The sequence below is a fragment of the Micromonospora sp. C81 genome, from assembly GCF_018070425.1.
In the GTDB taxonomy this organism is placed as follows: Bacteria; Actinomycetota; Actinomycetes; order Mycobacteriales; family Micromonosporaceae; genus Micromonospora; species Micromonospora zamorensis.
In genome coordinates this window covers 115,343-227,557 of record NZ_JAGPXS010000007.1, presented here as the reverse complement: position 1 = coordinate 227,557, position 112,215 = coordinate 115,343, and the positions used below count along the sequence as shown (strand labels likewise).

At 72.0% G+C, this 112,215-nt stretch carries 111 protein-coding genes, 2 pseudogenes and 1 riboswitch (2 of these 114 only partly in view); of the genes and pseudogenes, 56 read left to right on the top strand and 57 right to left on the bottom strand.

What is annotated here, in order from left to right; genetic code table 11:
• The 3 genes in view from KBX46_RS14760 to KBX46_RS14750 are tightly spaced (at most 40 nt apart) and all read left to right on the top strand, a layout consistent with a single transcriptional unit that may run on beyond the window.
• Positions 1-1,685: the 3' portion of a tetratricopeptide repeat protein gene (locus KBX46_RS14760; RefSeq protein WP_088947917.1), read on the top strand. The gene continues 637 nt to the left of window position 1, outside the view; the window shows 1,685 of its 2,322 coding nt (coding positions 638-2,322); its start codon lies beyond the left edge, outside the window; the stop codon is at positions 1,683-1,685.
• A 40-nt stretch (positions 1,686-1,725) separates the two neighbouring features.
• A complete protein-coding gene (locus KBX46_RS14755; protein WP_088947916.1) occupies positions 1,726-2,349 on the top strand; it encodes an ABC transporter ATP-binding protein in 624 nt (207 codons plus the stop codon).
• A complete protein-coding gene (locus KBX46_RS14750) occupies positions 2,346-3,767 on the top strand; it encodes a DUF6297 family protein (RefSeq protein ID WP_210792931.1) in 1,422 nt (473 codons plus the stop codon). Before KBX46_RS14755 ends, KBX46_RS14750 begins: the two co-directional genes overlap by 4 nt.
• Positions 3,768-3,827: 60 nt before the next feature.
• Here KBX46_RS14750 and KBX46_RS14745 read toward each other — a convergent pair whose 3' ends face one another.
• Entirely contained in the window at positions 3,828-4,430 is a 603-nt protein-coding gene (locus tag KBX46_RS14745; protein ID WP_210792930.1) for an MBL fold metallo-hydrolase, read from the bottom strand.
• Positions 4,431-4,501: 71 nt separating this feature from the next.
• On the opposite strand from KBX46_RS14745, the gene KBX46_RS14740 reads away from it, so the two are divergent.
• Positions 4,502-5,308: an SDR family oxidoreductase gene (locus KBX46_RS14740; protein WP_210792929.1), complete on the top strand. Its 807-nt coding sequence runs from the start codon at positions 4,502-4,504 to the stop codon at positions 5,306-5,308.
• Positions 5,309-5,315: 7 nt separating this feature from the next.
• Here the strand turns inward: KBX46_RS14740 and KBX46_RS14735 are convergent, their stop codons facing one another.
• Entirely contained in the window at positions 5,316-5,924 is a 609-nt protein-coding gene (locus KBX46_RS14735; RefSeq protein WP_210792928.1) for a hypothetical protein, read from the bottom strand.
• A 181-nt stretch (positions 5,925-6,105) separates the two neighbouring features.
• Between KBX46_RS14735 and KBX46_RS14730 the strand changes: the two genes are divergently transcribed.
• From KBX46_RS14730 to KBX46_RS14715, 4 genes are all read left to right on the top strand, one after another.
• Positions 6,106-7,203 (top strand): DUF5919 domain-containing protein, encoded by a 1,098-nt coding sequence (locus KBX46_RS14730; RefSeq protein ID WP_099852902.1) that lies wholly within the window; start codon positions 6,106-6,108, stop codon positions 7,201-7,203.
• Positions 7,204-7,276: 73 nt separating this feature from the next.
• Positions 7,277-8,158, top strand: a complete 882-nt coding sequence (locus KBX46_RS14725; RefSeq protein WP_210792927.1) for a pentapeptide repeat-containing protein — start codon at positions 7,277-7,279, stop codon at positions 8,156-8,158.
• Between the two features lie 78 nt (positions 8,159-8,236).
• The gene (locus KBX46_RS14720) at positions 8,237-8,407 is read left to right on the top strand and encodes a hypothetical protein (protein WP_210792926.1); all 171 of its coding nucleotides are present in this window, start codon (positions 8,237-8,239) and stop codon (positions 8,405-8,407) included.
• 39 nt (positions 8,408-8,446) lie between these two features.
• On the top strand, positions 8,447-8,683 hold the full coding sequence (locus KBX46_RS14715; RefSeq protein WP_088947909.1) for a preprotein translocase YidC: 237 nt from the start codon (positions 8,447-8,449) through the stop codon (positions 8,681-8,683).
• A 7-nt stretch (positions 8,684-8,690) separates the two neighbouring features.
• Here the strand turns inward: KBX46_RS14715 and rnhA are convergent, their stop codons facing one another.
• The 3 genes from rnhA to KBX46_RS14700 all read right to left on the bottom strand — a co-directional run bounded on the left by rnhA (position 8,691) and on the right by KBX46_RS14700 (position 12,009).
• Complete coding sequence (rnhA, locus tag KBX46_RS14710) at positions 8,691-9,164, bottom strand: ribonuclease HI (RefSeq protein ID WP_088947908.1); 474 nt, start codon at positions 9,162-9,164, stop codon at positions 8,691-8,693.
• A gap of 245 nt (positions 9,165-9,409) precedes the next feature.
• Positions 9,410-10,678, bottom strand: a complete 1,269-nt coding sequence (locus tag KBX46_RS14705; protein WP_210792925.1) for a lycopene cyclase family protein — start codon at positions 10,676-10,678, stop codon at positions 9,410-9,412.
• A 56-nt stretch (positions 10,679-10,734) separates the two neighbouring features.
• Positions 10,735-12,009 (bottom strand): MFS transporter, encoded by a 1,275-nt coding sequence (locus KBX46_RS14700; protein WP_308159521.1) that lies wholly within the window; start codon positions 12,007-12,009, stop codon positions 10,735-10,737.
• 136 nt (positions 12,010-12,145) lie between these two features.
• On the opposite strand from KBX46_RS14700, the gene KBX46_RS14695 reads away from it, so the two are divergent.
• The 7 genes from KBX46_RS14695 (at position 12,146) to KBX46_RS14665 (ending at position 17,439) form a co-directional block, all read left to right on the top strand.
• Positions 12,146-12,958: a metalloregulator ArsR/SmtB family transcription factor gene (locus KBX46_RS14695; RefSeq protein ID WP_210792924.1), complete on the top strand. Its 813-nt coding sequence runs from the start codon at positions 12,146-12,148 to the stop codon at positions 12,956-12,958.
• Positions 12,959-13,265: 307 nt separating this feature from the next.
• Positions 13,266-13,751, top strand: a complete 486-nt coding sequence (locus tag KBX46_RS14690) for a hypothetical protein (protein ID WP_099852881.1) — start codon at positions 13,266-13,268, stop codon at positions 13,749-13,751.
• Positions 13,752-13,865: 114 nt separating this feature from the next.
• Positions 13,866-14,450 (top strand): class F sortase, encoded by a 585-nt coding sequence (locus KBX46_RS14685; protein ID WP_308159520.1) that lies wholly within the window; start codon positions 13,866-13,868, stop codon positions 14,448-14,450.
• 129 nt (positions 14,451-14,579) lie between these two features.
• The gene (locus KBX46_RS14680; protein WP_210792922.1) at positions 14,580-15,680 is read left to right on the top strand and encodes a magnesium and cobalt transport protein CorA; all 1,101 of its coding nucleotides are present in this window, start codon (positions 14,580-14,582) and stop codon (positions 15,678-15,680) included.
• Between the two features lie 69 nt (positions 15,681-15,749).
• On the top strand, positions 15,750-16,169 hold the full coding sequence (locus KBX46_RS14675) for a YchJ family protein (RefSeq protein WP_088951707.1): 420 nt from the start codon (positions 15,750-15,752) through the stop codon (positions 16,167-16,169).
• A gap of 188 nt (positions 16,170-16,357) precedes the next feature.
• Positions 16,358-17,056, top strand: a complete 699-nt coding sequence (locus KBX46_RS14670) for a hypothetical protein (protein ID WP_247667514.1) — start codon at positions 16,358-16,360, stop codon at positions 17,054-17,056.
• Positions 17,053-17,439 (top strand): VOC family protein, encoded by a 387-nt coding sequence (locus KBX46_RS14665; protein ID WP_210792921.1) that lies wholly within the window; start codon positions 17,053-17,055, stop codon positions 17,437-17,439. Before KBX46_RS14670 ends, KBX46_RS14665 begins: the two co-directional genes overlap by 4 nt.
• Before the next feature lie 44 nt (positions 17,440-17,483).
• On the opposite strand, the gene KBX46_RS14660 is transcribed toward KBX46_RS14665, so the two are convergent.
• Positions 17,484-18,848: an MFS transporter gene (locus KBX46_RS14660; RefSeq protein WP_210792920.1), complete on the bottom strand. Its 1,365-nt coding sequence runs from the start codon at positions 18,846-18,848 to the stop codon at positions 17,484-17,486.
• 568 nt (positions 18,849-19,416) lie between these two features.
• Positions 19,417-20,128: pseudogene (locus KBX46_RS14655) on the bottom strand (hypothetical protein); the annotation flags it as partial.
• A gap of 192 nt (positions 20,129-20,320) precedes the next feature.
• On the opposite strand from KBX46_RS14655, the gene KBX46_RS14650 reads away from it, so the two are divergent.
• The 4 genes from KBX46_RS14650 to KBX46_RS14635 all read left to right on the top strand — a co-directional run bounded on the left by KBX46_RS14650 (position 20,321) and on the right by KBX46_RS14635 (position 24,433).
• Complete coding sequence (locus tag KBX46_RS14650; RefSeq protein ID WP_210792918.1) at positions 20,321-21,487, top strand: peptidoglycan-binding protein; 1,167 nt, start codon at positions 20,321-20,323, stop codon at positions 21,485-21,487.
• Positions 21,488-21,548: 61 nt separating this feature from the next.
• The gene (locus KBX46_RS14645; RefSeq protein WP_088947899.1) at positions 21,549-23,123 is read left to right on the top strand and encodes an FMN-binding glutamate synthase family protein; all 1,575 of its coding nucleotides are present in this window, start codon (positions 21,549-21,551) and stop codon (positions 23,121-23,123) included.
• A 195-nt stretch (positions 23,124-23,318) separates the two neighbouring features.
• Complete coding sequence (locus KBX46_RS14640; RefSeq protein WP_210792917.1) at positions 23,319-23,840, top strand: GNAT family N-acetyltransferase; 522 nt, start codon at positions 23,319-23,321, stop codon at positions 23,838-23,840.
• Positions 23,837-24,433, top strand: coding sequence for a GNAT family N-acetyltransferase (locus KBX46_RS14635; RefSeq protein ID WP_210792916.1), 597 nt, complete (start codon positions 23,837-23,839; stop codon positions 24,431-24,433). Before KBX46_RS14640 ends, KBX46_RS14635 begins: the two co-directional genes overlap by 4 nt.
• Here the strand turns inward: KBX46_RS14635 and KBX46_RS14630 are convergent.
• On the bottom strand, positions 24,328-25,302 hold the full coding sequence (locus KBX46_RS14630; RefSeq protein WP_210792915.1) for a YafY family protein: 975 nt from the start codon (positions 25,300-25,302) through the stop codon (positions 24,328-24,330). The genes KBX46_RS14635 and KBX46_RS14630 overlap by 106 nt on opposite strands.
• A gap of 94 nt (positions 25,303-25,396) precedes the next feature.
• On the opposite strand from KBX46_RS14630, the gene KBX46_RS14625 reads away from it, so the two are divergent.
• The 3 genes from KBX46_RS14625 (at position 25,397) to KBX46_RS14615 (ending at position 27,574) form a co-directional block, all read left to right on the top strand.
• Positions 25,397-25,834 carry a VOC family protein gene (locus KBX46_RS14625; protein ID WP_210792914.1) on the top strand — a complete coding sequence of 146 codons (438 nt, stop codon included), beginning with the start codon at positions 25,397-25,399 and terminating at the stop codon, positions 25,832-25,834.
• Between the two features lie 57 nt (positions 25,835-25,891).
• Complete coding sequence (gene dinB, locus KBX46_RS14620; RefSeq protein WP_210792913.1) at positions 25,892-27,079, top strand: DNA polymerase IV; 1,188 nt, start codon at positions 25,892-25,894, stop codon at positions 27,077-27,079.
• 123 nt (positions 27,080-27,202) lie between these two features.
• Positions 27,203-27,574 (top strand): hypothetical protein, encoded by a 372-nt coding sequence (locus KBX46_RS14615; protein ID WP_210792912.1) that lies wholly within the window; start codon positions 27,203-27,205, stop codon positions 27,572-27,574.
• A gap of 124 nt (positions 27,575-27,698) precedes the next feature.
• Here KBX46_RS14615 and KBX46_RS14610 read toward each other — a convergent pair whose 3' ends face one another.
• Positions 27,699-28,394, bottom strand: coding sequence for a transglycosylase family protein (locus tag KBX46_RS14610; protein ID WP_088947894.1), 696 nt, complete (start codon positions 28,392-28,394; stop codon positions 27,699-27,701).
• Positions 28,395-28,567, bottom strand: a riboswitch (cyclic di-AMP (ydaO/yuaA leader). It lies immediately after the preceding gene.
• Positions 28,568-28,721: 154 nt separating this feature from the next.
• Positions 28,722-29,384 carry a ThuA domain-containing protein gene (locus tag KBX46_RS14605; protein ID WP_210792911.1) on the bottom strand — a complete coding sequence of 221 codons (663 nt, stop codon included), beginning with the start codon at positions 29,382-29,384 and terminating at the stop codon, positions 28,722-28,724.
• Positions 29,385-29,449: 65 nt separating this feature from the next.
• Between KBX46_RS14605 and KBX46_RS14600 the strand changes: the two genes are divergently transcribed.
• Together KBX46_RS14600 and KBX46_RS14595 are read left to right on the top strand one after the other, a co-directional pair.
• Positions 29,450-29,785 (top strand): helix-turn-helix transcriptional regulator, encoded by a 336-nt coding sequence (locus KBX46_RS14600; RefSeq protein ID WP_210792910.1) that lies wholly within the window; start codon positions 29,450-29,452, stop codon positions 29,783-29,785.
• On the top strand, positions 29,782-30,474 hold the full coding sequence (locus tag KBX46_RS14595; RefSeq protein ID WP_210792909.1) for a nitroreductase family protein: 693 nt from the start codon (positions 29,782-29,784) through the stop codon (positions 30,472-30,474). Before KBX46_RS14600 ends, KBX46_RS14595 begins: the two co-directional genes overlap by 4 nt.
• 66 nt (positions 30,475-30,540) lie before the next feature.
• Here KBX46_RS14595 and htpG read toward each other — a convergent pair whose 3' ends face one another.
• Complete coding sequence (htpG, locus tag KBX46_RS14590) at positions 30,541-32,469, bottom strand: molecular chaperone HtpG (protein WP_210792908.1); 1,929 nt, start codon at positions 32,467-32,469, stop codon at positions 30,541-30,543.
• 150 nt (positions 32,470-32,619) lie between these two features.
• On the opposite strand from htpG, the gene KBX46_RS14585 reads away from it, so the two are divergent.
• A complete protein-coding gene (locus tag KBX46_RS14585; RefSeq protein ID WP_210792907.1) occupies positions 32,620-33,318 on the top strand; it encodes an SDR family oxidoreductase in 699 nt (232 codons plus the stop codon).
• A gap of 63 nt (positions 33,319-33,381) precedes the next feature.
• Here KBX46_RS14585 and KBX46_RS14580 read toward each other — a convergent pair whose 3' ends face one another.
• On the bottom strand, positions 33,382-35,139 hold the full coding sequence (locus KBX46_RS14580) for a M28 family peptidase (RefSeq protein ID WP_210792906.1): 1,758 nt from the start codon (positions 35,137-35,139) through the stop codon (positions 33,382-33,384).
• A gap of 204 nt (positions 35,140-35,343) precedes the next feature.
• On the opposite strand from KBX46_RS14580, the gene KBX46_RS14575 reads away from it, so the two are divergent.
• Entirely contained in the window at positions 35,344-38,115 is a 2,772-nt protein-coding gene (locus KBX46_RS14575; protein ID WP_210792905.1) for an ATP-binding protein, read from the top strand.
• Between the two features lie 76 nt (positions 38,116-38,191).
• Here the strand turns inward: KBX46_RS14575 and KBX46_RS14570 are convergent, their stop codons facing one another.
• From KBX46_RS14570 to KBX46_RS33295, 3 genes and pseudogenes are all read right to left on the bottom strand, one after another.
• The gene (locus KBX46_RS14570) at positions 38,192-38,857 is read right to left on the bottom strand and encodes a hypothetical protein (RefSeq protein ID WP_210792904.1); all 666 of its coding nucleotides are present in this window, start codon (positions 38,855-38,857) and stop codon (positions 38,192-38,194) included.
• Between the two features lie 125 nt (positions 38,858-38,982).
• Complete coding sequence (locus KBX46_RS33300; RefSeq protein ID WP_370453083.1) at positions 38,983-39,687, bottom strand: trypsin-like serine protease; 705 nt, start codon at positions 39,685-39,687, stop codon at positions 38,983-38,985.
• A 3-nt stretch (positions 39,688-39,690) separates the two neighbouring features.
• Positions 39,691-40,098: pseudogene (locus tag KBX46_RS33295) on the bottom strand (snapalysin family zinc-dependent metalloprotease); the annotation flags it as partial.
• Between the two features lie 307 nt (positions 40,099-40,405).
• Between KBX46_RS33295 and KBX46_RS14560 the strand changes: the two are divergent.
• Complete coding sequence (locus KBX46_RS14560; protein ID WP_099852833.1) at positions 40,406-40,969, top strand: hypothetical protein; 564 nt, start codon at positions 40,406-40,408, stop codon at positions 40,967-40,969.
• Positions 40,970-41,096: 127 nt separating this feature from the next.
• Here KBX46_RS14560 and KBX46_RS14555 read toward each other — a convergent pair whose 3' ends face one another.
• The 5 genes from KBX46_RS14555 to KBX46_RS32880 all read right to left on the bottom strand — a co-directional run bounded on the left by KBX46_RS14555 (position 41,097) and on the right by KBX46_RS32880 (position 44,752).
• The gene (locus KBX46_RS14555; protein ID WP_210792903.1) at positions 41,097-42,284 is read right to left on the bottom strand and encodes an RNA polymerase sigma factor; all 1,188 of its coding nucleotides are present in this window, start codon (positions 42,282-42,284) and stop codon (positions 41,097-41,099) included.
• Between the two features lie 20 nt (positions 42,285-42,304).
• Positions 42,305-42,658, bottom strand: coding sequence for a YciI family protein (locus KBX46_RS14550; protein WP_210792902.1), 354 nt, complete (start codon positions 42,656-42,658; stop codon positions 42,305-42,307).
• A gap of 39 nt (positions 42,659-42,697) precedes the next feature.
• Positions 42,698-43,111 carry a DUF6069 family protein gene (locus tag KBX46_RS14545; protein ID WP_210792901.1) on the bottom strand — a complete coding sequence of 138 codons (414 nt, stop codon included), beginning with the start codon at positions 43,109-43,111 and terminating at the stop codon, positions 42,698-42,700.
• 217 nt (positions 43,112-43,328) lie between these two features.
• A complete protein-coding gene (locus KBX46_RS14540; RefSeq protein ID WP_210792900.1) occupies positions 43,329-44,156 on the bottom strand; it encodes a peptidoglycan-binding protein in 828 nt (275 codons plus the stop codon).
• Between the two features lie 221 nt (positions 44,157-44,377).
• Complete coding sequence (locus tag KBX46_RS32880; RefSeq protein ID WP_088947880.1) at positions 44,378-44,752, bottom strand: L-rhamnose mutarotase; 375 nt, start codon at positions 44,750-44,752, stop codon at positions 44,378-44,380.
• Between the two features lie 284 nt (positions 44,753-45,036).
• On the opposite strand from KBX46_RS32880, the gene KBX46_RS14530 reads away from it, so the two are divergent.
• From KBX46_RS14530 to KBX46_RS14505, 6 genes are all read left to right on the top strand, one after another.
• Positions 45,037-45,717, top strand: coding sequence for a response regulator transcription factor (locus KBX46_RS14530; RefSeq protein WP_210792899.1), 681 nt, complete (start codon positions 45,037-45,039; stop codon positions 45,715-45,717).
• Positions 45,718-45,731: 14 nt separating this feature from the next.
• Positions 45,732-47,168, top strand: a complete 1,437-nt coding sequence (locus KBX46_RS14525; RefSeq protein WP_210792898.1) for a HAMP domain-containing sensor histidine kinase — start codon at positions 45,732-45,734, stop codon at positions 47,166-47,168.
• Positions 47,165-48,073, top strand: a complete 909-nt coding sequence (locus tag KBX46_RS14520; RefSeq protein WP_210792897.1) for a Gmad2 immunoglobulin-like domain-containing protein — start codon at positions 47,165-47,167, stop codon at positions 48,071-48,073. The genes KBX46_RS14525 and KBX46_RS14520 overlap by 4 nt, the downstream gene beginning before the upstream one ends.
• A gap of 138 nt (positions 48,074-48,211) precedes the next feature.
• Positions 48,212-48,841 carry a TetR/AcrR family transcriptional regulator gene (locus KBX46_RS14515; protein WP_157743969.1) on the top strand — a complete coding sequence of 210 codons (630 nt, stop codon included), beginning with the start codon at positions 48,212-48,214 and terminating at the stop codon, positions 48,839-48,841.
• A gap of 37 nt (positions 48,842-48,878) precedes the next feature.
• Complete coding sequence (locus tag KBX46_RS14510) at positions 48,879-50,372, top strand: MFS transporter (protein ID WP_210792896.1); 1,494 nt, start codon at positions 48,879-48,881, stop codon at positions 50,370-50,372.
• A gap of 109 nt (positions 50,373-50,481) precedes the next feature.
• On the top strand, positions 50,482-51,273 hold the full coding sequence (locus KBX46_RS14505; RefSeq protein ID WP_210792895.1) for a maleylpyruvate isomerase family mycothiol-dependent enzyme: 792 nt from the start codon (positions 50,482-50,484) through the stop codon (positions 51,271-51,273).
• Positions 51,274-51,315: 42 nt separating this feature from the next.
• Here KBX46_RS14505 and KBX46_RS14500 read toward each other — a convergent pair whose 3' ends face one another.
• Both KBX46_RS14500 and KBX46_RS14495 read right to left on the bottom strand, forming a co-directional pair.
• A complete protein-coding gene (locus KBX46_RS14500; protein WP_210792894.1) occupies positions 51,316-52,515 on the bottom strand; it encodes an RtcB family protein in 1,200 nt (399 codons plus the stop codon).
• Positions 52,516-52,862: 347 nt separating this feature from the next.
• Positions 52,863-54,860, bottom strand: coding sequence for a translation factor GTPase family protein (locus tag KBX46_RS14495; RefSeq protein WP_210792893.1), 1,998 nt, complete (start codon positions 54,858-54,860; stop codon positions 52,863-52,865).
• A 181-nt stretch (positions 54,861-55,041) separates the two neighbouring features.
• Here KBX46_RS14495 and KBX46_RS14490 point away from each other — a divergent pair, with 181 nt between their 5' ends.
• Complete coding sequence (locus KBX46_RS14490; protein WP_210792892.1) at positions 55,042-56,049, top strand: YafY family protein; 1,008 nt, start codon at positions 55,042-55,044, stop codon at positions 56,047-56,049.
• Here the strand turns inward: KBX46_RS14490 and KBX46_RS14485 are convergent.
• On the bottom strand, positions 56,044-57,354 hold the full coding sequence (locus KBX46_RS14485; protein WP_308159519.1) for an RICIN domain-containing protein: 1,311 nt from the start codon (positions 57,352-57,354) through the stop codon (positions 56,044-56,046). The two genes, KBX46_RS14490 and KBX46_RS14485, sit on opposite strands and share 6 nt — an antisense overlap.
• Before the next feature lie 158 nt (positions 57,355-57,512).
• Here KBX46_RS14485 and KBX46_RS14480 point away from each other — a divergent pair, with 158 nt between their 5' ends.
• A complete protein-coding gene (locus KBX46_RS14480) occupies positions 57,513-58,700 on the top strand; it encodes a spore photoproduct lyase family protein (RefSeq protein ID WP_210792891.1) in 1,188 nt (395 codons plus the stop codon).
• Positions 58,701-58,716: 16 nt separating this feature from the next.
• Here the strand turns inward: KBX46_RS14480 and KBX46_RS14475 are convergent, their stop codons facing one another.
• Together KBX46_RS14475 and KBX46_RS14470 are read right to left on the bottom strand one after the other, a co-directional pair.
• Complete coding sequence (locus KBX46_RS14475) at positions 58,717-59,223, bottom strand: DinB family protein (RefSeq protein ID WP_210792890.1); 507 nt, start codon at positions 59,221-59,223, stop codon at positions 58,717-58,719.
• A 52-nt stretch (positions 59,224-59,275) separates the two neighbouring features.
• Complete coding sequence (locus tag KBX46_RS14470; protein ID WP_308159517.1) at positions 59,276-60,130, bottom strand: M15 family metallopeptidase; 855 nt, start codon at positions 60,128-60,130, stop codon at positions 59,276-59,278.
• A 223-nt stretch (positions 60,131-60,353) separates the two neighbouring features.
• Here KBX46_RS14470 and KBX46_RS14465 point away from each other — a divergent pair, with 223 nt between their 5' ends.
• A complete protein-coding gene (locus KBX46_RS14465) occupies positions 60,354-61,391 on the top strand; it encodes a LacI family DNA-binding transcriptional regulator (protein WP_088951695.1) in 1,038 nt (345 codons plus the stop codon).
• A 131-nt stretch (positions 61,392-61,522) separates the two neighbouring features.
• Here the strand turns inward: KBX46_RS14465 and KBX46_RS14460 are convergent, their stop codons facing one another.
• From KBX46_RS14460 to KBX46_RS14450, 3 genes are all read right to left on the bottom strand, one after another.
• A complete protein-coding gene (locus tag KBX46_RS14460; RefSeq protein WP_308159516.1) occupies positions 61,523-62,371 on the bottom strand; it encodes a peptidylprolyl isomerase in 849 nt (282 codons plus the stop codon).
• 70 nt (positions 62,372-62,441) lie between these two features.
• Positions 62,442-63,650, bottom strand: coding sequence for a D-alanyl-D-alanine carboxypeptidase family protein (locus KBX46_RS14455; protein ID WP_210792889.1), 1,209 nt, complete (start codon positions 63,648-63,650; stop codon positions 62,442-62,444).
• Positions 63,651-63,664: 14 nt separating this feature from the next.
• Positions 63,665-64,432 (bottom strand): MerR family transcriptional regulator, encoded by a 768-nt coding sequence (locus KBX46_RS14450; RefSeq protein ID WP_210792888.1) that lies wholly within the window; start codon positions 64,430-64,432, stop codon positions 63,665-63,667.
• A 166-nt stretch (positions 64,433-64,598) separates the two neighbouring features.
• Between KBX46_RS14450 and KBX46_RS14445 the strand changes: the two genes are divergently transcribed.
• On the top strand, positions 64,599-66,875 hold the full coding sequence (locus KBX46_RS14445) for an excinuclease ABC subunit UvrA (RefSeq protein WP_210792887.1): 2,277 nt from the start codon (positions 64,599-64,601) through the stop codon (positions 66,873-66,875).
• A 114-nt stretch (positions 66,876-66,989) separates the two neighbouring features.
• Here KBX46_RS14445 and KBX46_RS14440 read toward each other — a convergent pair whose 3' ends face one another.
• The 3 genes from KBX46_RS14440 to KBX46_RS14430 form a co-directional block, all read right to left on the bottom strand.
• Entirely contained in the window at positions 66,990-67,409 is a 420-nt protein-coding gene (locus KBX46_RS14440; RefSeq protein WP_210792886.1) for a protein-tyrosine phosphatase family protein, read from the bottom strand.
• Between the two features lie 495 nt (positions 67,410-67,904).
• Positions 67,905-68,471, bottom strand: a complete 567-nt coding sequence (locus tag KBX46_RS14435; protein ID WP_210792885.1) for a hypothetical protein — start codon at positions 68,469-68,471, stop codon at positions 67,905-67,907.
• Between the two features lie 904 nt (positions 68,472-69,375).
• The gene (locus KBX46_RS14430) at positions 69,376-70,296 is read right to left on the bottom strand and encodes a DedA family protein (RefSeq protein WP_374224974.1); all 921 of its coding nucleotides are present in this window, start codon (positions 70,294-70,296) and stop codon (positions 69,376-69,378) included.
• Between KBX46_RS14430 and KBX46_RS14425 the strand changes: the two genes are divergently transcribed.
• From KBX46_RS14425 to KBX46_RS14415, 3 genes are read left to right on the top strand one after another with little or no spacing between them, the layout of a single operon-like run.
• Positions 70,295-71,095 carry a carbon-nitrogen hydrolase family protein gene (locus KBX46_RS14425; RefSeq protein WP_210792884.1) on the top strand — a complete coding sequence of 267 codons (801 nt, stop codon included), beginning with the start codon at positions 70,295-70,297 and terminating at the stop codon, positions 71,093-71,095. The genes KBX46_RS14430 and KBX46_RS14425 overlap by 2 nt on opposite strands.
• A complete protein-coding gene (locus tag KBX46_RS14420) occupies positions 71,095-71,535 on the top strand; it encodes a VOC family protein (protein WP_210792883.1) in 441 nt (146 codons plus the stop codon). Before KBX46_RS14425 ends, KBX46_RS14420 begins: the two co-directional genes overlap by 1 nt.
• Before the next feature lie 46 nt (positions 71,536-71,581).
• Complete coding sequence (locus KBX46_RS14415) at positions 71,582-72,079, top strand: DinB family protein (RefSeq protein WP_088947863.1); 498 nt, start codon at positions 71,582-71,584, stop codon at positions 72,077-72,079.
• Positions 72,080-72,088: 9 nt separating this feature from the next.
• On the opposite strand, the gene KBX46_RS14410 is transcribed toward KBX46_RS14415, so the two are convergent.
• The 5 genes from KBX46_RS14410 to KBX46_RS14390 all read right to left on the bottom strand — a co-directional run bounded on the left by KBX46_RS14410 (position 72,089) and on the right by KBX46_RS14390 (position 76,552).
• On the bottom strand, positions 72,089-72,964 hold the full coding sequence (locus KBX46_RS14410) for an alpha/beta fold hydrolase (RefSeq protein WP_210792882.1): 876 nt from the start codon (positions 72,962-72,964) through the stop codon (positions 72,089-72,091).
• Positions 72,965-73,075: 111 nt separating this feature from the next.
• Positions 73,076-73,717, bottom strand: coding sequence for a histidine phosphatase family protein (locus tag KBX46_RS14405; RefSeq protein ID WP_088947860.1), 642 nt, complete (start codon positions 73,715-73,717; stop codon positions 73,076-73,078).
• Between the two features lie 33 nt (positions 73,718-73,750).
• The gene (locus KBX46_RS14400; protein WP_247667512.1) at positions 73,751-75,193 is read right to left on the bottom strand and encodes a serine/threonine-protein kinase; all 1,443 of its coding nucleotides are present in this window, start codon (positions 75,191-75,193) and stop codon (positions 73,751-73,753) included.
• 109 nt (positions 75,194-75,302) lie between these two features.
• The gene (locus KBX46_RS14395) at positions 75,303-75,506 is read right to left on the bottom strand and encodes a hypothetical protein (RefSeq protein WP_172862020.1); all 204 of its coding nucleotides are present in this window, start codon (positions 75,504-75,506) and stop codon (positions 75,303-75,305) included.
• Between the two features lie 2 nt (positions 75,507-75,508).
• Positions 75,509-76,552 (bottom strand): LacI family DNA-binding transcriptional regulator, encoded by a 1,044-nt coding sequence (locus tag KBX46_RS14390; protein WP_308159515.1) that lies wholly within the window; start codon positions 76,550-76,552, stop codon positions 75,509-75,511.
• Between the two features lie 329 nt (positions 76,553-76,881).
• Between KBX46_RS14390 and KBX46_RS14385 the strand changes: the two genes are divergently transcribed.
• Complete coding sequence (locus KBX46_RS14385; RefSeq protein WP_210792879.1) at positions 76,882-77,283, top strand: helix-turn-helix domain-containing protein; 402 nt, start codon at positions 76,882-76,884, stop codon at positions 77,281-77,283.
• A 41-nt stretch (positions 77,284-77,324) separates the two neighbouring features.
• Here KBX46_RS14385 and KBX46_RS14380 read toward each other — a convergent pair whose 3' ends face one another.
• The 3 genes from KBX46_RS14380 to KBX46_RS14370 form a co-directional block, all read right to left on the bottom strand.
• Positions 77,325-78,167, bottom strand: coding sequence for an SAM-dependent methyltransferase (locus KBX46_RS14380; protein ID WP_210792878.1), 843 nt, complete (start codon positions 78,165-78,167; stop codon positions 77,325-77,327).
• A 97-nt stretch (positions 78,168-78,264) separates the two neighbouring features.
• Positions 78,265-79,146 (bottom strand): helix-turn-helix transcriptional regulator, encoded by an 882-nt coding sequence (locus KBX46_RS14375; protein ID WP_247667547.1) that lies wholly within the window; start codon positions 79,144-79,146, stop codon positions 78,265-78,267.
• 145 nt (positions 79,147-79,291) lie between these two features.
• Entirely contained in the window at positions 79,292-79,531 is a 240-nt protein-coding gene (locus tag KBX46_RS14370; RefSeq protein ID WP_088947853.1) for a DUF397 domain-containing protein, read from the bottom strand.
• Between the two features lie 264 nt (positions 79,532-79,795).
• On the opposite strand from KBX46_RS14370, the gene KBX46_RS14365 reads away from it, so the two are divergent.
• Positions 79,796-80,446 (top strand): GGDEF domain-containing protein, encoded by a 651-nt coding sequence (locus KBX46_RS14365; RefSeq protein ID WP_088951690.1) that lies wholly within the window; start codon positions 79,796-79,798, stop codon positions 80,444-80,446.
• Positions 80,447-80,450: 4 nt separating this feature from the next.
• Here the strand turns inward: KBX46_RS14365 and rox are convergent, their stop codons facing one another.
• The 4 genes from rox to KBX46_RS14345 all read right to left on the bottom strand — a co-directional run bounded on the left by rox (position 80,451) and on the right by KBX46_RS14345 (position 83,925).
• Positions 80,451-81,875, bottom strand: coding sequence for a rifampin monooxygenase (gene rox / locus KBX46_RS14360; RefSeq protein ID WP_210792877.1), 1,425 nt, complete (start codon positions 81,873-81,875; stop codon positions 80,451-80,453).
• 164 nt (positions 81,876-82,039) lie between these two features.
• Entirely contained in the window at positions 82,040-83,062 is a 1,023-nt protein-coding gene (locus tag KBX46_RS14355) for a phosphotransferase (protein WP_210792876.1), read from the bottom strand.
• Between the two features lie 61 nt (positions 83,063-83,123).
• Positions 83,124-83,597, bottom strand: a complete 474-nt coding sequence (locus KBX46_RS14350; RefSeq protein WP_088947851.1) for an SRPBCC family protein — start codon at positions 83,595-83,597, stop codon at positions 83,124-83,126.
• Positions 83,581-83,925 carry a helix-turn-helix transcriptional regulator gene (locus KBX46_RS14345; RefSeq protein ID WP_088947850.1) on the bottom strand — a complete coding sequence of 115 codons (345 nt, stop codon included), beginning with the start codon at positions 83,923-83,925 and terminating at the stop codon, positions 83,581-83,583. Before KBX46_RS14345 ends, KBX46_RS14350 begins: the two co-directional genes overlap by 17 nt.
• Before the next feature lie 95 nt (positions 83,926-84,020).
• Between KBX46_RS14345 and KBX46_RS14340 the strand changes: the two genes are divergently transcribed.
• Positions 84,021-84,671, top strand: coding sequence for an NAD(P)H-dependent oxidoreductase (locus KBX46_RS14340; RefSeq protein ID WP_210792875.1), 651 nt, complete (start codon positions 84,021-84,023; stop codon positions 84,669-84,671).
• 159 nt (positions 84,672-84,830) lie between these two features.
• Here KBX46_RS14340 and KBX46_RS14335 read toward each other — a convergent pair whose 3' ends face one another.
• Positions 84,831-85,322, bottom strand: coding sequence for a type II toxin-antitoxin system PemK/MazF family toxin (locus tag KBX46_RS14335; RefSeq protein WP_141909123.1), 492 nt, complete (start codon positions 85,320-85,322; stop codon positions 84,831-84,833).
• A 51-nt stretch (positions 85,323-85,373) separates the two neighbouring features.
• Here KBX46_RS14335 and KBX46_RS14330 point away from each other — a divergent pair, with 51 nt between their 5' ends.
• Positions 85,374-85,889: an NUDIX hydrolase gene (locus KBX46_RS14330; RefSeq protein ID WP_210792874.1), complete on the top strand. Its 516-nt coding sequence runs from the start codon at positions 85,374-85,376 to the stop codon at positions 85,887-85,889.
• Between the two features lie 26 nt (positions 85,890-85,915).
• Complete coding sequence (locus tag KBX46_RS14325; protein ID WP_210792873.1) at positions 85,916-87,217, top strand: hypothetical protein; 1,302 nt, start codon at positions 85,916-85,918, stop codon at positions 87,215-87,217.
• An 86-nt stretch (positions 87,218-87,303) separates the two neighbouring features.
• Here KBX46_RS14325 and KBX46_RS14320 read toward each other — a convergent pair whose 3' ends face one another.
• The 5 genes from KBX46_RS14320 to KBX46_RS14300 are packed head-to-tail and all read right to left on the bottom strand — an operon-like array spanning position 87,304 to position 91,590.
• Entirely contained in the window at positions 87,304-87,864 is a 561-nt protein-coding gene (locus KBX46_RS14320; RefSeq protein ID WP_210792872.1) for a DUF2267 domain-containing protein, read from the bottom strand.
• Between the two features lie 42 nt (positions 87,865-87,906).
• Positions 87,907-88,305, bottom strand: coding sequence for an NUDIX domain-containing protein (locus KBX46_RS14315; RefSeq protein ID WP_210792871.1), 399 nt, complete (start codon positions 88,303-88,305; stop codon positions 87,907-87,909).
• A 55-nt stretch (positions 88,306-88,360) separates the two neighbouring features.
• On the bottom strand, positions 88,361-89,701 hold the full coding sequence (locus KBX46_RS14310; protein ID WP_308159511.1) for a hypothetical protein: 1,341 nt from the start codon (positions 89,699-89,701) through the stop codon (positions 88,361-88,363).
• A 29-nt stretch (positions 89,702-89,730) separates the two neighbouring features.
• The gene (locus tag KBX46_RS14305; RefSeq protein WP_141909119.1) at positions 89,731-90,552 is read right to left on the bottom strand and encodes a sugar phosphate isomerase/epimerase family protein; all 822 of its coding nucleotides are present in this window, start codon (positions 90,550-90,552) and stop codon (positions 89,731-89,733) included.
• Positions 90,553-91,590, bottom strand: a complete 1,038-nt coding sequence (locus tag KBX46_RS14300) for a zinc-binding alcohol dehydrogenase (protein ID WP_088947846.1) — start codon at positions 91,588-91,590, stop codon at positions 90,553-90,555. It abuts the gene before it with no gap.
• A 115-nt stretch (positions 91,591-91,705) separates the two neighbouring features.
• Between KBX46_RS14300 and KBX46_RS14295 the strand changes: the two genes are divergently transcribed.
• From KBX46_RS14295 to KBX46_RS14280, 4 genes are read left to right on the top strand one after another with little or no spacing between them, the layout of a single operon-like run.
• On the top strand, positions 91,706-93,100 hold the full coding sequence (locus KBX46_RS14295) for an ABC transporter substrate-binding protein (protein WP_210792870.1): 1,395 nt from the start codon (positions 91,706-91,708) through the stop codon (positions 93,098-93,100).
• Entirely contained in the window at positions 93,097-94,053 is a 957-nt protein-coding gene (locus KBX46_RS14290; protein WP_210792869.1) for a carbohydrate ABC transporter permease, read from the top strand. Before KBX46_RS14295 ends, KBX46_RS14290 begins: the two co-directional genes overlap by 4 nt.
• A complete protein-coding gene (locus KBX46_RS14285) occupies positions 94,053-94,919 on the top strand; it encodes a carbohydrate ABC transporter permease (RefSeq protein WP_099852729.1) in 867 nt (288 codons plus the stop codon). Before KBX46_RS14290 ends, KBX46_RS14285 begins: the two co-directional genes overlap by 1 nt.
• Before the next feature lie 54 nt (positions 94,920-94,973).
• The gene (locus KBX46_RS14280; protein ID WP_210792868.1) at positions 94,974-95,579 is read left to right on the top strand and encodes a bifunctional 2-polyprenyl-6-hydroxyphenol methylase/3-demethylubiquinol 3-O-methyltransferase UbiG; all 606 of its coding nucleotides are present in this window, start codon (positions 94,974-94,976) and stop codon (positions 95,577-95,579) included.
• Positions 95,580-95,707: 128 nt separating this feature from the next.
• Here KBX46_RS14280 and eccB read toward each other — a convergent pair whose 3' ends face one another.
• On the bottom strand, positions 95,708-97,093 hold the full coding sequence (gene eccB, locus KBX46_RS14275) for a type VII secretion protein EccB (protein WP_210792867.1): 1,386 nt from the start codon (positions 97,091-97,093) through the stop codon (positions 95,708-95,710).
• A gap of 127 nt (positions 97,094-97,220) precedes the next feature.
• Between eccB and KBX46_RS14270 the strand changes: the two genes are divergently transcribed.
• Positions 97,221-97,940 (top strand): spermidine synthase, encoded by a 720-nt coding sequence (locus tag KBX46_RS14270; protein WP_088947840.1) that lies wholly within the window; start codon positions 97,221-97,223, stop codon positions 97,938-97,940.
• A gap of 165 nt (positions 97,941-98,105) precedes the next feature.
• A complete protein-coding gene (locus tag KBX46_RS14265) occupies positions 98,106-98,282 on the top strand; it encodes a hypothetical protein (protein WP_172862018.1) in 177 nt (58 codons plus the stop codon).
• 4 nt (positions 98,283-98,286) lie between these two features.
• On the opposite strand, the gene KBX46_RS14260 is transcribed toward KBX46_RS14265, so the two are convergent.
• Positions 98,287-100,089, bottom strand: coding sequence for an acyl-CoA dehydrogenase (locus KBX46_RS14260; RefSeq protein WP_210792866.1), 1,803 nt, complete (start codon positions 100,087-100,089; stop codon positions 98,287-98,289).
• A gap of 154 nt (positions 100,090-100,243) precedes the next feature.
• Here KBX46_RS14260 and KBX46_RS14255 point away from each other — a divergent pair, with 154 nt between their 5' ends.
• From KBX46_RS14255 to KBX46_RS14245, 3 genes are all read left to right on the top strand, one after another.
• Positions 100,244-100,666 carry an MmcQ/YjbR family DNA-binding protein gene (locus KBX46_RS14255; protein ID WP_210792865.1) on the top strand — a complete coding sequence of 141 codons (423 nt, stop codon included), beginning with the start codon at positions 100,244-100,246 and terminating at the stop codon, positions 100,664-100,666.
• A gap of 70 nt (positions 100,667-100,736) precedes the next feature.
• Positions 100,737-101,117 (top strand): VOC family protein, encoded by a 381-nt coding sequence (locus KBX46_RS14250; protein WP_210792864.1) that lies wholly within the window; start codon positions 100,737-100,739, stop codon positions 101,115-101,117.
• A 40-nt stretch (positions 101,118-101,157) separates the two neighbouring features.
• On the top strand, positions 101,158-101,853 hold the full coding sequence (locus KBX46_RS14245) for an alpha/beta fold hydrolase (RefSeq protein WP_210792863.1): 696 nt from the start codon (positions 101,158-101,160) through the stop codon (positions 101,851-101,853).
• A 124-nt stretch (positions 101,854-101,977) separates the two neighbouring features.
• On the opposite strand, the gene KBX46_RS14240 is transcribed toward KBX46_RS14245, so the two are convergent.
• The 3 genes from KBX46_RS14240 to KBX46_RS33015 all read right to left on the bottom strand — a co-directional run bounded on the left by KBX46_RS14240 (position 101,978) and on the right by KBX46_RS33015 (position 105,562).
• The gene (locus KBX46_RS14240) at positions 101,978-103,252 is read right to left on the bottom strand and encodes an MFS transporter (RefSeq protein ID WP_210792862.1); all 1,275 of its coding nucleotides are present in this window, start codon (positions 103,250-103,252) and stop codon (positions 101,978-101,980) included.
• Positions 103,249-103,872 (bottom strand): helix-turn-helix transcriptional regulator, encoded by a 624-nt coding sequence (locus tag KBX46_RS14235; RefSeq protein WP_210792861.1) that lies wholly within the window; start codon positions 103,870-103,872, stop codon positions 103,249-103,251. The genes KBX46_RS14240 and KBX46_RS14235 overlap by 4 nt, the downstream gene beginning before the upstream one ends.
• 64 nt (positions 103,873-103,936) lie before the next feature.
• Entirely contained in the window at positions 103,937-105,562 is a 1,626-nt protein-coding gene (locus KBX46_RS33015; protein ID WP_210792860.1) for an LLM class flavin-dependent oxidoreductase, read from the bottom strand.
• A gap of 114 nt (positions 105,563-105,676) precedes the next feature.
• Here KBX46_RS33015 and KBX46_RS14225 point away from each other — a divergent pair, with 114 nt between their 5' ends.
• The gene (locus KBX46_RS14225) at positions 105,677-106,270 is read left to right on the top strand and encodes a MarR family winged helix-turn-helix transcriptional regulator (RefSeq protein ID WP_210792859.1); all 594 of its coding nucleotides are present in this window, start codon (positions 105,677-105,679) and stop codon (positions 106,268-106,270) included.
• 106 nt (positions 106,271-106,376) lie between these two features.
• On the opposite strand, the gene KBX46_RS14220 is transcribed toward KBX46_RS14225, so the two are convergent.
• The 3 genes from KBX46_RS14220 to KBX46_RS32530 form a co-directional block, all read right to left on the bottom strand.
• Positions 106,377-107,888: a phosphoesterase gene (locus KBX46_RS14220; RefSeq protein WP_088947833.1), complete on the bottom strand. Its 1,512-nt coding sequence runs from the start codon at positions 107,886-107,888 to the stop codon at positions 106,377-106,379.
• A 187-nt stretch (positions 107,889-108,075) separates the two neighbouring features.
• A complete protein-coding gene (locus tag KBX46_RS14215; protein WP_210792858.1) occupies positions 108,076-110,073 on the bottom strand; it encodes a Xaa-Pro dipeptidyl-peptidase in 1,998 nt (665 codons plus the stop codon).
• A gap of 126 nt (positions 110,074-110,199) precedes the next feature.
• A complete protein-coding gene (locus KBX46_RS32530) occupies positions 110,200-110,862 on the bottom strand; it encodes a hypothetical protein (RefSeq protein ID WP_247667508.1) in 663 nt (220 codons plus the stop codon).
• 437 nt (positions 110,863-111,299) lie between these two features.
• On the opposite strand from KBX46_RS32530, the gene KBX46_RS14205 reads away from it, so the two are divergent.
• Positions 111,300-112,215 carry the 5' portion of a helix-turn-helix transcriptional regulator gene (locus KBX46_RS14205; protein ID WP_210792857.1) on the top strand. 47 nt of this gene lie beyond the right edge of the window, so the window shows 916 of its 963 coding nt (coding positions 1-916); it begins with the start codon at positions 111,300-111,302; its stop codon lies off the right edge, out of view.

Sequence of the window (112,215 nt, the reverse complement as noted above, 5' to 3'; positions counted from 1 at the left end):
GTCCGGCGCTGGTGGGGCTCAAGGGTGTGGTCGCACACTGGATCGCCGAGCCGGGCACCTCCGAGGCGGTCGAGCTGTTCGCCGCCGCCGGTGGGGCCGCCCCCGCCGCCCGGGTCCGCCGTGCCGACCCCCGCACCGACCCGGAGGTCCGCGAGATCGTCGACCTGTGCGGCCGTCAGCCGCGCACCGTCCGTGCGCTCGGTTACCGCACCGCGCAGCACGGCTGGCGGCACTCCGACCTGCTGGACGCGCTCCGCCGCGCCGTGCAGACACCGCCACACCAGCGGCTCGCCGTCTCGCCGGCCGCACGTCTGATCACCGAACGGGACACCGCGTACCGGGCGTTGACCCGCGGGGCCCGACGGTTGTACAGGGTGATGTCGCTGACCCCCGCCCCGGTGGACCGGCCGACCATCGCCGCGCTGGCCGGGCGGCACCCCGAGCGGGTGACCGCGCTGCTCGACCAGTTGGCCGCCGCGGCGTTCGTGGTCGGCGCGCCCGGCGACCGGTACGAGATCCGCCCGCTGCTGGCCGCCAGCGCCCGGCTGCACCTGCGCGACGCCGATCCGGCCCGGGCCCGGGTCGCCGCGCAGGCCCGACTGACACGACACCTGGCCCGCAGAGCCGAACGGCACGCGGCCAACCTGGCGGTGCTCGGCACCCCACCGGACCGGGAGTGGTCGTTGCCGCTGGACGACGACCCGTACGGCTGGTTCGACCTGCACCAGGAGCTGCTGCTGGCGGTGGTGCGGGTGCCGGCCGGCGCGGCCGAGACACTGCCCCGCCGGGTGCGCCGCTGGTGGTTCCGGCTGGCCGTGGCGCTCTGCGGCTGGCTGGCGTACGCCGAGCGGCTCGACGAGTGGGAGCAGGTCTGCCGCACCGTGCTGGCCACCCCGACGGCCGACGACCGACCGGAGATCGCCGGGTGGGCGCACAACGAGCTGGGTGTGCTGCGCCGTCGCCGCCACGACCCGCACGGGGCAGCGGCCGCGCTGACCCTCGCGGTCAACGAGCGTGGGCGCCGGGGCACCGCCCAGGCGCGGATGAACCTGGGCCTGGCGCTGCTGGACCTGGGGCAGCTCGACGACGCGGTGGAGCACCTGGAGATGTCCCGTCGGCACCGCTCGGGGGCTGACCGCGCCGGGCACGCCCTCACCGACCTGGGTCTGGGCGCGGCGCAGCTGGCCCGCGGTGAGCTGGACATCGCACACCACCACCTGGTCCGGGCGGCCAACACGTTCCGGTCGGTGGGTGACGCGCGCGGATACGCGGCGGCGCTGACCAACCTGGTGCTGGTGCACGCGGCGCTCGGCGAGCACCTGGACGCCGCGCAGGCGTGGCGGGCCGCGCTGCACGAGTACGAGTCGGTCAACGACCCGACCAGCCGGGCGACGGCGCTGCTCAACGCCGGGGCGACGCTGCTGAGCAGCACTCCGGGGCAGGCGCACACGGCGTACGAGCTGCTGGCCGAGAGTCGGCGTCTGCGCGAGGAGGCACGGCCCACGGCGGGGCTGGCGCGCACCCTGCTCTACCTGGGTGACGCTGCCGCCGCGCTGGGCGACCATGCCGACGCGCGGCGGCACTGGGCGGACGCGGCGGCGGTCGCCGAGGAGGTCTCCGACGATCAGGGGCTGGCCGCGGCCGACGCCCGACTTGAGGCCGACGCCACGGACCGCGTGACGTAGGTCGCTCAGGTTGGTCGGTGGCAGGGCTCTGGGAGACTCTGTGATCGTGGACGCGCTCTCGGTACGGGGACTCAGTCGCAACTTCGGCAACCTGGTCGTGCTCGACGATGTGAGCTTCACGCTCGCGGCAGGCCGGATCGCGGTGGTGCTGGGCCCCAACGGCAGCGGCAAGACCACCCTGCTGCGCTGTGTCGTCGGCGCGGACCGCCCGGATGCGGGCGAGGTGCGGGTGCAGGGCCGCCGGGCCGACGAGACCGACCCGCAGGTGCGGGCGCTGGTGGCGGCGGCCCTGGACGACATCGACTTCTTCCCCGACCTGTCCGTGGTCGAGCACCTGGAGCTGGTGGCGTACGCCCATGGGGGTGACGCCGAGCCGGTCGAGGAGGTCCTCGCCGAGCTGGGTCTGGAGCCGGCCCGCGACCAGCTGCCGGTGACCCTGTCCAGCGGGCAGCGCCGCCGGCTGGCGTTGGCCTCGTGTTTCGTTCGGCCGCGCCGGGTGCTGATCCTGGACGAGCCCGAGCAGCGGTTGGACGTGCGCGGGCGGCAGTGGCTCGCCGAGCGGCTGCTGCGGGAACGCGCAGCCGGGACGGCCGTGCTGCTGGCCTCGCACGACCCGGAGTTGATCGACGCGGTGGTCGACGAGCGCATCGAGATCGGCCGGTGACCGCCCCGCCGGCCACGATCGCCGACACGCCGGCCGGGGTGCCCACCGCCCGGCAGCTGCGGACACACCTGCGCAAGGCACGCAGCCGACACCACGACCACTCCCTCGGCGACGTGCTGGGTGACGCGTACGTCATGGTCCTGTTCGGGGCCATGTACGGCTGGTTCGCGATCAGCGCGAGCCGCGACCTGCTGGACTCGCCCACGATGGGGCGGGCCGAGCCGGGCGTGCGGTGGTGGTTGGCGGTCGCCGCGCTGCTGGCCGGCGCCGGGCTCGCCTGGCGTGGTCTGCGCGCGCTCGGGCCGCTGCTGGTCACCCCGGCCACGCAGAGCTGGGCGACCAGTGCGCCGGTGGACCGGCGGGCCTGGCTGGCGCCGCGCTTCGTCCTGCTGCTGGTGGGTGCCGCGACCGGCACCGCGGCGCTCGGGGTGGCCGTGGCGGCGCTCGGCGGTGTCACCGACCTGGCGGCGCTGGGCTGGGCGGCCGGGGCCGGCGCGGGGTGGGGTGCGGCCGCGCTGGCGCTCAGCGTCGTCGCCCAGAGCAGCCGGGCGGGTCGGCGGTGGCCGACAGTGGTCGGTGCGGTGCCGATGGTGGCCGCGGCGGCCATCACCGCCCTGGTGGTGCTCGTCGGTCGTTTCGGCGACGGGCTGCCCCGGCCGGCGACGATGCCGACGGTCGCGCTGTTCGCCGCGGCGGTGCCCCTCGTGGGCGCGGGCACCATCCTCGCGGTACGCGCGTTGCCCCGGGTCGACCGGGCCACGCTGACCACCGGCGCCCAGTTCGCCAACGCCGCCTCCACGGCCATGATCCTGCTGGACCCGAGCCTGCTCGCCGGCCTGGTGGAGAGCCGGCGTTGGCGTCGGATCGGCCGGGTTCGCAGCAGCCGGTTCCTGCCCGGCCCCGGCTGGTGGGCGCTGCTTCAGGCCGACGTACGCCGGTTGCGCCGCCACCCGAGCGCCGTGCTGATCTGGGCCGCCCTGATCGGGGTGCAGTATGCTGCCGCGCTCGCCCTGCCCGGGCTGGCCGGGGCCGCGCAGGTGGTGTTCGCCTACCTCGCCGTCGACCGGCTGACGGGTGGTCTGCGGTCGGTCAGCCGCTCACCCGGGCTCCGCCGGGCGCTCGGCGGCAGCGACACCCTGCTGCGGGGGATCCACGTGGTAGTGCCGGCGATCGGCGCCGGTCTGTGGTGGTTGCTGACCCTGCCGACGGTCGACCCGGGGCCGGCCTGGCTCGCGCCGACTCTGGCGGTCGGGGTGGTGCTCGCCGCGTTCCGGGCCGGCACCCGCCCGCCGATCAACTACGGCGGCGCGACGGTCAACACCCCGTTCGGGATGATCCCGGTCGACCTGATGCGACAGGGTTCACGCGGGCCGGCGCTGCTCGCCGTGCTGGTCCTCGTCCAACTGTTCCTGGGCTGAGGCCAGGCGGACCCACGCTGAGACGCTCGGCGTGACCCTCGCCCTACCGAACGACAGGAGTCAGGCGGTGTCGCCGGGCACGAGGTGGCGGTAGCCGGGGATCGTTTCGGTGAACCAGCTGGCGACGCTGGCCAGGCCGCGCTCGTTGAGCTGCGCGTCGTGGATCGGGTACGCCGCCGCAGCGCCCACGGCGGCGGCGAATCGGATCGCCTCGTCGAGGCGCAGCCACGACCCCTGGGCCGGGACGAGCAGGGTGTGCACCGGCTCGTCCGGCACGTGCAGTGAGTCGCCGGGGTGGTAGAGCCCGGCACCGACCAGGTAGCCGAGGTTGGGGCAGTCCGGTTGCCCCTCGTGGATGGCGGCGTGCCGGCCGCCGTGGGCGCTGACCTCGATGCCGGCTGCTGTGAAGCGTTGCCCGGCGCGGACCCGGGTCACCGGCAGCGGCGCGAGATCCGGCAGTCGGGCGCCCTCGGGGGCGTACACCGGGACGCCGAGGCCGGCGAGCCGCAGGACGTCCACGTGGTCGGTGTGCTCGTGGGTGACCAGGACGGCGTCCGCGCCGACCAGGGCGCGCGGCTCGCTCCACGTCCCCGGGTCGATGACCAGCACCCCGCCGTCGTGCTCGACCCGGACACAGGCGTGCGTGAATCGGGTGATCCGCATCCGGCGACGGTACGCCCTGGGCGGCAGGGACGTGGCGATTGGGTCGGCCCGCTCGGGGTAGTGCGAACCACATGCCCCAGCGATACGAGAACTACCCGAGGATCGCCGTGGTCACCGGTGCGGACTCCGGCATCGGCAAGGCCTGCGCGGTCGCGCTGGCCGAGGCCGGCTTCGACATCGGCATCACCTGGTACGGCGACCCCGACGGCGCCGAACGGACCGCGACCGAGGTCCGCGCCACCGGTCGTCGCTGCGAGGTCGCCGAGGTGGACCTGACCCGGCTACCGGAGGCGGCGGCGGTCGTGGACGAGCTGGCCGACCGACTGGACGGCATCGGGGTGCTGGTCAACAACGCCGGCACCGGCGCCTCGACGCCGTTCGTCGACACCGCTTGGGAGCAGTGGCGCGAGGTGCTCGCCGTCGACCTGGACGCGCCGTTCCTGTGCGCACAACGGGCCGCGCGACGGATGCGGGCCGCCGGCACCGGCGGGCGGATCATCAACATCACCAGCGTGCACGAGCACGCGCCCCGGGTGGGCTCCGCCGCGTACTGCGCCGCCAAGGGTGGGCTGGGTCTGCTGACCCGGGTGATGGCACAGGAGCTGGCCGCCGAGGGGATCACCGTCAACGCGGTCGCCCCGGGTGAGATCGCCACACCGATGACCGGCATGGAGGACGTCGACCCGTACACCCAGGACCGGCCCGGCGTGCCGGTGGGGCGACCGGGCGACGCTCGCGAGGTCGCCGCCGTGGTCGCGTTGCTCGCCTCCCCCGCCGCCAGCTACGTCACCGGGGCGTCCTGGCCGGTCGACGGCGGCATGCTGCTGATGGGCCCACAGGCCAACTCGTTGACCAGCGACGACTGGCGTTCGGTCTGAGCAGCGGTCAGTTCCGCTCGGCCGCGGCCGTGCGCAGGATGTAGAGGAACTGCGCGCCGAACGCCGCCAGCGCGACCACCACCCCGGCCGGGATCGCGAGCGTGTGCCCGACTCCGGCCAGGCCGGCCAGCAGGGCGACCCCGAGCCCGACCAGCAACGCGTTGACCGCGCCGACCAGCGCGGCAGTGGTCAGCAGGAACTCCCAACGCCCGCGCTCGACGCCCACCAGGGACCAGGCCGATCGCATCGTGCCCTCGTCGGTCACGGCGTCGGCGAAGAAGTCGTGCTGGCCTGCGAACCGGTGGTGGTAGTACGCGCGGATGCGCTGGATCCTCCACAGGTCCAACGAGTTCTCGACTGTCGTCTCGACGAGCCGCAGGAAGGTCAGCAACCCGATGACCACCAGGGTCGGCAGCACCGCGCCCAGGTAGGGCCGGACCAGCTTGTCGTTGCTGGCCACGAAGCCCAGCCCGATCAGGGCGGCCGACAGGACGGACAGGTAGATGGTGGCCCGGCCGGTGGACTCGGCGACGGTGCCCGAGCGGGCGGTCTCCAGCGCGAAGTGCTCGGTGGTCAGGGCGGTCAGCAGCGCCTGTTCGCGTTCACTGTCGTTCATCAGAGCCCACCCTGTGTAGTCGCGCGCCACCGTTACCGTCACCCTATGAGCGGTGGTGACGGTCCGGTCGACGAACCCGCTGGCCCCGAACGGGACAGCGAGCAGCAAACCGGGCACGTATCCTCCGCATCCTGGTGATTTGCGGGCGGCGGTGGGCCGACCGACGAGGGAAGGGGACCGGATGCCCGAGTGGGCTGGTCGGGGCGGGCGGCAACGACGCGCCTTCGTCGTCGGTGGGGCACTGCTCGGGGTCGCCGTCGTCATGCTGGTGGGCGCCTGGCGCAGCACCGGCTTCCTCAGCGACCTGCTGCTCAACCTCGGTGCCAGCGTGGTGCTCGCGGCCATCTCGTACGTCATCTTCGACCCGCTGTTCGAGGAGGCCCGCAAGGCGCGGGTGCAGGAGCACCTGAGCTTCGACCAGCAGGCGTTCGTGAGCCGGCTGAACCGCTCCGGACGCCGGGTGCGCATCCTCGACACCTGGACGATCCTGCTGGAGCAGCGGCACCGCGAGGAGACCCTGACCGCGATACGAGCGGCGCTCGGCAACGGCGCCCAGGTGCAGTTGCTCCTGCTCGACCCGGACTGCACCGCCGCCCAGCAGCGCTCCGAGGAGTTGGAACGGCAGCGGGTGGACGTGCCCCGACAGATCCGCACCAACCTGCGCCACCTGGCCGCCTTCAGCGACGCCCTCGACTCCCGGCTACGGCAGCGCCTGCAGGTCCGGCTCTACGACGCGTCCCCGTCGATCCAGCTCTACCAGTGGGACGGGCGGGCGTTGATCTCGTTCTTCCCGATCGGGAAGCTGTCGTTCAACGTGCCTCAGCTGGAGGTGGACATGGACAGCCCGTGGGGCGGGTTCGTGCACGCCCGCTTCGAGGAGTTGTGGGAGCACGAGCAGGCCACCCTGAACCTGGAGCGATACTGGTCGGTCGTGGTCACGCTGCGCCACGACGACTCGGACGTGGTCGAGGTGCGCGTGCCGTACGTGACGGTGGACGGGCAGCACTACGTCGACTGCCGCGGGTTCCGGGTGACCGGGCCGCTGACCGTGCGGGCCATGCTGCCGCCCCGCGCGCCCGGGGCGTCCCCCGCGGTGTTCGCGCTGGCCGAGCCCGCCGACGGCGACCACACGCCCGCAGACGCAGTGAAACGGCACTTCGACCAGAAGTACGGGCACGACGACGGGGACCGGGCGATCTACCGGTTGGTGCCGCCACCGGGGCACTCCCGTACCCCGGCTCCCCGCTCGGCGGCGGCCGGCGACACGCACGGACGGTGACCCCGACCCGACCGGTCGGCTCGGCGCGCGAAACAATGGTGGCCTCGCCCCGGACACCAGGAGGACCGGCCACGTGTCGCCCAGCCCCGCACCGCCGCCCGGGTCGGCGCAGCTGCGCGCCGACTGCGGACGCTGCTTCGGCCTGTGCTGCGTGGTGCCCGCGTTCGCCCGATCGGCGGACTTCGCCATCGACAAGCCGGCCGGGCAGGCCTGCCCCAACCTGGGGTCGGACCACCGCTGCGGCATCCACACCGAGCTGCGGCAACGGGGGTTCCCCGGTTGCACGGTGTTCGACTGCTTCGGTGCCGGCCAGCAGGTCTCCCAGGTCACCTTCGGCGGGCGCGACTGGCGGGGCGCGCCGGAGACGCTGCCGGCCATGGCGGAGGCGTTCGCCGTGCTGCGGCCCCTGCACGAACTGCTCTGGTACGTCACCGAGGCGCTGACGCTGCACCCGCCGGCCGACCTGCGCGACGAGCTGGCCCGCGCCCGCGCCGAGACTGCGGCACTCACCGAGGGTGACCCGACGCGCCTGCGCACGGTGGACGTCGCCGCGCACCGGGACCGGGTCAACCCCCTGCTGTCCCAGGCCAGCGACACGGCCCGCTCCCCCGGGGGCGTCGACCACCGGGGCGCGCACCTGCCCGGCGCCGACCTGCGCCGGGTCGACCTGCGCCGGGCCAACCTGCGCGGGGCGCTGTTGATCGGCGCCGACCTGCGCGGCGTCGACCTGAGCCTCGCCGACGTCACCGGCGCGGACCTGCGCGGGGCCGACCTGCGGGGCAGCGACCTGCGGAACACGCTTTTCCTGCACCAGTCCCAGCTGGACGCCGCTCGGGGCGACGCACGCACCGGCCTGCCGGCGACCCGCACCCGGCCACCGCACTGGACGGCACTGCCGCTCACCCCGGTCCGCCAGCCGTCCCGGGCCACGGCCCGTCGCGGCCGGCGCCGATAGCGGCCTGGTTGCAGACGGCGGGTCAGCTCGGCATCGCCGCCGGCTCCGCGACCAGCGGCGCGGTCAACGACCATCTCGGTGACACTCCCGGCGTTCCTGGTGGTCTACGGCGCGCTGGCGGTGGCGCTGACCGTCGCGCTCAGCCGTCGCCGGACGCTGCGGCTGCCGTCCGCTCCCCCACCCGCCGAGACTCTCGGACCGGCGGTCACCGCTGGCGGGCGAGGTTTCGGCCGTGACCACGCCGGGTAGCCAGCGCCGACGCGGACCGGCATCGACGGGAGGCACGGCGTGGGCTACCGAAAGCGCGACGGTGAGTTGCCGGGCGACCCGCAGCACAGCGAGGACGAGGCCGGCCAGGTGCCGTTGGTGCAGGTCGAGGCGGACACCGAGGTCCCGGCGCCGGAAGACACCGACGTACGGCCGGACATCGTCACCGAGGACAACAGCGCGGGCATGACCGGCGGCTCGTCCGGCAGCAGCGGCGGCGGGTCGAGCATGCCGGGGCACCCCGACGCGGCCCGCTGACCCGGGCTCAGCGGCTGGCCAGTGCGGCTCGCGCCTCCGTCATGCCCTTGTTGGCCAGCCCGTCGGCCCGCTCGTTCTCCGGGTGACCGTTGTGCCCCTTGACCCACAGCCAGGTGACCTGGTGCCGCTCGCAGGCCGCCTCCAGCCGCTGCCACAGGTCGGCGTTCTTCACCGGCTGCTTCGCGGCGGTCAGCCAACCGTTGCGCTTCCAGGACGCCAGCCAACTGGTGATGCCGTTGCGCACGTACGTGCTGTCGGTGTGCAGTTCGACGGTGACCGGCCGGTTCAGGCTCTCCAACGCCTGGATGGCCGCCATCAGCTCCATCCGGTTGTTGGTGGTCGGGGTGGCCTCGCCACCGCACAACTCCCGCTCGTGGTCGCCGTAGCGCAACAGCGCGCCCCAACCGCCCGGCCCGGGGTTGCCACTGCACGCCCCGTCGGTCCAGATCTGCACGCCCCTGCCGGCCGCCGCGTCCACCATGCCCGGCAACCTACCGGGCGGTGACCTCGTCCTCCCCTCTCGGGGGGCCGGCGCGCCGAGGCGGTAGCCCCGCACCAGTGCCGGCGTCGAGCCGTCGGCCCCGCACACGATGCGGGGCCTCCGAGCCGCCGGCAGCGCACACAGTGCCGGCGCTGAGGCGTCGGCACCGCACACAGTGCCCCACTCCCGGGGCAGCTCGACAGGCGGCGCAGGAGACGACTCCGGTCAGGTCAGGACGCCGCCGGTCAGGTCGGACGGGGTGCTCCACCCGCACCGGTCTCCGAGCCCAGCGGGTCGCCCACCACGGCGGGCGGAACGGCCGGCGCCGGGCGGGTCGGGCGCAGCCGGTCGCGGACGCGGTGCGCCGCGTCGCCAGCGGTGGCGGCGATCATCGGCAGCAGCCGGGTGGAATTCATGATCGCGACCTCCTCGGCCGGGGTGGTGACGCCGTCGAGGAAGCGCAGCACCCGCTCGGCCGGGTTGCGGTCGAAGAGCCGGTCGAAGAAGTCCGGACCGCCGACCCCACCCCGGTCCAGCGCCCGCAGGGCCACCGCGTCCATCCAACGGTGCCGGCGCGGGTAGGCCGCCTGCGGCACCGGTTGTCGTCCCGCCGCGAGGGCACGGGCCACCTGGTCGGCCTGTCGGTACATGGCGGAGAAGGTGAAGCCGGTGGAGGGGCGGGTCGCGCCACCGGCCGTACCGAGCCGGACCACCCGGGGTGAGGGCCGGGCCGGGAACGGCGCGTCGGTCATCGGGATCACCCCGTTCTCCACCTCGCGCACGCGCAGCCCGGCCGGGTCCAGGCCGAGCAGGTCCCGGTAGCCGGCCAGCGCCGCGTCGTACCCGGCGTCGGTGAGCAGGTCGGGCGAGAACTCGGTGTACTCGACCAGGGCGTACCTGTCGCTCACCGGCAGCACGTAGCCGAAGGAGACGCCCCGGGGCGGCTGCGGGGTGCGGAAATCCATCAGGACCGCGCGCGCGGGGTCGAAGACGGGCCGGTCGGCCTCCAACCACCAGCCGCGGAAGTGCTGCAACCAGGTGGTCCGCCCCGCTCGCGCCGGCGGGCGGGGGCGGGAGTCGAGCACCCAGCCGGCCCGTACGGTCTGCCCGTCGCCGGTGCGCACCAGCACCCGTGTGCCGTCGTCGGTCACGGTCTCGGCGGGTGCGACGATCCGGGTGGCGTCCAGCCGGCGTTCGGCCGCGGCAGCCCGGTCGTAGACCGGGCCGGAGCGGAGCATGGCGTACCTCAGTGGGGTCAGGTCCAGGACGCGGCGTCGGGCCGTCGTCGCCACCTCGACCTGCTGCCAGCTCGCGCTGAGCAGCGGGTCCAGATCGGTGCCCGGGTGGCCCCAGAACGCCCAGGTGCGGTCCTGATCGCGCCGGCGGACCGGATCGACGACGGCGATGCGCAGGTCCCGCACATCGTGCCGGTCCAGTGCGGCGAGCAGCAACGACGCCGCGCCGCCACCGCCGAGCAGCGCGAGGTCGACATCGAGCGGCGCGGAATCGGTCACCGCATCACGCTGCCACACCGCCGCGGGCGGCCGCGCGCCGCCACCCGGCACAGCGCTCAGGGCACCGGCGTGGGCCGCTGCTCGACCGGAGGCGGATCGGCGTAGGCGCGTGCCACCGTCGCCCGGTCGAAGACCCGCCAGGTGGCCAAGGAGACGCCGATGGCCACCACCAACCCGACCCAGTACGGCGCGGTGATGCCGAACCGGGCGGCGAGCAGCCCGCCGAGCAGTGCGCCGACGCAGTTGCCCCCCGCCGCCACGAAGAGGGTCGTGCTGGCCACCCGTCCCTGCAGTGTCGGTGGGGTGAGTCGTTGGCGCAGGGAGTTCGCCACGATGTTCCACAGTGCGCTGTGCACGCCGAAGGCGAAGAGCGCGATCCCGACCACGATGGTGCTGCGTGAGGCGGCCAGCGCCAGGTGCAACCCCGCCTCGATCAGCAGACCGACCCGGATCGTCCAGGTGGGGCTGATCCAGGCGATGAGCCGGTCGCCGAGGAGCGCGCCGAGCACCCCGCCGACGGCCATGCAGGTGAACAGCAGCCCGTAACCGACGGACCCGAGTCGCAGCCGCTCGGCGGCGAGCAGCACGAGCACGGCGAGCGCCGCGGTGAGGGTCACGTTGAGCAGGCCGATCAGCACGGCCATCGTCCGCAACAACCGCTGGTGGGCCAGCCAGCGCAGACCTTCGACGATCTCGGCGCGCATCGATCGGGTCGCCCGTACGCGGGAGTCCGTAGCGGCGGCCCGGAAGTCACCGCCGATCAGCGCCACCAGCACCGCGCTGAGGGCGTACGTGACGGCGTTGACGAGGAACGGGCTGCCCGCCGAGAGCGCGAACAGGAACCCGCCGAGCGGTCCGGCGAGCATCCCGTTCATGAGGGTGGTGCCACCGCCGAGCCAGCCGTTGGCGCGCTCCAGGCGGTGCCGGGGCACCACGGTCGGCAACATCGCCTGGCTGGCCGAGCGGAACACGATCTCACCGGTGTTGACCACGAACAGCACCACGTACAGCAGCACCACCCCGGCCCGACCGCTCATGATCGCCGTGGCCAGGACGGCGAGCGCGACCACCCGGACCAGGTCGATGATGATCATCAGGCGGCGTCGGTCCATCCGGTCCACCAGCACGCCGCCCGGCAGGGCGAAGAGCAACCACGGCAGCCAGGCCACGGCGGACGCTGCGGCCACCACGAGCGGATCGTCGGTACGCGAGGCGACGAACAGCGGTGCGGCGACGGTGGCCAGCCCGCTGCCCAGGGCCGACAGGGTGCTGGCCGCCCAGAGGCGGGCGAACACCGTTCCCAGGCCGGCCGTCGTGTTGTCCTGTGTCACGGCGAGCGAACCTATCAGCGCCTCCCCGGCTCCACCCGGATTTATCCCAGGGGCAGACGCCCGACCGTGTTGACAGGCAACCGTATGGTTGCCTATTTTGACAGGCAACCGCTTGGTTGCTTTTTACGGAGGGCCGATGGACGACGCGTTCCGGGCGCTGGCCGATCCCAGCCGGCGTCGACTGCTCGACCGGCTCAACGACCGCAATGGCCAGACCCTGCGGGAGCTCTGTGACGGGTTGGCAACGAGTCGACAGGCGGTCAGCAAGCACCTCGCGGTGCTGGAGGCGGCCCACCTCGTCACGAGCATTCGGCGCGGCCGGGAGAAGGTGCACTACCTCAACGCCGCGCCGATCAACGCCATCGCCGACAGATGGCTCAGCCGATACGACCGCGAGCGAGCCGCCGCGCTCGCCGACCTGAGCACCGCATTGGAGCGACAGTCCATGGAGAGTCCCGCGTTCGTCTACACCACCTACGTCAGGACCACCCCGCAGCGGCTCTGGGCCGCGCTCATCGAACCGGCCTTCACCCGCCGCTACTGGGGCGGGGTCGCGCTGGCGTCCGACTGGCAGGTCGGTTCCCCGGTGCTGTGGCAGGACACGCCGGACGGCGAGCCACGCGATCTCGGTCAGCGGGTGCTCGTCGCCGAGCCGTACCGTCGCCTGTCGTACAGCTGGCACGGCTTCCAGCCGGAGCACGCCGAGCACTTCGGCTGGTCACCCGAGCAACTGGTCGCCCGGCTCGGTGAGCGCCGGTCGAAGGTGACCTTCGAGATCGAGCCACACGGCGACGCTGCCGTCCGGCTGACCGTCGTCCACGACGACTTCTCCCCCGACAGCGAGATGCACCGCGCGATCAGCGGCCAACTCGATGGCAGCGGCGGCTGGCCGGAGCTGCTGGCCAGCCTCAAGACCCTGCTGGAGACCGGCGAGCCGATCCCCGCGTGACCCGCCGGGCGACCGGTCCCGCCCAGCGGGTCCTGGACAGCCGACGCCATACCTCGCCATCGACCCAGCGGCGACAGCCCGGGCGGAGCGGACATCGACCGGAGCACCGGTGCCGGTCGGGCCGTCCGGGCCTTTCCGCAGCTCTCCCCGCCTTCGGGTGGACACGTGACGGCAACGAGGGATTCTCATTTTCACCTGATCGTGGGCCCAACCCACCTAGTGTTGGGCACACCGGTGCTAGTCACGGAGTTGGCCACCCGAACGACGTCCCACGCAGTCAGCGGACGAAAAGTGAGGGAAGACGCGTATGAAGGTCTCAACAGCACTCTGCTCGGCGGCGCTCGGCGTGGGCCTCGGCACGCTCCTGCTGCCAGGCGCCGCACTGGCCGACACCACGGTGTCACCGGCCACCACCCCGGTCGGTGGGACCGTCGTGCTCACCGCGACGACCTGCAACCCGAAGTCGGGTGACGCCCTCTTCCGGGTCACCGGCCCCAACCGCGACCAGAACGTCCGATCCACCACGGCCGCGGCCGGCGGCGGGCTCAGCGCCGAACTCTTCACCGCCGGGTTCACCCTGGGCACGTACACGGTGGCGGCGACCTGCGGCGACGGCAGCTCGGCCGGCACGGCCACGTTCACCGTCACCCCGATCGGCGGCGCACCCGCCGGTTCCGGCGGCGACAGCCGCGACACCGGCACCCTGGCCGCCGGCGGCACGCTGCTCGGCACCGCCCTGGCCGGCGCGGTGATCCTGATCCGCCGGCGACGTCCGGTGTCCACTGTCGCCTGATCGGCGACTGCTCCATCCCTGAGGACGGGTGCCCGCACCGGTGACACCGGCGCGGGCACCCGGACGATCCAGCGCGGAGGTAACCACGTGTGGTGGCGGCGGACCCTACCGGCCGTGGTGGCCCTGCTCGGCGTGACCGGGCTGGGGCTGATCACCGTCGGCCTCACCGCCGACCCGGCGCGGCCACCACGGCCGCCGGCCGACGCGCCGCGACGCACCCATCCCGCACCGGACCTGGCGCCGCTGTCACGCGCCGCGCCGGTCCGGGTGCAGATCACCGCCATCGGCGTACGCGCCGAGGTTGTCCCGGTCGGCGCGGACGCCGCCGGGGTGCTGGAGGTGCCCCCACTGGACAAACCCACCCTCGCCGGCTGGTACCGGCACGGGGTGAGCCCTGGCGAAACCGGCAACGCCGTCCTGGTGGGACACGTCGACTCACCGGCCGGCCCGGCGGTCTTCTTCGACCTCGGTCGGCTGCGCGCCGGTGAGCAGATCCAGGTCACCCGCGCCGACGCGCAGGTCGCCACATTCACAGTGGACGACGTCCAGGCGTACCCCAAGGACCGCTTTCCCAGCACGCTGGTCTACGGCCCGGCGGACGCGGCCGGGCTGCGCCTCATCACCTGCGGCGGCCGGTTCGACGCCTCGACCGGCAACTACGTCGACAACATCGTCGTCTTCGCCACCCGCACAGCCTGAGCCACCCGCAGGGCCTGAGCCACCTGCCCCGCTGTCGGGAGCCGGACCCTGCTCGGCAGAATGCGGTGGCACCATCCCCTGCGAGCACACCGCGACCGGGGCGGTGCGCGGGCGACGGGGAGGCACGTGGTGGATCAGCGGCCGGTACGGGACCGGGCCGGTCAGGGCGTACGCGCGCTGGCCCGTCGACTGCTCGGCCGACCCGAGGCCGTCGCCCCCAACCCCCGCCGGTCCAATCCGGACGCCGTGGTCGACTGCGCCGTCTACGTCAACGGTCGGCGCGAGCCCGGTCGACCGCACTACGACGACGCGTACGCCCGAGCGCGGCACGGTCGCGACGCCTTCGTGTGGCTGGGACTGCATGACCCGGGCCCGGCCGTGCTCGCCGCGGTGGGCCGCACCTTCGGCCTGGACGAGCTGACCGTCGAACAGGCGCTCGCCGACGGGCACCGCCCGACCGTGCAACGCCACGGGCCGGTCACGCTGCTGGTGCTGCGCACCGCCGGGTACGTGGAGCACGACGAGCTGACCGACACCTCCGAGGTGATCGACACCGGGGACGTGATGGTGCTGCTCGGGGACCGGTTCGCCATCACCGTGCGGCACGGCGCCGCCGGGGCGCTGCGCACCGTCCGCGCCGACATCGAGGGCCGCCCCACGCTGCTGGCCGCCGGCCCCTGGGCGGTTGCGTACGCGGTCTGCGCCCGGATGGTCGACTCCTACCTGGAGGTGGCCGGGCACGTCGAACGGGACCTGGAACGGGTCGAGGAGGCGGTGTTCGCCCGCGACCGCTCCGCCGACATCCAGCACATCTACCAGCTCAAACGGGAGGTGGTGGAGTTCAAGCGGGCGGTCCTGCCGTTGCAGGCGCCGATGCGTACGCTGCTCGACCCCGACGGCCCGCCGCGCGCCCTGCACCGCTGGTTCGTGGACGTGGACGGCCGGTTGAGCAGGGCGGTGGACCGGGTGGCCGCGTACGACGACCTGCTCACCTCGATCGTCCAGTCGCGACTGGCGCAGCTCGCCGTGGAGCAGAACAACGACATGCGCAAGATCGCGGCGTGGGCGGCCATCGCGGCCACCCAGACCGGCATCGCCGGCATCTACGGCATGAACTTCGACCACATGCCGGAGCTGGCCTGGCGCTACGGCTACGCCGGTGCCCTCGCCCTGATGGGGGCAGCGGCCCTGTTCCTGTACCGGCTGTTCCGCCGCTCCGGCTGGCTCTGATCGCCCCGGCCGCCCCGACCGGCGGGAGTCGTCGCCGATCGACGCCCGGCGGTGGGGCAGGATGACGACGTGGGTAAGGGTGCGGGACGCCGACGGGCGAACACGACGACGGGACGGGCCTGCCCGTGCGGCTCCGGCCAGGCGTACGCGGACTGCTGCGCCCCGGCGCACAGCGGCGACAGCCCGGCAGGGACGGCCGAGGCGCTGATGCGCTCCCGGTTCAGCGCCTTCGCCCTCGGCGACACCGGCTACCTGCTGCGCAGCTGGCACTCCTCGACCCGGCCCGCCTCCCTGGAGTTGGACCCGGGGCAGCGGTGGACCCGACTGGAGATCGTCGAGACCGAGCGGGGCGGCCTGCTCGACGCCGCCGGCACTGTGACGTTCCACGCCCACTACCGGGACGCGGGACGGCCCGGCACCCTGACCGAACACAGCCGGTTCGTCCGCGAGGACGGCCGGTGGGTCTACCTCGACGGTGACCAGCCCTGACTGTCGAGTTGGCGTAGGATCTCCTTGGCGTAGTCCTGCGCCGCACCTCCCTCCCGGCGCTCACGCCGCCGGCAACGCGGAGGCAAAGGGGGCCCTGAGCCCTCGGGACGTGGTGCCACATGCCCCACTGCGGCGGGGTCGGCGGGAGCGTGGGTCCCGGTGACCGTGCCGTTGACCGGGAGCATGTGATGACCAACCAGAGATCGTTCAAGACCCGGGTCCGCGCCCGGATGGAGAAGACCGGCGAGAGCTACACCACCGCCCGCCGACACCTGATCAACAAGGCCACCGAGCCGTCCCCGGCCCCGTCTCCCGCGCCCGCCGCGGCGCAGACCGAGCGGATCGCCAACGACCTGATCCGCGCCCGGACCGGCCGCGGCTGGGCCGAGTGGTTCGCCCTGCTCGACGCCACCGCCGCCACCGAGCGGACCCACACCCAGATCGCCCGCCACCTGGTCACCGAGCACGACGTGACAGGCTGGTGGTCACAGACCATCACCGTCGGGTACGAGCAGGCGCGTGGCCTGCGCGCGCCCGGCCAGCAACGCGACGGGGGCTTCTCGGCCGCTGCCAGCCGGACGGTGGCGGTGCCGGCGGCGCGACTGTACGAGGCGTTCGCCGACGAGACGGCACGCGCCAGGTGGCTGCCCGACGTCGAGGTACGCGTCCGCACCACCACCGCGCCCCGCACCTTCCGGGCCGACTGGGCCGGTGGTCCCACCCGGATCGTCGTCGGCTTCGACGCTGTCGGCGAGTCGAAGGCCCGGGTCAGCGTGCTGCACGAGAAGCTGACCGGAGCCGAGCAGGCCGCCGAGCTGAAGGCGTACTGGCGGGAGCGGCTCGCTGCGTTGAAGGCACTGCTCGAGTCGAACGGAGACAACCGATGACCATGACGTTCATCAACCTGCCGGTGCGCGACCTGACCACTGCCGCCGAGTTCTACCGGGCGCTCGGGTTCACCAGTGACCAGGCCGACCTGGACGGGGACACCATGGTGTTCACCATCTCCGACAGCACCCGCCTGGTGCTGCACCTCCGCTCCGGCTTCGAGTCGTACACCGGTGTCGCCGCCACCGACACGGAGACCAGCCGCGAGGTCGTCGTCGGGCTGTCGGCGCAGAGCCGCGAGCAGGTCGACGAGCAGGTCGACCGGGCGGCTGTCGCCGGCGGGCAGTCGCTCGGGCCCGGCATGGCCAACGGGCCGATGTACATGCGCGGTTTCCGCGACCTCGACGGCCACCAGTGGTCCTTCCTGCACCTGTCCAGCTGAGCGAGGGCCGGCGGCGGCCACGTCGGCCGCCGCCGGCTCCCCGGTCATCGCGGGCCGTGCGCCGCAGCCGCCGTGCTGCTGGCGGGCACGACCGTCGGGCGCCGGCGGGTCAACAGCACCAGGCCCAGCACGAGGTACGGGCCGGCTGTCACCGCGAACGCCACCGCATTGCCGACCACTGTGGCCAGAAGGCCATAACCGGCGTACGTCCCGATGATCAGCAGGTCGGTGGCCATCCCGGCCAGCGACGTGACGGTGGCGCGGCTGTTGCCGGTGATCCTGGCCTGGAGCCGCGCGTCGGCCAGCACGGTGGCCAACTGCGCGGCACCGAACCCCAGCGCGAGCAGCACGAAGCCGGCCGGTCGCCCGGTCAACGCGCCACCGGCCAGCCCGACACCGACCAGGCCCAGCAGAGCGGCGTAGCCCCGGCGGCCCAGCCGCTCCCCCACTCCGGCGAGCAGCCCGCCGACTGTCACCCCGGCCCAGAGCAGCAGGAGCAGCAGCGGTACGACCTCCGCCCGCACACCGGTGTCCAGGGCCAGCAGCGGGGAGTACTCGTCCAGGGCGCCCCAGTCGGCGGCGACCACGGCGACCAGCAGCACGGCTGACCGCACCGGGGGGCGGGTGCGGACCTGCGTCACTCCGGCCCGCAGCGTGTCCCACCAGCCCAGCTCGTCCCCGTCGTCCGCTGGGGAGCCGTCCGGCTCGCGATCCCCGGGCATGGCCGCAGCTACGGGCCGTACCGCAGCGGCCGGGTCGTGCCCGCTGGCCGGGACGGGCACGACAGCCTGGACGGGCGCGTCGACCGGAGCGTCGGCCGGTGGGCGGTGCTCCGGGAACCGGGCGGCGACGATCGTGGCGAGCAGACAGGCCAGCACGCTGGCCGCGCCGACCGCCGGGTACCCGCCGACGGCGAGCACCGGGCCGGCGAGCACTCCGGAGACCACCACGCCCAGCACACCGGCCGTCCGCGCGCGCCCGAGCACCCGGGCGTACCGGCCGACCGCGCCGAGCCGGTCCAACTCGGTCCAGACCAGCGCCTCCAGGGCACCGGAGACGAGCGCTCCGCCGGCGCCCCAGAGGAGGAACCCGATCGCGAACGCGGGGTACGAAGGCAGCAGGACCCAGAGTGCGAACCCGGCGGCGGTCACCAGCGGGGCAAGGCACAACAGCAGCCGACGGGACACCACGTCGGCCCACGCGCCGGACGGCACCTCGAACAGGATGCCGGCGGCCGACCAGATGACGAAGAGCGACGAGATCTGCCCCACCGACAACCCGGTGTCGGCGAAGAACACCACGTACAGCGGGTAGAGCAGGACGAGGTCGCTGAGGAACGCGTACCCGTAGAGGGTGGCCGTCAGACGACGGACCGCCGGGTCGGGCACGCGCGAGGCGAGGTGAATCATGGGGCCTTCCCGTGGGAGTGGAGATGGACACCGGACGTGCGGTGCCGGTGGTGGCCCACGGGATCGGCCTGCTCTGCTGGATCAATGTCGCCAGGTCATGTCAGCGATGCTAGACGCGCACCGGCGCGCCGGAAAGCACTTTCGGCGTGCCGGACAACGCGAAGCGGGGCGGGATCCGATCGATCCCGCCCCGCTTCAACAACTGCTGGTCAGCGCCGGTCCACCGGCGGGATGACAGTGGTGGTCTCGCTGTCGTCGCTGGTACGCGGACCGGGCACCGCACCACCGGTGCCGGTGCTCACCACCTGGGTCGTGTCCGAGTCGCCATCACCCCGACCGACCACCTGGGTCGTGTCCGTGTCGCCGCCCCGGCTGACCACCTGGGTGGCCTCCGAGTCGGCCGGGCGGGTCACCACCTGGGTGGCCTCCGGGTCGGAGGGCGCACGCACCACCTGGGTGGCCTCCGTGTCGGTCGGTCGCGTCAGCATCTGGGTGCGCTCCGGGTCGTCGGCGACGAACGGCGGCCGGGCCGGCTCGGCGGGGGCGGCGGACGCCCGGGCCAGCTCGGCCTCGGCGTCGCGGCGCCCCTCGCGGTAGGCGCGGGCGTGCGCGGCGATCTGCTGCGACTCCTGCTCGGCGCGGGTCAGCCACGCCTCCCAGCGGCTCTGCATCGGACGGATGAGGCCACCGCCGACCCCGACGACGAGGATGCCGCCGATCGTGGCCAGCACCGCGATCAGAACAGGGGTGGTGACCGCGGTGGCCACCCCGATCTGGTTCAGCGCGGCGATGACGCCGAGGCCGAGGATGAACACCGAGGCGGTGGTGGCCAGCACCCGGCCGTACGACAGGCCGCCGAGCGCGCCGCTGATGATGTCCTTGACCGCGTTGGCGATCGCGGCGGCCACCACGACGATGACGATCGCGACGAACGCGCGCGGCAGCCACGCGATCACCGCGCCAAGCAGGTCGGAGATCGGGTTGGGCCCCCAGATGCCGAAGGCGAGTTGCAGGGTGAACAGCAGCAACCCGTAGTAGACGAGCTTCGCGACGATGTCGCTGGCGTCGTACCGGGAGCGACTCAACGCGCGGCGGATGCCGCCGCGTTCGACGGCGCGGTCGAAGCCCACCCGTTCCAGGACCTTTTCCACGATCTTCAGTACGGCCTTGGCGATCAGCCATCCCGCCACCAGGATCGCCAGGAAGGCGACGGCCTTGGGCAGGAAGAGCATCACCGATCGGAGGGCGTCGCCCACCGCGTCGCTGACGTTGTCACTCATATGGTCATTCCTTCATGCGGCAGCCGGGATGGTCAGCCCCGACCTACCCCCGACCCGAGTCGCGGAAACCCAAGTGATCATGAGGTGGCGCGGACCTCTGGCGCGCACCGAGTCTTGGCAATATTCTCCGGAGTGCGTGCGGCCACTGGAGCTACTTTTCATCCCCCGCCGTCGGCCGCAGGAGGAGATGTCATGCACGTCGACCATTCCGAAGTGGATCGCCGGACACTGCTGCGAGCCGGCCTCGGCGCCGCCACGGTCGCCGTCGTCGGGAGTGAACTGGCCTTCCCCACCTCGGCGCAGGCCGCCGCCCCCGACGCCGACCTGGACTGGATCATCAGCTGCGACGAGTGGGCCGCCCGTCCGCCGAAGGACCCGCTGTCGGTCAGCGCCATCGCCACCAACAAGATCATCGTGCACCACATGGCGTTTCCGAACGTCACCGACTACTCCCGCGAGCAGGCGGTCAAACTGGCCCACGAGTGCCAGGACCTGCACATGGACGGCAACGGCTGGTCGGACACCGGCCAGCACTTCACGGTGAGCCGCGGCGGCTACGTGCTGGAGGGTCGCCGGGGCAGCCTGGAGCGCCTCGAAGCCGGCGACCGCCAGATGATCTCGGCGCACTGCCCGGGTGAGAACGGCCGGGCCATCGGCATCGAGAACGAGGGCACCTACGTCACCGAGACGCCGCCGAAGGCGCTGACCGACTCGCTGGTCAAGCTCTGCGTCTCGATCTGCCGGCAGTACGGGCTGCACGCCCATGACATCTTCGGCCACTGGGACTTCCGCACCACCGAGTGCCCGGGCGCCGCCTTCTACCGGCAGTTCCCGGAGCTGCGTCGGCGGGTGCACGCCGCCCTCGGCACGACGCTGGGCGAGGTGCCGGCCCGCCGCTGGCCGGACCTGTGGCGGTTCGTCAACTCCCCCTCGGTCCGGGTGGTTCAGCACCTGCTCGCGTTCCGGGGCTACGCGGTGACGGTCAGCGGCACGTTCGACGCCGCGACAGTGGCGGCCGTGCAGGACTGGCAGGCCCGCAACGGCATCGCGGTGGACGTGGACGCCACCCTCACCACGCCGACCTGGGAGACCCTGGTCCCCGAGCTGGACCAGCACGCCACCGGCGCGCCGGTCACGGCGGTGCAGGAAATCCTCGCCACCAAGGGGTACGCGGTCACCGTCACCGGGGCCTACGACCACGCCACCCGGGCCGCGGTGCAGGACCTCCAGGCGCTGCACGGCCTGCCCCGCAACGGCAAGCTCAGCACGAGCACGTGGTGCACGGTGGTCGGCGGGTCGGTCCGCGAGTCCTTCCGGCGCCGCTGGGGCGCGCCTCGTGGTCCCCGCCCCCGGTCCTGACCAGCGCATTGGATCGGCGGGGCCGGTTTGGCCAGAGGTGCGGGCGGAAAGAGTGCCGGGCATGAAATGGGCCCGTCGAGCCGTACCCGCTGTCGCCGCCGCCGTCGCGGCGCTCGCCGCGCGGGACCTGATCCAGCGCGACCACGCGTTGCTGCGCAACTATCCGGTGCTCGGTCGCGCCCGTTACCTGTTGGAGGCGATCGGCCCGGAGTTACGGCAGTACATCGTCGCCGGCAACAACGAGGAACGGCCGTTCACCCGCGACCAACGCCGCTGGGTGTACGCGTCGGCGAAGCAGGAGAACAACTACTTCGGCTTCGGCACTGACAACGACATCGAGTACACCCCGGGCTACCCGATCATCAAGCACCGCACGTTCGGCAGGGCCGTGCCGCCGTCGACACCCGCCGCCGGGCACGACGTGCGGTTGCCGTCGGCGAAGGTGCTCGGCGCGGCCCGGGGGCGGGCCCGCGCGTTCCGCCCGGAGTCGGTGGTCAACATCTCCGGCATGAGCTTCGGCTCGCTCTCCGGCAACGCCATCACCGCGTTGAACAAGGGGGCCGCACTCGCCGGCTGCCTGCAGAACACCGGCGAGGGTGGCCTGTCGCCGTACCACCGCAACGGCGGTGACCTGGTCTTCCAGCTCGGAACGGCGTACTTCGGTTGCCGCGACGAACACGGCCGGTTCAGCCTCGACCGGTTGAAGGACCTGGTGGCCGGCGCACCGGTCAAGGCGTTGGAGATCAAGCTGAGCCAGGGCGCCAAGCCGAGCCTCGGTGGGCTGCTGCCGGGGGCGAAGGTGTCCGCCGAGATCGCCGCCACCCGGGGCATCCCGGCCGGTCAGGACTGCGTGAGCCCGTCCCGGCACGCCGAGTTCTCCGACTGCGACAGCCTGCTCGACTGGGTGGAGCTGCTGGCCGCCGAGACGGGCCTGCCGGTCGGCATCAAGTCGGCGGTCGGTGACCTGGGCTTCTGGCAGGAGCTGGCCACCCTGATGCGCGACACCGGCCGAGGCGTCGACTTCGTGACCATCGACGGTGGCGAGGGTGGGACGGGCGCCGCGCCGCTGATCTTCACCGACTCGGTGTCGCTCCCGTTCCAGCAGGGCTTCTCCCGGGTCTACAAGGTGTTCGCCGAGCACGATCTGCACGAGCAGGTGGTCTTCATCGGCGGCGGCAAACTCGGCCTGCCGGACAACGCCATCGTGGCCTTCGCGCTCGGCTGCGACCTGGTCAACGTCGGCCGGGAGGCGATGCTGTCGATCGGCTGCATCCAGGCACAGAAGTGCCATACCGACACCTGCCCCACCGGTGTCGCGACGCAGAACACGTGGCTCACCCGGGGTCTGGACCCGACTTTGAAGTCGGTCCGGGCGGCCAACTACCTGCAGACGCTGCGCCGCGACCTGACCAAGGTCGCCGAGGCCTGCGGCGTCGAACACCCCGGCCTGATCGGCACCGACGCCGTGGAGATCCTGAACGGCCGCACCTGCTCAACCCCACTGCATGAGGTGTACGGCTACCGGCCCGAATGGGGTATGCCCTCGCCGGCCGACCGGGCGGAGATCATCCGGCTGATGACTCCGGAGGTGCCCCAGGGCGGCAGCGCCCCACCCTCGGCCACCGCCGTGGGCTGAGGTCCCAGGTCCGAGCCCTTGGTCCCATGAGCTTGATGACTGTGAGGCATATTTATGCCTCACAGTCATCAGTCGTTTTCGCGTCATGCCCGCCGGGCGTGCCCGCCGGCATGACTCCGAAGCGACGACCGTCGACACGTCGGCGCAGGTGATAAAGGCGTGGAGCCGGCGACACGGTGGGCCTATGGTGGCGCGGTGCTGATCAGACGCGAGACGGACGCCGACGCCGACGCCATCCGGGCGGTTCACTCCGCCGCCTTCACCAGGACCGACGGCGCTGGCGTACCGGTCGAGGCGACACTGGTCGACGCGCTGCGCGCCGACGAGGGTTGGCTGCCCGCGTACTCGCTGGTGGCGACCGATTCGGACGGCCAGGTGGTGGGGCACGTGGTGGCCACGCGCGGCCGGGTGGCCGGCGAGCCGGTGGCGCTCGGGCTGGGGCCACTCGGTGTGCTGCCCGACTGGCAGCGCCGTGGGGTGGGCCACGCGTTGATGCACGCGGTGCTCGGCGCGGCCGACGCGCGGGACGAGCCGCTGGTGGTGCTGCTCGGGCACCCTGACTACTACCCGCGCTTCGGGTTCCGGCCCGCCGTCGAGCTGGGCGTCACCCCGCCGCAGCCGTGGGGGCCGCAGTATTTCCAGGCCCGGCCGCTGACCGCGTGGCGGGAGTCGATCCGCGGTGAGTTCCGCTACGCCGGCCCGTTCGACGACCTGTGAACCAGCCGCGGATCCGCCGGCGGCGCGCCACCGACCTGGACGGCTGCGTCGCGGGGCTCGCCGAGGTTCACCGGGTCGACAGGTACCCCCTGAACTGGCCCGCCGACCCGCACCGCTGGCTGCGCGAGCCGCACCCGGCGCGCGCCTGGGTGGCGGTCGACGCCGACGGGGCCGTCGTGGGGCATGTCGCGGTGCATCGGATCCCCGACCCGGCGGGCGGGCCGCCGGCCCGGCCGACAGCCGAGGTGGCTCGCCTCTTCGTGGTGCCGTCCGCCCGAGGGTTGGCGCTGGGCAGCGCGCTGCTGGACCGGGCCCGGCAGTGGGCGAGCAGACGCGGTACGGACCTGGTGCTGGAGCTGGCCGCCGGTGGTGCCGCGGCCGCCGCGCTCTACGAGCGCACCGGCTGGCGGCGCGTCGGGACGAGCACGGCACCATGGACCGCCCCGGACGGCAGCCCGGTGTCGCTACGGCACTACGCCCTGCGCCACTACCCGCCCGGTTCCGATGGCCCACCCGCCAGCACGGCGAGGCGACGGGCGAGGCGGCCGACGGCCTCGCGCAACTCGGGAGGCTCCAGCACCTCCATCTCGTGATCGAGGCGTGCCAGATGCGCGGCGAGCCAGTCCAGGCTCTCGCCGCCGACGACCAGCACGCACCATCCGTCGCAGTCGTCCTCGACCCGCCCGACCTGCGGTGGCACCAACGCCCGCACCCGGTCCGGCTGGGCGTGCACCCGCACGCGGGCGAGATACCGGTACGGCGCCTCGGTCACCGATCGCTGCACGTACGCGACGGGATCCGGATGCTCGCGCGCTCGGAAGCGCCAGGTCGTCGCGGTCGCCGCGCCCATCCGGTCGAGCCGGAACGTACGCCAGTCGTCGCGGTCGACGTCCCAGGCCATCAGATACCAGCGGCGACCTGTGGTGACCATCCGGATCGGTTCCACAGTCCGTTCGCGGTCCCCACCGTCGCGGCCGGGGTAGGTGAAGCGGACCCGCACCGCGTCGCGACAGGCCCGCGCCAGGGTCACCAGCAGCTCCGCGTCGATCTCGGCCACCGGGCCCAGGAGCGTCTCCGTGGCGCCGTGCACCGCCCGCACCTCGGCACGCAGCCGCGACGGCATCACCTGGTCGAGCTTCGCGAGCGCCCGCAGGGCCGCCTCGCCCGCTCCGGCGATCGTGCCGCCCGAGGCGAGGCGCAGGGAGACCGCCGTCGCGATGGCCTCCTCGTCGTCGAGGAGCAACGGCGGCAGCCGGGTGCCCGCGCCGAGCTGGTAGCCACCGCCGACGCCCGACACCGCCTGCACGGGATAGCCGAGTGTGCGCAGTCGCTGCACGTCGCGGCGGACGCAGCGGTCGGTGACGCCCAGCTCGGCGGCGAGGTCGGCGGCTGTCCAGGATGGTCGCCGTTGGAGCAGCGCCAGCAACCGCAGCACCCGCTCGGTCGTTGCCTCGACGGTCACACGCCGATCGTCGCACGGATCGCGGAACGACCCTGTCCGCTATTCACGAGAGGCTGGGATCATGACCGACCAGATCACGAGACAGGGAGCTGACATGGCCCGCGACGTCCAGATCACGTTCGACTGCGCCGACCCCGCCGGGTTGGCCGAGTTCTGGGCCGAGGCCCTCGGCTACCAGTTGCAGGGACCGCCCGGAGACTTCGAGTCGTGGGAGCAGGCGCTGGACGCGATGGGGGTCCCGCCGGAGAACCGCAACGACGCCTCAGCGGTGGTCGACCCCGAGGGTGTGCGACCGCGCCTGTTCTTCCAGCGGGTGCCCGAGCCCAAGCGGGTGAAGAATCGCGTACACCTCGATGTGCGGGCCGCTCCCGGGCTCACGGGTGACGAGCGGATGGCGGCGCTGGAGGCGGAGGCGGAACGACTCGCCGCATACGGCGCCACCCGACTCAGTCGCCACGAGCCCGCTCCCCCACTGGGTGCCGGTCACCTCGTCATGGCCGACCCGGAGGGCAACGAGTTCTGCCTCGACTGATCGGGCGTTCGCCCAGCTCATTGCAGAGATGGCCACCTGCCATGCGAACATGTGTACGTGTCGCCCGGCGCCAGCATCCTGCACGCCGACCTGGACGCCTTCTACGCGTCGGTCGAGCAGCGTGACGACCCGCGCCTGCGGGGGCGGCCGGTGATCGTCGGCGGCGGCGTGGTCCTCGCGGCCAGTTACGAGGCGAAGGCGCGAGGCGTACGCAGCGCGATGGGTGGTCAGCAGGCGCGCCGCCTCTGTCCGGACGCGATCGTGGTGCCGCCCCGGATGTCGGCGTACACGGCGGCGAGCCGGGCGGTCTTCGAGATCTTCCGGCAGACCACGCCACTGGTCGAGGGGCTCTCCATCGACGAGGCGTTCCTGGACGTCGGTGGCCTGTGGCGGCTGGTCGGGTCGCCGGCCGAGATCGCCGAGCGGCTGCGCCGGGAGGTTCGTGAACGGGTCCACCTGCCGATCACGGTGGGTGTGGCCCGCACGAAGTTCCTGGCGAAGGTGGCCAGCGGGGTGGCGAAGCCGGACGGTCTGCTGGTGGTCGCACCGGACGCCGAGTTGGCGTTCCTGCACCCACTGCCGGTCGAGCGGTTGTGGGGCGTCGGCCCGGTCACCTCAGCGAAGCTGCGGGAACGCCGGATCCGTACGGTCGGTGAGGTGGCCCGGCTCGGTGAGGCCGCCCTGGTGTCGCTGCTCGGGTCGGGCGCCGGCAGGCACCTGCACGCCCTGGCGCACAACCGCGATCCTCGCTCTGTGCAGGTCAGCCGGCGGCGCGGCTCGATGGGCGCGCAGCATGCGCTGAGCCGCACGCCGCATGCCCCGGCGGAGCTGGATGCCATCCTCGCCGGCCTCGTCGACCGGGTCAGCCGCCGCATGCGGGCGGCGGGGCGGTCCGGTCGCACCGTGGTGTTGCGGCTGCGCTTCGGCGACTACACCCGGGCGACCCGCTCGCACACCATCGGCAAGGCGACGGCCGACACGACGCCGCTGCTCGCCGCCGCGCGCGCGTTGCTGCGAGCCGCGCTGACCGAGATCGATCGTCGTGGTGTCACACTGATCGGTGTCTCAGTGGGCAACCTGGACGACAACCCCGTGCAACCGGAGCTGCCGTTTCACCGCGATCCGGGCGCTGAGTTGGACGCCGCGGTGGACGCGGTCCGTGACCGGTTCGGCTCAACGGCGCTGACCCGAGCGGTCCTGCTCGGCCGGGAGCCGGGCGTCGAGATGCCGCTGCTGCCGGATTGACCGATCTGCGTGCGGCGTCCCGGCGACCGCTGCGACCGGAGACACATCACAGCAGGTCGGCGGTTTAACCGGCGGCTGACGGGTGACCCTTGTGGGGTACAGCCTGACAAGGGGGGACCCACAATGTCCGACGACGACACCAGCAACCGGCCGAGTCGCACTGCCGAGCGGCCGCACGACGTAACCGACCCGCTGCTCTGGCAACTGGCGATCGACGTGCTGAGCGCCCACGAGCCGGACGACGAGGGTCAGTGCCGCAACCTTCAGTGCGCCGGGCAGTCCTGGCCGTGCGCGGCCCGCGCCGGCGCGGAGCAGTCGATGCGACTGGCCCGCAGCACACCCGCCCCGGTCGAGATGACCACCGACGGCGGCGACAACGAGGAGGGCGGCACGGGCTGGTCCGGAGAGGGCAGCGCACCGGCGCCCCGCTGGGGCTGGAACGCCGGCCCGGTCACGTCGCACCGAGGGTCGAAGGCATCCGCCTCCGCGGCGTGACGGCTTCCCCCGGGGTACGGGCGCTCGGGCTGATCGCACCACACGTACGAACGCTCGGCCGGTGACCCGGCCGAGCGTTCGTGTGTCATCCGTCAGAGGCTGAGCCGCTGACCCGGGAAGACCGTCAGAGGCTGAGCCGCTGACCCGGGAAGATCAGGCCCGGGTCGGCCCCGATCAGCTGCCGGTTGTGCTCGTAGAGCGCCTGCCAACCGCCGGTCACCCGGTGGCTGTCGGCGATCTCCGACAGGGTGTCGCCCGGCTTGACCAGGTACGTCTGGCCGCCCGTGGTCGGCGCGGTGCGCTCGTGGTTGCGGGTCGCCGGCTGCTCCCGCCGCGAGGGCCGCTCCTGCTGCTCGGTGGGCTTCGCCGTGGACTTCGCGGTGGGCTTCTGCGTGGACTTCGTCGATGGCTTCGCGGTGGACTTCGTCGACGGCTTTGTGGCGGAGCCGCCGGACGAGCCGCCCTTCTTGCCGCAGGTCGGCCACGCGCCGATGCCCTGCCCGTCGAGCACCTTCTCGGCGATGGCGATCTGCTCGCCGCGGCTGGCCAGGTCGGCACGGGCGGCGTACTTCTTGCCACCGTAGCCGGCCCAGGTGCTCTGGGAGAACTGCAGGCCACCGTAGTAGCCGTTGCCGGTGTTGATCTTCCAGTTACCGCCGGACTCGCACTTGGCGATCGCGTCCCAGTTGACCGCGGCCTGCGCGGGGGCGGCCGGGCCGAAGAGGGCGACAGCACCGGTGACCGCACCGACGGCCAGGGTGCCGACGGCGAGACGGCGGGTGGTGACCCGTCGGTGACGGGGCGTGTAGACAGACGTCATGTGAACTTCCTCCACGCCGGCGAGGTGAGCTGTCGGGTTCGGGCCGAGGAGCCCGGCCGCACGATGGCGGCTTCACCCCGAGGTGACGTGCACCGAGGAACGTTTGGGTCCCCCGCTCCTGCCCGGGTGACTGGGTTCCACCGACCGGGGGCAGGATTTGGCGTTGCCGGCCGTGGTGTCCGCAGTGGCGAACCCGACCGACGTTAGGCACGGTCGGTGACGATCGCCCAACCCCTGTGAAGTTCTTCACCGGGGTACGCGGGGCGTCACCCGTAGCGGTTGCGGGTGGGTGGTCAATGTGCAGTGACCACCGTGGACCGTTGCGGATCAGATGCGGTGACGGAGCCAGAGCACGATGCGCCGCAGCAGCTCGACGTGTCCCGGCGACTCGTACGACCGGGCGTCGTGACCGAGTGCGTTGTAGACGATCCGGCTGCTCCCGGCCGTGCGCGCCCAGACGAGCGGGTGGGTGTCGCCACCCTCGTCGTGGACGTAGAGAGTCTCGACGTCGACGCCGTCGAGCAACTCCAGGTCGGTGTAGCGCTCGTCGTGCACCTCGAAGTCCACGAGACCGGTAGTGATCGGGTGCTCGATGTCGGTGCGTCGGATGAGGCTGGTTCCGATCGGCGGGTGGAAGGTCCGACCGTGGTCCCAGGCGGCGCCGACCGTGGACCGCCAGGTCGCGAGCTGGGGAAACGCGATCGTCGCGCTGTGCGTGGCGAGCAGGCTGCCGCCACGGGCCAGGAAGGCGTCGAGGACGCGGCCGAACTCCTCGTCCTGCGGGATCGGGGCCGTGCGGTCGGCGCTGGCGTTCACCACCAGGAGGCGGGCGCCGTCGAGTGCGGCCGCGAGTTGGTCGACGGTGGTCACGATCGCCACCGGGCCCGCCTCGCCGACGAGCTTGGCGATCGCCGCGCTGGTCTCGGACAACGGGTGCCAGGGATCGGCGTGCGGGCCCTCCCCGCTGAAGATCACTGTGTCGACCGGCATGACCGTGCTCCGCTCATCATTTGGACGATTTTCGAAATCACGAAATCAAAGCTAGCATGGCGTCCATGAGAGCCCTGCATCATCCCGATCTCGCCTCGGTCGACCTCGCCACCGTGCTCGGCGCCCTCGCCGACCCGGTGCGCCTGAGTGTCGTACGACAGTTGGCGCAGGCCGGTGGGGTCGTCTGCGGGAAGTTCGACGCGTTGTCCGAGGTGAGCATGTCCACGCTGTCACATCACCTGAAGGTGCTGCGGGCAGCCGGCGTCCTCCGCGTCACGCCCAACGGCAGCTTCCGCAGACACGAACTGCGTGCGGACGAGATCAATGACCGGTTTCCCGGGCTCCTTCCCGCGGTCATCGCCAACCTCGACCTGACCGAACGAGTGGGAGTTCCCGCATGAGCGACACCAACCCGGCCGGGCAGAGCGGGCCGCGCACACTGGGCCTGTCCGCCGACGAGGTCCTGAGCACGACCCGCGCCGTCCGCAAGCGTCTCGACCTGGGACGCCCGGTCCCCCGTGACGTGATCGAGGACTGCCTGCGCATCGCGCTTCAGGCCCCCAGCGGCCGCAACAGGCAACGCTGGGACTTCATCTTCGTCGAGGATCCGCAGACCCGGGCCGCCGTCGCCCGACTGTGGCGACTCGGGCTGATGGCACCGCCACCCGCGTCGGGCGGCACCGGGCCGGCCTTCAGCCGGATGGACTTCGCCTCCGAGCAGTGGGGCCGGATCGCCGGCAGCCTGCAACACCTGGCGGACCACCTGCACGAGGTGCCGCTGCTGCTCATCCCCTGCCTGCGGGTCGAGTCCCGCGCCGAGCTGGCCAGCGTGCGCGGGCAGGCCGGGGCCTGGGGTTCGGTCATCCCGGCGTTCTGGAGCTTCATGCTGGCCGCTCGGGAACGCGGGCTCGGCACCGCGTGGACCACGAGCCATCTCAGCTACGAAAGGGAGATGGCAGACCTGCTCGGCATCCCCTACGACACCGTCGTGCAGGTGGCGCTCACGCCGGTGGCGTACACCCTGGGCACCGACTTCAAGCCCGGTCCGCGGGCCGACGCGGACGGGTTCGCCCACTGGAACCGCTGGTAGCCGGCCACCGCCGGCGGCGGGCCACCCGGTGACCCGGGAAGCCCGCCGCTTGACGGGGTACGCCAGCTACAGGGTGCGCGCCAGCCGGTCGGCGAGCGTCCGGGTGAAGCGGGCCGGGTCGGTCAGCTCACCGCCCTCGGCGAGCACCGCCAGGCCGTAGAGCAGCTCGGCGGTCTCGGTCAGAGCCGCCTGGTCGCTGCCCTGCTCGTGGGCCTTGCGCAGCCCGGACACCAGCGGGTGACCGGGGTTGATCTCCAGGATCCGCTTGGTCGGGGGAAGCTCGTGCCCCATCGCCCGGTACATCTTCTCCAGGGTCGGCGTGAGGTCGTGGGCGTCGCCGACGACGCAGGCCGGCGAGGTGGTCAGCCGCGACGACAGACGCACCTCCCGGACGCTGTCGGTCAGGGTGGTGCCCAGCCAGTCGAGCAGGGCGGCGAACTCCTGCCGCTGCTGCTCGCGCTCGGCCTCGGCCTGCTGCTTCTCCTCGTCGGTGTCCAGGTCGATCTCGCCCTTGGCGATGGACCGCAGCGGCCGACCGTCGTACGCGCCGACCCGCTCGACCCACACCTCGTCGACCTGGTCGGTGAGCAGCAGCACCTCGTGGCCCTTGGCCCGGAACGCCTCCAGGTGCGGCGAGTTCTCGATGGCGGCCCGGGACTCGCCGGTGGCGTACCAGATGTCGCTCTGGCCGTCCTTCATCCGTGAGACGTAGCCAGCCAGGTCGGTGGGCTCGGCGGGGTCGTGGGTGGAGGCGACCGACAGGAGGTCCAGCAGGGTGTCGCGGTTGTCGGTGTCGTCGATCAGCCCTTCCTTGACCACCGCGCCGAACTCGGTCCAGAAGGTGCGGTACCTCTCGGCGTGGTTGGCCTTGAGGTCCTTGACCGTGGCGAGGATCTTCTTCACCAGGCGACGGCGGACGATCTGGATCTGCCGGTCCTGCTGGAGGATCTCGCGGGAGATGTTCAGCGACAGGTCGTGCGCGTCGACCACGCCCTTGACGAAGCGCAGGTAGGTCGGGACCAGCGCCTCGCAGTCGTCCATGATGAAGACGCGCTTGACGTAGAGCTGGACGCCGCGGCGGCCCTGCGGGGAGAACAGGTCGAGCGGGGCGTGGCTGGGCAGGAACAGCAGCGCCTCGTACTCGAAGGTGCCCTCGCCCTTCATGTGCACGACCTCGAGCGGGTCGGCCCAGTCGTGGCTGACGTGCTTGTAGAACTCGTTGTACTCCGCGGCGTCGACCTCGTCGCGGGGTCGAGCCCAGAGTGCCTTCATCGAGTTGAGGGTCTGCACCTCGCTGGTGGCGGCCTCGCCGTCGGCGCCGGGCCGCTCGACGCTCATCCGGATCGGCCAGGCGATGAAGTCGGAGTATCGCTTGACGATCTCCCGGACGGTCCACTCGGCGGTGTAGTCGTGCAGGTTGTCCTCGGTGTCGACCGGCTTGAGGTGCAGGGTCACCGTGGTGCCCTGCGGCGCCTCGTCGACCGACTCGATCGAGTAGGTGCCCTCGCCGGTGGACTCCCAGCGGGTGCCGCCGGTCTCGCCGGCCTTGCGGGTCAGCAGGGTGACCCGGTCGGCCACCATGAACGCGGCGTAGAAGCCGACGCCGAACTGGCCGATCAGGTCCTGCGAGGCGTGGGCGTCGGCGGATTCGCGCAGCTTGCGCAGCAGCTCGGCGGTGCCCGACTTGGCGATGGTGCCGATCAGCTGGACGACCTCGTCGCGGGTCATCCCGATGCCGTTGTCCCGCACGGCGAGGGTGCGGGCGTCCCGGTCGACCTCGAGGGCGACGTGCAGGTCGTCGGTGTCGGCGACGAGGTCCTTGTCGACAAGCGTGGCCAGTCGCAGCTTGTCCAGGGCGTCGGACGCGTTCGAGATGAGTTCCCGCAGGAAGACGTCCTTGTTCGAATAGATCGAGTGGACCACCAACTGGAGGAGCTGACGCGCCTCGGCCTGGAATTCCAACGTTTCGGCCTGGTTGCTCACACCGTCTCCCATCTCGGCTCGTGCGGAGGTTCGCGGAAAGGATACGAGCCGTCACCGGCAGGGTTGTGGCCGCCTCGGGGTCGCATTCCCGATTCAGGGGGGTCACCGTCGTGACGTAGCTGACTTTGGTGAACGTAAGTCAGGTCGGATAGCGTGACGGCCATGAAGATCGCTGGAAGCACCGCTCTCGTCACCGGCGCCAACCGTGGCCTCGGCCGACACCTGGCCGCCGAACTCCTCGCCCGGGGCGCCACCGTCTACGCCGGCGCCCGCAACCCCGACAGCGTCGACCTGCCCGGCGTGACGCCGGTCCGCCTCGACATCACCGACCCCGCCTCGGTGGCCGCAGCCGCCGAGCTGGCCGGGAACGTGAACCTGCTGATCAACAACGCCGGCATCGACACCCGGACAGATCTGCTCGACGGCGACCTGGACCTCGTCCGGCTGGAGCTGGAGACCCACTACATCGGCACCCTCTCGACTGTCCGGACGTTCGCGCCGGTCATCGCCGGCAACGGCGGCGGAACGATCCTCAACGTGCTCTCCGTGCTGTCCTGGTTCGGCTTGCCGATCCACGGGGCCTACAGCGCCGCCAAGTCCGCCGAGTGGTCGATGACCAACGTCCTTCGCGTCCAGCTCGCCGAGCGGGGCATCCGGGTCGCCGGCCTGCACGTCGGCTACCTGGACACCGACATGGCCGCCGACGTCACCGGCCCGAAACTGGACCCGGCGACGATCGCCCGGATCGGGGTGGACGGCATCGAGGCCGACGCGTACGAGATCCTCGCCGACGACCTCAGCCGCCAGGTGCAGGCCGGGCTGGCCGGCGGCGTCGCCGCGCTCTACCCGCAGCTCCCCTGACCCACGACGCGACGAGCCGCCGCCGGGAAGCCCCGGCGGCGGCTCGCTTCTGCGGGTACGCGGTCAGCTCGCCTGCAACGTCACGTCGTCGATCACGAAGCTGGTCTGCAACGACGAGTCCTCGGAGCCGGTGAACGTGAGCGTCACCGTCTGCCCGGCGTACGCGGCAACGTTGAGCGTGCGCTGGACGTAGCTGGTGGAGGCGTTGAGGTTCGAGTACGTCGCCAGCGTGGTCGAGCCCATCCGCACGGTCAGCTTGTCGTACGCCGTGGACGTGGTCGTCTCGGCGGTGTCGATGCGAGTCCAGAACGACAGCGTGTAGCTGGCGCAGCCGGCCGGCACTGTCACCGACTGGGACAGGGTCTCGGTGCGGGTGCTGCCGTACCCGTTGAGCCACGCCTTGTATGACCCGGTCCGGGCCGGCTTGCTGCTGGAGTTGGTGATAACGCCGGAGGACGCCGTCCACACCGTGGCGCCGCTCTCGAAGCCGCCGTTGCCGATCACCTGGGTGGCGGCGCAGCCGCCGGTGCCGGTCACGGTGAGAGTGAGGGTGGCGCTGCGGGTGACCGAGCCGGTGCCGGTGACCGTCACCGTGAAGGTGCCGGTCGCGGCGCTTGACGACGCGGTGAGGGTCATCGTCGACGAGCCGCCGGAGGTCACCGAGGACGGGCTGAACGAGACGCTCACCCCGCTGGGCGCGCCGGAGGCGGAAAGGCTGACCGACTGCGCCGAGCCGGCCGTGGTGGCGGTGGAGACCGTGGCGGTGGTGCTGGCGCCCCGCGCGACGGTGCGCGTCGTGGGGCTCACCGCGACGGAGAAGTCGTTGGTGGGGGTGCCGCCGCCCACGGCGAGCTGCCACAGCGCGTACGCGACACCGTCGGCCGCCCTGTTCAGCACCGTCGCGCTGACGTTGGCGGTGGTGTCACAGGCACGGTGGTAGCAGGGGTCGTACGCCGAGTTGGCGGTGCCGCCCCACTTGGCGGCCTGGGAGCTCGTCTTGCGGGCGCTGGCCCCGGCGGCGTAGCCCGAGGTGGGGATGCCGGCCTGCTGGAAGTAGTAGTCGTCGGAGCGGCCCTGGCCCTCGACGTTCTCCTCCGGCGCAAGGCCCAACGAGTCCCAGTACGCCTTCAGCGGCGCCGCCGTGGTCGAGGTGACCCGGTTGATGAAGTAGCCGCCGTTGACCGAGCCGACCATGTCGAAGTTGTAGTAGCCCTTGATGTAGCCGCGCTGGGTGGTGTTGAGCGAGTTGACGTAGAACCGGGAGCCGTTGAGCCCCTGCTCCTCGTCGGTCCACCAGGCGAACCGGACCTTCTTCGTCATGGTCGGGTTCTGCGCGGCCAGGACCAGGGCGTTCTCCAGCAGGGTGGACGAGCCGGTGGCGTTGTCGTTGATGCCGGGGCCGGCCGAGACGCCGTCGAGGTGGGCGCCGAACATGACCACCTGGTCGGTCGGGCCGCCGGGCCACTCGGCGATCAGGTTGTTCGAGGGGTACGTGCAGCTGGAGCAGTACTGCTCGCTGACGGTGTAGCCGGCCGACTGGAGCCTGGTCTTGACGTACGTGAGCGAGGCGGTGTAGCCGGCCGAGCCGGCCCTGCGGTTACCGCCGTTGCTGGTGGCGATGCTGTTGAACTGGGTGAGGTGGGCCTGGACGTTGCTGACGGAGATGTCCGGTGCTGCCAACGCGGCGGCGGTCGCGGCGATCGGCCGGGCCTCCGTCATCGTGGTCATGGGCGACGCGGCCACCGGCTGGGCGGCCAGCGTCACCGTCATTCCGGCGAACACGGCAAGCGCGATTCCCGCGCTCAGCGTTCTGCCTCTCATGGGGGCTCCTCGGGGGTTGGAGAGATACCCGAGACACTTACAGATGTCGATCCATTGGGCATCGGTCGTTCGTCCCGAACCGCCGCCGCTTCGACGGTGGGTACCGGCGGCGGCACAGGTGAGTAGAGGTGCCAGGATGGGTAGGTAACGCCAGCAGGGGTCGTCGGGCCCGGAACGGGGGCTAGCGATGGGGCCGGGTCGAGCGTGACACGACCCAGCATCGACCTGTTCAGCGGCGGCGGTGACACCGGTCGGCTGATGGCGGAGCTGGACTGGGCCCGTACGCCACTGGGTCCGGTCAGCGGATGGCCACAGAGCCTGCGCGCCGCGGTCCGGCTCGTGCTCTCCTCCCGCTACCCCATGCTGCTGCTCTGGGGCGACGACTTCTCCCAGCTCTACAACGACGCGTACTCCACGCTGATCGGCGACAAGCACCCCGCCGCGCTCGGCAACGACGTGCGGGTGACCCTGGCCGAGGGCTGGGACGTGCTCGCCCCGCTGATCGAGCAGGCCATGGCGACCGGGGTGGCCAGCTGGGTCCCCGCGCTGCAACTGCTGCTGGAGCGGGCCGGCTACCGCGAGGAGGCGTACTTCAGCGTCTCGCACGCGCCGGCCCGCGACGACGAGGGCCGCACGGTCGGGGTGTTCACCGTCTGCAGCGAGGTCACCGAGCAGGTGGTCGGCGAACGCCGGCTGCGCCTGCTGCGCGACCTGTCCGTTCTCGGCGACGGGCGCACCGTCGACGTGGACGCCACCGGTGCCCGGCTGATCGACACGATCGACAGCCACCCGCTGGACGTGCCGTTCGCCGCCATCTACCTGCGCGACGGCACGGTGCTGCGGCGGCTCGCCCGCACCGGCGGCGACCAGGGACACGAGGGGGCACTCCCGGACACCGTGGAGCTGGCCGACCCCGGCCCGGTCGCGTACGCCTGGGGGCTGCCGGACGCCGCCGAGGGCCGCCCGACCCAGGTGACCGACGTCGCCGAACGGCTGCCACTGCCCGCCGGCCCGTGGGGCGACCTGGTCCGCACCGCGCTGGCGCTGCCACTCCCCTCCGGCGACGAGGACCAGCCGCTCGGTGTCCTGCTGGCGGGGGTCAGCCCCAGCCGAGGGCTCGACGAGGCGTACCGGTCCTTCAACCAGCTGCTGGCGCAGCAGATCTCCGTGGCGCTGCGCAACGCCCAGGAGTACGAGGAGGAGCGGCGCCGGGTCGAGGCGTTGGCCGAACTGGACCGGGTCAAGACCGACTTCTTCGCCAACGTCAGCCACGAGTTCCGTACCCCGTTGACCCTCATGCTCGGCCCACTGGCCGACGCCCTCACCGACGCCACCGCGCCCCTGGCCCCCGTGCAGCGGGAGCGGGTGGAGACCGCGTGGCGCAACGCCACCCGACTGTTGACGCTGGTCAACAGCCTCCTCACCTTCAGCAGCCTGGAGGCCGGGCGGGCCCGCAGCGAGGCCCGCGCGGTCGACCTGTCCGCGCTCACCACCGAGCTGGCCGGCGTGTTCCGGGCCGCCGTCGAGCGGGCCGGGCTGACCCTGGAGGTGGCCTGCCCACCGCTGCCACGGCCGGTCACCATCGACCCGGTCAACTGGGAACGCATCGTCACCAACCTGCTCTCCAACGCTCTGAAATACACGTTCATCGGCCGGATCCGGGTCACCCTGGACACCGACGACGAGGAGGTACGCCTCACCGTCGCCGACACCGGCATCGGCATCGGCGACCAGGACCTGCCGAAACTCTTCGAACGCTTCCACCGGGTGCGGGGCGCCCGCTCACGCAGCCACGAGGGCACCGGCATCGGCCTGGCCCTGGTGCACGAGTTGGCCCGGCTGGAGGGCGGCGAGGTCCGGGTGGCCAGCCGGGTGGGCGTCGGCAGCACCTTCACCGTGGCGCTTCCCTGGTCGGCGGCGCGCCGAACGGCGTTGATCGGCCCGCCGGTGGACGGGCGGGGCGACGCAGCCCGCGCCGCTGTCGAGGAGGCGATGGGTTGGCTCGCCGAACCGGACGGCAGTGTGACGGAGCCCGACCGTACGATCGGCCCGGCGGTGGACGAGCTGGCCGGTTCCCGGATCCTGGTCGCCGACGACAACAGCGACATGCGGGCGTACCTCACCCGGCTGCTCACCGGGCAGGGCTGGCGGGTACGGGCCGTCACCGACGGCCGGCAGGCCCTCGACGAGATCCACCGAGAGCGGCCAGACCTGGTCCTGACCGACGTGATGATGCCGGTGATGGACGGCTTCGACCTGCTGCGCAGGCTGCGCGCGGACCCGGCGACCCGGGCACTGCCGGTGCTGGTGCTCTCCGCCCGTGCCGGGGGTGACGCCAGCGTGGAGGGCCTGAGCCTGGGGGCCGACGACTACCTGGTCAAGCCGTTCGCCGCGACCGAGCTGATCGCGCGGATCCGCGCGGCCATCCGGCGGGCCCGCGACCGCATCGCCGCCAACCCAGCGACGGTCGACGCCGCATCGGCGACAACGCGACCAGCCGAGGTCACCGCCACCGCACCGGCTTCGGCGGTCGAACCCGTCGGCGACACGTCCGTGGTGCCGGCGGCTCCGGCCGACCGGAACGGGCTGGGCGACGTCCTGGACGTCAGGTGGGCATACCCGTCCGCACCCACCTCGGCCGCGATGATGCGTCGGGACGTCCGGCGGACTCTGGGCGACCTCGACGTCGACCCGGACGTGCTGGAGGATCTGCTGCTCGCCGCGTCCGAGGCGATGAACAACGCCGTCGAGCACGCGCAGCGGCCCAGCCGTCCGGAGGTGCGGGTGCGGGTCCAGGTCGGTGTCGGCCTGGTCCGGATCTCGGTGCGGGACTTCGGCACCTGGCGGGACCGGCGACCGGCGATGGACCGGGGACGCGGCGCGCTGCTGATGAACGCGTACGGCGACGTGCGGCTGGTCTCCACCCTCGAGGGGACGACGGTGACCATCGAGCGCCGGTTGGCCGACCCGGCCTGAGCGACCAGCCGGCGGCGTGTCAAAGCCGGCGGCCGTGGTGCCTACTCGGCGCAGTGAGGCCGGTGGGCGCGCCTCATCAAGTGGGGCGACCGCGCTCCTGGGCGAGCCGCTCGTCCAGCCGGCCCAGCTCGTAGATCGCGTTGAGGCTGGTCGGCAACCGGCTGACATTGTCCGGCACGGGTCCAGGATCCGGCACGGGTGCCGGATCCGGCGCGGGATCCGGCGCGGGTGCGGGTGCGAGATCCGGCGCGGGTGCGGCGGCGGGGGCCGACGGACGGCGGCGCAGGAGCCACACGGCCAACACGACCATGGCAGCCAGGACCAGCACGTAGGACACCGGCGGCCACCCGTCGCGGGCGGGGTTCGCGAGCGTCGGCGGGGTGACCGGAGCGGGAGGGGCACCGTCACGGCGGGGCACGGTTGCCTCCCGGGTGCCGGTGACCTCGCCACCGGCGGGTCGAGCCGGTGCGACCGGAGCGGTCGGGACCTGGACAGCGGCCGACGACCCCGCGGGCGTGGGGGCCGCGGTTGGCCGCACCGGGCTGGGCTGGTCAGTGACCGCCGTCGGGCTCGGCGTGGGGGGCGCGGTTGGCGCCGTGCTCGGCGGGTCGCCGCCATCGAGGAGGTCGTCGACGATCCGGCCGACGCCACCGAGGAGGCCAGCGACCGGACCTGAGGTGGCCGACGGGGACGGCGTGGGCGCGAGAGCGAGGGTCAGCGCGAGGGCGACGAGGGCAGGCATTGGTCCACCTCGGATGTGTCGAGATGCCACGCACCGTATCCCATGGGCGACTGCGCGGGATGACCCCAACACGCCGCGAGCGGGGACGCGTCGTGCGCGCGTCCCCGCTGCACTGTCCTTGATGGTCAGACGGGCAGACCGCCGACCTGGGTGGAGATCCAGGACCGGATGGACGGCAGGTCGACGTAGATGGACGGGCCGGTGGCGCAGGTGGAGTTGTTGTTGCCGGCCCGGCTGGTGGCGCCGATCAGGTTCCACACTCCGTTGACGCGGCGCACCTGCGGCCCACCCGAGTCGCCGTAGCAGGCGCCGGAATTGCCGTTGGTGTTGTTGGTGCAGATCTCGTACGGGCCGTTGATGCCGGAGCACCGACTGTCCGCCACGATGGACGTGTCCAGCTCGTTGGCGACCGCCGGTGCCGATCCGCAGCCCCGGGGCGCGCAGGTCTGGCCCCAGCCGATGATCCGGGTGGCGGTGCCGACCGCGCCGGAGGTGCTCGGGATCGGTGCCGGGGCGTACGTGACCGAGCTGGCCAGTTGCAGCAGCTTGACGTCGACGCTCGGGTGGTTGACCGCACGGGTCACCCGCACCACAGTCCCGCCGCTGGAGCGGTTGACGCTGCCCACCCGCACCGAGGACGGCGTCGAGCAGTGCTTGGCGGTGACCGCCCAGTTGCCCTTGATCAGCGTGCCGGTGCAGCCGGAGACGTAGACCATGAACGGGTAGTTCTCCGACGCCGGTCGGCCGCCGACCACCAACGGTTCGATGTCGGAGTCGCCGGTCCAGGTGTACGTCGTACTGGCCGGAGCGGCCAGGCTGCCGGCGAACAGCGAGTTCACCCGGCTCGCCTCGGTCGAGCTGGGGTTGGCGTTGCGGCAGGACACCGGGGCGCTGCTGCCGGACATCAGGTCGGTGCACAGGCCGGTACGCCGGTCCGGCAGGCCCAGGATGTGCCCGATCTCGTGGGCGGCGATGCGGTTACGGTCGTAGCCCTGGTTGACGGCCGTGCGGCCCATCCAGATCCGTCCCGAGCCGAGGCCGGTCGGCTGCGCCCGGGGCCAGCCGTCGTCGACGTAGATGGTGATGCTGGCCGGGGTGCCGGCCAGCAGCCGGACGTTGCTGACCCGGCTGTTCCAGATCTGCGCCGCCTGGTCGAAGTTGGTGCGGAACTCACCGGTCCGGCTCGCGTCGTAGTAGACGGTCCGTACGGCGGCGGCCGGAGCGCCCGTGGCGAGCTGCACCCCGGCTGCCGCCAGCACGGCCACCAGCATGGCCATCGCCGTACGTCTCAGTTGTCGTCGGAACATCACGCACTCCCCTACGGTCGCCCGGCGGCCACCGGCCACCGATCATCGATGTACGTGAATGCTAGAGCCCGGGCGACCGATGTCCGACATAGCGGAAGCGTCATACCGCCGAGGAAATCCACTGTTACGCGGCGGTTACGCCGTGGCGAAGTGCCAGTGCCGAGAAGGGACGACGGTGGCGGCAGAGGGCCACCGGCAGCGCCGCCGCCACGTGGCCCCGAATCTCGAACGGAGAACCACGATGAGGATCAGAAGCGCACTGACGGCGATGGTGGTCGTCCTCGCCGGGCTGCTCGTCGGAGCGGGCAGCAGCACCGCGGCGGGCACCACGACCGGGTCGGCGTACTGCGGCATCACCTGGGGCAGCGCGGAGAAGTCGGCCGGCGCGCTCAGCGACGCCCCGCTGGTCGACGTCCGCACCGGGCGGCACGACTGCTACGACCGGGTGGTGTTCGAGTTCGCCGGCCCGGTCGACGGTTACGCGGTCGGCTACGGCGAGACGTGGACCGAGGGCGAGGGGCTGGCGTTGTCGCCGTACACCGCGGGAGGGGCGCTGCTGCGGGTGTCGCTGCGCGCACCGGCGTACGACGACGCACACCAGGGCACGGTGCCGTACGCGGTCGGTGAGCACGTCGCGAACCTGCTGCGCTACCCGACACTGCGTGACGTCGTCTTCGGCGGCAGCTTCGAGGGCTACAGCACCTTCGCGGTCGGCGTACGGGCGCGGTTGCCGTTCCGCACGTTCGTCCTCGCAGGTCCCGGCGGACACAGTCGGGTCGTGCTCGACGTGGCCCACCAGTGGTGATCATTACCGGACACCGAGCCGCCCCGGCAGACGCGTCCGTCGCCGGGGCGGTGGGTGTCGGGACGGCTCAGACGTGCAGGGTGGGGCGGTAGACGAGTTCCTGGGAGCTGTTCATGATGTTGTCCGTTCACTGGTGACTCAGTGCGGTACGACGGGTCCGCAGGTAGGCCCGCTCGGTCTCGTTGGTGGCCAGTGCCACGGCCTGGTCGTAGGCGGCTCGTGCCTCGTCGTCGCGTCCCAGCCGGGCGAGCAACTCGGCCCGGGTGGCAGGCAGCCGGTGGTAGCCCGGAAGGTCGACACCCTCCAACTCGGCGAGGGCCACCGCCGGCCCGTGCACCTCGGCGACGGCGACGGCACGGTTGAGCGCGACGACCGGCGTTGGCGTGATCACGAGGAGCTGGTCGTACAGTGCCAGAACCTGTGGCCAGTCGGTGGCGGCGCCGTCGGTGTGCACCGCGCTGATCGCGGCCTGGATCTGGTACGGGCCGGGCCGGTTGCGCCGCAGGCAGCGGCGGACCAGGTCGTGGCCCTCGGCGATGAGGGCCCGGTTCCACAGTGACCGGTCCTGGTCGGCCAGCAGCACGAGCTCGCCGGTCGCGTCGAGCCGGGCCGGGCGGCGGGCCTCGGTCAGCAGCAACAGGGCGAGCAGGCCCAGGACTTCGGGCTCGTCGGGCATCAACGCGGCGAGTTCGCGGGTGAGCCGGATCGCCTCGGTGCACAGGTCCGTTCTGATCAACGGCCCGGCGGTGGACGCGTACCCCTCGTTGAACATCAGGTAGAGCACGGTGAGCACCGGCGGCAGCCGGTCCGGCAGCTCATGTTCGGCGGGCACCCGGTACGGGATGTTGGCGTCCCGGATCTTCTTCTTGGCGCGCACGATCCGCTGGGCGACGGTGGCCTCCTGGACCAGGTAGGCCCGGGCGATCTCCGATACGTCGAGGCCACCGAGCAGGCGCAGCGTGAGGGCGGTCCGCGCGTCGGGAGCGAGCGCCGGGTGGCAGCAGGTGAAGATGAGTCGCAGCTGGTCATCCTTCACCGGTCCCACCTCTCGCGGCTCGTCCTGGTGGTGCAGCAGCAGTGCCTGGGCGTGCCGGGCCTCGCGGGTCGACTCCCGGCGGAGCCGGTCGACGGCCCGGTTGCGGGCGGTGGTCACGATCCAGGCACCCGGGTTGGGCGGCGGGGTCTGCCACTTCTGCAACGCCGTGGTGAAGGCGTCCTGGACCGCCTCCTCGGCGAGGTTGATGTCACCGAGGACGCGGGCCAGGGTCGCGACGCAGCGGCCATACTCCGCGCGGTAGATGCTCGCCAGGTCCATGTCGGGTGACCGACCCCTGTTCAGGCCTGGGACAGGTCGTCGAAGGGGCGCACCTCGACCGGGCCGCAGGCCGCCGCGCATTTCTCGGCCCAGGCGAGCGCCTGGTCCAGGTCCTCGCACCTGATGACCCAGAACCCGGCGATGTGCTCCTTCGTCTCGGCGAACGGCCCATCGCTCATGGTGGTGGCGCCGTTCTCGACCCGGACGACGGTGGCGCTGTCCGGCGAGAGGAGCCCTCCGCCGAAGACCCAGGCGCCCGCGGCCAGCATCTCGTCGTTGATCCGGCCGGTTTCCGCGAACACGGTCTGCATCTCCTCGTCGGACGGGGCCGGCGCGCCCTCGACGCTGTGCACGGACAGCAGGTACTGCTTCATGACGTTCCTCCGGTAGGTCGACGGGTGAGTGGCGGCAGGTCAGACGGCCAGGCGGCGCGCGACGGCGGGGATCACGATCGCGGCCGCGACCAGGTGGGTGAGCATCAGCAGCGCCTTGGTGCCCACCCCGGCGTCCGCGATCACGTCCGGCACCAGCGACAGGACGGTCAGCACCACCGTCGTGCGGACGAACGTGCGCCGCGGACGCCGGGCGAAACGGGACAGCAACGCGGCGAGGAGCACCCCGACCAGCGAGAATACGGCGGTCAGCACGCCGAACCCGGTCACCGGGATCGGCGCGTCGGCCACGTCGAGGCTGATGCCCGCCGCGTGGCCGACGGCGGCGACGGCCATGGTGGCGGCGCTCGCGGCGACCGTGGCGATGAGACCGGTACGAATCAGCGCGCCGAAGGTCGACGCGGTGGTGGTAGTGGTGGTCGCTGTGCTGGTCATCGTGCCCTCCAGTGGGTGCGTGGCCCGCTGTTGTGCCGGGCTCTCACCAGGGCTACGAAGAGGATCAACCCCAATCGACAGGACCGCCAGAATCTTTTCGAAGACTCGGTCGACTCGACTGTGGTGAAGTCGGGGCGTCCGGACATCGCGGATGCCCCGACTGTCACGAACGCGAGTGGATCATGCGCCGGCCACGGTCATGGGAGGACCGTGAGCCTCAGAGCGTGCGCTGGTATTCCTCCCAGGTCCGCTTGGGGCTCACTGCCGGCCCGTCATCGGCGCCCCGGTTGGCCAGCCCGTTACGACCGAGGTAATAGTCGCCGGCCTGGTTCTGCGCACCTGTCGACTGATCGGTGTCGGACAGCGCGATGGCGTGGATGTGATAGCCCCAGTCCCCCTGGGCCGGGGTCCGCAGCCACGCGGCGAAGCCCACAGTCCGCAGTCGACGCAGCACATCCGTTCGCACGGCTGAGGAGAGCCCGCTGACCGAGAGATCGAGCGCACCGCCGCCGTCGTGCGTGCCGGCGGATGCGCCCACACCGCTGCTGTACGAGCCCTGCGTGATGCCGAGTTGACGGCCGAGCAGGCGTTCGGCCTCGAACAGCATCGACCTGGTGCGCGTGTTGACCTGCACACCGCGCAGGGTCACCACGCTGCCTGGTGAGATCGCCCTGACCACTGTGTAACGCCCCTCGCCGAGCGACCGCAGCGACGACGGGCCGGGCAGGCCGGTCGCGTCGAGACCGGTGTAGCCGAGAGACCTCTGGTACGCCGCGTACGCCGCGATCGTGCTGGTGCCGAAATGCCCGTCGACGTACGTCGACGACAGCAGACCTCTCGCCTGGAGGGCGCGCTCCACCAGCAGGACGCTGTCCTTGGCCCCGTCGGTGAGAGCGGTGTCCGGCCGACGCGGGTCGATCTGCGCCGCCTTGATCACCGCTTCCATGTCCAGCTGCGGCAACGCGGCGGTGGCCGAGTTGGCCAGCGGTACGGCGCCGACCACCGCCGCACCGGCAGCGACGAGCAGGCTTCTTCTGGTGAGCACGCTTCCTCCGTAGGATATTGACCGATCTACACCAACGAATGAAGCTAGTCTTCAATGCGGGAGCGGAGTTGTCACCCCACCGGGGCGTACGAAAGTCCACGGCACTGCCTCCCGCCGGTCGACAGGAACGGGCGGGGCCCTCGGCCCCGCCCGTCCACTGGGGTCTCATCCGACCGGCGTTCGTCGCGGGTCGGTAGGCCGCCGTCGTGCCTCCGTGTCAGCTAGCTGCCGGAGCCCTGCCCGGCCGGGTCGGGTGCCTGCTCGACGGCCTCGTCGGCCAGGTGCCAGACCTCCCGCATCGGCGCCCACCAGTCCCCCGAGCCGGGCTCGGCGAGCGACTCCTGACACGGGTCGGTCAGCTTCCACCACTCCTGTGTCTGCGGGTCCGCAGCGATGAGCCGCAGGTCGGCGTCGTAGTCGTCGCCGACGTACTCGTAGTAGCCGAAGAGCAGGTCGTCGTGGAGGAAGATGGTGTAGTTGCGGAAGTTCGCCTCGCGCAGCGTCTGCTCGACGCTCGGCCAGACGGTGGCGTGCAGCCGAAGATAGGTTTCCCGCTGCTCCGGTCGGAGTCGGATCACGCAGCCGTGACGTTGCACGTCGTGCCCCTTCGTGTGAGCTGGTCGGATCGAGGCGGCCCGCGGGCCACCGGCAACGGCACGCGCCGTCCGCCGCCGATGGGCGTGGCGGTCGGTACGCGCTGACCGCCGGATCAGGCGGTGTGCTGATCCGAGCGATCGATGATCTCAGTAGCCCACGTCGAGATCAACGCTCGGCCCGGTGCGAGGTGGGGTTGTCGGTGCCGCTCAACGGTCCGGCCGGTCCGTGGAACCCGACCGTTTCGCCAGGCTGCGCACCGTGGCGGCGGGTCTACTCTCGGGTGATGGAGGGCCGCGTGCTGGTGGTCGAGGACGACGCCTCCATCCGGGAGGTCACCGCCCTCGGACTGCGCCGCGCCGGCTTCCGGGTCGACACCGCCGTCGACGGGCGGCAGGCCCTCGCGGCGTGGCGGGCTCACCCGGTCGACCTGATCGTGCTCGACGTCATGCTGCCCGGTCTGGACGGCCTGGACGTCTGCCGGGAGATCAGGCGTACCAGTCAGGTGCCGATCCTGATGCTGACCGCGCGCACCGACACCATCGACGTGGTGGTCGGGTTGGAGTGCGGCGCCGACGACTATCTGCGCAAGCCCTTCGACCTGCCCGAGTTGGTGGCCCGGGTCCGCTCGGTGCTGCGCAGAATGAGCGCTACCGCCCCGTCCACCATCATCGAGGTCGGCAGCCTGGAGATCGACCCGGGCAGCTTCGTGGTCCGTCGGCACGGCCGGGAGGTGGCGCTGACCGCCACCGAGTTCCGCCTGTTGCTGGAGCTGGCCCGCCGACCCGGCCAGGTCTTCACCCGCGAGTTGCTGCTGGACCTGGTCTGGCACCACGACTTCCTCGGCGACTCCCGGCTGGTCGACGTGGCGGTGCAACGGCTGCGCTCCAAGATCGAGGAGGACCCGGCGCAGCCACGGTTGGTCCGTACCGTGCGTGGCGCCGGCTACAAGCTGTCAGTGAGCTGACGGGAGGGTCGGCGATGGCCGGACGCGCGGTGATCCCGGGCCGCCTGCGGCGTCGGCTGACCATCGCGTTCGTCCTGGTCGCGGGTGTCTCGGCCGGCCTGCTCGCCGGTGGGACCGGGCTGCTGCTGCGGCAGTCCTGGTGGGACGCGTCGCTGCAGGAGGCAGCCGCCGACGCCCGCTATCAACTCGTGCTCGCCGGACAGTTCCTCCCGCTGACCGAGCAACGCAGCACCGACCTGCTCACCAGCTTCGAGGCCAGCGGCCGGCACGTGGTGCTCGTCGACGGCCCGAGCCGCCCCTCGCACCCGGCGTACGCCCCGACGCTGGGCACCGGGTTGCGGGCCACAGTCGCGGGTGGACAGCTCGGTTACCAGCGCTCCGCACCGGCGCAACGTCCTCGGCTGCTGGTGGTCGGCGGGCGCATTCCCGGCTCGACCGCCGAGTTGTACGTCCTCACCGTGGAGGATGACGTCGCCACCGACCTGGGTCAGCTGCGCTCCGCACTGGTGGCGGGCTGGGTGCTCGTGGTGCTGCTCGCCGCCGGGGTGGGTCACGCGCTGGCCCGACGCACGTTGGAGCCGGTGGGCCGGGCCAGCCGGGCCGCCCGGGCGCTCACCGAGGGCCTGCTCGACACCCGCCTGCCGGTGCGCGGGCGCGACGAGTTCAGCGTCTGGGCGGCGACGTTCAACGAGATGGCCGAGGCACTGGAGTCGAAGATCGCGGCACTGTCGGCCGCGCAGGCCCGTGAGCGGCGGTTCACCGCCGATGTGGCGCACGAGCTGCGTACCCCGGTGACCGCCCTGGTGGCCGCGGCGTCGCTGCTGGGTGAGCACCTCGACCAGTTGCCCGGCGATGCGCGACCGGCCGCGCGGTTGCTGGTCGGCGACGTGGTCCGGCTGCGCCGGCTGGTCGAGGACCTGATGGAGATCTCCCGGTTGGATTCCGGCCGGGAGCAGCCGGCCGTCGGGTCCGTCGACGCGTCGGCGCTGCTGCACGGGATCGTCGCGACACGCGGTTGGTCGGAGCGGGTTCTGGTCAGCGGCGACGCGATCACGCTGCGCACCGACCCGCGCCGGCTGGAGCGCGTGCTGGCCAACCTGGTCGCCAACGCGGTCGAACACGGCGGCGGGGAGATCCGGGCCACCGTGACCGGGGCGGGCCCGGTGGTCGTCTTCGAGGTCACCGACCAGGGGCCGGGCATCCCGGTGGAGCACCTGCCCCACGTCTTCGACCGGTTCCACAAGGTCGACCCGTCCCGGTCCGCGCCCGGCAGCGGGCTCGGGCTGGCCATCGCCCGGGAACACGCCACAGTGCTCGGCGGTGTGCTGAGCGTCCGCAGCGAATCCGGCGCCGGCACCTGCTTCCGGCTGGAGCTGCCGGCGCACGGTCTCCCCGCGCCGGCGAGCGACGACGGCGAGCGGGCCGCCACGGCGGCGGGTGACAGCGCATGAGCCGGCACTGTGTGATCGCGTCGGTGCTCGTCGCCGGCCTGCTGGTGAGCGGGTGCGGCACCCCGCGCTCCGGGGCCCTCGGCCCGGCACCCGCGGCGGCGCCGTCCAGCACGACGCCGTCCAGCGCGGCACCGCCGAGCACGGCCCCGCCGAGCGCCGCATCGACCGACCGTCCGGATCCGATCCCCTCGGCGGGGCCTCCACGATCACCCACGACGCCCTCGCCCGGGCCGGCCGGCACGCGCGACACCGTGACCATCGAGCTGTGGCTCGTCCGCGCCGGGCAGCTCGTGCCGACCAGGCGGGCCCGGCCGGCCACCCTGTCGACGTCCCGGCTGGCGGTGACCGAGCTGGCCGCCGGACCCACGCCGGCCGAGGCCGCCGCCGGGTTGACCACCCTCGTCCCGGCCGGCATCGAGGTCACCCGAATCACCGACGGTACGGCGACGCTGCGGGTCCCGTCCGTCGGCGACCCGGCGGAGCGGCGACTACGCGAGGCGCAGGTGGTGTGGACGCTCACCCAGTTCCCCACCGTGCGTCAGGTCAGCCTGGGCGGCGCGGGCCCGGTCGGTCGGCCGGACTACGCGGACCTGCTGCCGCCGATAGTGGTGACCAGCCCGGTCGCCGGTGAGCGGGTGGCCGCCCCGCTCGTCGTCACGGGCACCGCCACGGTGTTCGAGGCCACGGTGAGCGTGCGGGTGCTGGACGCCGCCGGCCGGGAGGTGGCCACCGGCTTCGGCACCGCCAGTTGCGGCAGCGGCTGCCGGGGCGGCTACCGCGTGGTGGTCGGCTGGCGGGCGGCTCGGGAGCAGCAGGGCACTGTCGAGGTGTACGAGGTGTCCGCCCTCGACGGTTCACGGATCAACACGACGGCGGTGCCGGTGATCCTCGCACCCGGTGTCTGACCAGCACGTTCACCCACCGGACTCCGCTCGGAAACGTAATCGTTTCGTTGACGTCCTGCGACGCAACTCACGAAAGCCTGCATGTTTCCAGCCTGGAGAACTAGTGTCAGTACGACATCGTTTCATGGGGGTGCGGGGATGCTGGGTGGTCAGCAGGTGGGAGCGGGTGCCGGAGTGCCGGCGGCCCGGGGCCCACGCTGCACCGACGGCGACCTGTTCGCCGTCGTCACCGACCTGCTGCGTGAGGTCGGCTACGACCGGATGACGATCGACGCCGTCGCCGCTCGCGCCCACGTCAGCAAGGCCACCATCTACCGGCGTTGGGACGGCAAGGCCGAGCTGGTCGTCGCCGCCCTGGGCGGCCGGCAGGTGGGGGTGCACAACCCGCCCGACACCGGTTCCCTGCGCGGTGACCTGATCGAGTTGCTGCGCGCCACGGCGGCGATCTGCGTGGCCGACTGTGACCTCATGCAGGCGTTGACGTTCGCCATGCGGACCAACCCCGAGCTGGAACGCCTGGTACGCCGCCAGGTGCTCCCGGCCGGGCGGGTGGCGAGCACCGCCATCCTGGTCCGTGCCGCCGCCCGGGGGGAGATCCCGCCGGAGGCCGGCGAGCGCGAGTTGTTCCACGATCTGGCGCCCGCGCTCACCATGTCCCGCATCGTCGCGCACGGCCTACCCGCCGATGACGCGTTCCTCACCCAGGTCGTCGACCAGGTGCTGATCCCGGTTCTCCGCTACCAGCACGACCGCCCGTCTCAGGCCTGATCTCTTTCTCGACATTCGCAACACGGAAGGCTTCACCATGCCCGGAACCACCTCGACCGCCCCCGGCGCGCCCGGCGCCGGGACGTCGACAGGAGCGCCGCACCCGCGGCGCTGGATCGCGCTGGCGGTCATCGCGGTCTCGCAGCTGATGGTCGTGCTCGACGCCACGATCGTGAACATCGCGCTGCCGCAGGCCCAGGCCGACCTGGGCATCACCGACGCGAACCGACAGTGGGTGGTCACCGCCTACACGCTGGCGTTCGGCGGGTTGCTGCTGCTCGGCGGCCGGATCGCCGACTACTGGGGGCGCAAGCGCACCTTCCTGGTCGGCATGACGGGCTTCGCGCTCGCCTCCGCACTGGGCGGCCTCGCCACCACCGGCGGCATGCTCTTCGCCGCCCGTGCGCTTCAGGGCGCCTTCGGCGCGTTGCTCGCCCCGGCGGCGCTGGCGCTGCTCACCGTCCTGTTCACCGAGGCCACCGAGCGGGCCAAGGCCTTCGCGGTGTACGGCGCGATCGCCGGCGGTGGCTCGGCGGTCGGTCTGCTGCTCGGTGGGGTGCTCACCGAGTACGCCGACTGGCGCTGGTGCCTGCTGGTCAACATCCCGGTGGCGGCCATCGCCATCGCCCTGGCCCTCCCGCTGGTGCCGGAGAGCCGGGCGCACGGCAACACCCGCTACGACGTGCCCGGCGCGATCGTGGTGACCGCCGGCCTGGTCTCCCTGGTCTACGGCTTCACCAAGGCCGCCGAGGACGGCTGGGACGCCACCCAGACGCTCGGCTTCATCGCCGCCGGTGTGGCGCTGCTCGCCATCTTCGTGGTGATCGAGCTGCGCTCCAACCACCCGCTGCTGCCGCTGCGGATCATCCTGGACCGCAACCGGGGCGGGGCGTACCTCGCCTCGACGCTGATCGGTGCCGGCCTGTTCGGGGCGTTCCTGTTCCTGACCTTCTACTTCCAGGTGGTGTTGCAGTACAAGCCCCTCGAGGCCGGGCTCGCGTCGCTTCCGGTCACCGTCGGCGTGCTGATCGCCGCTGGTGGCGCCAGCCAGCTGATGCCACGGGTGGGTGCCAAGCCGCTGATGGTCGGCGGCGCCGTGCTCGCCGCCGTGGCCATGCTGGCGCTGACCCAGATCGACGTGGACACCTCGTTCCTCACCCTCCTGCTGCCCGCCCAGGTCATCCTCGGCATGGGCCTGGGCTTCACGTTCGTGCCGCTGTCCAGCCTCGCCCTGGTGGGGGTGCCGGAGCACGACGCCGGCGCGGCCAGCGCGACGCTGAACGCCACCCAGCAGATCGGCGGCTCGCTCGGCACTGCCCTGCTGAACACCATGTACACCAGCGCGGTCGCCGCGTACCTGGTCGGTCGGGTGCCGAACCCGGTCAACCAGATCGAGGCTCTGGTGCACGGCTACCGCGTGGCGTTCGCCTGGGGTGCGGCCCTGATCGTGCTCGCCGGGCTGGCCACTCTGATCCTGGTGAAGGTGCGCAAGGAGGACATCCCGACCGGCAACACCGTGCACATGGGCTGAGCCGACCGACGCGGCTGCCGGCCGGACCGCCCCGACGTGGGGCGAGCCCGGCCAGCGGCCGCTTCCGGTAACGTCCCGACCATCGTCGAAAGTCCGTTTGAGGAGATCCATGTCGACCCCTGCTGACCAGATCATCACGGCTCTGCGCGCGGGCCACGAGGAGCTCGCCGCGCTCGTACGGGACCTGAAGGAAGACGACCTGCTCCGCCCCTCGGGAGCCAGCGAGTGGCAGGTGTCCCAGGTGCTGAGCCACCTGGGCAGCGGCGCCGAGATCAACCTGGCGACGCTGGACGCCGCCCGCACCGGCGCGCCCGGCCCGGACGGGGACTTCAACCGCGGCGTCTGGGCACGGTGGGACGCGATGTCCCCGACCGAGCACGCCGCTGGGTTCCTCGCCACCAACGAGCGGCTGGTCGAGGCGTACGAGGCGCTGGACGGCGAGACCCGGGCCTCCATGCGGATCGACCTCGGCTTCCTGCCGGAGCCGGTCGACGTGGCCACCGCGGCCCGGTTCCGCCTCAGCGAGTTCGCCCTGCACCAGTGGGACGTCGAGGTGGGGTTCAACTCGTTCGCGGCGGTGACGCCGGCGGCGGTGGGGCTGCTGCTCGACCAGATCGGCGGCATGCTGGCCTGGACCAGCCGCCCGCAGGAGCTGGGCGGTCGGGAGGCCACCCTGCTGGTCCGGCTGCAGGCGCCCGAGCGGACCTTCGGGCTGCGGCTGGGCGAGAAGGTTGACGTCGTCGACGCGCCGGAGCAGCCCGACGGGGAGCTGACCGCCCCCGCCGAGGCGTGGCTGCGGCTGGCCACCGGACGGCTCGGTCCCCAGCACACCCCGGAGGGGGTCCGGGTGACCGGGCCGGTGACCCTGGACGACCTGCGTCGGGTCTTCGTCGGCTTCTGAGCCGGTGCCGTGCGGGCCGGTCACCCCGGCCCGCACGGCCTCTCAACCCTTCACGCAGACCACCTGCTTGAGGTGCGCCACCACCTCGACCAGGTCCTCCTGCTGGGCCATCACCTCGGTGATGTCCTTGTACGCGCCGGGGATCTCGTCGACCACCCCGGCGTCCTTGCGGCACTCCACCCCGGCGGTCTGCGCGGCCAGGTCCTCCGTGCTGAACGTCCGCTTCGCCTGTGCCCGCGACATCCGCCGCCCAGCCCCGTGCGACGCCGAGCAGTACGCGTCCGGATTGCCCCGACCCCGCACGATGTACGACCCGGTGCCCATCGACCCGGGGATGATGCCCAGGTCCCCCCGGCCGGCCCGGATCGCGCCCTTGCGGGTGACCAGCACGTCCACCCCGTCGTAGCTCTCCTCCGAGACGTAGTTGTGGTGGCACGAGATGGGCTCGTCGTAGGAGACCTGCGGGAACTGCTCGCGCACCACGCCGCAGAGCAGGGCCAGCATGACGGCCCGGTTGCGGCGCGCGTACTCCTGCGCCCACCACAGGTCCCGCCGGTATGCGTCCATCTCCGGCGTGCCGGCGAGGAACACCGCCAGGTCCCGGTCCGGCAGGTCGGCGTTGTGCGGCAGGCCCCGGGCCACCCCGATGTGCCGCTCGGCCAGCTCCTTGCCGATGTTGCGGGACCCGGAGTGCAGCATCAGCCAGACCCGTCCCTCGTCGGCGCCGCCCTGCTCCAGGCAGACCTCGATGAAGTGGTTGCCCCCGCCGAGGGTGCCGATCTGCCGACGCGCCCGCGTCTCCAGCTGCGCCACCCGCCGGTCCAGGCCGGCGAACCGGCCCCAGAAGTCGTCCCAGCCCGACTGCTCCAGACCACGGATCCGACGGGTGTCGACCATCTCCTGCCGCTGGGCGAAGCCGACCGGGATGGTGGCCTCGATGGCCGAACGCAGCGCGGCCAGGTCGTCCGGGAGATCAGCGGCGGTCAGCGAGGTGCGGACCGCCGACATCCCGCAGCCGATGTCGACGCCGACCGCGGCCGGTGAGACGGCCTGTCGCATCGCGATCACCGAACCGACAGTGGCACCCTTGCCGAAGTGCACGTCGGGCATGACGGCGACGCCCTGCACCCAGGGCAGCGCTCCGATGTTGCGCAGCTGCCGGGCGGCCTGCGGCTCGATGGCGTACGGGTCGGTCCAGACCCGGACCGGCGCCCGGGTGCCGGCGAGAGGGGTGAATCCCATAGTGGTCTCCTTCTGTCGTGCGGTGACCGTTAATGATCATGCGCTGACTGGCCGGTTTCCGGCGGCGGTACGCGGATACGAAAGGGCCGCCCGATCCCGGTGGGATGGGCGGCCGACGGACGCGTCAGCGTCGACGTCAGTCGCGCCACCCCAGCTCGATGCGCCGCAATGGGCGGCAGGCACAGGTTTTGGCGGTGATGAGCACAGCGGCGCCGACGGGGAGCAGGTGCGAGGCGGCATCGGTGCGGGTGCGTCGCGGCACGGCGTACTCCCCTCGGGGTGTGATCGGTTGAGCTTGCACGGACGAGACTAGGAGGGCCACGGCGCGTCCGCAATGGATATCGCCGTTACCGGCCGCCGACCCGGCGCGCGACCGCCAGCAGATACTCCTTGCGATCCAGCGGATTGTTGTCCCAGCGGGTCCGGACGGGGGCGGGACCACGCACCGGCCGGTAGCAGTCGAACTCGGTCTCCAGCACGCCCTCCCCCCGGGTCAGCGCAGGCAGGCGACGCTCCAGCGCGTGCACCAGACCGGCCGGGATCTCACCCTGCACCAGGTAGGACGCGCCCTGCCCGGTGGTGTCGGTCGGCACCGCGTCCAGCCGGGTGAGCGCGGGCAGCAGCGTGCCGAGGATGTCACCCGGCACCTCCAGCCGGAAGCGGTGTACCGGCTCGTGGACCCGGGTGCCGGCGCGGGCGAGTGCGGCCATCAGCACCAACGGGGTGAGATTGCGGAAGTCCCCCGCTGTGCTGGACATGCTCTTGTCGAAGGTGCCGTGGGAATGGCTCTGCCGCGCCCAGTAACCGGCGTGGGTCATCGTCACCTCGCAGTCGGGGACCTCCCACCCGTGAAGGCCCTGGCGCAGGGTTCGACGCACGGTCTCCTCCACAGCGGTGAAGAAGGCCGGTGGCATCGAACCCAGCTCGACGCCGAGCCGAAAAGTCACGCCGGCACCGGTCGGCGCCGGCGCGACCCGCAGCCCGACGGTGGCCAGGAACGGATTGGGCGCCACCGCGATGACCTCGACCGCCTCACCAACGCCGCACACCCTCTCCACGTGCACCGTGCTGGTCTCCCGGAACGTCACCCCCACGCCGAAGTCGTCGGCAAGGGTGGCCTGGATGACCTCCTTCTGCACCTCGCCGTAGAGCGACACGGTGATCTCGTGCCGCCGGTCGTCCTGCCGCAGGTTGATCAGCGGGTCCTGCTCAGCGAGCTGGACCAGCGCGGCGTGCAGCGCGACACGGTCTCCGGGGCGCGTCGGCACCACCACGGTCTCCAGGGTGGGCGGCGCGAAGTGGCGGTCCGCGCCGCCACGTTCGGGTGGTACGCCCACCGGGTCGCCAATCCGAGCGTGCTTGAGGCCCCACAACCGGGCGATGTGGCCGGCTCCGACCGCCGACGCCTCCACGTCGGCCCCATGGGCGACGACTCGTACGGCAGTGACCAGTTCAGCGTCGACAGCCCCGACGCGGACCCGGTCGCGAATCCGGATGGTGCCGGCGAAGAGCCGGACCAGGGCGATCTTCTCTCCGGCTGGGCCCCGTTCGATGGCGAACACGGTGCCGGAGACCGGGGCGTCGACGTCGCCCTGGACGGTGGGCAACAGTTCGGTGATCCCGGCGATCAGCGCGTCCACCCCGGCACCGGTGATCGCCGAGCCGGCGTACACGGGCTGCACCAGCGCACGGCCGGTCCGCGTCGCCAACGCGGCGCGCAGCCGCGGGTACGGCAGCGAGGACGTGTCCGCCACCCAGTCGGCGAGCAGCACGTCATCCTGCCCGGTGAGCAGGTCGAGCAGCCGGTCGGTGAAGGCGAGGTCGGTGGGGCCGTACGGCGTGCAGTAGGCGCCGCGGGTCCCCGGCACCGCCACCGAGCCCATCGCCACGACGGCCGGCGTGAGCTTCTCCGCGACCGCCCGGAAAACCCGCTCGGGGTCCGCGCCGGCCCGGTCGACCTTGTTGATGAAGATCAGCGTCGGGATGCGCAGCCTGCGCAGGGTCCGCATCAGCACCCGGGTCTGCGGCTGCACCCCCTCCACCGCGGAGATCACCAGCACCGCGCCGTCGAGCACACCAAGCACCCGCTCGACCTCGGCGATGAAGTCCGGGTGACCGGGCGTGTCGATCAGGTTGACTGTCACGTCGTCCAGGACGAAGGAGACGACAGCCGAGCGGATGGTGATGCCGCGTTGCCGTTCCAGTGCCAGGGTGTCGGTCTGGGTGCTGCCTGCGTCGACCCGGCCGAGCTGGTCGGTCACACCGACGTCGTGCAACAGCCGCTCGGTCAGGCTGGTCTTACCGGCATCGACGTGAGCCAGGATGCCGAGGTTCAGGGTTTTCACGCAGCGTCAGGTCCTTCAGGTAGGCGACAGATCGCTTCTGGTCGGACATCGACGCAGCGCGCATTGGTGCTCCCTGGAGGTTGGTGGCGGTTTCGGGTAGTTCAGCAGGCCGTCGTCGGGTCGGGCAACCGAATAACCGGCGCTCCCATGAGCGTCCGCGACCGCTGGCAGACTTGCCGCCATGGTGGAGACCTCCGTGCGGCTGCTGCGGCTGCTGACCCTCCTCCAGGTCCGCCGGGAGTGGTCCGGCGCGGAGTTGGCCGAACGACTGGCGGTCACCACCCGCACGGTACGCACTGACGTGGAGCGGCTGCGGGTGCTGGGTTACCGGATCGAGTCGCACCCCGGGGTCGGCGGCGGCTACCAGCTCGGCGCAGGGTCGGCATTGCCGCCGCTGCTGCTCGACGACGACGAGGCGGTGGCGGTGGCCGTGGGGCTGCGGGCCGCGGCGGGCGGGTCGGTGACGGGTATCGAGGAGACGTCGCTGCGGGCGCTGGCGAAGCTGGAACAGTCGCTGCCGTCGCGGCTGCGGCACCGGGTCGACGCCCTGCGCACGGCGACGGTCTCCGCCGCGGGCGGCGGCCCGACCGTGGACGCCGACACCCTCACCGCTGTCTCCACGGCGGTGCATCACCGGGAGCGGCTGCGGTTCGACTACGCCGGACACGACGGCACGGTCAGCGTGCGCGACGTCGAGCCGTACCGGCTGGTCTACACCGGGCGGCGGTGGTACCTGCTGGGCTGGGACACCGACCGGGCCGACTGGCGCACCTTCCGCGCCGACCGGATCCGACCCCGGGTGCCGAGCGGCCCACGCTTCACACCCCGGGAGCCGCCAGGTGGCGACGCGGTCGCGCACGTGCTGCGCGGCGTCGGCTCCACCGCCTGGCCACACCCGGCACGGGTACGCCTGCACGCGTCGGCCGAGCAGATGGCGCAACGGATCCCGACCACGGCTGGCCTGCTGGAGGCGATCGACGGGCAGACCTGCCTGCTGCACACCGGCGGCGAGTCGCTGGGCAACCTGGCCGCCTTCCTCGGCACCCTCGCTGTCGACTTCGACGTGGTCGACCCGCCGGAGCTGCGCGCCGTCATCCGCGACGTCGCCGCCCGGTTCGGTCGGGCCGCCGGTCCCGCGCCGGGGCGAATCGCGGTTCACCCCGGCGCGGACGCGGCAGTGGAGCTATGACTGCGGCACCAGCCGGAAGGACTGCGCCGCGGTGCCGTTGCAGGTGTACTGGACGAGCTGGACGCTGTCCGCCGTGGACGCCGCCGGCACGTCGAGGCACTTGCCACTGAGTCGGTTGACCAGGCGGTAGTAGCCGCCGCCCTCGGATTCGGCCCGCCACTGCTGGTTGTTGCCGCCGCTGTAGGACCAGAGCTGGATCGGCGCGGAGTCTGCGGTCGACACGTTGGTCACGTCGAGCACCTGCGCGCTGTTGTTGCGGTTGTTGACCCGCAGGTAGCCGCCGCTGGTCGGCGCGAACTGGTACTGCTGGGCGGCGCTGCCGTTGCAGGCGTACTGCTGGATGGCGGTGCCGTTCGCGCTGGCGGCGGCCCGGGCGTCGACGCACTTGCCGCTGCCCCGGTTGACCACCGTGTGCCAGGCGGTGGGCGAGATCGGGCCGCCGGTCGGCGGGGGCGTCGTCGGGGGGACGGTGCCGGTGCCGGCGAGCCAGTGCAGCCCGTCGATCAGCAGCTGGTTCTGCTGGGCGCTGTCGAAGGTGGACGACAGCCCGGTGTTGGTGTTGTAGTTCATCGCGTTGTGCCCGAAGTTGGCGTAGAGCATCTTGTACTGCCGGTTGCTCCAGACCAGCGGGTAGTAGCCGCCGTACCAGGACTGGTTGGGGTCGGTGCCGACCGGGAAGCTGGACGGGTCGACCGAGGCGAGGATGTCGATGTTGGGGTTCTGCCGCAGGTCGTTGCTCCAGGAATACCACTCGCTGATCGACGACGGGAAGGTCGCCGGGAGGTTCCGGGTGGCGGCGTGGGTGCGGTTGTCGGCGCGCATCGTGACCCGGGTGGGTCCCCAGGTGTTCGTCTGGAACGCGCCGGTGCCGAGGAAGGTGTTGTAGTACCAGCTCCAGCTCGACGGGTTGTCGGTCCACGCGCTGACGTGGAAGCCCAGCCACGCGCCGCCGTTCTGCATGTACTGCTGGAACGCGGCACGCTGCGCGGTGGGCGGCGCGTCGTCCAGGAACATGACGACCTTGTACTGGGCCAGGTTCGCGGTGTTCAGCAGGCCCCAGTTGTTGGTGGCCTCCCAGGAGAAGCCGTACTGGGCGGCGGCCTGCGGGAACCAGGCCCGGGCGTCCTTGACGAAGTCGATGTGCGCGGCGTCCCAGGTGCCGTTGTAGAAGGCCAGGACCTTGAACGTCGGCGCGGCCTGCGCGGCACGCGAGGCGTTGACCGCGAGGCCGGCGCTCAGCGCGACCAGCAGTGCGACGAACAGCGACACGATCCGTCTGGTACGGGAGGAGAGTTCTGCGATCACCTGATCGTCCCTTCGGTGGGGACGCGCGCCGCCGCGTCGACCTGCTTCTGTTCACAAGCCTTACAGATAGACGAAAGATTATGTCGCCTCTCCGGTGTCGTCAATCGCGACCCGACCGATCCGGGTGGGATTCCTGCGGCAACGGGTACCCCAGCCGGATGACCAGCCCGGACGCGGTCGACGTCGACCAACCGCTCGCCGTGGACCTGCCCGCCGCTCCGCACGACGCCAGCGGTGAGCGGGTGCCGATTCACGACCTGGCCGGCCTCGCCCCAGCGGCCCGGCCGGCGCGCCGCTGGACCCCGAGCCGGGTGGTGGCCACCCCGGACGCCCTCGACCACCCGCACGGCCAACGGATCGTCGAGCGGGTGCAGGCGCAGGGCATCGAGGTGGAACGCCTGCGGGCCAACCGGCTCACCGGGGTACGCGGGCAGACCGACCGGGAGACGTACGCCCGGGCGAAGGCGACCATGGCGATCGTGGTGAGCCCACCGTCGCGGCGCGACCTGCAACCCATCGCGCCCAGCGCCGACTGGCGGGTCGACCTCGCCGAGGGCTGCCCGGCGCACTGCCAGTACTGCTACCTCGCCGGATCACTGTCCGGCCCGCCGGTCACCCGGGTGTACGCGGACCTCGACGACATCCTGGACGGGCTCGCCGCGTACGCCGGCCGGGGGACGGTGACCAGTCGCAACGCGCGACGCGCCGACGAGGGCACCACCTTCGAGGCGTCCTGCTACACCGACCCGCTCGCCCTGGAGCACCTGACCGGGAGCTGGCGGCGGGCGGTGCAGCACTTCGCCGACTGGGACGCGCCCGTGCAACTGCGCTGGACCACCAAGTACGCCGACGTGGGCACCTTCGTCGGGCTGCCGCACTCCGGCCGGACCAGGGTCCGGTTCAGCGTCAACTGCGCCCCGGTGAGCGTTCGGTTCGAGGGCGGCACCGCCCGGGTGCCGGACCGCCTGGCGGCGCTGCGCCGGCTCGCGCTCGACGGCTACCCGGTCGGGCTGACCATCGCGCCGATCATCGCGCTGCCCGACTGGCGGGAACGCTACGGAGAGTTGCTCGACCAGGTCCGCGCGGCGGTCGACGGGGTCCCCGAGCTGGACCTGACCGCCGAGCTGATCACCCACCGGTTCACCCCGGGCAGCAAGGAGGTGCTGCTCGGCTGGTACCCCCGGACCCGGCTGGAGATGGACGAGGAGTCCCGCACCCGCAAACACGGCAAGTTCGGCGCGATCAAGTACGTCTACCCCCGGGACACGATGGCCGAGCTGCGCGAGTGGTTCACCGCCGAGCTGGCCGCCCGCGTACCGGCCTGCCGCATCCTCTACTGGACCTGACCAGCCCTCTGGCGGGCTAGACGCCGACGGTGCCGTCGACGCCCTCGCGGAGGAGGTCGGCGTGACCGTTGTGGCGGGCGTACTCGTGGATCAGGTGCAGCATCACCAGCCGCAGCGACACGGTCTCGCCGGAACGGACGTTGTGGCCGGTCACGTCGAGCGACGCGGCCGCCCGCTCGATCCGTTGGGCGTGCTCGACCTCGCGCTCCCAGGCGTTGAATGCTTCGGCGCGGGTGGCGGAGCTGGCGTCGTACGCCTGCTGGAAGTCGCCGGTTTCCGACCAGACCAGCGGGACGTCCTCGCGGTCGATGATCCGCCGGAACCAGGCGCGTTCCACCTCGGCCATGTGCCGCACCAGACCCAGCAGAGAGAGCGTGGAGGGCGGCATCGACTGCCGGCGCAACTCCTCGTCGGAGAGGCCGTCGCACTTGAGTGCCAGCGTCGCGCGGTGGAAGTCGAGGAAGGCGCGCAGCGTCTCCCGCTCGTCGCCGGTGAGCGGGGGGCCGATCCGTTCGGTGGTCATTCCAGTGATCATGCACTCTGGGCACCGGGGGCGATGGAGCCGGGTCCTCCCGTCAGCCGACCGACGAGCGGGCGACCGGCGCGGTGAAGAAGGTGTCCGGGTACGGCTCGTCGCGCAGGCTGTAGTGCCACCACTCGCGGTCGTAGTTGACGAACCCGGCGTCGGTCATCAGCCGCTGCAACAACCGGCGGTTGTCGCGCGCCGTCCCGGTGATCCGGGGGTCGGCGGTGTGCGCGCGGGAGTCGAAACAGTCGAAGCCCGTACCCATGTCGATGCTGTTGTCAGCGAAGCGCTGCCCCCGGGGCGCGGTGCAGGCGACCAGGGGTTGCCCGACCCGGTACGGGGGTTGGCTGGCGGCCGGTTCGTCGACCAGGGTCAGGTCCACGGTGCTGCCTCGACTGTGCGCGGTGGGTGCCCCGATGTACCCCTCGGCGAAGAGCCGGTTCTTGGCCACGTCCGGGTAGAACTCGGCCTTGGTCTGCTGCTCGTCGGGGCGCTTCGACCAGGCGACGAAGTCGTCCACGGCCGGCTGCGGGCGATAGCAGTCGTACACCTTGAGGCTGTGCCCACCGGCCAGCGCGGCGTCCTGCACGCGGCGCAACGCCTCGGCCGCCTCCCGGGTGAGCAGGCACAGCGGCTCGGGGTAACCGGCGATCGGGCGGCCGACGAAGTTGTGCGGTGTCGCGTAGCGGATGTCGGCGTGGATGCGCGGGTCGAGGTCGGTCAGGACCACGAACCCCGGCAGCCGCTCGCCGGTGGTCGGCGTCGGCGGGCTCACCGATGCCGGGGTCGGCGAGGGGCTCACCGAGGTCGGCTGCGACGCGACCGGCGCGGGGCGGGGCTCCGGCCGCGAACAGCCCCCGAGCAGCGCGGCGAGCGCGAGCACGACCCCGATGCGGTTAGCCACCGACCCTGTCTATCAGCCACGCTCGGGCCGCCGTGGCAACAGGACATGATCCACTGGCTTTTCCGGAAGATTTCCGCAACTTCGGTGATCATCAGCACTCACCTGGAATGTCGTGAACCCCCTCCCGTGAGGCAAGATGACGCGTGGAACGGGCACGCCGTTTCGGGACACACGGTGGACGACGTCTTGTGGTCGTTCCTCCGGCTCGGTGAAGGAGACGCGGGTGGGCGCGGACGACGGACGCAGGGTGACCATCACCGCGATCGCACGGGAGGCCGGGGTGTCGGTGCCGACCGTGTCACGGGTGCTCAACGGTCGCTCCGATGTGGCCCCCGGCACCCGGGAGCGGGTCGAGGAGTTGCTGCGCCACCACGGCTACCGGCGGCGCACCAGCCGCAGCGTGCGCCGCGCCGGCCTCGTCGACCTGGTCTTCAACGACCTGGACAGCCCCTGGGCTGTGGAAATCATCCGGGGTGTGGAGGATGTCGGGCACGGCGCGGGCCTCGGCACCGTGGTCTCCGCGATCCACCGGCAGCCCACCGCGGCCCGGCAGTGGCTGCAGAATCTGCGCACCCGGGCCACCGACGGCGTCATCTTCGTGACCTCCCACCTGAGCCCGCCGCTGCACGCGCAACTACGTCGCCTCAACGTGCCGGTGGTGGTCGTCGACCCGGCCGGCGTGCCGGCCATGGACGTGCCGACCATCGGGGCGACCAACTGGGCCGGTGGTCTCGCCGCGACCGAACACCTGCTGTCGATCGGGCACCGCCGCATCGGCTTCGTGGCCGGGCCGACGCATCTGCTGTGCAGCCGCGCCCGGCTCGACGGTTACCGGGCCGGGTTGGAGGCCGCCGGTGTGCCGGTGGACGACAAGCTGATCTACCCGGGCGATTTCTACCACGCCTCCGGGTTCTCCGGCGGCACCGCGCTGCTCGACCTCGCCGACCCGCCGACCGGCATCTTCGCCTCCAGCGACCAGATGGCCTTCGGCGTCTACGAGGCCATCCGGCGTCGGGGGCTGCGAGTCCCGGACGACGTGAGCGTCGTCGGCTTCGACGATCTGCCGGAGGCCCGCTGGGCGTCCCCACCGCTGACCACCGTGCGCCAACCGTTGGTCGAGATGGGACGGTTGGCGGCACGAACCGTGCTGCGCCTGTCCCAGGGCGAGGGCATCGACTCGCCCCGGGTGGAGCTGGCCACCGAACTGGTCGTCCGCGACAGCACCGCCGCCCCGCCGACCGGGTCGCCCGACCCGTCGTGACGGTCGGAACTGCGTCGGAATCCGGTTGGACCACTTCCGATCCACTTCCGGGAATTCCGGCGCTGCGCGGCTGACGCCAGTCGACCGTACGGCGCGGTGAGCGACCGAGGGTCACCCACCGCGCCGCGCCGTCAGTGGTGGTGGTGCGTGCGGACGGCCTTGCGGATGGTCACCGGCAGCGCGGGCGCGCCGTCGACGGGTGCCGGGTCCTCGGCGGTCGGCGCCACTCCCCCGGCCGCGATCCGGTCCAGCGTGGCCAGGCCGGCCGCGTCGACCTCGCCGAAGATCGTGTAGTTGGGGCGCAGCGCCGAGTTGGCGTAGACCAGGAAGAACTGGCTGCCGTTGGTGTCCGGCCCGGCGTTGGCCATGGCCAGCACGCCCCGGGCGTACACCCGACGTTCCCCGGTCGGGTCGGTGGGCGCCGGCGGCAGGTCGGTCGGCAGCTCGTCGCGGTACCGGTAGCCCGGGCCCCCCTCGCCGGTGCCCGACGGGTCACCGCACTGCAGCACGCTCAACGTCGGGTACGCGGTGAGCCGGTGGCACGGGGTGCGGTCGTAGAAGCGCTTGCCCACCAGGTGCAGGAAACTCTGCACGGTGCACGGCGCGGCTGCCCGGTCGAGGGTCAGCCCGATCGGCCCGTGGTTGGTCGCCAGTGTCACCCGGACGGTGCCCCGCGCCGGCGTGCGTCGCGGGTCGGGCGGCAGCGGCACCGGCCGGGCCGCGGGCTCGTCCGGCGTCTCGGTGTACGCGCAGGGGCCGTGGGTGGTGCGCGGCGGTCGGGTGGCGGTGTCGGCAGCGGTGGGCGGCGCGGCGGACGCGGCGACCGCATCGCCCGACGGGCCCGGCGCGGCGACCGCGGCGGCGGACGCGCCGACGACCAGCGCCCCGGCGAGCACTGTCACCCCCGCGAGGCGGGTCAGGGCGCGCACCGGTCGGCGGGGTGCCGCCACGCCGGGGCGCGGTGGGAGTTCACTCGACACAGGGTTCCTCCTGGACTCGTGGTGCCAGAACGACCGGAGTCTATGGAGGGCAGCGCCGGATGTCGATCCGTCAGGGCAGCCGACGGCGGCGGCGCCACAGCAGCCCGCCCAGCAGCATCACCACACCCGCGGCGCTCACCGCGGTCACCGACCAGAGCCAACCCGAGCCGGTACGCGTCGGCCCGCTGGCTGCCGCCGGTCGAGGCGCACCCGGTGCCGCCAGCGCGGACGGCGCAGCCGACGGCGTCGCGGTCAACTCACCCGGCTCCACCAGCCGGCCGACGGAGGCGTCCCGGGGCAGCGTGAAACCCCAGTCCAGCAGGGCGGCGCCCTGCTCCCAACCGCGCATGGGCGTGGACTCCGCGCCCAGCAATGTCACCACCAGGCGTCGCCCGCCGCGTTCCGCCGCGCCCACGTAGGTGTGGCGCGCGAGGTCGGTGAAGCCGGTCTTGCCGCCGAGCGCTCCCGGGTACCGGTAGATGAGCTGGTTCTCGTTCTGGATCTCGAAACCCTTGGTGCGCTGCGCCGGCTGGACGGGAATCCGCGTGTGCTCGGTCAGCGCGTACCGGCGGAAGGTCGGATCGGCGAAGCAGGCCCGGGCGATCAACGCCAGGTCGTACGCGCTGGTGAACTGCCCCCGGCCATCCAGCCCGGACGGGGTTACCGCGTGCGTCTGGAGCGCGCCGAGATGGTGTGCGTGCTCGTTCATGGCGCGTACGCCGGCGGCGCTGTCGGTCCCGCTGCCGAGTCGGGCCAGCGCGTTGGCGGCCTCGTTGCCGGAGTTGAGCAGCAACCCGAGCCAGATGGTCTCGATGGTGTACCGGCCGCCCGCTACGAGACCCACGGCCGAGGAGCCGGGCTCGATGTTCATGTCATCCTCGGTGACGGTGACCGTCTGCTTCGGGTCGAGCCGGGGCAGCATCGTGGCCGCGAGCAGGAGCTTCTGCACGCTGGCCGGGGTGCCGTACTCGTGGGGGCCGCACCCGCCGAGGATCTGGCCGCTGTCCAGGTCGGCGATCAGCCACGAGGTGGCGCTGACCCCCGGTGGCGCGCTGACGCCGGCCGGCGCGACCAGGCCGGTCGTGTCCAGCGCCGCGCCGCCGACCACCCGCTGCTCGGGCACGCCGGGCGGGGGCGAGGGTCGGGGCGGGCGGGACACCCCCGGCGCCGGCGCGCGGGGGCACCGCACGACCGGCGCGGCGGACGCTCCGGCGGAGGCGACCGGCGCGGGAGCGAGCAGAACGGCGGACGCGGTGGCCGCCAGCAGCGCAGTCCTCATGTGCCCGACCCTAGTCAACAAGATCCTCCGGCGGGACGGGTTGCCGCGGTCGGTCGGCCCGCCTCCTCGCGAGCGCGCAGGTAGTCGTCCAGGGCGGCACTGCCCCGCAGCCGGCGCAGACTGCGCGCGTGCAGCTCCTGCTCACGGCGGGCAAGCTCCGCGCGGACCCGCTGCGGGCTCCCGGTGGTCCGCAACTCCCCCAGCACCGCCTCGATGATCTCGAACGGGTACGCACCTCGGCGCAGCAACGCGATGACCTGCGCGGCACGCAGCTCGGCCTCGTCGTACACCCGGTAGTTGGTGCCCGGCGTGCGGCGCGGCCGCAGCAGCCCGCGCTGCTCCCACAGCCGTAGCTGCGAGGTCCGGACGCCGACCAGGGCGGCGACCTCGCCGATGCGGGCGGCGCGGCGTGGTGCGGGCCGGGCCGCCGGTGGGCTGGCCAGCACGGTCTCGAACGCGCCGAGCACCCGGCGGATCTCGGCGCGTTCGCGGTCCAGTTCGGCGTGACCGCCGTCGAGCGCCGCGAGGGCCGCCGGCAGGTCACCCCCGTGCACCGCCGACATGATCTCCCGGGTACGACTCCAGCCGTGCCCCTCGGCCAACCGCCGCGCCACGGTGAGCGCCCGGGCGTGCTCGGTCGTGAAAATCCGGTAGCCGCTCGCGGTGCGCCCCGCCGGCGGCAGCACCCCCGACTCGACGTAGTTGCGCACCTGCTGCACCGAGATCCCCACGGTGGCCGCCAGGTCGACGGCGCGCAGCCGACTCTCCCGGGTGCCGTCCACGCGAGCCACCCTACCGCTTACGACGTGATTTGAGACTTTCCGGGACGTGCTGCTGACGCGAGCGCTCCAATTCCGGCAAAAGTCTCTACGTGGTGATGAATGAGACAATGGAACCCGCCAGCATCGCGGGGGAAAGAGTCCCGCCACGACTCTGTGAAGGGTTCGCATGTCGCAGCCAGCATGGTCCGCCGCCGACAGCCACGACATGATCGAGGTACGCGGAGCGCGGGAGAACAATCTCGCCAGCGTCTCGGTCGACATCCCCAAGCGCCGGTTGACCGTCTTCACCGGTGTCTCCGGATCGGGCAAGTCGTCGCTGGTCTTCGGCACCATCGCCGCCGAGTCCCAGCGCATGATCAACGAGACCTACAGCGCGTTCCTCCAGTCGTTCATGCCGAACCTCAACCGGCCGGACGTCGACTCGCTGCGCAACCTCAGCGCGGCCATCGTCGTCGACCAGGAGCGGATGGGCGTCAACTCCCGCTCCACCGTCGGCACCGCCACAGACGCGTACGCGATGCTGCGGATCCTCTTCAGCCGGCTCGGCCAGCCGTCGATCGGCGGCGCCGGGGCGTTCAGCTTCAACCTGCCCGAGGGCATGTGCACCACCTGTGAAGGGCTGGGCCGCGTCTCCGACCTCGACATCAACGAGTTGGTGGACGTGGAGCGCTCCCTCAACGACGGCGCGATCACCGTGCCGAACTTCGCTGTCGACTCCTGGTACTGGCAGACCATCGTCGGCTCCGGCATGTTCGACCCGGACGTCAAGCTGCAGGACTTCACCCCCCAACAGTGGGAGGACTTCCTCCACAAGCCGGCCACCAAGATCAAGGTGGGGAGCAACAACTGGACGTACGAGGGTCTGGCCGTCAAGGTCAAGCGGCTCCTCCTGACCAAGGACCGCGAGTCGATGCAACCGCACATCCGCGCCTTCGTCGACCGGGCCGTCACCTTCACCACCTGCGGCGACTGCGCCGGCACCCGACTCAACGCGGCGGCCCTGTCATCGCGGATCGCCGGACACAACATCGCCGACTGCTCGGCCATGCAGATCAGCGACCTCGCGACGTTCGTCCGAGGCATCGACGACCCCGGGGTCGCACCACTGATCGCCAACCTCCGGGACCTGCTGGAGTCCCTGGTCGAGATCGGGTTGGGCTACCTCAGCCTGGACCGGGAGTCGGCCACCCTCTCCGGCGGTGAAGCTCAACGGGTGAAGATGGTCCGGCACCTCGGCTCCAGCCTCTCCGACGTCACGTACGTCTTCGACGAACCCACAGTCGGCCTGCACCCGCACGACATCGCCCGGATGAACGACCTGCTGCTGCGGTTGCGCGACAAGGGCAACACCGTGCTGGTGGTCGAGCACAAGCCGGAGACCATCACGATCGCCGACCACGTGGTCGACCTCGGGCCGGGAGCCGGCACCGACGGTGGCCGGATCTGCTTCACCGGCGACGTCCCCGGACTGCGCCGCTCCGACACGCTCACCGGCCGGCACCTGGACCACCGGGTGACCCTCCGCGACGAGACGCGCCAACCCACCGGGCAGCTCACCATCCGCCAAGCCGACCTGCACAACCTTCGCGACGTGGACGTGGACATCCCACTCGGGGTGCTCACCGTGGTCACCGGAGTCGCCGGCTCCGGCAAGAGCTCACTGATCCACGGGTCGCTGCGCGGCCGGTCCGGGGTCGTGATCGTGGACCAGTCCCCGATCCGGGGGTCCCGACGCAGCAACCCGGCCACCTACAGCGGGCTGCTCGACCCGATCCGTACCGCCTTCGCCAAGGCCAACGGCGTCAAGGCCGCCCTGTTCAGCGCCAACTCCGAGGGCGCCTGCCCGGCCTGCAAGGGAATCGGGCTGATCTACACGGACCTGGCGATGATGGCCGGCGTCGCGAGCGTCTGCGAACGGTGCGAGGGGCGACGCTTCACCGACGAGGTGCTCACGTACACGCTGCGCGGCAAGAACATCAGCGAGGTGCTGGCCATGTCGGTCACCGAGGCGCACGCCTTCTTTCCGCACCTCATCCTCGGCCGGCTGGTCGACGTCGGCCTCGGATACCTCAGCCTCGGCCAGCCGCTGACCACCCTGTCCGGCGGGGAACGGCAGCGACTCAAGCTCGCCATCCACCTGGCGGAGAAGACCACCACGTACGTGCTGGACGAACCCACCACCGGCCTGCACCTCGCCGACGTGGACCAGTTGCTGGCCCTGCTCGACCGGATGGTCGACGCCGGCAACACGGTGATCGTCATCGAGCACCACCAGGCGGTCATGGCGCACGCCGACTGGCTCGTCGACCTCGGCCCGGGCGCCGGGCACGACGGCGGCCGAATCGTCTTCACCGGCACACCCGCCGAACTGGTAGCCCACGGCGACACCCTCACCGCCACCCACCTGCGCGAGTACGTCGGCGAGGCGGCAGCGGTCGCCTAGGCGCGCGACCCGACGGTCAGCCGGCTCGCGGTGGGCGGCGCGGCTGCGGGCGGTCGAGGGCCGGGTGGTCGGGCGGGCGGTGGTGGGCTACGCCTTGGCCGATGGCCGCGGCGGTCAGACCACTCGGCGCAGCCAGCGTCGCTGCCAGGGAGTCTCCACCGCCTTCGGGTGGTAGCCCGCCCGGACCCACAGCACCGCCCGGTCGGCAGGCAGGCCGTCGAGGATCGCCAGCGCGGCCAACGCCGTTCCGGTGCGCCCCACCCCACCCCGACAGGCCACCTCGACGCGCTCACCGTCGTGCGCCCGCAGCAGCGCCACCCGTAGGGCATCGAGGGCGTCCGCCCGATCGAGCGGTACCCAGAAATCGGGCCACCGGATCTTCCGGTGCGGCCAGGTCGGCTCCGGACCAGACGCCAACAGCAGGGCGAAGTCGGCAGGCGAGGTCACCGCACCGATGCGGCGCCCGCGCACCGTCGCCCCGCTGGGGAGTACGAGTACGCCCGGCTGCTCGGACCATGGCTGCGGCTCGGTCATCCGAGCATTGTGCCGCCGACTGACTGATCCATGGGCACAGACAGCGCCGCCCCCGGCCTTGTGGGCTCGGGGGCGGCGCTGGTGTCGGTGCGCAGGTCGCCTCTCGGCGAGTGGCGCGACGCGGCTCCAGCCGAACGGTATTCCGCGAAGGCGATATTAGGTGAGGCCCGGGGACACTGAGTCACACCGACACTGACCACAACCAACCAACCCCCGCCCGTGTTCCCGCTTTCCTGCCCGAGCCCCGTCCGGCCCGGGCGGACTGGCCCGGGCGGGCCCGCCCCGGCCGCTTGGGTCGATCAAGGAGTTGTGGTGCTGGACAAGACCACCCGAACCATCCTCAGCCCGGCACCACAAGTCCATGATCGACCGACCCGACCCGACCCGACCCGACCCGTCTCGAGCCGCGACGTGCGAGGTACGGATAGGCCGCTGGCCGGCACCCCGGGTTAGGGTGCCGGCCAGCGGTCGGGTCGTTCAGTGTTCGTGTTGGTGTCAGCTGTTCCAGTACTGGCCGACCAGGTCGGTGGCCTGCTGCTCCCACTGGGCGTAGGCGTCGGGGTACGCCGACACCTGGACGGTCTGCGCGGCGTCGGTCAGCGCCATGTCCTGCCACCCGTCAACCTGGCGCAGGCCCTTGAGGAACGCGGTGGTGGAGTAGGCGGGGTCGGTGATCTGCTCCGGCGTACCCCAACCACTGGACGGGCGCTGCTGGAACAGGCCCAGCGAGTCATGGTCATTGGCGTCGCCGAGGTGGCCCAGGTTCTCCAGCTTCGACTCCTGCAGGCTCGTCGCGATCGAGATGACCGCGGCGCGCTCGGGCAGGCCGGCCTTCTTCGTCGCGGCGATGATCGCCTTGACGTTCGCGGTCTGCTCATCATTCAACGTGATGTGGGACTGCTCGCCCTGGGGCTTCGGGGCGGCCGACTGCACCGCCACCGCCACCGGCTTGCCATCCACGGCCGGGCTGGCAGCGTGGGCGGCGATCGGGCCGGCGAAGACACCACCGGCGAACGCGAGACCAGCAACAGACAACATGCTCTTACGGAAGATCGTGTTCATGGGGGTAGCTCCTTCGGGGGTAGGAACACCCGCACCGCCAAGGGGGGTCGGCGACACAAGGGTGTGAGCACCTCGTCCGGCGCTGCATCAATCAAGGGGAAAAGTCTGGGGGAGATCGGCACCAGTTAAGCCGGAGGGCTTGCGGGGGCCGGGTCGGCGGCCTGCGAGCGGGGCTCGGGCGCCAGGTTCATGTGTAACGACCGGGGGTCGGGGGTCATTCCCCGGTGGGCTCATCCACCGACGTCCGCTCGGGTGAAGCGGTGCTCGGGTGGTCGCTCGTGGGGACTGCAACGACCGGGGGGCCCGGGGTCATTCCGCAGGCCGGGCCATTCCGTCGCACCCGATGGAGCGGGGCGCTGAGGAGGCTTCAACGATGCGGGCCGGGTCGGCATTCCAACCCCGCTACCAGCTGTTCCAACCCCGGTTGGGCGGGGCGGTGAGGCGGTGGTCCTGCGATCGTCAGAGTGTGTAACGACCCCGCCCCGGCCATCATTCCGACCGACGGGTGCAGCGGTCACAGCCCACGGAGCCTCCGGAACCGGCAATCACCCAAAGCCCCCCACTCCGGCGGTCACGAACCACCCCGGCCAGGCATGATCCACCCCGGCCGGGCTGATCCACTCGGCCAGGCATGATCCACTCGGCCAGGCATGATCCACTCGGGCTTCAAGGAAGTCGGGGCATCCAAGACGTCTGGATGCCCCGACTTCACGAAGACCGAGTCGATCAAGTTCAAGGGCGTCAGTGCCAGGGCCGCCCGGATCGGACAATCACCCCAACCGGGCCCTTGAGTCACGGGACGAATCCATCGCGGCCCGGAAAGGTCACCTCGCCGGCAAGCGAAACCGTTCGAGGCAGACGTTCTGGAAAGACCAGAATCGCAACCGATTCAGCGAAACCGGCCCTACCCCTGGTCGGAGCCCCACGAACCGCTGCGGTAGAGCGTGCCGCGACCACCCGGATCCGGCACACCACCGCCAGCCGCAACCCCACGATCCACGCCAAACCCACCATCGGCCCCGTAACCGCCGCCGGAACCGAAGCCGCCACCCGAACCGGACCCGCCATCAGAATCAAAGCCACCACCGGAACCGACCCCACCGGGCACACCCGATGACCGGCCCGAGTCGAGGTCGTCCGATTCGGGGTTACGGGCGGCGCGCCGTGCCCGCAGCACGCGCGACCCGACGAACCAGGCCAGGCCCGCCACGCAGGCCACGATCACGACGTTCTGGAGTATGCCGACGTACCCCTCGACGAGATGCCAGTTGTCGCCGAGCAGGTAGCCCGCGAGCACGAAGGTCGTGTTCCAGATCAGGCTGCCCAGCGTGGTGTAGAGCAGGAACGTGGCGACGGGCATCCGTTCCACGCCGGCCGGGATGGAGATCAGACTCCGAAAGATCGGGATCATGCGGCCGAAGAAGACCGCCTTCACGCCGTGCCGGAGGAACCACGCCTCGGTCCGGTCCACGTCGGTGAGCTTCACCAGCGGCAGTCGGGCCACGATGGCGCGCATCCGGTCCCGGCCCAGCGACGCCCCGATCAGATAGAGCGCCAGCGCGCCCACCACCGAGCCCAGTGTGGTCCAGAAGATCGCACCGATCAGGCTGATCCGCCCCTGGGCGGCGACGAACCCGGCCAGCGGCAGGATCACCTCGCTGGGGATCGGCGGAAACAGGTTCTCCAGCGCCACCGCCAGGCCGGCACCCGGCCCACCGAGTCGTTCCACCAGGTCACTGACGTAGCCGACCATCCCATCCTGGGGTGGTTCGGCCGCAGCGGTGGGGGTTCCGGTGGCGAGCACGGCGTGGGACGTTCGAATCATGCGCCCACGTTACGAAGTGATCCTGAGAGCCGACCATGAGGCTGACCGCCCGGCCGCGCGGGTGGACCCCACGGGCGGGGGTGCGGAAACCCGCACCCCGCTACGGCTCGCGGTGGCGCAGCCGCTGTGCGTACCCCTGGATGTCGCGGCGAACGCGCGGGCGCACGCCGCCGCGGTCCGTGCGGCGGGTGCCCGGGTGGTGGTCTTTCCGGAACTGTCGCTGACCGGGTACGAGTTGGACGCCCCGGTCGTGTCGTCCGATGACCCGCGGTTGGCGCCGTTGGTCGAGGCGTGCGGCGAGGTGGGCGCGCTGGCCCTGGCCGGTGCACCGGTCGCGGGTGATCACATCGCGGTGCTGGCGGTGACCGGGGCCGGTGCGACCGTGGCGTACCGGAAGATGTGGCTGGGGGACGCGGAGGCCCGCCGGTTCCGGCCGGGCGATGCGCCGGTCGTGCTCGATGTGGACGGTTGGCGGGTGGGGTTGGCGATCTGCAAGGACACCGGGGTCGCCGCCCACGCGGAGCGGACCGCGGCGCTCGGGATCGACGTCTACGCGGCGGGTGTCCTGGAGTCCGCGCGCGACGCCGCCGTGACGGACCAGCGGGCGCACCGGATCGCCACCGCCCACCGGGTCTGGGTGGCAGTGGCGAGTTTCGCCGGTTCGACCGGCGGTGGCTACACCGAGGCGGCCGGACGGTCGGGGGTGTGGACGCCGCAGGGCGAGGTCGTCGCCCGCGCGGGCACCGAGCCGGGCGAGTCCGTCAGCACAGTGTTGTACGCCTCAGGCAGGATCAGCTGATGAGCACTGTCCCCTCCCGACTGTCCGTGGTCACGGTGGGAGCACGCGACATCGCGGCGTTGCGGTCGTACTACCGGTCACTGGGGTGGCCTGAGCTGCCGGCCAGCGACGATGGTTGGTCGGCCTTCCTGCTCGGTGGTGTCCTGTTCGCGCTCTACCCGCTGCCGGAGCTGGCCGCCGAGGCGGCGCCGGGCGTGCCCGCCCCGGCCGGTGGCTGGTCGGGCGTCACCCTGGCCTGCAATGTCGACAGCCGCGAGGAGGTCGACACGGCCTTCGCCGCGGCCGTCGAGGCGGGCGCGACGGTGGTGGCGGCGCCGACCGATCGGGCCTGGGGTGGGCGCTCCGGTTACATCGCAGACCCGGAAGGCAACCGCTGGGAGATCGCCTGGGCGGGCACGGCCCGCTTCGACGAGCGCGGCGCGCTCACCTCGTTCGGCTGAGCGGCTGGTGTTTGCGTCTCGACCATGACCTTGGAATGCTTCGCGGGTGACTTCTTTTCCGGGGACGTTCGCTCACGATGTCATCGACCAGCCGGCGCAGGCGCAGATCGAGGCGTTCATCGACGAGCACCGCCGGGCGCTCAACGGCTGCCTGGACGGGATGACCGAGGAGCAGGCGCGCCGGTCGTTGGTGCCGTCCCGGACCACGCTCCTGGGTCTCGTGAAGCACGCCACGTTCGTGGAGAAGGTCTGGTTCGACGAGGCCGTCACCTGCCGGCCCCGCTCCGAGATCGGCATTCCCGCGACGCCCGACGAGTCGTTCATCCTCGATGACGACGACACGATCGCCTCGATCCAGCGAGCACACCGCGAGGCGTGCGAAGCCTCCCACCGCGCGACGGCGTCGTTGGGCCTGGACGACGTGCTCCGCGGCAACCGGCGCGGCCCGCTGCCGCTGCGTTGGGTGTACCTGCACGTGCTGCGCGAGCTGGCCCAGCACTGTGGGCACGCCGAGATCCTGCGTGAGCAGCTCCTGGCCGAATAGCGCTGGCGGTCAGCCGGCGTCCAGCACCTCCCGCAACCGTGTCGCGAACTCCTCGGGCTTGCCCGCGTAGCCGAACTCACCCCCGAGGAAGCCGCCGTGGTGACTCGGGAACACCACGGGCTGCTGGCCGAGGACGGCTGCCATGCCGAGGGATGTCCGCGCGGTGTACGTCCCCGCCGACTCCTCACCGACCGCGATCACGATCCGGGTCGGTGCCGCGGTGAGCAGGCCCGCGTCGGGCTGGTAGTCGGTGATCGCCCACGAGTTCTGCGACAACAGCGGGTCGTCGCGGGTGCCGTCGTCGTCGGTCGACATGCCGAGCATCGCCGGGTCGGGCGTGGGCTGGGCGAAGTAGGCATCGGTGAACTCGCCCTGCCACGACGTCATCGCGATGAACGCGGCCATGCCAGCGCCGGTGCCCTTTGCCTGGTACGCCTCGTAGAAGCCGGCCCGCGCGCGCTCGGCGGCGCTGGCATCGGGGAGTACCGCGTTGATCGGCGGCTCGTGCGCCACCAACGTGACGACGTCGTGCGGGTACGTCGCGACGAGTTCGAGTGCCGTCACCGCACCGCCGCTGCTGGCGAACACGTCGACCGGGCCGGCGCCGAGCGCCTCGATCAGCAGGTGCAGGTCGGCCGCCTGCTGCTGCGGCGTGTGGTCGATGCGACCGTCCTTGCGGACGCTGCGGCCGAGCCCGCGGGGGTCGTAGGTGACGACGGTACGGTCGGTGAAGTGCGGGGCGAGCGCGGTGAAGCCCTCCGCCGTCATCGGTTGACCGATCATGAGCAGCACGGGGTGCCCGCCGGACGGGGGCAGCGGACCGCGGACGTCGTAGACCAGGTCGACGCCGGGCACGGCGAGGGTGTGTGTCTGCGTTGTCGTCATGTCGGTGAGACTACGACCGGCGGAAACCGATGGGCGAGTACGCCGTGCCGACGACATCCATGCACGTACCGGTGGATCGTCGAGGACGACCGGGTGCACGGCGGTACTGGATCACGCTTTAGCCCATCCGCCGGTGTCACCGAAGCGGCGCAGCGTCCACCGGGCGGGAGGCCAACCGCCGGGGTCGTGGTCGGTGGTCCATTCGGTGATCGAGGCCGGAGGCACGTCCAGGTCGAACCCCCGAAAGACCGGCTGCGCGGCGAGCGCGTGGAACGCGCCCTCGACGGTTTCGCTGTGACCGACCAGAACCACTGTGGCGCCCCGGTGCCGGTGGGCAATCTCCATGATCGCCCGGCTGACCCGGACGACCAGTTCGGCCCAGCTCTCGTTGCCCTCCTCGAACGGCCGGAACACGCCCCCGCCGGGCACCGCGTGTTCGGTGCGGAAGCGGGCGGTCGGCAGGCCGTCGGCGTACGGGGGTGTGTGCCAGGTGCACAGGCCACAGTCGGCCACGGGCCGCACGCCGAAGGCGGTGGCGATCGGTTGGGCGGTCTCGACCGCCCTGCGCAGCACGGACGAGTAGACCGCCACCGGCCGGTCGGCGGCGACCTCGTTGGTGAGCCGGTTGGCGAGATCGTGTGCCTGTTCGTGGCCGAGGGCGGTGAGGCCCCGACAACCACGTGGCCCGCCCACGATTCCTTCGAGCTGGTGGAGCGACTCGCCATGTCGCACGAAGATCAGACGTGTCCGCATCGGGACATCATGCCAGCGGTATCGACGGGGATATCAGTCGTCCGTACGGCCGGTGGTGAAGCTGCCGGTCTGCGCTAGCAGAGCGTCGAGTTGGGCGCCCGTCTGTGCTGCCAGCCGGTCGCGTTCCACCAGCTCGGCGATGCGTTCCCGCAGGTCGGCGACGCGCTTGGCCCGGTCCCTGCTGTGCCGGCTCAGGTCGGCCAGGTCGTCGCGCAGATCTTCGGCGGTCCTGCGGTCGACGTCACCGCGGGCCACCGCGTTGGCGAGGACGGCGGAGAACCCGCTGGTCACCTCCCGCAGGCTGACCGGCACCTGCTGCCCGGCGGTCGGTGGGGCGGTGCTGGCGCTGGGTCGGGGCGAGGAGGGTGCCGTCGGCGTCGGCGACTGCGTCGTGGGTGTGGGCTTGGGGGCGGAGGTCGACGGTGGGGCGGCCACCTGCGGCGAGTTGGGTGCGCTCGGTGTGCCGAGGGGACCTTCGGCGAGCAGGGCGCCGACGCCGACCAGCACGGCGAGGCCGGCTGCGACCAGCACGGCGAGGGGTCGGCGCGACCGGCGGCGGGCTGGCGCGGCGACCGGGGCGGGGCGTGCCGCCGAGCGGTCGATCAGGGTGGGAGGGTGAGCCGCCGGGAGGACACGCCGCAGCAGCTCGGTGGGCGGCTCGACCGGCTGGCCGGCGCCAAAGCGGCGGGCCAGGTGCGCGGCGCTCGGCCGGTCGGCCGGGTTGGCGGCCAGACAGGCGAGGGTCAGCTCGGCGATGTCGGCGGGGAGACCGGGCACCCGCAGCGGCGGCACCGGAGTGCCACGTCGGTGCACCTCCAGCGCGTCCTCCCAGCTCTGCACGGGCAGCGGCGCCTGCCCGGTGAGGGTGCGGTAGAGCAGCGCGCCGAGGGCGTAGATGTCGCTGGCCGGGTCGGGCGGGCCGGCGGTCAGCCGCTCGGGGGCGAAGTAGGCGGGTGTGCCCATCAGCGGCTCGCCGGACTGACTGTCGAGCCCGCCGAGGGCGGCGATGCCGAAGTCGAGCACCTTGGCGCCGGTGTCGGTCAGCATGACGTTGCCGGGCTTGACGTCGCGGTGCACGACGCCGATGCGATGCGCGGCGGCCAGTGCGGCGGCGATCTGCCCGGCCACCCGGACCGCCTCCGGCCACGGCAGTGGCCCGGTCCGCAGCCGGTCGGCCAGGTTGTGGCCGTCGACGAGTTCCATCACCAGGTACGGGACAACGACGCCGCCGGTCAGGGTCGCCTCGGCGTAGTCGTACACCTGGGTCACGTGTGGGTGGGTCAGCCGGGCGGCCGCGCGGGCCTCGCGTTGGATGGTGGCCCGCAGTTGCGGGTCGGCGGCGAGCTGCCCGGCGAGGACCTTGATGGCGACGGGCCGGCCGAGCACGTCGTCGTCGGCCCGCCACACCTCGGACATGCCACCGAGACCGATCCGCTCGTGTAGTACGTAGCGGTCGTGGAGACGGAGGGTGGGCATGAAGGGCGACATGGCTTCACCAGTCTGCCTGGTCACGCCCAACTCGACCACCCTCCGTGTCCGGGCCCACACTGTTCGTCCCGTGCATGCCGGAATGGGTTTCGTGCGGTCAGGAGCAGCGGGCGGTGCCGGGCAGCGGTCGCGGCTGGATGCGGTCGGCGAGCCGGCGCAGAGCGAGGGCGGTGGCCTGCCGGGTGGGGGCCAGCAGGGCCCGGCGGGGGCGTTCGACCTGGACCGGGGCATCCGGTCGGGCCGAGTTGACGTGTCGGTTCATGGCGTCGAGCGCGGTGACGTAGCCGGTGGGAAGTTCCATGGTCAACTCCTCGGGACAGGTCCGGTGGAGGCCCGGACGACGAGTGCGGTGGGCAGCAACACATGACCGGCCGCGGCGTCCGCGGGCGGGTCGAGCAGGAGTTCGGCGGCGATCCGGCCCTTTTCCTCGGCCGGTTGCCGGACGGTGGTGAGGCCGGCCGCGGCGGCCTCGGGGACGTCGTCGAAGCCGGTCACCGAGACGGTCGGACGATCATGGGCCGGCCGCGCGGCCAGGGCGTCCAGCACACCGAGCGCGAGGACGTCGGAGCCGGCCAGCACGGCGGTCGGCGGTGCGGGTTGGTCGAACAGCCCGGCGATGGCTGCGGCTGCCGCCCGGCGGCTGTTGCCGAGGACGTTGACCAGGGTCAGCTCGGCCCAGCCGACGCCGACCTCGGCGAAGGCGTCGGCGAACCCGGTGAGCCGACCTCGGGTGGTCGGGTGCGGCACCTGGTCGACCCCGGCCAGGGTGAGAGGGCCGGCCGGCGCGTCGGGCAGCACGGAGTCGGCGAGCAGCGCCACCCGACGGTGGCCGAGGCCGGCGACGTGCGCGGCGGCACTGTGCGCGGCGGCCCGCTCGTCGATGCCGACGAACCGTTCGTCAGCGCCGGCGTTGTCGCGGGAGGCCGTGCTGACGAACGGCAGCCCGCGTTGGCGGATGACGTCCAACGCCCATTCCTCGTCGGCGACGCAGTAGACGCAGAACCCGTCGACAGCGGCGTTCTCCACCGCCCGTCGGGCGTCGGTCACGGCCGGCGGCAGCGGCACCAGCAGCATGCTCGTGCCGTGCCGCTCGGCCGCCGCGCCGACCCCGGCGAGGAAGCGCACCGCGAACGGGTCGGTGAAGGCGTACGACAGTTGCGAGGTGAACAGCACCCCGATCGACCCGACGAAGCCCCGGCGCAGGGAGCGCGCGGTGGGGTTGGGGCCGGGGTACCCGAGTTGCTGGGCGGCCTCCAGGATCCGCTCACGCAGGGCGGCGGAGAGCTGGTCGGGGCGGCTGTAGGCGTTGGACACGGTGCTGCGGGAGACGCCGACGGCGTCGGCCACGGCTTGCAGTGTTGGCTTCACCGGCACCCCTCTGTATCGATCCAGTCTGTATCGATCCAGAGACTAACCCGACCGGTCGGCATCGGTCAATACGTCGGCTCGACGCGCCACTGCGGGTGGACAGGTCGATCCGGTTGACGCCGGCGGCAACGACCCGCACGCGTAGTTGCCCGACTCCCGGCTCCGGGCGGGGCAGGTCGGCGACCTCCAGAACCTCGGGGCCGCCGAACCGGCGGACGATCACAGCTCTCATGTCATCGACGCTAGAAGCGTTAGCATCCGGCGAGAAGGAGGCACCTTCGGGTGCCCTGGGCACCCGGGAGGACACAATGGCCACCACGACCGCCGGCGAGCGCCGCGAGCGGGACCGTCGCTCCTACAACGCGTTTCTGGCCGAGTGCCCGGGTCACGAGGTGCTGGCGACGCTGAGCGACAAGTGGCTGACGCTGGTCGTGAGCGCACTGGCCGACGGGCCGCAACGGCACAGCGAACTGGCCCGGACAGTGGCCGGGGCGAGCCAGAAGATGCTCACCCAGACGCTGCGCAAGCTTGAGCGTGACGGCCTGGTCAGCCGATCGGTGACCGTCGGTGTGCCGGCCCGGGTCGACTACCAGCTCACCCCGCTGGGCGAGAGCCTCCTGCCGGTGCAACGGGCGATCAAGGCCTGGGCCGAGACGCACATCGACGAGGTGCACGCGGCCCGCGCCCGCCACGACGCCTCAGCCGGCTGAACGCCCCGCTGGTGAATCCCGCCTGCGGGGGGTCCGCGCGGTCAGGGCAGGTGGGCGACGCCGCCGTACATGCTCACCTCGACCACCGACGGGCGCGGCTGCGGCTCGTTCTCGGCCCGCCACTCGGCGACCGAGGTGATGCCCGGTTCCACCACGTCGAGGTCGACGAAGAAGCGGCTGAACTCGTCCCGGGTGCGCAGGTTGATCAGCCCGTGTGGGCCGCCGCCCCTGGCCGCCGCCCGAGCCTGCGCGGCGACCGCCGGCGGAAGGTACTCGTGGGTGGCGTGCGAGGCGGCCAACCAGCTGCCCGCCGGCAGCGCGTCGAGCAGGTGCCGCACCAGCGCGTACGGGTCGTCGCCGTCGGGCACGAAGTGCAGGACGGCGACCAGCATGAGGGCGACCGGCCGGGACAGGTCGATGGTGCGTCGCAACTCCGGGTGGGCGAGGATCCGCGCCGGGTCGCGCAGGTCGGCGTCGATGTAGGCGGTGGCGCCCTGCGGTGAGCTGCTCAGCAGCGCGCGGGCGTGGGCCAGCACGATCGGATCGTTGTCGACGTAGACCACCCGGGACTCCGGTGCGATGGCCTGGGCGACCTCGTGGGTGTTGTCGGCGGTCGGGATGCCGGTGCCGATGTCGAGGAACTGCCGGATGCCAGCCTCGCGGGTCAGGAAGCCCACGGCCCGCTGGAGGAAACGGCGGTTCTCCAGGGCGGCGGTGCGGATCGTCGGGAAGGCTGCCGCCATCGTGTCACCGGACTCGCGGTCGGCCTGGAAGTTGTCCTTGCCGCCCAGCCAGTAGTTGTAGCGGCGGGCGGGGTGGGCCACAGTAGTGTCGATCCGGTCGCTCGGCGAGCCGGCCGTTGGGCCCGAGGCCTCGGTGGTCATGGCTGCCTCCGCGATGCCGTCCGTCCACTGTCGCCGGTCGCCGGCCATGCTAGTGCCACCCGAGCCGCCTCCACCGAACCGCCGCCCCAGGCAGCGGTCACGCCGGGTAGAGCTCGTCCAGCAACCGGCCGAGAATGTCCGGCGTACGCTCCGGCGGCTCGGCCTCTACGCAGAGCCGTTCCATGGCCACCGCGTAGTAGTCGAGGTCGTCGCGCTTGTCGAGGTAGATGGCGCTGGTGAGCTGTTCGATGTAGACGATGTCGGGCAGCTCCTGGTCACCGAATCGCAGGATGGTGAAGGCTCCCCCGGCGGCGGCGTGACCACCGGCGGCGAACGGGATGACCTGGAGCCGGATGTTGGGTGACTTGGTCGCCTCGATGAGAGCGGTGAGCTGGCCGCGCATGACGGCGGGGCCACCGATCGGGCGCCGTAGGGCTGCCTCGTCCACCACGGCCCAGAGCTGCGGTGGGTTTTCCCGGTGGAGCAACTGCTGACGCTGCATCCGCAGAGCGACGCGGCGCTCGATCTCGTCCGGACCTGCCGCGCCGTGCCCGAGCAGCACGACAGCGCGGGCGTAGTCCCCGGTCTGCAACAGGCCGGGGACGAACTGCACCTCGTAGGTGCGGATCAGCGCGGCCGCGGCCTCCAGGCCCAGGTACGACTGGAACCAGGTCGGCAACACGTCGCCGTAGCGGTGCCACCAGCCGGGGCTGTTGGCGTCGCGGGCGAGCTTGAGCAGCGCGTCACGCTCGTGCTCCTCGGTGACGCCGTAGAGGGTGAGCAGGTCGGAGACGTCGCGTTCCTTGAAGCCGACCCGACCCAGCTCCATCCGACTGATCTTCGACTCAGAGGAACGGATCTCCCAGCCGGCGCCCTCCCGGGTCACCCCGCTGGACTCCCGCAGACGGCGCAGCTGGGCACCGAGCAGCATGCGCAGCACTGTTGGCCCGGTTGTCGGGCCACCCTCGGCGGGAACCATCGTCACGTGCGGACCTCCGGACACCAACCCCCGTGACCGGGTACCTGGCCCGGCCGACGTGTAAGCATGCCATGGACCGACAGTGAGATGAACTCCTCCGCACCGGTGATTCAGTCCCGTCGCCGGGACGGCTCACGCGGGACGGTCAGTTGATCAGGTGGTCAAAATCCCCGTCGCGCGCTCCGAGAACGAAGGCGGCGATTTCGTCCACTGTGTAGATCAGCGCCGGGCCCTCCGGGTGCCGTGAGTTGCGGACCGCGATGCCCGCTCCCCCGGGCAGCTCGGCGAGTTCGACGCAGTTGCCGCTGGGGTTGCTGCGGCGGCTCTTCTGCCAGCTCAGCGGAGGCAACTGATGGATCGGTACGCCATTGGGTGGCTGATGCATGGAGGCGTCTTTCTGCTCACGAGCCCGCCGGTGGCCGTGGGAGGAGCGGTGACGGCGAGGGGTGCGGTATCGACTTCGGACAGTTCTGCACGTGCATCTGCTATTGCATCTGCATCGGACGGCGAGCATGATAACGCACATGATCGGTGCCCATCCGTTCACGTTGAGTTACCCCCGTAGGGGCAACCATCAGGCAAAAGTGGGCCCGACGCGGTGTGACGTGTCGACCGGAGGCTGGAGGCGGTCGCGGGGATGGGAGGGTTCGTGCCGGATCCGATGAGTGTCGCCTCCGGGATCTGCGCGGCCGGCGCCCTGCTCTCCTCCTGGCAACTACGCCGACGGGCGGTGCGCGCCGAGGCCGAGATCGATCACCTTCAGGCCGAGCTCGCCGCCGAGCGGCACGCCGCGAGTCACGACCCACTCACCGGGCTGCCCAACCGGCGCGCCTTCTACCGCCTGGCGGCCACCCTGCTCACCGACGCGGCCGGTCAGCCGTTGATCGCCGTGGTGCTCGACCTGGACGACTTCAAGCAGATCAACGACCGGTACGGGCACGCCGCCGGCGACCAGGTGCTGATCAGTGTGGCCGACCGGCTCGCCGGTTTCGCCGGGGACAACCTCGTCGCCCGCCTCGGTGGCGACGAGTTCGCCGGGCTGCTCTCCAGCCCCACAGTCGACCGGCGCTGGATCGAGCACTCCACCCGCCGACTCGCCGAGACCGTCGCCGCGCCGATCCGGCTCAACGGGTGCAGCGTCCGTGTCACCGCGTCCGTCGGGCTCGCCCCGGTGTCCGGCCCGGCCCAGCTCACCGACGCGCTCAGCCGCGCCGACGCCGCCATGTACCAGGCGAAGAGCCTCGGCGGTGCCCGGTCACCCCGGCAACTGGTCGACAGCGCCTGGCTGACCGAGCTCTGACCGTTCAGCCGGCTGCGCCGAACCATCTGGGCAGCTGGCCGAGCAGCTCCGTCTGGTCGTCGCCCACCCACGCCACGTGGCCGTCCGGCCGCAGGAGCATGGCGGGCACGTCCAGTTCCTCGCTGACGTCGACGACGTGGTCGACCCGGTCCGCCCACCCGGCGACGGAGAGCCGGCCGGTCTGGTCGAGCAGCAGTCCGCGGCCCCCGCGCATCAGCTCGTAGAGACGTCCCTGCTTGAGCCGCACGTCGCGCAGGTGGCGGCCGAGCATCTCGTGGCCCTCGCCGAAGTCGTAGCGGACCCCGATCGCGGTGACCTTCTCGATCAGGTACCGGTTGACGTCCTCGAAGTCCAACAGCTCCGACAACAGTTGACGCACCGACCGGGGTCCCGGCTCGGGCGACAGCAGCAGCATCTGCGCGCGGGTGTTGTTCAGGACGTCGGCGGCCACCGGGTGCCGTTCGGTGTGGTAGCTGTCCAGCAGCCCGTCCGGCGCCCAGCCGTTGACGGCCGCGGCCAGTTTCCACCCGAGGTTGAACGCGTCCTGGATGCCGAGGTTGAGCCCCTGCCCGCCGGTTGGCGGGTGGATGTGCGCCGCGTCGCCGGCCAGCAGCACCCGGCCGGTCCGGTAGCGCTCGGCCAGCCGGGTGGCGTCGCCGAAGCGGGAGAGCCAGCGCGGTGAGTGCACGCCGAAGTCGGTGCCCGCGTACGCCAGCAGTTGTCGCTTGAACTCCTCGATGGTCGGCGGGACCGAACGATCCTCGACCACCCCCTCGGCGGGAACCAGGACGCGGTACACCCCGTCGCCCAGCGGCCCGAGACCGAACCGCAGGTGCGTCCTGCGCACCTCGGCCACCACCTCGGCCACCGTCTCCGGTGCTACGCCCACCTCCATCTCGCCCAACAGGGACTCGACCCTGCTGGGCTCACCGGGAAAGCCGACGCCGAGCAGTTTGCGCACGGTGCTGCGGCCACCGTCGCAGCCGACGAGATAGCGCGACCGCAGCTGCCCGCCGTCGGCCAACCCCACTGTCACCCCGTCGTCGTCCTGGCTGAGCCCGACCAGTTCGCAGCCGCGCCGGATCTCCACGCCGACGTCGGCGGCGTGCTCGCCCAGCAGGCGGTCCGTCGTGGTCTGCGGGATGCCGAGGACGTACGGATGGGCGGTGTCCAGCCCGCTCGGCGACGGCTTGGGAATGGCGGCGAAGAAGCCACCGACCGGGTGCTGCTGGCCGAGCGCGAGGAACCGCTCCAGCAGGCCACGCTGATCTATCACCTCGATGCTGCGCGCGTGCAGCCCGAGCGCACGGACGTACGGGGTCGGCTCGGTCTCCCTCTCCACCACGAGTACGTGCACCCCGTGCAGTCGCAACTCGCTGGCCAGCATCAGGCCGGTCGGCCCACCGCCGGCAATGATCACATCGATCATGAAATCCCCCGATTTTCCCAGCTTTGGGCTCAGGGTGGTGATTCTGCGGCACGACCCGGGTCTTGCCGCAAGGCCCCGGGTGCGATATATGTTGGAGGTGGCAAGGAGCGCATGAGCTCCTTGCCTTTGTTGTTTCCCGTCGTGGACGGGGCCAGGGCTCGCGTTCAACGCCGCCGGTAGAGATCGCGCAGCGCCGCGTCGGCGAGGGTGACCAGACCGACCGGCGACACCAATCCCCGCACGATGCGCGCCGCCCGGTCCCGGTCGGCCGTCTCGGCGTCCGGGTCCAGCGCCTGGCGGGTCCAGTCGCTGAGGTCGTCGAGCGCGCGGACCGCGAGGAACCACGCCAGGCGGGCCGGGTCGATGTCGGCCGGGCCGTAGCCGGCGAGAACGGCCTTCTGCTGACGGGTGCTGATCGGCGCGAAGGCGAGCACCCCACCGAGCACGAACATCAGGTCACACTCGGGCGGGGCGAGCACCGCGTCGTCCCAGTCGATCAACCAGACCTGCCCGTCCGGGCCGAGCAGCAGATTGCCCAGGTGCGGGTCGCCGTGGCAGACGACGGCCGGGCCGGGCCGGGCGCGCTGGTCGACGGCGAGGCGCTCGACCTCGCGGGTCAGTGTGACCACCCGGTCGGCCACCCCGGACCACACGCCCGCCAGCTCCGCGGCCAGCGGCCCGGCGAGGTCGTCCGGGTCCGGATCGCGCAGCCGCTCGGCCACCGCGCGGGTCCCGGCCACGATCGAGGGGTACGCCGCGCCGCCCGCCGGCAACAGTCGTCGCACCTCGTCGGTCACGGGCACCGCGTGCACGGCGGCCAGCACCTCGCCGTACGCGCGCCAGTGCGCGTCGGTCATCGGGCCGTCGAGCGCCCGCTGATCGGAGACCCAGGGCACCACCGAGAGGCGGTGGCCGTCGTGGTCGACGGACAGCCGCCCGTCCCGGGTAAGCATCGGTGCGGCGATGCCCACCACCCCCTGGCCGGCCAGGTACGCCGTCACGGCCAGGCCGGCTGGGGTGCCGCCACCGCTCAGTTTGACCGCGTACCGGGAGCCGTCGACGCTGTGGGCCAGCCACAGTCGGGCGCGCTGGTCCGCGCCGTGGGTCACCCGTTCCAGTGAGGACAGGTGCAGGCCGAAGCCAGTGTGGATCCGCTCGGCCACCTGCCGCGTGATGTCCTCGCTCACGCGGACACCATCCCACCGGGCGGCCCACCAGCCCACTGCATAACCGGGGGCGTGGGCGGAGTCAGCGCAGTGTGGCGAGATACCGGTCCAGCGCTGCGTACGACTCGGCTGCCCCCTGGGCCATCCCGGAGTCGATCATGCCGTCGCGCTGCGCCGTGGTGTCGAAGCGGGTGCTGCTCGTGATGGTGGTGCGCCCGTCCTGCTCGGTGAAGACCAGCGTCTCCACCGCCACCTGGCCGGGCATGCCCTCGAACTCGAAGGTCTGCACGATCCGCTCCGGCACGACGATCTCCCGGTATTCACCGCGGAAGGCGTAGTCGTTGCCGTCCTGGGCGTGCTCGACGCAGCGGTAGTGGCCGCCCACCCGGAAATCGATCTCGACGTCCAGCGGGTTGCCCCGCCCCCACCAGTGCTTGAGGTGCTCGGCCTGGGTGTGCGCGGCGTAGACCAGCTCGCGTGGAGCGTCGAAGGACCGGGTGAGGGTGACCTCCCGATCGGACGGCAGGTCGATCGTGAGGTCAGGGAGATTGTTCATGGCGGGTCTCCTTCAGGTCGCGTAGGTAGTCGTCCAAGGTGTCGTAACGGTCGTCCCAGAGTCGGCGGTACTGGTCGACCCACTCGGCGAGCGTCCGCAGCGGCGCCGGGTCGAGCCGGCAACGACGCCACTGCGCCTCACGGGTCCGCACGATCAGCCCCGCGCGCTCCAGCACCGCGAGGTGCTTGGAGATCGCCTGGAGGCTGATCGGGAACGGCGCCGCCAGCTCGTTGACCGTCGCCTCGCCGGTTGCGAGCCGGGCCAGGATGGCCCGGCGGGTGGGATCAGCGAGTGCGGCGAACACCGCGCTGACGGGATCTGTTGTCATATGCCGCTTTCAACCTGTCAGCTAATCAACTCGTTGGTTGAATATACGGGCGCCGTCCGGGTATGGGCAAGCAACTCGGCCGAAAGGAACTCGACGTGGCGACCATCCGCGCCCTCGTGCTCAACTGCACCCTCAAGCCGTCACCAGGCCCGTCCAGCTCCGAACAGCTCGGTCGGGAGGTGCTCGACGAGTTGGCCGCCCAGGGCGTGGAGGGCGAACTGGTCCGGGTGGTGGACCACGATGTGCGCTTCGGCGTGTCCACCGACGAGGGTGACGGCGACGGCTGGCCGGCGATCCGCGCCAAGCTGCTGGCGGCGCAGGTGCTCATCATCGCCACGCCGATCTGGCTCGGCCAACCGTCCAGCGTCTGCAAGATGGTCCTCGAACGTCTCGACGCCGAACTCTCCGAGACCGACGACGAGGGCCGGCTGCTCACCTACGGCAAGGTTGCCGGGGTGGCCGTCGTCGGCAACGAGGACGGCGCGCACCACACCATCGGGCAGGTGCAGCAGGCGCTCAACGAGGTCGGGTTCACCCTCGCCGCCGCCGCGGCGACCTACTGGGTGGGTGAGGCACTGCACAAGGTGGACTACCGCGACGCCGGCCCCAAGCCCGACACCACCGGTCGCACCACGAAGGCGCTGGCGCTCAACACCGCACACCTGGCGGGGCTGCTCGCCGACCGGCCGTACCCGCCGCCGGACGCGAAGGGCGCCGCGGTCGGCCCGAGCCGCGAGTCTGCCTGACCACGTCGGTCAGGTCCGCGCCGGTTCCTGCCCCCGGACACCTACCTGCGCCGCTGTAGAGCTGCCCCGGTTATGGGGCAGCTCGCAGCGCAGCGGCCATCGGGCCGCAGGGCACCGCCCAGACGCCCCACCCGTGGGGCAGCTCTACAGGTGTGCGGGTCAGCGCCAGCCGTAGCCGGCGCGCAGCGCCTGCCCGACCCGGTCGAACCGGGGCCGGTCCAGCACGGCGCCCTCGCGGCGGATGCTGTCCTCACGCATGGTGAGCACCCGGTCCAACCGGACCCAGCTCGGCCGGTTGTCCCGATCCCACTCGCCCGGCCCGAGCGCGAACCAGTGCCGCTGCCCGTCCCGCTCGCTCTGACTGGACAGCATCAGCCCGAACAGCGTCCGGCTGTGCCGTCCGACGACCAGCACCGGCCGGTCCTTGCCCTGGCGGGGGTCGTCCTCGTACGGCACCCACGTCCAGACGATCTCGCCCGGGTCGGCCTGGCCGTCGCGCTCCGGAGCGTAGGTCAGCTCCCGACGCTGCAACGCGCTCACCTGGCGGCGGCGGGCCACCTGCGCGGGGGCCGGCCCGGTGCGCCGAGGCGACGGAATCGCCGCGCCTACCCGGGAGATGCGAGCCGCGACATTCCTCAACAGACCAGCCACGGCGGGCAGCCTACCCGCCGCCCCGAGCGGTCCGTGCGACAGACTGGCCCGATGGACGAGCTGCCTCGCGACCTGCCGATCCTGGAACGACGCGCGGTGCGGGTGGTGGTCACCGACGGCTTGGATCGGGTGTTGCTGTTCCACACCCGCGACCCTGACCACCCCCGGCTGGGCACCTGGTGGGAGCTGCCCGGCGGCGGCATGGATCCCGGAGAGACCTACCTCGACACGGCGGTGCGGGAGCTGCACGAGGAGACCGGCATCCTCATCACCGCCGACCAGGTGGGCGCACCGACCTGGCGCCGACGGGCGAGCTTCCTGCACCGCCAGCTGCGGCACGTCCAGGATGAGGTCGTCGTCAGCGTACGGCTCGCCGGTGCCGGTCCCGACGTGGACGAGGCGCACCGGCTCGATTACGAGTTGGAGGACTACTTCGCCTTCCGCTGGTGGCCGCTGCCGGAGGTGATCGCGAGCTCGGAACGGTTCTATCCCGGGCAGCTCCCCCGGCTGATCACCGCCTTCCTCGCCGGCGAGGAGATCGACGAGCCGTTCGAGCTGTGGTCGTGAGCCGGGTCGGCGGGCAGAGTGGGGGCATGACCACCGATCTGCACGGGCCGCTCTCCGCGTATGCCGCACGGCTGCACGCCACGGTCGGCGACCGGCACCACGTCGCCTCCCCGCTCGGGGCCTGGCTGCTGCTCGCGGTCTGCGCCACCGAGCCGGCCGACACCGAGCCGGCCGAATCCAACCCGGCCGCCGAGGACGCGGCCGGCGAGGGCCCGAGCGCCGATGGCCCGACCGCCGAGGACCTGGCTCATGCCCTGGGCACCGACCTGGCCAGCGCGGCCGAGGTCGCCCGCGTGCTGCTGGACGCGCCGCATCCGCTGGTCAGGTCCGCCACCGCGCTCTGGCGCCGAGCGGGGCGGGGTGACGGCGGTTCGGCCGCGTGGCGGGCCGCGCTGCCCAGGACGACCGACGTCGGTGAGCTGCCCGATCAGGCCGGCCTGGACGCCTGGGCGCGCGAGCACACCGACGGCCTGATCGACACGTTTCCCCTGAAGGTCAGCCCGAACGTGGTCTTCGCACTGGCCAGCGCGCTGGCCACCCGGGTGTCCTGGGCGACCCCGTTCGACGTCGCCGACGCCGGCGCGCTCGGTGGCGGCAGCCCGTGGTCGCGCGGGCTACGACGGGCGTTGCGCAGCCCGAGCCATGGTCACCGCTGCGCCATCGTGTCCACCGAGCGGCTCGGCGACGTGATCGTGCACGCCGCCCCTGCCCAGACGACCGACGGTGCCGGACTTGTGGTCCTCTCGGTGGCCGCCGACCCGCAGGTGCCGTCGAGCGAGGTGCTGGCCGTCGCGTACGACCTCAGTGTCGGCGCGGCCGACGGCGCGCAACCGGCCGGTGCCCGTTCCCTGTTCGACCTGCCGCTCGGTGAGACTCCGCTGTGGACGGTACGCGAGGAGCGGGTGCGGACCCGGGCGCGCGACGGCCGCGAGGAGCGCCACAACGCCGTCCTCCCCTGCTGGTCTGCCCGCAGTGAGCATGACCTGACCGCCCCGGCGCTCGGCTTCGCGGCGGCGTCAACGATGCTGGCGAAGGCGCTTGCCCAACCAATCGAGAGCTTCGACGCGCGTCAGGTGGCGATGGCCCGGTTCGGCCGGTACGGCTTCGAGGCGGCGGCCGTCACCGGCATGGTCGGGCTGGTCAGCCTGCCGCCCGAGGGCGTCGCCCGCACCGCCGAACTGCGGTTCGGCAACCCGTACGCCGTGGTGGCCGTCGCCACCGACACCCGGGCGGACGGTGTCACCGGGCCGTGGCACGGGGTGCCGGTCTTCTCCGCCTGGGTCACCGAGCCCGAAGAGCTGCCCGAGGCCGACGCCGCCGACCGGTGAACAGGACAGCTGCCGTCCCTGATACCCCGACTTCAAGGAGCCCGAGTCGATGATCCCCGGACCCGGCCGGACGGGCACGGGAAGGGTCAGGGCCCGAGCCGTTCGGACGCGGCCCCGCCCTCGTCGTCGCGCGGCAGTCTCGCCACCATCTCCCGGAACTCTCGTACGGTCATCGCCTCACGCAGGGTCGCGAAGACCGCCCCGGTTCCGGCCCGGGCGGTCGCCGGATCCACCGCGGCACGCCGTCCCACCCGACGAAGGAACTCCGCCGGACCGGCGTCCGTAGGCGGCGGAACGGCGGTGCCGCCGACATCCAGGCCCAGCCCGGTGTCCGGCCCGTCCATGCCCAGGCCGGCGACCCCATCCCGCCCCGGGGCAGGACCAACAGTCCCGACCTCGTCCGGCGCGGGGCCGACCGCGTCCGGCGCGGGACCGGCGGTTCCGGGCTCGTCCGGCGCGCGGCCGGTCAGGTAGCCGCCGACCTCGTCCGGAAGGTGCCCCACCAGGTCGTCGGGCGCGTCGCCGGTCACCCGCTCGGCCATCGTCTGGAGGACGGCGCGGGCGAGCGCGGCGGCCTGTTCGCTCGGCAGGCCGGAACGCCGGGACACCGCGTCGATGAAGTACGGAAACCCGTCGCCGTCGGTCACGCCCGGGCGGTTACCCCCGGCCGGCGTCGGCAAACTGCGCCGTCAGCGCAGCAGGCCCTCGGCCAGCAGGTGATCGAAGATGATCTGGTCGACCGGCGAGGTGCGGTGCCGGTCGGCGTACCCCAGCCAGTCCATCTCCGCGATCTCGCTGGCCGGGCGCAACCGCCCCTGATATCCGGCCCGGTAACAGGTCATCCGCACTGTGGTCCCGCCCGCGTGGCCGTGTGCCGCAGCGGTGAAGGTGCCCAGGTGCACCGCGTCGCGTACGTCCACGTCGACGCTCAACTCCTCTTCGATCTCCCGGCGCAGGGTCTCCAGGTCGGTCTCACCCGGCTCCCGCTTGCCACCGGGCAGATACCAGACGTCCTTGCCCACGGACCGGGTGCTCAGCACCCGCCCGTCCTCGATGAGGATCCAGGCCACCTTGTCGATCTCGGGCACGCCGCCCCTTCCGGTCGAAGACCGGGCACGCTACCAGCCGGGGCCCGCCAGACACTCACTCGGCCAGCAGGTCGAGCAGCAGCGCGGCGGTCCAACTGAACGCCGGTGAGCCCAACCCGACGCCGGTGTCCGGATGGAAGTACTCGTGGCACCCGGCCCCGGCGACCAGACCGATCATCGAGCGGCGCAGCCCGGCGGCCAGCTCCGGGTGCCCGTGCGCGAGCAGCCCTCGCCGGATCAGCCAGCCGGTGTTCAGCCAGCTCGGGCCGCGCCAGTAGCGCAGCGGCTCGAAGTCGGGCGCGGTGCGGTCGTGGGTGGGCAACGGCCGTTCCATATGCCGGGCCACCCCGAAGCGCGCCGAGCGGGCCTCGACGACCAGCGCATCGACCTGCCGGGTCGGCAGGTCGGGCAGGATCAGCGGAGTCAGCCCGAGCACGGTACGGGCGCTGACCAGCCGGTCGGTGCGCAGGTCGCGGGGCTGGAACGTGCCGGTGTCCGGGTCGTACAGCCTGCGTACCAGGGCTTCGGTGATCCGGGACGCACGGGCCCGGTGCGGCCCGGGGTCGTGGCCGATGAGCACGGCGATCTCGGCCAGGGCGTGCTCGGCCGCCCCGAACGCCGCGTTGAACAGCGGGCACTCCACGAGGAACGGATGGCCCTCGGCCAGACTCCGGTCGTCGTAGCCGTTGTCGCGGTACGCGGCGACGATCGCCAGGTAACGCGCGTAGTCCAGGTCCGTGGGGCGGTGCGCGGCGTCGGCGTGCGCGGTGTCATGCCGACGGTACGCGCGCATCACCGCGGCCTCGGCTCCGACCGCTGCCATTGGCTCGTCCCACGCGGGGCTGTTGTCCAGACCGGACTCCCACGGGTGCACGATGCAGACCAGCCCGTCGCCGGCCACGTCCCGCCGGTCGGCCAGGTAACGCTGCTGGGCGACCAGTGCGGGATAGAGCTGACGCAGGGCGGCCCTCCCGGCCGGGTCGGGTGCCCGCCGGTACGCGAGCAACGCGGCGAGCGCGTGCACCGGCGGCTGGACCAGGCCGGACGTGTCCACGTCAGGAGTGCCCTGGGCGTTCGCCGAGCGCCACATCTCCGGCCCCGGGAAGTACGCGCCGACCCGCAGCGCCGGGTTGAACACGATGTGCGGCACCCTTCCGTCGGCCCACTGGGCCCGGAACAGGCTCGTCAGCTCCCGCCAGGCCCGGTCGGGACGAATCTGGGCCAGCCCGATCGCGATGAACGCCGAGTCCCAGCTCCACTGGTGCGGGTAGAGCGTGCGGGAGGGCACTGTGTGGTCGTGCTCCCAGTTGGCGTCGAGCGTGTCGACAGCGAGTCGGCGCAGCCCGGCCACGTCGGCCGGCCCACCCGTGCGGGCGGTGTCGCGGTGGGCGGTCACGCCGACGCGCGTCGGCCCGGCACCGGCGGTCACGCGGCGGCCCGCCGGGGCAGGGCGTGACGCAGCACCGTGGCGGCCTGTTGCAGGGCCCGGACCGGGTCGCCGCGCAGCCGGCACTCCAGCGCCAGCCACCCTCGGTAGTCCAGCTCCAGCAGCGTACGCACCAGCGCCGGCCAGTCCAGGTGCCCCGCGCCCGGCTGGTAGCGGTTGGAGTCGCTGACCTGCACGTGACCGAGGTAGGGCGCGGCGGCGCGCAGCGCGCGGTGCATGTCGTCCTCCTCGATGTTCATGTGGAAGGTGTCCGCGACCACCCGGACCGACGGCAACCCGACAGCGGCGCAGAGCGCCACCGCCTCGTCGAGACGGTTGACCATGTGGTCCTCGTACCGGTTGAGGGGTTCGAGGAAGAGGGTCACCCCCTCGGCCCGGGCGTGCTCGCCCAGCTCGCCCAGGGCGTCGAGGAGGACCTGCCGGTCACCGGCCGGCGGGCGCGGCGGCTCGAACGGCGGCAGCCGCCGGGAGAACATGCCCCAGGCGGCCGGTGTCATCACGCCGATGCCGCCCAGCTCGCCGATGACCGACAGTTGGGAGCGCAGGTTGCGCACGGCGTCGGCGGACCGGGCGGGGTCGAAGTCGCCGATGAAGTGGTCCATCTCGACGCAGACGGTGGGCATCACCACCCCGGCGGCGCGGGCGCGGCGCAGCTCGGGCAGGCGACGGGCGAACGCGAGGTCACCGCGTCCGCGTAGCTCGATGCCCTGGTAGCCGAGGGCGGCCGCGAGGGCGTACTTCTGGATCAGGTTTGTGCCCGGCAGGAGTTGTTCCTGGCAGGCCAGCGCGATGGTGGTCATCTAGAACCTCAGCACCACTTGGAGGACGTCACCGGCGCCGCGGTCGAGCAGCGCGAGGGCGTCGGCGACCGCGCTGGCGTCGACGATGTGGCTGACCAGCGGCAACGGATCGACGCTGTGTTCGGCCACCAGGTCCATGAAGGTCTGCGCGACCCGGTCACCGGTCCACCGCCCGGCCATGCTCGGCGCGGGGGTGGGCCCGGAGACCTGGGCGGCCACCAACTGGATGCGGTTGTGGTGGAACTCCTCGCCGAGGCCGAGAGCGTCGGCCTGGCCCTGGTAGAAGCCGGCGGCCACGACCCGACCGGCGTGTGCGGTGGATCGGATCGCCTCGTGCAACGCCGGGTACGCCCCGGACAACTCCAGGCAGACGTCCGCGCCCCGGCCGTCGGTGGCCCGACGCAGCACGGCGGCGGCGGATTCGGCGCGGACGTCCACAGTGGTTCGCGCGCCGTACCGGGCGGCGTGCTCCAACCGGCCGGGCACCGGGTCCACGGCCACCACCCGGGCGCCGGAGAGCACGGCGAGTCGAGTGGCGAGCAGCCCGATGACGCCCTGCCCGAAGACGGCGACCCAGTCGCCGAGGTGCAGGTCACCGGCGAGCACGGCGGTCAGCGCGATGGCCCCCGGGCGGGCGAAGACCGCGGCGAGCGGGTCCAACCCGGCGGGGAGCGGATTCACCGCCTCGGCGGCGAGCACGGCCTCGGCCCGGTGCCCCCAGATGCCCCAGACGAGCTGCCCGGGGTGGCGGTCGGTGACATCCGGCGCCACCTCGACGACCTCGCCGACCTCCTCGTAGCCGAAGCCGATCAGCGGGTAGGGCACCGGGGTCTGCCGGGGGACGAACATCCGGGCGGCGTCGTCCCAGTCCTTGCTGAGCCGGGGATTGCTGCCCCGGTAGAGGGTCAGCTCGGTGCCGGCGGAGATGCCCGAGTAGGAGGTGCGGACCCGGACCTGGCCGGGGCCGAGCGGATCCGGGGGGCAGGGCTCGAGGCTGATCCGTCGAGGCCCGGCGAGAGAGACCACCCAGTTGCCCATGTGTCACATCCCGGTAGCACTGGGTTCCAGGATAGCAAAAAATAGCCATATGTCTTGCTATTGATCAATCGAAGGTGTTGGATCCTTCATGTACCCTTCGAGAGGAGTGCCACCGATGTCAGCACCTCCGAGGCGGATACTCGCCACCACCCTGATCATGGCACTGACAGCGTCCACCCTGCTGGCCTGCGGAGACGACGAATCGGACAGCAGCAGCAAGAAGATCACCGTCTGGAGCCTGGAGGACGTCGCCGACCGGGTCACCGCCACCAAGGCGATCGTCGCCGACTTCACCGCGAAGACCGGGATCCAGGTCGACCTGGTGACCGTCAACGAGGACCAGTTCCCCTCCCTGATCGCCGCCAACGCCGCCGCCGGTGACCTGCCCGACGTGGTGGGTTCGGTCTCCCTCGCCGGCATCCGTACGCTCGCCGGCAACGAGCTGCTGCACGCCTCGGCGAACGCGGAGGTCGTCGACAAGCTGGGCCGGCAGACGTTCTCACCGCGGGCGCTGGAGCTCACCTCCGACGACGGCAAGCAGCTGTCCGTGCCCAGCGACGGCTGGGGCCAACTGCTCGTCTACCGCAAGGACCTGTTCGCCGCGGCCGGCCTGCCCGCCCCCGACACGTACGAGCGGATCACCGCCGCCGCGGCGAGACTGAACACCGGCGGCGTCGCCGGGATCACCGCGGCGACCGCCCCCAGCGACGTGTTCACCCAGCAGACCTTCGAACACCTGGCGCTGGCCAACGACTGCCAGCTCAGCGACGACTCGGGCAAGGTCACCCTGGATTCGCCCCAGTGCGTCGAGGCGTTCCGCTTCTACGGCGACCTGATCCGCACCAGCTCGGTGAAGGGCGCGCAGGACGTGGACACCACCCGGGCCACCTACTTCGCCGGCAAGGCGGCCATGGTGATCTGGTCGCCGTTCATCCTCGACGAGCTGGCCGGGCTGCGTAACGACGCCAAGCCGACCTGCCCGCAGTGCCAGGCCGACCCGGGGTTCCTCGCGAAGAACAGCGGCTTCGTCACCGCGATCAAGGGCCCGAACGGCACCGAGCCGGCCCAGTACGGCGAGATCAGCTCCTGGGCCGTGCTGGACGGCGCGGCGGCCGACCCGGCGAAGTCCTTCGTGGAGTACATGCTCAGTGACGGCTATCCGAGCTGGTTCGGCATGTCCCCCGAGGGCCGCTTCCCGGTCCGCAAGGGCACGCCGGCCGAGCCGGAGGCGTACCTGACCCGGTGGAACGCCAGCCAGGCCGGCGTGGACGCGAAGAAGCCCCTCGCCGACGTGTACGGCGACGAGGTGCTGGCCACGCTGCGCCGCAGCCCGGACACGTTCGGGCGGTGGGGCCTCAGCCAGGGACAGGGCAAGCTGGTCGGCGCCATGCTCGGGGAGCTGCCGGTGCCGAAGGTGCTGGGTGACCTCGTCTCCGGCAAGTCCGACGCGACGGCCACCGCCAACCGCGCCAAGAAGGACGTCGACGCCATCAAGGCGGGCGTCAATTGACGACCACCGCGCCCGGCCCCGGCCGCTCCCCCACCCGGGAGCGGCCGGAGCCACCACGGCGCCGACCATTGACCCTGCGCCGCCGCGAATCCCGGGCCGGGCTCGCGCTGGTCGCACCGACCCTGCTCGTCACGATCGCGGTCATCGGCATCCCGATCGTGTGGACCGTGGTGCTCGCCTTCCAACGGGTCCGGCTCGCCACGCTGCGCAAGACCGGCCTGTTCGGCGACTTCACCATGGACAACATCGACCGGGTGCTGCACACCCCCGGCTTCGCCGAGACGCTGTGGGTGACGCTGATCTACAGCGTCGGCGGCACAGTCGGGTCGATACTGCTCGGCCTGGTGGCCGCTCTGGTGGTCCGCCGGCCGTTCCGGGGTCGCACCCTGGTCCGGGCGTCCATGCTGCTGCCGTACGTGGCGCCGGTGGTCGCGGTGACCTTCGTCTGGCAGGTGATGCTCGACCCGCAGCTCGGCATCGTCAACGCGTGGGGCCAGCGCCTGCTCGGCTGGGACGCGCCGGTGCCGTTCCTGTCCCAGGAGTCGACCGCCCTGACCACGGTGATCGTGTTCGAGGCGTGGCGCTACTTCCCGTTCGCCTTCCTGTTCCTGCTGGCCCGGCTCCAGGCGGTGCCCGGTGAGCTGGAGGAGGCCGCCCGGGTCGACGGGGCCACCCCCACCCAACGGTTCCGGCACATCCTGCTGCCCCAACTGCTGCCGGTGATCGCCCTGCTGGGCGTGCTGCGCTTCATCATGACGTTCAACAAGTTCGACGACGTCTACCTGCTCACCGGCGGCGCGGCGGGCACCGAGGTGGTCAGCGTGCGGGTGTACGAGTTCCTCACCGCCCGTACCGACATCGGCGCCGCGGCCGCGCAGGCGGTCGTGCTGGCCGTGGTGCTCATCGTGTTCGTGCTGATCTACCTGCGCTTCTTCGGACGGAGGGTGAGCTGATGGACCGGGACGTGGTCGAGACGGTGAGCCTGCGCTGGCTGCGCCGACTGGTGATCGCCGCGTTCCTGGTGGTCACCGTCTTCCCCTTCTACTACATGCTGGTGCTCTCGGTGCGCCCGATCGAGCGGCTGCTGCTCGACCCGGGCGCGCTGGTGGTCGGCTTCGGTGAGCTCACCGTCGCCACGTACGCCGAGGTGCTCAAGGCCACCGACGACGGCGGCCAGGGCTTCCTCACCTTCATCCGCAACAGCGGGCTGGTCGCCGTCGCGGCGACCGTGCTCACGCTGCTCGTCGCGATTCCCGGCGCGTACGCGGTGGCCCGGCTGCGGTTCTTCGGCCGGCGGCAGGTCGACTTCCTGTTCCTGGCGGTCTACCTGTTTCCGTCGATCGTCATCGCGATCCCGCTGTTCGTCGTGTTCAGCCTCGCCGGGCTGCGCGGCTCGCTGTTCGGCCTGGTGCTCGTCTACATCTCGCAGACACTGCCGGTCTCGGTCTACATGCTGAAGAACTACTTCGAGACCATCCCGGTCAGTCTGGAGGAGTCCGCCGCCATCGACGGCGCCGGCCGGCTGGGCATCATCCGGCGGGTCAGCCTGCCGCTGGCCATGCCGTCGGTCATGGCGGTCGCGCTCTACGACTTCATGATCGCCTGGAACGAGTTCCTCTTCGCCCTGCTGTTCCTGGTCGACAAGCCCGACCGGTGGACGGTGTCGCTGGGGTTGTCCCTGCTCGCCGACGGTGTGGAGGTCCCCAAGACGGTGCTGATGGCCGGGTCGGTCGTGCTCACCCTGCCGATCGTGATCCTCTTCTTCGCCAGCGAACGCCTGCTCACCGAGGGGCTGACCAGCGGCGCGGAGAAGGGATGATCGTCTCCTCCGGGTCCCCCGCCGCTCCCCTACCGGCCCGGATACGGTGGCCTCATGGCCAACCCGACCCGCTGGGCGACCGACACCGGTCCCGAGCACTCGCAGTGGTATATCGACCGGTTCCGCAAGCTCGCGGCCGAGGGCGCGGACCTGGCCGGAGAGGCCCGCCTGGTGGACACTCTGGTCGCGCCCGGCTCACGGATCCTCGACGCCGGCAGCGGCACCGGCCGGGTCGGTGCCGCGCTGGCCGAGCGTGGGCACACAGTGGTGGGGGTGGACGCCGACCCCGCGCTGGTGGCGGCGGCCAGCGCCGACTATCCCGGCCCGACGTGGCTGGTCGCCGACCTGGCCGAGCTGGACCTACCGGCGCTGGGTGAGGCGGTGCCGTTCGACGCGGCGGTGCTGGCCGGCAACGTCCTCGCCTTCGTCGCCGTCGGCACCGAACCGGAGGTGCTGCGCCGGATCGCCGCGCACCTGCGCCCCGACGGTGTGCTGACAGTGGGCTTCGGCACCGAGCGCGGTTACCCCCTGACCGCGTTCGACGCCGACGCCGTGGCCGCCGGCCTGCGCGTAGAGCACCGCTTCGCCACCTGGGACCTGCGCCCGTGGCGCGACGACGCGCCGTTCGCGGTCAGCGTCCTGCGCCGTCCGGCCGACTGACACCGTCTGCCGCGCGTCGCTCTCCGGTGATCAAGAGGTTTGCGTCAGGCTCGCGCCGTTTTTTGACGCAAACCTCTTGATCACCGCCGCCCTGGCGGCCCGGCGGCCCGGGGGCGGGGTTTGGGGGATCAGTCGGGGGCGGCGACGGCCCGGGCGGCGGCCGGGTCCAGGGTCGCGCCGGCAGGCACCAGGCTGACCAGGCCGGCCGGCAACCGCAACGGTCGGACACTGCGGTAGCCGAGCATCGCGAGCACCTCCCGGTCGGCCAACACGTACCGTCGGCCCAGGTCGGTGACCACGGAAACCGCACCGCCGGTCGCACCGGGCGCCGCGGCGGCCTCGACCACCGCGCCACGACCCGGCTCCACCAGCACATGGTCGGCCAGCACCGCGCCGCCGGTCGGCGCGGTGCGGGGAGCGGCCGTCAGGTCCCGCAGCGGTACGCCCCACCGCACCTCACCAACCCCACCGTCGTCGGCGACGCGGGTGCAGAGGGCCCCGTCGCCGCCCGCGGCGAGCCGGGGCGGGCTCGGTGGTGGGGCGTTCGGGCCGGTCGGGGCGAGGTCGGGCACCGTGGGCAGCGCGGCGAACTGACCCAGGGTCATCGGCACCGGCTCGCCCTGCCCGGTGCGGGCCAGCAACAACCCCGCCTGCAACTCGGTGATGCCGGCCAAGCCGGCGTCGAGCGCCACCGCGTACTGCCGGCCGCCGCCGGAGTTGCTCACCAGGTAGACCGTGCCGACGGTGGTGCCCGGCACGCCGCTGGCGGGACGGCCCAGCCCGGGCAGGTCGAGCGGGGCGAGGTCGGTGCCGGACGGCAGCGAGTTGAGCAGGGCGGGCGCCACCGGCACCGCTTGCGCCCGGGTGGTGGCGAGCGCGGCCAGCACCCTGCTCGGATCACGCACGAGATATCGCCGTTGGTGCCAGACGAGGTGCAACCCGCCGTCGGGGTGGCGCAGCAGCAGCGCCTCGTCGCCCAGCGGCCGACCGCCGTCGGGCTCGGTGCCGATCAGCAGGGCCGAGCGGGGCGCCTCGTCGCCCGCGCCGGCCGGGACGGTCGAGCAGACCGTCCACCCCCCGTTGGCCAGCCGGCCGGGGTCGGGCAGCGAATCAGGCGCGTCCGCGATGCCCAGCGGCAGCCCGCGCGGCACACCGTCGATCGTGCGGCGGGAGACCAGCACGGTCTTCGACCGGTCCGCACCGACGATGAGCAGCGCGGAGGCGTAGTTGAGCACCGGGTGCAGCTTCTGCTCGCGATAGACGAACCGGGCGCCGGACTCCTTCTCCACGATCACCGCGCCCGGGTCGCGCCAGCCCTTGCCGCCACCGGCGAACAGCCCGTAGAGCGCCGAGCCACCGAGCCCGATCGCCGCGACCAGGACGCTGGCCAGACCCGCGCCGGCCAGCCGCCGAAACGGCGACTGCGCGGGGTCGGTCTCCCGCATGACCAGGGCGGCGACCGCCCGTTGGACGCCGAACTGGTAGGAGTGCAGCTGGTCCTGCCGCGACGGCATCAGGTCCCTTCCGACGGATCGGCCGGGCACAGGATATGCGTTCCGTCGATGTCCCGTGTTCCCTGCGTGGCCGGCACGGGGCAACCGGTACCATCCGGGGACGAAAACGACGGCGAGAGGGCCACCCGTGGGCGCGCGTTTCGAGGAACTGGCCTGGCGGGAGACGCCGATCGGCGCGATCAGCCTGCGTCGACGCCGGGACCCGGCACTTCAGGTCGAGGTGTACGAGGTCAAGCTCGACGACGAGTACCTGATGTCCAGCCTCTTCCCCGTCGCGGAGATCGAGCTGGCCCGGCTCGGTCTCGCCGAGGTGCCCGGTGACTCGATCGACGTGGTGGTCGGCGGTCTCGGGCTGGGATACACCGCCTGCACGGCACTGGGCGACCCCCGGGTGCGTTCGCTGTTCGTGGTGGAGGCGATCGAGGACGTGATCGACTGGCACCGGCAGGGGCTGCTGCCGTTCGCGGCGGGCCTCGCCGAGGATCCGCGGACCCGGTTCGTGCAGGCCGACTTCTTCGCGGCGGTGGCCGGTGACGTCGGCTTCGACGCCGAGGTGCCCGGGCGGCGGTTCGACGCGGTGCTGCTCGACGTCGACCATTCCCCGCGCAACGTCCTGCACCCCAGCCATGCCGCGTTCTACCCGCCGGCCGGTCTGCGCCGGCTGGCCGCGCTGCTGCGCCCGGAGGGGGTCTTCGCGCTCTGGTCGGACGACCCGCCGGACGCCGAGTTCACCGCGGCGCTCACCGAGGTGTTCGTGGACGTGCGGGCGCACGTCGTGCCGTTCGCCAACCCGTTGACCGGTGGTCAGTCGGCCAACACCGTCTACGTGGCGCGCGCCGGCGGCTGAGCTCGTCCTTGATCGACTCTGATTTTCGAGAGTCGGGGTGTCTCCGCGCCCCGGACACCCTGGCCTGTAAGAACCCGAGTCGATCAATCGGCATGGTGTCGGCCGGACGGGGAACCTGAACCCGGGCCCGCCGCACCAGGCGCGGCCGGTTACGGGAGGTTCGAGATGCGCGCACTGCTCTGGGTCGTCGGCGTGGTCGCCGGCGTGCTCATCCTGCTCGGGTTGCTCCTCGAGGCGGTCCGCTGGCTGGCCATCATCGGTGTCATCGCACTGGTGATCGTGATCGTCTGGGGCGTCGTCAAGGGGCGGCAGGCGATGCAGCACCAGAGCCGACGACGCTGACCGGTCAGAACCAGTCCGGCCGCATGTCGAGCGTGGTCCGGTCCCGGCTCTCCAGCAGGTCGAACTGCGGACCGGTACGAGGCAGCTCGGCCGCGAAAAAGTAGCGGGCGGCCTGGCGCTTGCCGGCGTGGAACGCGTCGCCGGTCCCCTCCGGCGGCAGCGCCAGCACCTGCTCCAGCCACATCCACGCGATCACCACATGCCCGACGGCCTCCAGGTACGCGCTGGCGTTGGCCAGCGCGAGCACCGGGTCACCGTCGGCCCACAGCCGACGGGTCACCGCCGTCACCCGGGCCGCCGCGTCGGCCAGCCGGTCCGCCAGACCGGCCGCCTCGCCACCGGTCTGCCGGGCCCGCTCGACGGTGTCCCCGATCGTCGCGGTCAGCAGGGTAAGGCCGGCGCCGCCCTGCATGGTCATCTTGCGGCCCAGCAGATCCAGAGCCTGGATGCCGTGGGTGCCCTCGTGGATCGGGTTGAGCCGGTTGTCCCGGTAGTGCTGTTCCACGTCGTGATCGCGGGTGTAGCCGGCACCCCCGAGCACCTGGATCGCCAGGTCGTTCGCGGCGAGGCACCACTGCGACGGCCAGCTCTTGGTGATCGGGGTGAGCACGTCCAGCAGCAGGTGCGCGCGCTCGCGGTCCGCCTCGACCGGCGCGGTCCCCTGCTCGTCGAGCAGCCGTGCGCAGTAGAGCACCAGCGCCAGCGCCCCCTCCACGTAGCTCTTCTGCGCGAGCAGCATCCGTCGTACGTCGGGGTGGTCGATGATCGGCACCTGCGCCGCCGCCGGGTCCTTCGCGCCGACCGGCCGGCCCTGCGGCCGCTCCCTGGCGTACGCCAGGCTCTTGAGATAGCCGGTGTAACCGAGCGCGGTGGCACCCGCCCCGACCCCGATCCGGGCCTCGTTCATCATGTGGAACATGTGCGCCAGCCCGTGGTGTGGCTCGCCGACGAGGTGACCGACGGCGCCGGGGCGGCCGCCCGGGGTGTGCCCGCCGTCGCCGAAGTTGAGCAGGGTGTTGGTGGTGCCCCGGAACCCCATCTTGTGGTTGAGCCCGGCCAGGACCACGTCGTTGCGGTCGCCGAGCGACCCGTCCGCGCCGACCAACACCTTCGGTACGACGAACAGCGAGATGCCCTTCACCCCGGGCGGGCCACCGGGAATCCGCGCCAGGACCAGGTGCACGATGTTCTCGGACAGTTCGTGATCGCCACCGGAGATCCACATCTTGGTGCCGAAGAGCCGGTAGGAGCCGTCCTCCTGAGGCTCGGCACGGGTGGTGATGTCGGCCAGTGAGCTGCCGGCGTGCGGCTCGGACAGGCACATGGTGCCGAAGAAGCGACCGTCCAGCATGGGCCGGACATAGGTGTCCACCTGCTCGGCGCTGCCGTGCGCCAGCAGCAGGTTGGCGTTGCCCAGGGTGAGCATCGGGTACGCCGAGGTGGCCACGTTGGCCGCCTGGAACCAGGTGAAGCAGGCCGCCGCGACGGCATGCGGCAGTTGCAGGCCGCCGACCGAGGCGTCCAGGCCGGCGGTGAGCAGGCCCGTCTCGGCGAAGCTGTCCAGCGCGGCGCGGACCTGCGGGATGAGCCGCACCCGCTGCCCGTCGAAGGTGGGCTCGGCGAGGTCGGCGGCGCGGTTGTGCGGGGCGAACTGCTCGGTGGCGACCCGCTCGGCGAGGTCCAGGGCGTCGTCGAAGGTCTCCCGGGAGTGCTCGGCGTAGCGGGGACGCTCGACGAGTTCAGACACCCGCAGCCAGTCGTGCAGCAGGAAGTCGAGGTCGCGGCGGGAGAGCAGGGTGGACGGCACGGCACTCCTCAGCGGGCACGGGGTGGGACGGGCCGGGACGACTGCCCACGATCGCCCCGGCCCCATCCTGGCGGATCCACAGGGCCCGCACCACCGGCGCGGGCGGTGCGGGGCGAGCGGAAATTGTCACACCGGGCGGCTAGCGTCGCTGCCCGTGACCGAACCCGGAGACGTCCCGCCCGAGGTCCTCGACCGGCTGCGGCCGATCTGCCTCGGGCTGCCGGAGACCTACGAGGAGCCCGCCTGGGTGGGCACCCGCTGGCGGATCCGCAAGCGGACCTTCGCCCACGTCCTCACCGTCGACCCCGACCGCCAGGTGGCCCACGCCCGGGCCGCCGAGCTCGACGAGCCGGCCTGTCTGCTGACCTTCCGGTCGCCACTTGACGAGATCGCCGGGCTCCTCGGTGGCGGGCACCCCTTCTACAAGCCGGAGTGGGGGCCGACCGTGATGGGCATGGTCCTGGACGGGGACACCGACTGGGACGAGGTGGCCGAGTTGCTCACCGAGAGCTACTGCATGCTGGCCCCGAAGCGGCTCGCCGCCCTGGTCGGCCCGCCGGCCCTGCCGACCGACTGAGCGCGGCCGGCGGCCGGACCGTCCCCATTGGACCATTCGTGAGTGGACGAGCGTCGATATGCTGCCACGCATGCATCGAAGCCGTGTCTACGCCCTGCTGATCGACGCCCCCGCGGCGGAGGCCACCCGGGCGGCGGAGTTCTGGTCGGCCGCGCTCGGCGTCAGCACCCGGTCCCATCCGGAGGAGCCGCAGTTCGTCGGTCTGCACGAGGCGCTGCCGGGGATGGTCGCCGCAGTCCAGGCGGTCGACGACGAGCCGCGTTTCCACCTCGACATCGAGACCGACGACGTGCCGGCCGAGACCGCGCGGTTGATCGGTCTGGGCGCCACCGAGGTGTCGCAGTGGCTTGAGTGTCGGGTCCTGCGGGCACCCGGCGGTCACCTGCTCTGCGTGTTGCCGGTGGAAAGCCCGCCGGAGCTCTTCGCCGCCGAGGCCCGCACCTGGTCCTGACGCGTCGGGGCTGTCGGAGGGTGCCGCTAGGGTCCCGCCCATGGCTGAATTCGTACTGGTGGCGGGGGCGTGGCTGGGATCGTCGGCATGGGACGAGGTGGTGGCGCCCCTTCGGGCGGCCGGCCACGGCGCCCACGCGGTGACCCTCTCCGGTCTCGCTGACAAGCGGGGCGTGCCCGCTGGGCAGCAGACCCACGTGCAGGACATCGTCGACGAGATCGAGCGCCGCGACCTGCGCGACGTGGTGCTGGTCGGGCACAGCTATTCCGGCATTCCGGTGGGCCAGGCCGCCGAGCGCATCGGCGGTCGGTTGGCCAGGGTGGTCTTCGTCGACGCGGAGGTGCCGGTCGACGGCGGGTCGTTCGCGTCCGGTTGGTGGCAGGGCCAGGCGGTTTTCGAGGCGCTGATCGCCGACAACGGCGGCTACTGGCCGCCGCTGGGTGCGGCCGACTTCGACGGTCAGGGGCTCACCGACGAGCAGGTCGCCCGGCTGATCGAGGGCTCCACCCCGCACCCGGGGGCCACGCTGACCGAGCCGGCCGCGCTGACCCGGCCGTTGGGTGAGCTTCCGGCGACGTACGTCAAGTGTCTGCTCGACGGGCCTGAGCCCAACGACACAGTGGCCAAGCTGCTGACCAGCGACCACTGGCGACTGGTCACCATGGACACCGGCCACTGGCCGATGTTCTCCCAGCCCGCCGAGCTGGCCCGGATCCTGGTGGCGGAGGCCAGCTGAGTCGGGCGGTGGCGGCGAGGGCGCGCGGTCGGCCCGATGGGCGTGATGCCTCAGGGGCATATTGATGACTCTGAGGTATCACGCTCATCCGGGTGAGCGCGCGCCACGGCGACCCGCTCCAGCGTCAGGCCGTCTGGTCGTCCAGGGTTCTGATGTGGCGCACCGGCGACGCGACCAGCCAGAGCACGGCGAGCACGCCACCCAAGCCGGCGATGGCCAGGGTGGGTCGCAGGCCGATGGTGGTGCCCAGCACGCCACCGACCAGTGCGCCGACCGGCCGGATGCCGTAGTTGACGGCGCTGTAGGCCCCGGCCCGGCGTGCCAGAGCGTCGTCGGGTGTCACGGCGATGAGCAGGGCGTTCAGGTTGACGTCCATCAGCATCACCCCGACGCTGGAGACCAACTCGATGGCCGCCAGCATGGCCACCTTCGTCCAGGTGGGGCCGGTCACCAGCGCGGTCAGCGCCAGCGGTGCGGGAAAGAGCACCGCGCCGATCATGGCGGTACGCCCCAACCCGATGGCGCGGGAGATCCGTGGGGCGAGCGCCGCGCCCGCGAGCCCGCCGAGTGCCCCGAAACCGAGGGCGACACCGATCGCGCCGGCCGACAGGCCGAGGTCCCGGCTGGCGTAGAGCACCAGCAGTGCGCCGGCGATGAAGGTGAAGAAGTTGACAGTGCTGGTGCAGCCGAGGGCGGCCCGCAGCACCGGGTGCCTCAGCACCAGCACGAGCCCTTCGCGGACCAGGCCGAGAGTGGACGTCTGACGCGGCGGCGGAGGCGTCTCGGTGACCGGGATGCGGCGCAGCAGCAGCGCGGAGCCGAGGAACGACACCGCGTCGACGAGGATCGCGCCCGGCGCGCTGAGCGCCTGGACCAGCCCACCGCCGACGGCGGGGCCGGCGATGGAGGACAGCGACCGGCTCATGCTCAGCTTGCTGTTCGCGTCCACGTACGCCGATCGTGGCACCAGGGCGACGAAGAAGGCCTGCCGCGCCATGGCGAACAGCACCGCTCCGAGGCCGGTGAGCAGTGCCACCAGGTAGAGCTGGGTGAGGGTGATCGCGTCGAACAGGTAGGCGACCGGCAGGCTGAGCAGCACCGCGGCGCGGACCAGGTCGGCGATGATCAAGAGCCGCCGCTTGTGGGTGCGCTGGTCCACCCACGCACCGAGGAACAGGCCCAGCAGGTTGGGCAGCCAGATCAGCGCGGTGAGGACACTGACCTGCACGGGCGTCGCGGTGAGCAGGGAGACGGCGATCAGCGGGAGGGCCAGTTCGCTGACCCGGTCGCCGAACGAGGAGATCGTCTCGCCGGCCCAGAAGGTGCGGAACCGTCGGTCGCGGTGCAGGGCCGGCGGGGGCACGGCGCCGGTGGCGCTGACGGTGCCGGCGGCGGTCACGACGTGGCCGGTTCGTCGTCGCCCGGCTCGGCCGGGGAGTCGTCGTCGCCGGGCTCGGGCAGGAGGTAGCGCAGCATCCGGACGATCCGCGCGCCGTCCGGGGCCGACGTCTCCTTGCGCCGCACGTACGGAGCGATCAGCTCTTCGATCGACTCCTCCAGCTGCCGCAGCTCGTCGGCGGTGGCCACGAACCGGGTGTCGGCGATGCCGGCCAGCGCGCGCCACTCGGGGTCCAGTCGGGGCTCCTCGCTCAGCAGCCACTGCTGCGGCGCGTCGGCGTTACGGGCGAACATCTCGCCGCGCAGCTGCTGGCTGGCGGACTGCCCCTCGACGCTGTCGGTCGCGGTGAAACGGAAGCCCCGGGCTGCGGCCTGCCACCAGCGTTCCCGCTTGCTGCTGGCACCGTCCCAGTCGGTGACCAGACCGAACGTCGCGAGGTGCCGCAGGTGCCAGCTGACCACCGATGGGGTGGCCCCGACGTGCGGCGAGAGCCCGGTCGCCGTGGCCGGGCCGTGCCGCTGAAGGTGTTCGAGGATCGCCAGCCGCACCGGGTGGGCCAGCGCCCGCAGCGCCTGCGGCTCGGTGATCTCGAAATCCCCGTACGGGTTCTTGAGAGACATGTTTCGAAAGTAGTCTCTCAGGTCCGCCGGGGCAACCCCCGTCGCCCGCGGAGGGCCGAGGCGATCAGGCGATGCCCAACCGGGCCAACGGCTCGACCAGCTCCCGCTCCTCGTAGCTGAGGTGCGACAGCAGGGCGTCGGTCAGCAGGTCCACCGCCGCCCGCAGCTCGGTCAGACCGTCCGGAGACCCGACGTACGCGACCAGCGCCCGGTCGACGCCCTCCAACACGTCGTGAATGACGTGGTGCTCCTGCTCCAGCCGGTCGACGACCGGGCCGAGCCGCGGGTCACGCGCCCGCAGCCGGGGAAAGAGCGACTGGTCCTCGATCGTGTGGTGGGTGGTGACGATGCGGCAGTACGACTCGCAGTAGACGCCGAGCGTCCACCGGTTCTGCCGCATGGTCATGGTGTTGATGTGCGACCGGGCCGTGCCCGCGTCGATCTCGCCGGCCGCCACCTGTTCGATCAGGTCGTGGATCTGGGCCAGCTCGGCGCGCAGGCCGTCGTGGATCTGCACCAGGTGCGCACCGGTGGCCTGCTCGTGCGGGGTGTAGGTACGGTCCGGGTCGGGCGTCGGCCCGGTCGGCCGGACCGACTCGTCCCAGACCTGCTGGTCGCTGCGCCGCACGCCGTCGTCGGGGGTCGGCACCACGGCGAACGCGCCGCCGGTCACGCTCGCGCGACTCGCCCGTACCGGCGTGGCGGCGACCGGCGCCGGCTCCGCAGCCAACTCCGGCTCTGCCGCCCGCTCCGGCTCCGCAGCCCGATCCGGAGTCGGCGTACGCTCCGGCGCCGCAGCCCGCTCGCGCTCGGCCGCGACCAACTCACGGACGGCGGGGGCCACCTCGCCGGCGAACCGGCGCAGGTCGTCGGGGTCGTCGCTGGCGAGGATGAAGGTGCTGACGCCCTCCCCCAGTGCCAGCTCGGTCAGCTCCCGCGCCCACTGCCCGGCCGGTCCGTTCAGTTGGCCGCGCCCGACGGCCGAGAACTGGCCGGAGATGTTGAGCAGCCGGCGCACGTCCTGCGGTGCCCGGCCGGCCTGCTGTGCGGCGTCGTCGATGATCGCGTTGCCCTTGGCCAGGTCACCGGGTTGCAGGTAGCCCAGCGAGGGCAGCCAACCGTCGGCCCGGCGACCGGTGAGCTGGAGCATCCGGGGCTTGTACGCGCCCAACCAGATCGGGACCGCGTGCGCCGGGGCCGGCCCACGCTTGGCGCCCACCACCCGGTGGAACTCGCCGTCGACCCGCACTCCACCGCGCGTCTCGGTGTCCCAGAGCTGACGGATGACCTCGATGGCCTCCTCCAACGCGCGTACGCCCTGGCCGGGGGTCAACCGCCGGCCGCCCATCGCCTCGATGGCATCCCAGAACGCCCCGGCGCCGAGGCCGAGGCCGACCCGGCCGCCGCTGAGCAGGTCCAGGCTGGCCACGCTGCGGGCGAGCACCGCCGGCGGGCGCAGGGGCAGGTTCGTCACGTTCGCCGCGAGGTGCACGCGGTTGGTCCGGGCCGCCACGAAGCTCAGCAACGTCCAGGTGTCGAGGAACGCCGGCTGGTACGGGTGGTCCTGGAAGGTGACCAGGTCCAGCCCGACCTGCTCGGACAGGACGGCGACGCCGACCGTGCGGTCCGGATCGTCATTGCTGGGGGTGACGAAGGATCCGAAGACCAGGTCGTGGCCGTAGTCGCTCATCTGTGAGCCTCCCGATTCGCACGACGCCTCAGGCGATGCGTCATGACCTCAACCTTATGCCATTCAGAACATCTTCTGCCAACAAGGTCTGCGTCACTGCGCTACTGTCGGGGGATGACGGGTGCCACTCACCGGCCGGACCGGCCCGATCCGCTCGACGACGACCTGGGCTGGATGCTCGGGATCGTCTTCCGTGGCTACGTCCGGGCGGCCGAGCACACACTCACCGACTTCCCCGGCGGTCCACGCGGCTACCAGTTGCTCACGGCGGCGATCAACGGGCCGTCCCGCAACCAGGGGGCGATCGCCGAGGAGCTCGGCCTCGACCGCACCGTCCTCACGTACCTGATCGACGACCTGGAACGACCCGGCTTCGTCGCCCGTCGCGCGGACCCGGCGGACCGGCGCAACCGGCTGATCGACGTCACCGACGCCGGCCGCGCCGCCTGGGAACAGCGGCGCTCGGCGCTGCGGCAGGTGGAGTCGCACCTGCTGGGGTCGCTCGCGCCAGCCGACGCGGCGACGCTACGGACGCTGCTCCAACAGGTCGCCTGCTCGGCCCAGGCGGTGGACCCGCTGCGCGACCTCTGCGAGGTGGTGGCTCAGGTGCAACCCGCCCCGGCACCGACGACGAGCGGCACCGGCGCCGCGCCCGGACGAGGCGGGCGGACCACCGCCCCCCGAGCCCGCCGCCGCGACACCGACTGACGGGCACCGACGGGGGCGGGAACGCGGCGCGGGTCCGGCCCGCACCGCCCGACCGTCGTACGTCGAGGGGCGCGGGACGGACCCGCGGTGTTACTGCCGGGCCGGGTCAGCGCACGTGCACGAACACCGGGTTCGAGTAGAACCACAGGTCGTCCCACGGGCTCTCCAACCCGTCGGCGAGCGGCTCGGCCTCGTCGGTGCTGGTGCCCCGCACCCGCGCGTAGGTGTCGGCCTCGACGTTGCGCAGCGTGTGCCGGATGACATAGCTGTCACCCTTGCGGCGCCAGTCCCGCGGGCCGAACCGGGCCGCCACAGTGGTGGTGGGGTTGGTGTCGGCGTCCAGGCTGGCGCTCGGTCCGGTGATCTGGCCGACGATCAGGTCGACCCGGCGGACCTCGGGGCGGTCACCGTTCGCGTTCGGGCCGCCCAGTGGACGGAACGTGATCTCGATCTCGACGTCGGTACGGCTACGACGGCTGACCGTGATGGTCTCGCCCACGTCGGCGGTCCGGCCCTGGGACGTGGCGGTGACGTCGAGGCTGCGGATCAGGTCGCCGGTGGTGACCCAGATCCGGCCGTTGCGCAGACCGTCCATGATGTCGCCGTAGTCCTGGCGCGCGTGCACGTACGTCTTGCTGTACTCGCCCGGCCAGAAGTCGGAGCCGCCGCGGGTCCAGTGCACGTGCGAGTCCGAGGTCGCGGTGATCCACCAGCGCCGGCCCTCGCCGAGCAGCGAGTCCCACAGGCCGCCGACCCGGGCGGTCATCTGGTCGAAGCCGCCGTAGGTGGGGTGGTTGCCGTAACCGCCGCGCTTGCCACCGTTGAGGGGGCCGGCCTGGTGCCCGGGTGCGCCCTCGAAACCGATGTAGACGTCCGGCGCGGCGTTGTTGCCGTTGCGGAACTCGCGCGGGGTGTCCTGGCCGTAGACGCCGAGGCCGGGCGCCGAGCGGGACGCGTGGTGGGCGATCACCAGCGGCTTGTGCGGCATGCCCCGGGCAACCTTGAGGAACTCCACCATCTTCGCCTCGGTGTCCCGGGCCGGGTCGGTGGGGAACGCGTCGTACTTCGCGAACCGGCTCTCCAGCTCGAAGAGCTGCTTCGCCTCGTCGTCGTGGCGCGGAATCATCAGCGTGTGGTGGTCCAGCGAGGGCGCGTCGAACTCCATGCCCCAGAACTGGAGCACCTCGGGGACCAGCTTGCGCGAACGCAGCAGGTCCGGGTACGCCTGCTCGATGTTCACCTTCGAGTGCGTCGGTCCACCGTGGTCGGTACACATGGCCCAGGTCAGACCGAAGTTCTTCGCCATGATGGCGTTGGTGACGATCGGGTAGACCGCGTCCGCGCCCTTGTGGAAGACGATCGGGGACTTCGTGGTGTCGAACTCGCCGCTGTACTCGGAGTGGATGTGGTGGTCGCCCGCACGCCACACCCGGTTCTTGGAGCCGCCCCGGTCGCTCTTGTCGTCGTCACCGGGCCGGCGCTCCTCGTCGGCCCAGGCCGCGCCCGCGCCGACCAGTGGGCTGGCCGCGGCCAGCGTCGCCCCGACGCCCGCGTACTTGACCAGCTTGCGCCGTGACAGCTGCGCGTGCTCGGTCTCTTCGGGTTGTCTGTCTCTCACGTGAGAGCCTCTCCTCGATCAAGCGAATGCTCTTTCGATCAAGGAGCTTCGGAGAGCGCGGTGAACACCCGTCGTACGGGGCGCGTGCCCACGATGAACACCCTGCCCCGGCCTGTTGGTGGCCGGGCCGGGGCAGCAGGGGGTGACGCCGCGACCGCGCGTGGTGCCCGATCGAGGCCCCGACGGGTCAGGGCACCTGCCGTGTGTCACCAGCCGTCCGGGCGGCCGACGGGTCGGCGGGCGCGGTGACCACCGGCGGCGCGACGTCCACGGCGGGCAACCCGGCACGGCCGGCGACCGGAAGGATCAGCTCACTGCGGCCGAGGTCGACCCGTACGGTGGCGTCCTGGTCGTCGGTCTCGGTGAAATCCGGGTCGCTCTGGCCGAGGACCAGGCCGAGCACGTGGCCAGCGGGCAGCACCGTGTCGTACGCATTCAGCGGCACGGTCACCGTGTACCAGCGGTCCGGCCGCAGGGGTGTGCTGAACCGCAGCGAGCGGTGGTGCGCGGCGTCGAGCCATCCCCGGGTCAGCACCGCGTGGTCGGAGACCGCGGTGATCTCCTCGGTGTCCCGGTAGCAGGCGTCGTCGACGTCGGTGGAGGCTCCCCAGCAGGACTCGGTTGCCAATGTCTGCACGCCTTCCGAGCTGTCATAACGGATCCGTTCGGCGGTGCCGTAGTCGACCAGTCGGGCGGTCAGCTCGGTGGTGGGCCGGTCCACCCGCACCCGCAGCCGCACCGAAGGGCTGCCGGAGATCCGCAGCGGCGTGGTCAGGGCACCGGAGAGGAAGACCAGTCGCCCGGCGGTCGCGGTGTTCGGCTGGGCGACCAGCTCGGCCTCGGGCAGTGACGCGTCGACGTACGCCTGCTCCCGGCCCGGTCGCGCGCCGCGCCCGCCGAGGGTCCCGGTCACGCCGTCGCCGGCGCCGAGGGCGACCCGGACGTCGCGGGTGCCGGGGGCGGGCCAGTCCCGCTGCGTCGTCCAGGCGCCCGGAGCCGTCTCCAGGTCGACGCGTGGCTCGTTCATCACCCCGTTGCGCAGCCCCTGCAACCAGAAGTCGAACCAGCGGTGCAGGGCTGTCACCCACTCGGCGCGTCGAACGTCGAACGGGTCCTCGTGGCCGGCCTGGTAGAGCCAGAGCTTGCGGGGCACGCCCTGGTCGGCCAGCTCCTGCCACCAGCGGGCGAACTGGTTGGTCGTGACGTTCAGGTCGTTGACGCCGTGCGCCACGAAGACACTGGCCCGGACCCGGCCGGCCGAGGGCCGGTAGTCGCGCTGCGCCCAGAACGCGTTGTAGTCACCGGTCTCCTCGGCGCTGTCCGCGCGCAGCCGGGCCAGAGCGTCCGCGCAGGCTTCGTCGGTGCGGCCACTGACGTACGAGTGCAGGTAGCCGGGGTAGTCGGTGGTCCGCAGGTTTCCCTGGTAGCGCATGTAGTCGTACCAGCTGGAGATGGCCGAGATCGGGACGATCGTGGCCAGCCCCTGCACGCCGGTGGCGGCGACCCCGTTGGCGACCGAACCGTCCCACGACTTACCGATCATGCCCACCTGGCCGGTGCTCCAGGTGGCGCTCACCGGCCGCCCGTCGGCGGTGTACGCGCGCGCCCGCCCGTTGAGCCAGTCCACCACCGCCTTGGCGCTGCCCACCTCGGCCGGACCGCCGACGTCCTCGCAGCCGGTGGAGCGGGCGGTGCCCGCCAGGTCCACGGCGGCGAAGGCGTACCCGCGTGGGACGAAGTAGTTGTCGTAGAACAGCGGCGCCTTGGCAATCACACCGGCCGCGTCGTACGTCTTCAGTTCGCTCTCGTTGCCCCGACCACAGCAGAGGTAGTAGGGCGAGGCGTCCATGATGACCGGGACGCGGACCCCTGCGGCCGCTGCCTCCCGAGGCCGGACGAGGTCCACGGCCACCCGGTCCCGCACACCGTCACCATCGCTGTCGGCGGAGGTCTGGACCCACACGCTCTCCCGGATCGCGTCGGCGTAGGAGTAGGCGGGGACCGTCTGGTTGCCCCGGACGTGCGCGGGCACCGGGCGATGGCGCGCCGCCGGCTCCGCCGCGATCGGGGAAGCGGTCCCCGGAGAGGCGTTGACCGGGGCCGCCGGTAGTGCCGCGACCAGCAGGCCGACCAGGACGACGGCGACGCGGGCGCGGATGCTGGTGGGCGACGGAGCAGGCGTCATCGGTGTCCTCCCGGGGCGCGATGCGTGGATCACATTCCATCGCATCGATGTCCCCGCTGACTAGTGCCCACGCCGGTCCGGGTGCCGTCGGGAGGTCTCCGACAACCGGCGGCCGGGGCGTCCTGGTCAGATCCGGGCGCGGGGCAGCCAGCCCAGGAATCGGAGCCGGACCCGGGGCAGCGGCACCGTGGGCAGGTCCTGGGCGGCGGCGACGAGACAGGAGCCGAGATAGACCGCGAGGGCGGCGCGTGCGCCACCGAACTCGGCGAGCAGTTGGCTCTGCTTCGTGGCGCAGGGCCATTCACGACCACACCCGGTGCAGGTCCAGCTCGGTGGGCTGGGAAGGTGCTCCGGCAGCTTCGTGCGACGGTACCGGCCGACGACGCTGTTGTCCGCGCGCACGTCGCGTCGCCGTGGCGCGGGGCCGCCGTTGCGCTGCCCGACCGGGCGGGCACCGGGCAGGTACCGCCCGACGGTGCCGAAGAGCACCCCGACGCGGATCAGGGCGTCCGGTCCGACGTGGTGGGCCAGCAGCGCCGTCATCAGGTAATGCCCCAGCAGGTCGAAGGCGTCCCGGTTCAGACCCAGGTCACGGCAGAGGTCGACGAAGTCCGGCGTGGTGAGGGGCACCCGGTCGTCGAGTGCGCGGCGCAGCACCTCGCGCAGAGCGTGGCCGAGCCGCTCGACCGCGTCACCCTCGCCCAGCCCCAGGCTGTCCTCGTCCGCCACCCGGGCCAGCGCCTCGGCCACGGCCAGCCGAACGACGCGGTCAGGATCGATACGGTCCAACGCTCCTCCTTCCGTGGGCCGGTCACCCGGCGGTGGCCCGGTCGTCCTCCGACTCCCGGGGGAATCATGAACAAGATTTCGCTGTCGGCGACGAGGGTGGCTAGATCAGCAGGCGTAGAAACAGTTGGCGCGCTAGCCGGAAAGCGAAGTCGACCTACCGACACATCGCAGCGATTCGCGGGACGACGCGACGTGATTGTCGTAAGGTGACATTCCCATCGACAGATATTGCGTCCTCACGACACCCAACGGTCACACCAGATCCGACGCCCTCGACCGGTCGCTGCCGTCCCGCTCGCGACCCCCACCTCACCCCACCGCACCGCACCGCCGGCCAACGACGTGCCGGGTCACCGCCGAGCATTCCGGCACGTCCCGATCTCGCCGCCGACACCGTTACACCAACCGGCGGCACCCGCACCGGACGGAGACAGCGGATGTCGTCAACACCACTGCAGACCGACCAGTTCGAGAGCCGTGACCCCGTCACCATTCAACAGTTTCTGTCCACCGTGTACGACACGAAACTGCGCATCCACAGCAGGAACGGATACCGGCTCAGCCATCACCGTGTCGACGCCGGCCCCTTCGCCGTTTCGACCACCCGCCAGACCGGGCATCTCGAGATCGATGCCAGCACCCTCGGCGGGTTGGTCGTCGGCAGCGCCCGGACCGCCCGTGGCGAGCGCTCCTGCGACGGGTCGGCCGACCGGTTCACGCCCGGCGACGTCCTTCTCGTCACCAGACCCGAGGAGCCGTGCCGCGTACGGTGGCATCCCGGCGAGGTGGAACTCTGTGTGCTGGACCTGTCGGTGCTGACGCAGGTGGCCACCACGGCGCCGACGCGGCGGCCCGGTCGGATCAGGTTCACCGATCTGGGTCCCGTCAGTGGGGCACTCGCCCGGCAGTGGCGCAACACCACCAGCTTCGTCAGCGACGTCCTGCGGAACAGCCTGACCAACGGGGTGCAGCCGCTGGTGATCGGCAATGCCGCGCGGATGCTCGCCGCGGCGGCGCTCACGGTGTTTCCCAACACCGCGTTCACCGAACCGACCACAGCGGATCGGAACGACGCCAGCACCGCCACATTGCGACGGGCGATCGCGTTCGTCGAGGAGCACGCCGACCGGGACATCAGCGCGGCCGACATCGCCGGTGCGGCCGGCGTCTCCCTGCGGGCGGTGCAGCTCGCCTTCCGCCGTCATCTCGGCACCACCCCGACGGCGTACCTGCGTCGGATCCGGCTCGACCGCGCCCATCACGACCTGGTGCGCGCCGACCCCCGCCGGGAGACCGTGTCGGCGATCGCCAGTCGGTGGGGGTTCGCCAGCCACAGCAGGTTCACGGCCCGCT

Bases quoted from the DNA above. Each gene is read 5' to 3' on its own strand.
- KBX46_RS14670 (WP_247667514.1), top strand. From the start codon at position 16,358: ATGACCAACCAGAGATCGTTCAAGACCCGGGTCCGCGCCCGGATGGAG.
- KBX46_RS14285 (WP_099852729.1), top strand. From the start codon at position 94,053: ATGGACCGGGACGTGGTCGAGACGGTGAGCCTGCGCTGGCTGCGCCGA.
- KBX46_RS14615 (WP_210792912.1), top strand. From the start codon at position 27,203: ATGTCCGACGACGACACCAGCAACCGGCCGAGTCGCACTGCCGAGCGG.
- KBX46_RS14545 (WP_210792901.1), bottom strand. From the start codon at position 43,111: ATGACCAGCACAGCGACCACCACTACCACCACCGCGTCGACCTTCGGC.
- KBX46_RS14295 (WP_210792870.1), top strand. From the start codon at position 91,706: ATGTCAGCACCTCCGAGGCGGATACTCGCCACCACCCTGATCATGGCA.
- KBX46_RS14555 (WP_210792903.1), bottom strand. From the start codon at position 42,284: ATGGACCTGGCGAGCATCTACCGCGCGGAGTATGGCCGCTGCGTCGCG.
- KBX46_RS14585 (WP_210792907.1), top strand. From the start codon at position 32,620: ATGAAGATCGCTGGAAGCACCGCTCTCGTCACCGGCGCCAACCGTGGC.
- rnhA (WP_088947908.1), bottom strand. From the start codon at position 9,164: ATGGTGGACGCGGCGGCCGGCAGGGGCGTGCAGATCTGGACCGACGGG.
- KBX46_RS14345 (WP_088947850.1), bottom strand. From the start codon at position 83,925: ATGACAACAGATCCCGTCAGCGCGGTGTTCGCCGCACTCGCTGATCCC.
- KBX46_RS14235 (WP_210792861.1), bottom strand. From the start codon at position 103,872: ATGTCTCTCAAGAACCCGTACGGGGATTTCGAGATCACCGAGCCGCAG.
- KBX46_RS14300 (WP_088947846.1), bottom strand. From the start codon at position 91,590: ATGGGCAACTGGGTGGTCTCTCTCGCCGGGCCTCGACGGATCAGCCTC.
- KBX46_RS14500 (WP_210792894.1), bottom strand. From the start codon at position 52,515: ATGGGATTCACCCCTCTCGCCGGCACCCGGGCGCCGGTCCGGGTCTGG.
- KBX46_RS14405 (WP_088947860.1), bottom strand. From the start codon at position 73,717: ATGCGGACACGTCTGATCTTCGTGCGACATGGCGAGTCGCTCCACCAG.
- KBX46_RS14730 (WP_099852902.1), top strand. From the start codon at position 6,106: ATGCCCGAGTGGGCTGGTCGGGGCGGGCGGCAACGACGCGCCTTCGTC.
- KBX46_RS14520 (WP_210792897.1), top strand. From the start codon at position 47,165: ATGAGCCGGCACTGTGTGATCGCGTCGGTGCTCGTCGCCGGCCTGCTG.
- KBX46_RS14645 (WP_088947899.1), top strand. From the start codon at position 21,549: ATGAAATGGGCCCGTCGAGCCGTACCCGCTGTCGCCGCCGCCGTCGCG.
- KBX46_RS14610 (WP_088947894.1), bottom strand. From the start codon at position 28,394: ATGACGTCTGTCTACACGCCCCGTCACCGACGGGTCACCACCCGCCGT.
- KBX46_RS14650 (WP_210792918.1), top strand. From the start codon at position 20,321: ATGCACGTCGACCATTCCGAAGTGGATCGCCGGACACTGCTGCGAGCC.
- KBX46_RS14625 (WP_210792914.1), top strand. From the start codon at position 25,397: ATGGCCCGCGACGTCCAGATCACGTTCGACTGCGCCGACCCCGCCGGG.
- KBX46_RS14410 (WP_210792882.1), bottom strand. From the start codon at position 72,964: ATGACGACAACGCAGACACACACCCTCGCCGTGCCCGGCGTCGACCTG.
- KBX46_RS14380 (WP_210792878.1), bottom strand. From the start codon at position 78,167: ATGACCACCGAGGCCTCGGGCCCAACGGCCGGCTCGCCGAGCGACCGG.
- KBX46_RS14375 (WP_247667547.1), bottom strand. From the start codon at position 79,146: ATGGTTCCCGCCGAGGGTGGCCCGACAACCGGGCCAACAGTGCTGCGC.
- KBX46_RS14400 (WP_247667512.1), bottom strand. From the start codon at position 75,193: ATGCCCACCCTCCGTCTCCACGACCGCTACGTACTACACGAGCGGATC.
- KBX46_RS14475 (WP_210792890.1), bottom strand. From the start codon at position 59,223: ATGACCACCGAACGGATCGGCCCCCCGCTCACCGGCGACGAGCGGGAG.
- KBX46_RS14490 (WP_210792892.1), top strand. From the start codon at position 55,042: ATGGTGGAGACCTCCGTGCGGCTGCTGCGGCTGCTGACCCTCCTCCAG.
- KBX46_RS14745 (WP_210792930.1), bottom strand. From the start codon at position 4,430: ATGCGGATCACCCGATTCACGCACGCCTGTGTCCGGGTCGAGCACGAC.
- KBX46_RS14660 (WP_210792920.1), bottom strand. From the start codon at position 18,848: ATGATTCACCTCGCCTCGCGCGTGCCCGACCCGGCGGTCCGTCGTCTG.
- KBX46_RS14265 (WP_172862018.1), top strand. From the start codon at position 98,106: ATGCGCGCACTGCTCTGGGTCGTCGGCGTGGTCGCCGGCGTGCTCATC.
- KBX46_RS14665 (WP_210792921.1), top strand. From the start codon at position 17,053: ATGACCATGACGTTCATCAACCTGCCGGTGCGCGACCTGACCACTGCC.
- KBX46_RS14550 (WP_210792902.1), bottom strand. From the start codon at position 42,658: ATGAAGCAGTACCTGCTGTCCGTGCACAGCGTCGAGGGCGCGCCGGCC.
- KBX46_RS14480 (WP_210792891.1), top strand. From the start codon at position 57,513: ATGACCAGCCCGGACGCGGTCGACGTCGACCAACCGCTCGCCGTGGAC.
- KBX46_RS14430 (WP_374224974.1), bottom strand. From the start codon at position 70,296: ATGATTCGAACGTCCCACGCCGTGCTCGCCACCGGAACCCCCACCGCT.
- KBX46_RS14385 (WP_210792879.1), top strand. From the start codon at position 76,882: ATGGCCACCACGACCGCCGGCGAGCGCCGCGAGCGGGACCGTCGCTCC.
- eccB (WP_210792867.1), bottom strand. From the start codon at position 97,093: ATGCCGTCGCGGCAGGACCAGCTGCACTCCTACCAGTTCGGCGTCCAA.
- KBX46_RS14580 (WP_210792906.1), bottom strand. From the start codon at position 35,139: ATGAGAGGCAGAACGCTGAGCGCGGGAATCGCGCTTGCCGTGTTCGCC.
- KBX46_RS14515 (WP_157743969.1), top strand. From the start codon at position 48,212: ATGCTGGGTGGTCAGCAGGTGGGAGCGGGTGCCGGAGTGCCGGCGGCC.
- KBX46_RS14600 (WP_210792910.1), top strand. From the start codon at position 29,450: ATGAGAGCCCTGCATCATCCCGATCTCGCCTCGGTCGACCTCGCCACC.
- KBX46_RS14510 (WP_210792896.1), top strand. From the start codon at position 48,879: ATGCCCGGAACCACCTCGACCGCCCCCGGCGCGCCCGGCGCCGGGACG.
- KBX46_RS33015 (WP_210792860.1), bottom strand. From the start codon at position 105,562: ATGAGCGACTACGGCCACGACCTGGTCTTCGGATCCTTCGTCACCCCC.
- KBX46_RS14505 (WP_210792895.1), top strand. From the start codon at position 50,482: ATGTCGACCCCTGCTGACCAGATCATCACGGCTCTGCGCGCGGGCCAC.
- KBX46_RS14325 (WP_210792873.1), top strand. From the start codon at position 85,916: ATGACCACCGATCTGCACGGGCCGCTCTCCGCGTATGCCGCACGGCTG.
- KBX46_RS14440 (WP_210792886.1), bottom strand. From the start codon at position 67,409: ATGACCGAGCCGCAGCCATGGTCCGAGCAGCCGGGCGTACTCGTACTC.
- rox (WP_210792877.1), bottom strand. From the start codon at position 81,875: ATGATCGATGTGATCATTGCCGGCGGTGGGCCGACCGGCCTGATGCTG.
- KBX46_RS14350 (WP_088947851.1), bottom strand. From the start codon at position 83,597: ATGAACAATCTCCCTGACCTCACGATCGACCTGCCGTCCGATCGGGAG.
- KBX46_RS14690 (WP_099852881.1), top strand. From the start codon at position 13,266: ATGAAGGTCTCAACAGCACTCTGCTCGGCGGCGCTCGGCGTGGGCCTC.
- KBX46_RS14740 (WP_210792929.1), top strand. From the start codon at position 4,502: ATGCCCCAGCGATACGAGAACTACCCGAGGATCGCCGTGGTCACCGGT.
- KBX46_RS14445 (WP_210792887.1), top strand. From the start codon at position 64,599: ATGTCGCAGCCAGCATGGTCCGCCGCCGACAGCCACGACATGATCGAG.
- KBX46_RS14570 (WP_210792904.1), bottom strand. From the start codon at position 38,857: ATGCCTGCCCTCGTCGCCCTCGCGCTGACCCTCGCTCTCGCGCCCACG.
- KBX46_RS14215 (WP_210792858.1), bottom strand. From the start codon at position 110,073: ATGACGCCTGCTCCGTCGCCCACCAGCATCCGCGCCCGCGTCGCCGTC.
- KBX46_RS14595 (WP_210792909.1), top strand. From the start codon at position 29,782: ATGAGCGACACCAACCCGGCCGGGCAGAGCGGGCCGCGCACACTGGGC.
- KBX46_RS14735 (WP_210792928.1), bottom strand. From the start codon at position 5,924: ATGAACGACAGTGAACGCGAACAGGCGCTGCTGACCGCCCTGACCACC.
- KBX46_RS14225 (WP_210792859.1), top strand. From the start codon at position 105,677: ATGACGGGTGCCACTCACCGGCCGGACCGGCCCGATCCGCTCGACGAC.
- KBX46_RS14245 (WP_210792863.1), top strand. From the start codon at position 101,158: ATGGCTGAATTCGTACTGGTGGCGGGGGCGTGGCTGGGATCGTCGGCA.
- htpG (WP_210792908.1), bottom strand. From the start codon at position 32,469: ATGGGAGACGGTGTGAGCAACCAGGCCGAAACGTTGGAATTCCAGGCC.
- KBX46_RS14420 (WP_210792883.1), top strand. From the start codon at position 71,095: ATGAGCACTGTCCCCTCCCGACTGTCCGTGGTCACGGTGGGAGCACGC.
- KBX46_RS14560 (WP_099852833.1), top strand. From the start codon at position 40,406: ATGAGGATCAGAAGCGCACTGACGGCGATGGTGGTCGTCCTCGCCGGG.
- KBX46_RS14530 (WP_210792899.1), top strand. From the start codon at position 45,037: ATGGAGGGCCGCGTGCTGGTGGTCGAGGACGACGCCTCCATCCGGGAG.
- KBX46_RS14455 (WP_210792889.1), bottom strand. From the start codon at position 63,650: ATGAGGACTGCGCTGCTGGCGGCCACCGCGTCCGCCGTTCTGCTCGCT.
- KBX46_RS14305 (WP_141909119.1), bottom strand. From the start codon at position 90,552: ATGACCACCATCGCGCTGGCCTGCCAGGAACAACTCCTGCCGGGCACA.
- KBX46_RS14695 (WP_210792924.1), top strand. From the start codon at position 12,146: ATGGACGACGCGTTCCGGGCGCTGGCCGATCCCAGCCGGCGTCGACTG.
- KBX46_RS14280 (WP_210792868.1), top strand. From the start codon at position 94,974: ATGGCCAACCCGACCCGCTGGGCGACCGACACCGGTCCCGAGCACTCG.
- KBX46_RS14425 (WP_210792884.1), top strand. From the start codon at position 70,295: ATGCGCCCACGTTACGAAGTGATCCTGAGAGCCGACCATGAGGCTGAC.
- KBX46_RS14395 (WP_172862020.1), bottom strand. From the start codon at position 75,506: ATGGAACTTCCCACCGGCTACGTCACCGCGCTCGACGCCATGAACCGA.
- KBX46_RS14370 (WP_088947853.1), bottom strand. From the start codon at position 79,531: ATGCATCAGCCACCCAATGGCGTACCGATCCATCAGTTGCCTCCGCTG.
- KBX46_RS14605 (WP_210792911.1), bottom strand. From the start codon at position 29,384: ATGCCGGTCGACACAGTGATCTTCAGCGGGGAGGGCCCGCACGCCGAT.
- KBX46_RS14435 (WP_210792885.1), bottom strand. From the start codon at position 68,471: ATGAACACGATCTTCCGTAAGAGCATGTTGTCTGTTGCTGGTCTCGCG.
- KBX46_RS14330 (WP_210792874.1), top strand. From the start codon at position 85,374: ATGGACGAGCTGCCTCGCGACCTGCCGATCCTGGAACGACGCGCGGTG.
- KBX46_RS14250 (WP_210792864.1), top strand. From the start codon at position 100,737: ATGCATCGAAGCCGTGTCTACGCCCTGCTGATCGACGCCCCCGCGGCG.
- KBX46_RS14525 (WP_210792898.1), top strand. From the start codon at position 45,732: ATGGCCGGACGCGCGGTGATCCCGGGCCGCCTGCGGCGTCGGCTGACC.